Source organism: Kitasatospora sp. NPDC057692 (assembly GCF_042799475.1).
In the GTDB taxonomy this organism is placed as follows: domain Bacteria; phylum Actinomycetota; class Actinomycetes; order Streptomycetales; family Streptomycetaceae; genus Kitasatospora.
Map to the genome: position 1 here is coordinate 1 of NZ_JBHVIV010000008.1, position 115,343 is coordinate 115,343.

The window sequence follows — 115,343 nt, forward strand, 5'->3', positions numbered from 1 at the left end:
GCACGCCTCCTGACCGAGCGCAAGATCACCCTGAAGCAGGGCGACGGGCACATCAGGCTGAAGGAGGGCGTCGAGAACAACACGGTGACGGCCTGCCAGGCGGCGAACGACATCTTCGTCGAGTCCCGTCTCGACAAGAACGGTTACTGCTTCACCGTCACCGGCACGAGCGGGTACCTCGCGATGGAGCTTCCGGAGGTCTACATGCTCTGGACCGAGGACCGCTCGGTCAGTGCCAAGCTGGTCGCCTCCGGGCAGGAGAAGCTGGTGAGCGTCGGCCCCAACACGGCCCAGCCCGTCGGGGAGGGCCTGCCCGGCGGACAGCGCTCCGTCCTCGTCGAACTGCGCGTCACCGGCTGATCCACCGCCTCCGGCCGTTCCGCCCCTTCGTCGACCACGACCGCCTCGGGTCCGGGCATCCGGTCCGCACCTGACGCGCCCCGAAGCTCTTCTCACTCCTCGGAGAGTCCACTGTGTCCCGCACACCCATGAGGGCGTCCCTCAAGGCCGGTGCCCTCGCTGCGGCCCTCGCCGCCGGCGCCCTGGCCACCTACGCCACCCCGCCCGCTTCCGCCACCGCCGGCGACCCCGCCGCCGACGGTTGGTACGCCTACACCGCCCGCCTGGCGATCGGTGACAACGTCCGCGCCTGCACCGGCGCCCTCGTCGACCGGTACTGGGTGATCACGGCCGCCTCGTGCTTCGCCGAGAACCCCGCACAGCCGACCTCGGTGGACGGCGCGCCGAAGTGGCCCACCACCGTGACCGTCGGCCGTACCGACCTGACCGCGACCAACAGCGGCGCGAGCAGCAGCGTCGAGCGGCTGGTGGCCCGCTCCGACCGCGACCTGGTGATGGCCAAGCTCACCACCCCGATCGACACCATCGCGCCCCTGAGGGTCGCCACCACGGCGCCCACCGCGGCCGAGAACCTCCGCGTCCCCGGCTACGGCCGGACCAAGACCGAATGGGTGCCCAACAGGCTGCACACCGGTGCCTTCACCGTCAACGGGGTGCGCCCGACCGCCGTGGACACCGTCGGCACCAACGGCGCGGCGGTCTGCAAGGGCGACACCGGTGCCCCCGTCGTCCGTGAGACCGCTCCCGGCCGGACCGAACTGGTCGCCGTCGCCTCCCGTTCCTGGCAGGGCGGCTGCCTCGGTGAGACCGAGACCCGCACCGGCGCCGTCAACACCCGCACCGACGACCTCGCCGGCTGGGTGCAGCAGACCCGCGCGACGGCAGTGGGCTGGAAGACCCAGGTACTGATCCGCAGCGACGCCAACCTGTACCACTCGACCCGTCTCTACGACGGCACCTGGACCCCGTACGAGGACGTCCAGGCCACCGCGGGCAACATCGGGGGCGTGCGCGCCGTTGCCACGGCCGGCATCAACGCCGACACCCACATCATCGCTCTGGGAGGCGACGGGCACCTGCACTACGCCATCCGCAACCTCAACGGCGGCTGGAACCAGCGCTTCGTCGACCTCAACATCGCCCTCAACGACCTCGGCAACATCACCCAGGTCTCCATCTCCGCCATCGGCAACGACCTGCACGTGGCCATCGTCGCCGACGGCTACCTCTTCCACACCGTGCGCAACGGCGACGGACAGTGGAGCCCCTTCGGCGTGGTCACCGACGCCGCCGGCCCGCTCCAGGGAATCACCTCCATCTCCACCGCCGGAACCGCCGGAGGCGAACTGCACATCGCAGCCGTCTCGGGCGGCAGGATCTACCACACCCTGCGGACCGCCAGCGGGAACTGGGGCGCCTGGGGATCGGTCGCCGAGGCCGCCGGCGCCACCGCGCCCGTGACCTCCGTCGCGGTCTCGCGCCAGAACAGCGACCTCAACCTCGCCTTCATCGCCACCGACGGCCAGTACCACACCATGCGCTGGGCCAACGGCACCTGGCAGCCCAACGCCTCCCTCGGCGGTGTCGTCGGGAACATCACCGGCACCAGCATCAGCGCCGCCGCCGTCGACACCGAAGCCCGGTTCGCGATCACCACCACCGACAACAAGGTCGTCCTCACCGCTCGCCACACAGACGGCACCTGGGCTACCACCGAGACCCTCGACCTCACCTCCATCCCCGGCAACCACACCGGCACCGTGATCACCGGCAGCCTCTGATCACCACGCCACCGGAAGGCACCGGTGGGGAGGGCCCGGGTCCTCCCCACCGATGCCGACACGGTGAGGCCGGGGGGTGGCGGCGCGGCCGAACAGGTCGCCGTCGTCCCCTCGGAGCCGGCCCCGCCCGACGGCCGCCCGCGCCTACCCCGGCCCGACCAGCCCGCACTCGTACGCGAGGATCACCGCCTGCACCCGGTCCCGCAGGCCCAGCTTGGCCATGACCCGGCCGAGATGCTTCTTCACCGTGGGCTCCGCGAGACCGAGGGCGGCGGCGAGTTCCGCGTTGGTCAGGCCGCGGGCGGCCCCCACCAGGACCTCCCGCTCGCGCGCGGTCAGCACGCGCAGCCGCTCCGCGTCGCTGCCGCCGCCCCCGCCGCCCCCGGCGTCGTCGTCCCCGGCGGCGGGGAGCCGGTGCGCGAAGCGGTCCAGCAGCCGCCGGGTCACCCGGGGGGAGACCACGGCGTCCCCCCGGGCCACATCGCGGATCGCCGCCAGCAGCTCCTGCGGCCGGCTGTTCTTCAGCAGGAAGCCGGAGGCCCCGGCACGCAGCGCCTCGAAGGCGTACGCGTCCAGGTCGAAGGTCGTGAGCACCAGCACCCGCGTCCCGGGCACCTCGCGCAGCAGCCGCCGGGTCGCCTCGATGCCGTCGGTGCCCGGCATCCGCACGTCCATCAGCACCACGTCCGGCCGCAGCCGCCGCGCCAGCTCCACCGCCGCCGCCCCGTCGGCCGCCTCCCCGACCGGCTCCATGTCCGGCTCGGCGCGCAGGATCATGCCGAACGCCAGCCGCAGCAGCAGCTCGTCGTCCACCAGCAGCACCCGGACGCTCACGGCGCGCCCCCGGGATCCAGCCGAACGAAGACCCGCCAGCCGCCGCCCGGCCGCGGACCCGCCTCCAGCACCCCGCCGAAGGCCGCGGCGCGCTCCCGCATCCCCGTGAGACCCCGCCCGGACCCGGCGGATCCGGGGCGCCCGGCGGATCCCGTCCGCCCGGTCCCTCCGGCCCGCCCGTCGTCGGTCACCTCGACCGTGACCGCCCCCGGCGCGCAGGACACCCGCACCTCGGCACGCGACCCCTCCGGCGCGTGGCGCAGCGCGTTGGTCAGCGACTCCTGGACGAGCCGGTGCACCGTCAGCTGCGCCGCGGCCGGCACCCCGGCGGCCTCGCCGTCCACCCGCAGCCGGGTCACGAGGCCCGCCGCCGCCATCCGCTCGCACAGCGCCCCGAGCTGCCCGATCCCCGGCGGCGATCGCCGGTCGTCCCCGGGCCCCGCCCCGGGCCACGCGTCGGGACCGGCGTCCGGATCGGCGTCCTGGAGCAGGCCCAGGGCCCGCCGCATGTCGGTCAGCGCCTGCCGCCCGGTCTCCGCGATCCGGGCCGTCACGGCGGAGGCGTCGGCCGGCCGCGCGTGCCCGAGCGCGTCCGCCAGCGCCACGACCACCGACAGGCCGTGCGTCACGCTGTCGTGCAACTCCCGCGCGATCCGGTCGCGTTCCTCCTCCACCGCCCGACGCTCCCGCTCGTCGCGGTCCCGTTCCAGCCGCGCCAGCCTTTCCGCCCGCGCGGCCCGCCGGATCCGGGCGTTCGCCCCGAGCAGCGCGCTCGCGGCGACCGCCGCCGTCATCGCGGCGGCCGAGGCGAGGAACCGGCCCTCGGGCGCCCAGCGCGCCGCCGCCAGCACCGCCCCGGCCACCGCCACCAGACCCGCCGCCCACGCCGACCGGTACGGCGCCCGCGCGGTCACCGTCCCGAGGGCGACCAGCAACGCCGCGTCGGCCGGGAGCTGAACACCCAGCAGCCACTGCGCGAGCGCCGCGGCGGCGATCACCCCGAACACGGCCCGGGGCGCCCGCCGCCGCCACACCAACGGCAGCACCAGAGCGGTCTGCAGCGCGAAGCCCGTACCGTCCGCCACCCGCCCCGGCCCGAGCGTCACCAGGAACAGGGCCGCCGCGAGCGCGGCGTCCGCCACCAGGGGCGGCACCCGCCCCGGCAGCCGCGCGAGGGCGATCGGTCGGTCCGTCCGTACCGCGCCGGTCCCGGTCATCGTGTCCGTCCTCGCGTCCGCGTCGTCCGGCGTCCTCGCCGGAGCCCCACGGTAGGGCCCCCGCGCCCGCTGAGGCGTCCGCCCACCGGCGGAGACCGGGGGAGACCCCGGAACACCGGGGGCTCCTCCGCGCGGAGGAGCGGACGCGCCCCGGGGCGACCCGCGCCCACCCGCGGGATCGTCCCCCGGCAGGGCGCCCCGCACCCCCCGGCGGCGGAACCCTGGTGGTGACCCCGCAGCCGCACCGCCCGAGGAGCCCGCCCATGCCCCCGACCCGCCGCGCCCTGCTCGGCACGCTCGGCGCAGCCGCGCTCGCCACCGTGGCCGCCGCCCCCGGCCCCGGACACCGCACGGCCTCCCCCGCCCCGGGAAGCCGCCCCGCCGCCCCGGCCCAGGGACACGGCCCCGCGCACGCCCCCGGTACCCCCGTCCCGTTGTGCCTGCCCGCGCCCACCGGGCCCTGGCCCGTCGGCACCGTCGCGCTGCACCTGGTCGACGACAGCCGCCCCGACCCCCTCCTCCCCGCCAAGCCCTACCGGGAGCTCATGGCCGGCCTCTGGTACCCGGCGGAACCCGGTGCCGGGCACCCGACGGCCCCCTGGCTGCCCCCGGCCGCGGCGGCCGACTGGGACGCGCACTCCGCACCGGCCCTCGGTGTCCCCGCCGGCGCCGCCGACTGGCGGGGGATCAGGACCCACGCCCGCACCGGCGCGCCCGTCGCCCGTCGCGCCGGCCGGCTGCCCGTGGTGCTGTTCTCCTCCGGCGACGGCGGCTCGCGCGCCCTCGGCACCACCCTGGTCGAGGAGTTGGCGAGCCGCGGCCACCTCGTCGTCGCCCTCGACTCCACGTACGAGGCCGAACAGGTCGAGTTCCCCGGCGGCCGGGTCGAACGCGCCCTACCGCTCCCCGACGACCTCACCCCGGAGGTCATCGCCGCCCTCCTCGCCGGGCACTCCCGGGCCCGTCTCGCCGACGCCCGCTTCGTCCTCGGCGCACTCGACCGGCTCACCCGCGGGGACCGCCCCGACACCGGCACCGACCCGCTCCCGGACGGGCTCGCCGAAGCCGCCGACCCGGCCAGGACCGGCGTGCTCGGGCAGTCCCTCGGCGGCTCCGTCGCCGCCCAGCTCGCCCACGACGAGCCCCGCGTCCGCGCGGCGGCCGACCTCGACGGCGCCCTCCTCGGACCCGTCGCCGCCAGCGGCCTCGCCAAGCCCTTCCTGCTGATGGCCTCCGGTGCGAAGACCCTGCGCACCGAACCGAGCTGGGCCTCCTGCTGGGCGGCGTCCACCGGCCCCCGGCACGCCCTGAGGCTGCGGAACGCCGCCCACGGCTCGTACACCGACCTCCAGGTCCTCCTGCCCCAGCTCGTCCGCCGCCTCCCGGTCCCCGACGCGGCCGGACTCATCGGCACCGTCGACCCCCGGCGCTCCCTGGCCGCCCAGCGCACCGCCGTCGCCGCCTTCTTCGCGCAGTACCTGACGGGGCGGCCCACCGGCTTCCTCGACCGGCCCGGCGACGACTGGCCGGAGCTGGAGGTGCTGCGCTGAACCGGCCCGCCCCGCAGCCCTCGTGGCGCCGGGCGGTACGGCCGTCGGGCCGGTAGCGGGGCGCGCGGGGCGGGCCGAGACACGGAGCCGGCGCGACCGTAGGACGGACCCCCGCGCCGTCCCGCGATCCCGGCGCCGCGAGCGGACCACCCCCGCCGCGCCGGACCGCCCGGCGGCCCGCGCCCCGGACAGGGTCCGCGTCCTGATCGCACACGTCCGTCGAGCAGGAGCCCGTCGCCGACCGGGCGGTTGAGGCACCGGGACCGGCGAGGACGAACACGGCTGTGGCGAGGGAGATCAGGAGGGGAAGCAGAACGGCGGCTCCCCAGTTGGCCAGGGAGCCACCGTGCCCCGCCTAGAACCCGGCGTCCTCACACGCCACGTCGGAGATGATGTACGTCCTCCCGCCCGTGTAGTAGCGGCCGTTCACCCTGGTACACCACCTCTGATCCCCGGCGCGGTTCGTTGCGACTGCCGTGTCGGAGATGTGCGGCGCCGCGATCACGCCGGTCTCGGTGTCACCCTCGAAGGCGCCGTCAGCCGTAATCGTCACCGTGATCTCCACATCGGCCCACGGCTCGCAATAGGCATGGCCTGTGGCATAGACCTTGCCATTGGAGTAGAACGGCGTGGCGGCATAGGCGTAGCACGTGGTGGCCGCCGCGCTTGAGGTGCCCGCGTACGCGACACCAGGAGCGAGCGAACCAGTGACGGCCGCGGCACACAGTAGTCCTGCGGCTACCTTTTTCCTCATGGCTTCCTTCTGTTGAGAGTCGGGACGAGACTGCGCGCCCGGCGACATGGCTGACGAGCGCTCTTTCGGTCAGAACCATTGGATTTAAGGCGGAATCGGTGTCAGTCCTCGGCGCCTGGGGCCGTACAGCCGCTCGTGCACACGGTCCTGGGCGATCAACACCGGAGACTGGCGACACGTTGTGATGCCAGGGACCGCTAGGCAGGGCACAGACTGCTGGCTGTCGGCAGGCGGGAGCAACAACGACTGGCTGTCCCGGACAGGCGCCGACTGTCCGGGCTGGTCGGGGCCTTGTCCGGGCTGCGTCCTGGACGGCGGCGGAGGCTCGGGACGGCCCCGGCCCGGGGCCGCGTCCTCCGTGGGGCGGAGGAGCGGCACCGGGCCGGGGCGCGGAGGTGGGGATCAGGCGCCGGGCGGGGTCACGTAGCCGGAGACCTTCCAGTTCTCCGTGCCGCCCTTGGCGGTGCGCGGGTCGATGTGGCGGCGGGTCACCTTGTTGCCGAAGTTGCCCTCGACGGTGTCCAGGGTGCCGTCACGGTTCACCGAGACCACCACGCCCACGTGGCCGCCCTGCGCGTAGGCCGGCGGGCCGTAGACGACGAGGTCGCCGGGCTTCGGCGAGCCGCTGTGGAACAGGTGGTGCTCCTGCCCCCCACTTGCCGACCCCGCGCCCGAACAGGGTGGTCGGGACGCTCTTCACCCCGGCGTGCCGCCAGGTCCACTCGGCGAACGCCGCGCACCAGGGGGTGTTGCGGCAGGTCTGGCCCTTTCGGGTGAGGTACTTCTGGCAGGCCGAGCTGCTCTCGGTGACCCCGATCTGGCCGCGCGCCGCCGCCACGGCTCGCCAGGACGTGGCCGCTCCGGCGGCCTGCCCGTCCACAGGTTCAGGGCTCCGGTGGCGGGCGGGGCGCGGTTCAGTTCCTCAGCGGTGCGGCCGGGGGAGATGAGCTTCTCCGAGCGACGGGATCGCCTGGCTGCCGGGCATCCGTCCCCGCACCGCACCGGGAGGACCGTGTCGGCTGTCCGGCGGCGCATGCGTCCTCACGAGCGCCGTGCGACTGCTCAGCGGCCCTGCGAGGGTCAGTCGCCCGCGGTCTGGAGTTCGGGGTCGGCCGGCTGTTCCCAGGGCTGTTCCCAGTCGTCGGCGGCCGACGACTGACTGTCGGTGCGCCAGGTCAGGACCAGGACCAGGGCCGCGCCGACGATGGCGAGGGCACCCGCGGTCAGTGCGAGGGCGTTGTGCCCGTCGGCGAACACCGCGCGCAACGTGTGCTCCAGGGCGTCGCGCCGCCCGGTCGGGGCAGCGGCGATCAGGCCGTCGGCTCCGCCACCGGACAGGGCTTGGGCGACCCGGTGCGGGTCGGTGGCCTCGTCCTCCAGGGACCGGCCCATGGTGGAAACGGCCAGGGTTCCGAAGACCGCGACGCCGCAGGCGTAGCCGAGCTGTTCGACGGTGCTGTAGGTGCCACTGGCCATGCCGGCACGGTCGTAGGGCACCGAGCCCAGGGCGAGGGCGGCGGCGACCTGGAAGACCAGGCCCATGCCGAGGCCGCTCAGCACGAGGCCGCCGATCAGGGCGGGCCACCCGGAGTCGGGGCCCAGGAAGCCTTCCGCCGACAGTCCGAGGCCCGCGAGGAACAGGCCCAGGGCGGCACCTGTGCGGGGAGAGGGCTTGGGCATCCACCGGCCGCTCACGATCGCGACCAGGGCCGCGGCCAGGGCGTGCGGCAGGACAACCAGGCCGGCACCGATCGGGGAGAGGTGCTGAACGGACTGCAGCCACATCGAGGTATAGGGAAGGATCCCGTACACCGCCGCCTCCCCGACGGCGATGGTGATCATCGCCGCGGTGAACGCGGGCCGGCGGAACAGCGAGAGGTCCAGCAGCGGGTGGGCGCTGCGCTTCTGCACGCCGACGAAGGCCGCGAACGCGAGCAGGGCCGCGCCGAGGGGCGCCAGAGTGGCCGCCGACGTCCAGCCGTGGGAGTGCGACTCGGTCAGGGCGTAGACCAGGCCGCCCGCGCCGAGGGCGAAGAGCAGCAGGCCGGGCACGTCCAGGCGCCGGGTGGCATCCTTCACCGGGGTGGAACGGGGAACGCAGCGGAAGGTCATCCACAGGGCGAGCGCGGTGACGGGCACGTTGACGTAGAAGATCCACCGCCAGTCCAGGGCGTCGGTGAGGAGGCCGCCCAGGACCGGGCCGAGCGCGGCGGCACTGGCGGCCACCGCTGCCCAGACACCGAAGGCCGTCCCCAGTCGGCGCCCCGAGTACAGGGTGCTGATCAGGGAGAGGGTGGTGGCGAACATGGCGGCCGCGCCGACCCCCTGCACCAGGCGGGCGGTGATCAGCCAGCCCATGTCCGGCGACAGCGCGCACGCGACGGAGGCGGCAGCGAAGACGAACAGGCCCGCCACGTACACGCGGCGCCGCCCGTGGAGGTCCGCGAGCATGCCCGCGCCCAGCAGAGCGGCGGCGACCGCCAGTGCGTAGCCGTCGGCCACCCACTGAAGTTGGGACAAGGACGCGTCCAACGACCCGGACATGGACGGCAGAGCGACCAGCACGATGGTGACATCGACCAGCAGCATGAATGTGCCCAGGCAGATCGCTGCCAAGGGCCCCCAGATACGCATGAAGTGAACTCCCGAAGTGGGTGGGACGAGACCCCCACACCCTCCGCGCCCTCCGCGGGCACCCCAAGCCGTACCCTGCGGGACGGAAGGATCCGGCACACAGGTGAGGCATCGCGGTGGATTCAGACAGGATCGACGAGCTCGACCAACGGCTCCTGCAGCTTCTCCAGTTGGACGGCCGGGCTCCCTTCAGCCGTCTCGCCCGGGACCTGGATGTCTCCGAGCGGACCGTCGCCCGCCGCTACCGGCGGCTACGCGTCATGGGCCTGCGCATCGTGGGCCAACCGGTGCCCGACCGCCTGGGTTTGGTGCGATGGCTGCTGCGTCTGCGCTGCACCCCCGACGCGGCCGGCGCCATCGCCGACGCGCTGGCCCGCCGCCCCGACACCAGCTGGGTCACTCTGGCCTCCGGCGGCACCGAGCTCTACTGCGCCCTCAACACCCGCACCGCCGACGAACGCAACGCCCTCCTGCTGCAGAAGCTCCCCCGCACCCCGCACGTGCTGACCGTCAGTGCCCACTGCATGATGCGGATCTTCGTCGGCACCACCAGCACCTGGCACGCCACCCGTTTCGATGCCCCGGCCCCGACGGGACCGTCGCCCTCGGTGGAACCACTGCTCCTGGACCCCACCGACCGGGTGCTGTTCGCCGTACTGGCCCGCGACGGCCGGGCCACCCTTGCCGAGCTCGGCACCGCGGCCGACCGGTCTCCCTCCAGCGTCCAGCGCCATCTCGACCGGCTCCGGGACGAAGGCGCCCTCGGTTTCTCCGTCGACTTCGACCCGGAACTCCTGGGCTACCGGATGACCACCCAGCTGTGGTTGAACATCGTCCCCGTCCATCTGCGCACCGTCGGTGAGGCCCTCGCCACCCATCCCGAGATCGCGTTCGCCGCCGCCGTCACCGGCACGTCCAACCTCGTCGCCAGCGGCGTCTTCCGGACGCCCGCCGACCTCTACGACTACCTCGACCGGCGCATCGGCCCTCTCCCCGGCATCCAGAACATCGAGACCGCGCCGACCCTTCGCGAGGTCAAACGCCTCGTCCACGTCCTGCCCTGACCGAATCCGAAGTTCCGAACACAGCGGTCGGACTCCCCGCCGCCGGCGCCCGGACCGCCGGAGGTCCGGCGATGGATCCGCGCGGTGTACGCCTCCGCCGCGGCCATGAGCGCCCCCGCGCTCCTGCTGGTCCTGCTGCCGCCGCCCGATCGGCCGGCGCCGGCCGAGAGGACGCCCTCGGATCCGATCTGCAGACCGCCCGGGACGCCGTCAACACCTGCCGGGACCGGGGACTTCAGCGAATGACGGTGGCCGGGAGGTGGCGCTCCGGGGAGCGGGCCTGAGCCCCCGTGCGGAGACAGGACGAGCGGGTGCGGGGCGCCGGTCAGGGCACCCCGCACCCGTCGGTGGCGGGCGGTCAGCTCCAGGGGTTGGCGGGCTGGTCGTCGATGGCGGTCCAGAAACGGGTGCCGGCGGGCAGGGTGCCGTTGGCCCACAGGCCCCAGCCGGAGCCGTCGTGGAATTCGGCCATCCGGAAACCGGCGCCGAAGCTGTTGGCGCACTTCTGGTCGGCGGCGGCACGGCTGGAGAGCTGGTGGCCGGGCAGCGGCGCGGTCGCCTTCACCTCACCGCCGGCCCAGCTGTGGTAGCCGCTGGTGGGGACGCCGGCGGGAGCGGGGCGGCCGTCGTGCTTGAGACACAGCAGCGGCAGCACGGCACTTGACGGGGTGTCACCGTTGTACGGGTTGCTGTTCGCGGGGTTGTCGTAGCCGACGTGCACCACGTTGTCGGCGCGCTGCTCCAGGGTGGTCCAGGTCATGCCGGCGTGCTGGCCGCGCGGGCCGAACAGGGCTTCGTAGGCGGTGCTGTAGAGGTTCCACTGCTGGTAGCTGCCGCCGTCGCAGTCGCGCATGACCATCTTCCAACCGCCGAAGGTCTTCCGCGAGTTGTCGAGGCACAGGGCGCTGGAGACGTTCTTCAGCCGTACCCCGATCATGCCGTAGAGGGCCGGTTCCGCCTCGAACGGGGTGATCTCCCACTCCTGGTTGGGAGCCCCTGCGCGACACGAACTGGCCGACAGCCCATCGGTTTCCGTCAGACAGCGGTCGCCGTCGACGCTGGGGGTGGTGACCGTGTACCGCCCGGGATAGCCCGCGACGGGCTTGAACACCCACATGCCGGGGTTGTTGGACGGCTCGCAGGGGTGCATGTCCTGCGGCCCCCATCGGGCGTCCGGGCAGCGCTCGGAGTACTGGTTGAACAGGACCGTGGCGGGGGTGTCGGCGGAGGCGCCGCCGGGCACCAGGAGCAGGCCGGTCACGGCCAGCACGATGGCGGGCACGAGACGCCTGAGGGTTGAGCGCATGCTGACTCCACAGAGGGTTCGGAGGGTGCGGCCGCCTGCCCGCGTGGGCGGGGGCCGCCTGCCGGTTCGTCTGCGGCCTTCCGGTCCCGCCGTCCCCGAGCGGGGGCGAACACCGAGGCAGGAAGGCCGGTGGCGCTGTCGAGAGTCTTGTCGTGGCACACCGTCCGCCGGTAGTGGCCGATGCCACGGACCGGCCGGGCGGTGTCATGGCCGCCGTATGACAACCGTCATGATCTTTGGCCGGTTCGGACACAGACAGCGGGCGGCGCCGACCCTAGGCTGGCCGGACATGATCACCTCACCCGTGGGGCCCGGGACCGCCGAGCCGGGGCGGCTCGGCCGCCTGACCCGCTGGACGTTGGTCGCCCTGGGGCCTCTGTGGCTGCTGCTGGCCGCGTACGACCTCCTGGCCAATCCGAGCTCGGGGCGTCGGCTGCTGGCGGCTCCGGTGCTCGTCGCCGTCGCGGTCCAGCACACCTGGCTCATCCGCCGGGCCGTTCCGGGCGGCTCCGCGGGCCAGGGGCCCGGGCGTGGTTCCGTTGCCAGGAGGTGGTGGAACCTGGTGGTGCTGGTCGCGGCGATCGTGCTGTGGGGCGACATGGCGGACCGCCCGTACACGGCGATCGACTGGGCCATGGTGCCCGGGGCCATGACGGCGGCGTTGGCACTCTCCTTGCCGGCCCGCGAGCGCCGCAGGCTACTGGCAGCGGTCGCGCTGGCCTGCGCGGTGCTGGGTGAGGTGGTCGTCCTGTGGCGCCACGTGAGCCCCGAGCTGCTTCCCGCGGCGCGGGCGATGACCGGTGCGGGGATGGTGCTGTTCATCGCCGGGGTGGAGTTCATGCTGGTCCGGCTGTGGCGGGCGGTGCGGGAGGCCGAGCAGGTCCGGGAGGCCACGGCCGCCCTGGCGGTGGCGGAGGAGCGCCTGCGGTTCGCCGCCGACCTGCACGACCTCCAGGGCCACCGGCTCCAGGCCATCACGCTCAAGGGCGAGCTGACCCAGCGGCTGATCGGTCGCAGCGAGCACGAGGCGCGCGCGCAGCTGCGGGAGATCACCGAGCTGGCCCGGGCCGCACTTGAGGAGTCCCGGGCCGTGGTGCACGGCTACCGGAGCGCCAGCCTGGCCACCGAACTGGCCAACGCCGCGGGAATCCTGGAGGCGGCCGGGATCCGCACCGCCGTCGACGGCGACGCCGCCCGCGTTCCCCACCAGCTCCAGCCGGCCTTCGCCGCCCTGGTCCGTGAGGGCGTCACCAACATCCTCCGCCACAGCCGTGCCCGCCACTGCCGGATCACCATCACCGTCGAGGCGGGCCGGGCCCTGGTCCTGCTGCGCAACGACGGCGCCCCGACGAGCCCCGCCCCGACGAGCCCCGCCCCGACGAGCCCTGCGGCGCCCGGCAGTGGCCTGGCCGGACTGCAGGAACGTTTCCACGCGATCGGCGGGTACATTCGCATCGCCACCCACCCCGGCGGCCAGTTCGAACTGGCCGGCCACAGCCACCGGGAGAGCCCCGCGTGATCCGCATCCTGCTCGCCGACGACGAGGACCTCACCCGCGGAGCCCTCGCCGCACTCCTGGACCTCGAACCCGACCTGACCGTCACCGCGCAGGCCCAGGACGGTGCCGCGGCGGTCGAGGCGGCGAGGCGTCATCCGATCGACCTCGCCCTGCTGGACCTGGAGATGCCCCACCTCGACGGCATCTCCGCCGCCCAGGCCATCCGCCGCCACCGCCCCGTCCCCACCGTCCTGGTCACCCGCCACGCCCGGCCCGGCGTGCTGCGACGCGCGCTGGCCGTCGGCGTCCAGGGCTTTGTCCCCAAGACCACGCCCGCCACCCGGCTGGCCGACATCCTGCGCGAGGTCCACGGCGGCGCCCGCTACATCGACCACCGGCTCGCCACCCACGCCCTCACCGAGGCCCCCTGCCCGCTCACCCCGCGCGAACTCGACGTCCTGCGCGCCGTTCACCAGGGCCTCGCCACCGGCGCGTTCGCCGGACAGCATCACCTCGCTCCCGGCACCGTCCGCAACTACCTCTCCTGCGCCATCACCAAGCTCGGCGTCCGCACCCGCCACGAAGCGGCCCGCCGTGCCTGGGAGGAAGGCTGGATCTGAGGCCCCGACACCGGGCGGCGGTCGCCGGCGTCCGGTAGCCGGGCCCGGCGGAGGAGAGGGCAGCCCTCACCGATCATCCGATCCGCCCGCCGACTTCGGGGGTGCGGCGCCGCTGCAAGCACCCGGCGTGCGACAACGGGAGGGGAGGGACCCCTGCAGGGCCCGCTGACGGGTTTCGGCGCAGCAGGCGGCTCCGGGTTCGGGTGGTACCCGGCGCTCGGCTGCATGCTCTTCCTGGTCATGCCCGCCCTCGCCCTCGTGCTGACCGCCAGCCGATTCGGCCGCCAGGTCCGCACCACCCGCTATCAGGCACTGCGGCTGCTCGGCCTGCCCGCCGCCCACGCCCGGCTGGCGGGAGCGCTGGAGACGGCCGCGCCGGTCGCGGCGGGCGCGTTCGCCACCGCGCTCGCCTGGCCGTTCCTGTTGCCGGACATGTTAGCCCTCCCCGTGACCGGCCGATGGCTGTTCGGTACCGACCGTCGGACAGTGCAGCAGTCCGCGCGCGTAGGCCCCTTCCCGCACGGGGCAGAAGCGCCGAAGTCGGCACCGGCACCCGCAGGGTCACCGGCCGGCACCCCGCCCGGGGCTCCGCGTGGCGGAGCCCCGGAACGCGGTGCCGGCCGCCGTCGACGGATCAGACGGCCGGCCTCCGGGCGGGGGCCGGCTCGGTGGTGAGGAGCGCCGTGATCTCATCGGCGAGGTGCGGGCCGAGCTCGCCCCAGCCGTCCTTGTAGCCGTAGACGCCGCCCAGGGTGCGGGCCTCGTAGTCGCCGTTCAGGATCTCGATGTCATTGGCCGTGATGAGTGCCGGGTGGGCGACCCCGACGGCCGAGGAGACCTTCATCAGCTCCTTGCGCAGGGTGCGCAGGTAGACGGCGGCCCGGGTGGCCTTCGAGGCCGGGTCGAGGCCGCGGGCCAGCCACGGGTTCTGGGTGGCGATGCCGGTGGGGCACCTGTCGGTGTGGCACTTCTGCGCCTGGATGCAGCCGATGGACAGCATCGCCTCGCGGGCCACGTTGACCATGTCGGCGCCCAGGGCGAAGGCGACCGCGGCGTTCTCGGGCAGGCCGAGCTTGCCGGAGCCGATGAAGGTCAGGTCGTCGGTCAGCCCCAGCTCGGCGAAGGTGCCGTAGACCCGGGAGAAGCCCATCCGGAACGGCAGCGACACCGAGTCGGCGAACATCCGCGGGGCCGCCCCGGTACCGCCCTCGCCGCCGTCGACGGTCACGAAGTCGACACCGCGGTCACCACGCGCCATCAGCGCGGCCAGCTCCTGCCAGAAGCCCATCTCGCCCACCGCGCTCTTGACCCCGACCGGCACGCCGGTCTCGGTGGCGAGCAACTCGACGAAGTCGAGCATCGAGTCGACGTCGCTGAACGCGGTGTGCCGCGACGGGGACGCGCAGTCCTCGCCGACCGGGATGCCGCGGATCCGGGCGATCTCCGGGGTCACCTTCGCGCCCGGCAGCATCCCGCCCAGCCCCGGCTTGGCGCCCTGGGAGAGCTTGATCTCTATCGCCTTGACCGGGGCGCCGGCGATCACGTCCTTGAGCTTGTCGAGGTTGAAACTGCCGTCCTCGTTGCGGCAGCCGAAGTACGACGTACCGAGCTGGAGGACGAGGTCGCCGCCGTTGCGGTGGTACGGCGAGAGGCCGCCCTCGCCCGTGTTGTGCATCGCGCCCGCCAGCGCCGCCCCCTTGTTGAGCGCCGTGATGGCCGCGCCGGAGAGCGACCCGAAGCTCATCGCCGAGATGTTCACCACGCTCGCCGGTCGGAACGCCTTGGCGCGCCCGCGCGGCCCGCCCAGCACCTTGGCCGAGGGCAGAGGGGCCTGCGGGTCGTGCGCGTCGGGCAGAGCGCCGGCGAACGTGCGCTGCTTCAGGTAGGCGTGCCCCTGCACGTGCGCGACGTCGACCTCGGTTCCGAACCCGAAGTAGTTGTTCTCCTCCTTCGCCGACGCGTAGATCCAGGTGCGCTGGTCACGACTGAACGGGCGCTCCTCCTCGTTCGAGGTCACGATGTACTGCCGCAGCTCCGGCCCGATCCGCTCCAACAGGTACCGGGCGTGCCCGACCACCGGGAAGTTCCGGAGCAGTGCGTGCCTCTTCTGGACGAGGTCGCGGGCGGCCAGAAGCGTGACCGCCGTTGCGGCGACCGTGCCGATCCTCCGGGCGTGCATGGACGTTCCTCCTCGATGGACGGCTCCACCGCCAGGCGGTGGAGCCGTTGTGTCGTGTTGGGCGTTGGACGCACGGCCGAGCGGGCATCAGCGTCCGTCGAAGAATGCGAAATGATAGTAAAAGGCCACGTGGACAGGGACGTGACCAGGGGACGGTCCGGAGCGGTAGGTGCCGTTGACTTCTGCACGTCCAGCGAGCCGACCAGTGTCCCGGGCTGGATGAGGATGCGCTGCCCGGTCGGTATCTCCGATCCGGGCCCACCGCCGGTGATGTTCTGGCATCCTCGCCGAGAGCTTCCGGGGCGTGGGACGAGGTGGGGTTGTTGGGGTACACGATCAGCGCGAGGGCGGACAACGTGCTCGGATGCCGGCCGGGCGGACACCGCACCCCGGAGCAAGGGACTTGCACGCCCTGGGCCACCCGTCACCGGGGTCCTATCGGCGCGACCGGCCCGGGCCGTCGCCTCGGCTCTCACCGGCAGCCGACCACGAGCCCTCGTGCGGGGTCCGCACCCAGGAGGGCCCACCAGTGACCAGCCCGGCCGAAACCGCAGCCCCCCGCCCCCTGGACGCCGAGCCGCAGGCCGCGCACCGCCCCGCCGCCTGGGTGCGCACCCGGCTGCGCGCGGCCCCGCTCGCCGCGCTGCTCACCGCCGCCCTCGCGTTCGGCACCGTCTTCCTGGCGGCGGCCTTCCCCCGCCTGCTGGACCGGACCGCCGACCAGGGCCTGCGCGAGTTCCTGCGCGACCGGGGCCCGGCGGCCACCAGTGTCCTCGCCGTCTCCGACCAGGGCATCGACGACCGGGGCCGGGCCGTCAGGGTCGAGGGCCCGCGCGCCGATGCCGCGCGCCTGGACGCCGACGCCGCCCTGCTCGCCGCCCGCACCGGCATCCTCGGCGTCGCTCCCGGCGACGTGGTCCACGGCGCCCGCAGTGGCAAGCCACGCGCCCTCACCGACCCCGGCCTGACCCGGACCGACGACGACGCGGACCCGGCGATGGACCTGCTCTACGTGCAGGGCCTGCGCGACCACGTGACGCTCGCCGAGGGCAGCTGGCCCGGCACCCCCGTAGCGGGGGAGCCCGTGCCGATCGCGATCAGCCGCGACGCCGCCGACACCATCGGCATCCGCCTCGGTGCCGTCCTCAGGACGGGCTCGTCCCCGATCGACGACGAGGCACCCCGGGCCAAGGTGGTCGGCATCCTCCACGTCAACGACCAGAACGACCCCTTCTGGACCGACCTGCCCTGCCCCAATCGGGCCTGTCTCAACTTCATCCGAACCAAGCGCAAGCCGTTCGCCGCCTACTGGCGCACCGCCGGCCTGGTCGACGGCACCGCCCTCGAACAGGTGCGCACGTGGCAGCTCGGCGCCCAGGACTTCTGGCGCCTGCCCATCGGCGTCGACGGCCTGCGCGCCGACCGGCTCGCCGAGACCGAGCAGGCGCTCGCCTCCTACCTCACCGGGCCCACCGCCAACACCCTGGCCAACGAGACCCAGCGCCCAGGCCTGCGGATCACCTCCCCGCTGCCCACGCTCTTCCGCCAAGCCACCGCCAGGAAGGAGACCGCCGCGTCGATCGCCTCGATCGGCGCGGCCGGCCTCGCCGGCGTCGGCGCCGTCGTGCTCTGGCTGGCCGCCTCGCTCACCGGCGACCGGCGCGCCGCCGAACTGCGGCTGCTCCAGGCCCGTGGCGGCTCACGCTCCGGAGTTCTGCTGCGGCTGCTCGGCGAGGGCGCGGCGACCGTCCTGCCGGCCGCCGTCGCCGCCACCGCGCTCGCCCTGTGGCTGCTGCCCACCCCGCGCTGGGGCGGCGCCGTACTGGCCGCCACGGCCGTCGCCCTGTTCACCCTGCTCGCCCTCCCGCTGCGCGCCGCCGGGCTCTGGTCCCGCGCCAGGCTCTGGTCCCGCGCCCGGCGCGGCGGCGCCCGCCCGCGCGTGGTCGCCGAACTCGCCGTCCTGGCCCTGACCGTCGCCGCCGCGGCGGAGGTCCGGCGGCGCGGCGTCGCCACCACCGGTGAGGGCACCGACCCGCTGCTGGTGGTCGCGCCGCTGCTGCTCGCCCTCACCGGGGGACTGCTGCTCGCCCGCCTCCAACCGCTGCTGGTCGGCGCGTTCGGCCGGATCGCCGCCGCGCGCCCGGGAGCCGTCGGTTTCCTCGGCCTGGCCCGCGGCGCCCGCGGCTCCGGCGGCGGACAGCGGCCCTCCGTCCTGCCGCTGCTCGCCCTGCTGCTCGCCGTCACCACCGCCGGATTCGGCGCCACCGTCCTGAGCGGCGTCGACACCGCGCGCGCCCGCGCCGCCCGGCTCAGCGTCGGCGGCGACGCCTCCGTGCTCGTCCCGATCGGCGTCACCGTCCCGCCCGCCTTCGCCGAGGCCGCCGCCGCGCTGCCCGGTGTCCGGACCTCCACGCCGCTCTGGGCCGACACCGAGGTCTTCGTCCTCGGCGGCGACGGCGCCATCCGGGTCTTCGCCGTGGTCGCCGAACCGGCCGCCTACGCGGAGATCTCCCGCTCGCTCGACCGCGGCGCCTTCGACCCCGCCGCGCTGTCCGGTGGCACCGGCGGACCGGACACCCCCGTGCCCGTCCTGCTCTCCGCCGCGCTCTCCGCCGCGCTCGCCGAGCAGCTCGGCGGGGGAGACACCCACCGCCTGCGCCTGCCGAACGGCGGCGAACTGCTCACCAGGACCGCCGGCACCGTCGAGGCCACCCCCGCCCTCCAGGGCGAGGGCCGCCTGTTCGTCGTCCTGCCGGCCGGTCCGGCCGTCGCCGTCGCCCCCGAACTCGGCCGCCCCAACCTCTGGCTGGCCACCGGCTCCGTCGACCAGGACGCCCTACGGAGCCTGGTGCGCGAACGCATCGCCACCGGCAGCGAACGCCCCGCGCCCGCCCCCGACGGCCAGGACACCCTGCCCGCCGGCTACACCGTGCGCACCAGCGCCGCCGTCACCGCCGAACTGGGGCACGACCCGCTCCAGGCCTCCGCGGCCCGGCTGTTCTGGACCGCCGTCATCGGCGCGGGCACCCTCGCCCTGCTCGCCGCCCTGCTCACCACGGTCCGCGCCGCCCCCGAACGCGCCGCCCTGCTCGCCCGGCTGCGCACCATGGGCCTGCGGCCCCGTCAGGGCCTGGCCCTCATCCTGGTCGAGAGCCTGCCGCAGACCCTGGCCTCGGCGGTCGGCGGCGGCCTCGTCGCACTGGGCGCGGTCGCCCTGCTCGGCCCGTCCTTCGACCTGTCCGTCCTGGTCGGCACGGAGATCCCGCGCGGCCTGCCGGTCGACGTCCCGCCGGTCCTGCTGCAGGCGGCCGGGCTCGCCGCGCTCGTCTCGGCGGGCGTCGTCGCCGAGGCGCTCATCGCCGGCCGGCGCCAGATCACCACCGAACTGCGCGCGGGGGACCAGCGATGACGCCCCGCCCCGTACCGGCGCCGCCGACCCGGACACCGCTCGCCGACCGCGTCGGCCTCCGGTGGCACCCCTCCAGAGGCGCTCGCACAGCGCCGTGACGAGCGCGGCGACGAGCGCGGTGACGAGTGCGGTGGCGAGTCGTGTCCTACGGAGCGGGCAGGTGTGCGGGGCGCGGGTGCTTCTCGGCTCCGGCTCGTCCGGCGGTGCGGACCAGCCACGCCCCGAAGGCGGCGAGGGTGGCGCCGACGACGAGCAGCCAGGACACCGGCAGGTTCCGGCCGTCGTACAGGCTCTGCGCGGTGGCGCCGATCAGAACGGCCGTCGAGCCGAGGGCCATCTGCATGCTCGCCCAGAAGGTGATGGCGGTGGCGGCCCGCAGGTCGGTGATCCGGCCGCGGGCCAACTGGAGCGCGACCCAGGCCGGCGCGGGGGCGACCGCCAGCAGGGCCACGGTGATCGCCGGCGGCAGCACTCCGGTGGCGAGCGCGGCCACCAGGGTCGCGTAGCAGAGGAGTTGGCCCACGCCGTAGGCGATGACGGTGCCGTGTGGACCCATCGCGCCGGCCCAGGTCAGCTTGCCCACCTCGCGATCGCCCTCGATGTCCGCCAGATTCATCACCAGCATCCGCAGCGTGCCCTGCGCGGCCAGGACGCCGGCGCACACCAGCAGCGCGGCCGACGGCCGGGGGCCCTGGAGCAGCGTGGACAGCAGCGGCACCAGGCCGTACACCACGACGCCGCAGGTCAGTTCGCCCACCGCGCGGTAGTTGAGGCTGGCCGGAGGCGCGGTGTAGAACCAGGCGAGGGCGATGATCGCGGCGCCGGTGGCACGGGCGGCGGTGGTGGGCATGGCGACCAGGAGGGCGATCTCGGCCACCAGGAGGACGAACGCCGCGCCGAGACTGGTCAGGGGGGTCAGCAGCCCGTCGACGAGGACGCGGCTGCCGCCGGTCCAGGAGGTGGGGTGCTGGTTGGCGCGATCGGCGTCGAGGTCGAAGAACTCGTTGCAGTAGTGGGTCATCAGGTGGCCGCACCAGGCGAAGGCCAGCGCCACGGCGTACCAGCCGGGGGCGAAGGGGTGGCCGTCGAGGATGCTGACGGCGACGGCGGCGCCGACGACGAGCAGGCTCTGGAAGAGGAACTTGGGTCGGCCGAGCCGGACGAAGGCCCGGATGCGGGCGGGCAGGGGCAACGGTTGCACTGCTGCGGACATGGGGGTCTCTCCACGGGAGCGCGGGAGTGGCGAGGAAGGGCCGGGCCGTGGGGGCGGCTGGGCGGGGGTCACAGGCCGGGGCGGGACAGGACGGGGCGGGACAGGACGGCGGCCAGGGCCCGGGTGAGCGCGTCGGCGGGGTCGGCCGGCAGGGCGGGGGAGCGGAAGGCGACGTGGGTGTCGGGCCGTACCAGGACGCAGCCGTCCTCCGCGGTGCCGCACAGCCGCGCCCAGTCGCCGTAGGGGTCCTGGTACGGGTGGCCGGGGCCGATCGTGGACGTCGCGATCTCGATGCCGAGCCGGCCGGCGGTCCGGTAGTCGGCGGCGTGCTCGGGGTGGCTGCCCCAGGTCCGCACCCTTCCCAGTTCCTCCCCGGCCAACGACGTGCGGTACACGGCGTCCGGCAGCGAGCCCAGCGGGACCGCCGCCGCGCGGACCTCCGCCTCGACGCCCGGGTCGCGCAGGACCTCCAGCGTCCGCTGGCTGACGACGTGGGCGCGCGGGGTGTCGGCGGTGCAGCGCCGTTCGGTGATCACGGTGTGGGCGCACCCCCAGTTCGGCCAGGGCCGGCGCGGCCGCGCCGCCGGCCGGCCCGGCCCCCACCACCAGGACATCGGTCTCCAGCAGCGCGGGGATCCGTGCCGGCGCTGTCATGAGGACCACGGAGCGGGACATCGCATCGGGTTCCTTTCGGGTTTCCGTCCGGATCGGCCCAGTGTCGATCCGGACGGCCGGGCAGGATAGGGGTCGGTGCCGGGTGCCGGGTGCCGGGTGCCCGCCGCGACGGGCGGTGCGGCGCCGGGGCGGAGCGCGTCCGGTTCAGGGGGCGGGTTCAGCGCTTGAGCGCGAGGGCGACGCCGTCGGCCATCGGCAGCATCGCCATGTCGAAGCTGTCCGCCTCGAAGCCCCGGACCAGTTCCCGCGCGTCCCCCAGTCGCAGGTCGATCCGGCCCTCCACCTCGGCGCCGTGCCAGAACCGCCGGGCCGTGTCCGTCCACTCCTCGCTGATGTCGCACGTCACGACCCGCCCGCCCGCAGGCAGCGCCCGCGCCATGCAGAGCGTGCTGTAGCCGGTGAACGTCCCGGTCTCCAGCACCCGTTGTTGCCAGGGTGAGGCGTACCAGCAGCGCCAGCAGCTGTGCCTCCTCCGGGAGGATCTGCATGATCCGCTCCGGGAGGGCCGCGTTCGACACCCGGAGGTCGTTGAGAATCGGGACGTCCCGCAGCGACACCTCGCGGATGTAGGTCGAGCAGGGCAGGCGTCACCGAACACACACTCACCCGCTGCGCTCCGGTGAACCGGAAGCAGCCGGGAAGCTCGTCCGTGGCCCGGGGCGCCCTCAGTCCGTGCCCGGCTTCTCGCCCAGCTGGCTGCGGGAGGTGATCCCGAGCTTCGGGAAGATCCGGTACAGGTGCGTGCCGATCGTCCGGGGCGACAGGTGCAGCTGTCGGCCGATCTCCTTGTTGGAGAGCCCCCGGGCCGCCAGCCGGGCGATCTGGACCTCCTGCGGCGTGAGCAGGTCCCGGTCGGGGCGGCCCTGGCTCCTGCTGCCCTCGCCGGCCGCGCGGAGCTCCTGGGCCGCCCGCTCGCGCCAGGGCTCCACACCCATGGCCGCGAAGGACTCCCGGGCGGTCCGCAGCGGAGTGCGGGCCTCCATCACCCGGCGCCGCCGCCGGAGCCAGGTGCCGTAGGCGAGCATGAGCCGGGCGCGGACGAAGGGCGCACGCGACATGTCCAGGGCGAGCGCCGACCGGAAGTGCTCCTCGGCGTGCTCGTCGTCGGCGAGCAGCGCCCGGGCGAACCCCAGGTTCACCCGGATCATCTGGACCTCGCTCGTCCCGCCGGATGCGACGAGCTGTTGCAGGGCGCTGCGCGCCAGGGCCCGCTGCTCATCGCCGGTGGCGGCCTCGGCCAACTCCGTGATGGCCATGGTCTGCATGAACGGGTGGTAGGAGGGATCGGCCGGGTCGAAGACCCGCCAGACGCAGGAGAACGCCTCGCCGGGATGGCCCGCGGCAAGGGCGATGAGGCCGCGCGTGATCTGGATGTACGCGAGCTTGGAGGGGTCGACCACGGTCAGCCCCTGGCCCTCCGCCTCGCCGATCGCGACCAGCGCGGTGTCCAGGTCTCCGCGCAGTGCGGCGAACTGCGCCTTCGCCACCCGCGCACCGGTCAGCCAGCGCGGTTGCCCGTTCTCCTCGGCCAGCCGTGCCGCCTCGGCCGCCGCCGGGAGTCCGCTCTCCCAGTCGACGGTGTGCACGGTGGCGAGGGCGAGGAACACCAGGCTCTGGGCCAGCAGGGCCTGACGCCCCTGCCGGCGCAGCCCGTCCGCCGCGTGGCGCACGAATCCGGTGACCTGGTCGTACGCGTTCAGCATGATGGCCGCATTGGCCAGGGTGGCGGCGGCCACGACGTCGTACCCGCCCTCGCGTTCGAGGCGCCGCAGCCGGTCGATCACCGTCGCCGACGCCTCCACCGGGGCGGCCGCCGCCAGCGTGCACACCAGGTCCGGGTGGAGTTCCGGGACCGGCAGCCGCTCGGCGGCCGTCACGATGCGCTCCCGCAGTTCCGGTTCCGGGTCCGCCCACCAGCACCGCCGCGCGGCCGCGCGCAGCAGCCGCAGCGCGAGTTCGGGGTCGCCGGCCCCGGCGGCCTGCTCGGCCGTGGCGATCAGCAGGTGGATCCGGGACGTGCTGGTGTCGGACTCCGACTCCAGCCAGTCGCGCAGCAGGACCACCCGGGCGCGCGCCAACAGGTCGGGGCCCAGCGACTCGACCTGCTGCAGCAGGGCCGACACGCGGTCCGCCTGACCGAGTTCGAAGCGCAGTTCCGCCGCGTCGAGGAGGCGGGCCACGTTGCCCGAGGGAACCCGGCTCAGCGCGACGGCACGTTCCAGCGCGGTCAGGGCCTCTGCCGGAGCGCCGCTCTCCCTCGCGCTGACAGCCGCCTGGTCCAGTTGCCGCGCCACGGCCTCGTCAGGACGGCCACCGGCCGCGGCGCGGTGCCACGCCTGCCGGTCGGGCTGTCCCTGGAGGGTGCGGGCGAGCGCGCCGTGGGCGGCGAGACGGTCCGCGAGCGAGGCCGAGCCCAGGACGGCGGAGCGCACCAGCGGGTGGGTGAAGTCGATCCGGAACCCGTCGACGCGCACCAGACCCGCGGCGAGGGCGGGCTCCAGGGAACGTGCCGACACCTCGGTGCCCGTCAGTGCCGAAGCGGCGGCGAGGACCTCGGTCAGCCCGCCGTCGTCGGCGGTCGCCGCGATCAGCAGCGCGAGGTGGGTCTCGGACGGAAGGCCGGCCGACCGCGAGGAGAAGGCCCGCTCCAGCCGTGCGGTGAGGGGGAGCCGGGGCGACAGCACGGACTCCCGGGGTGCCCCCTCCGCCCGCAGGGCGGCGGGCAGCTCGGTCAGCGCGAGGGGATTGCCGGCCGACATCTGCGCCACCCGGTGGCGCGTCCCCGGGGCGAGACCGGGGCTGCGGGCGGTCAGCAGGGCGTCGGCCGCGCTCGGCTCCAAGGGCCTGAGGTGCAGCTCGCGGAGGTCGTGGGCGCCCCGCCACGCCGTACGGTCCTCACCCAGGGCGACGAGCAGGCCGATGGGTTCGGCGCCGACGCGGCGTGCGACGAACGCGAGGACGTCCAGGGTCGGCGTGTCCAGCCACTGGGCGTCGTCCACGACCACCAGGACCGGGGCTTCGGCGGCCACCTCGCCGAGCAGGCCGAGGGTGGCCAGGGAGAGCACGAAGAGCTGGGGCCCGGAGGCGCCGGGGGACGGCTCCGCCATGCCGAAGGCCCGCAGCAGCGCCTGCGCCTGGGGGGTGGGGAGGCGTGCGATGAGGTCCGTCACGCCGTGGGTCAGCTGGTGCAGCCCCGCGAACGGCAGATCGCTCTCGGCCCGGACGCCCGAGGCCCTGAGGACGGTGAACCCGCAGGCGCGGGCCCGGGCCGCGGCGTGGTCCAGGAGGGCGGACCTGCCGATCCCCGGGGCCCCGTGGACCAGGAGCGCGTCGCCACGCCCGGGCAGGGCGTCGACCAGTGCGTCGACGGCCGCCAGCTCCTCGCCCCGGCCGAACAGTGTGGTGCCTGACATCCGATCCTCTGCGTCTGCGCCAGTGCTCTGACCTGGACCGTTGCAGTCTAGATGCACGCATTGCACGGTCGGGCTGCGCTGAGAGTCATGTGTCCGGCGACACACCACCCGCAGTCGCTTCACAGTCATCCGGCCGCCGACGTAAGTCATCCCGTGGGCCATGCTGGATGCCGTACCGACCGGAGGGAGAGGACCCATGACATCGGTGACCGACCCGGCCGGGTCCGAGGAGGACCGCACCGGTCGTCGCCGGAGCCGGGCCGTCTCCATCGCCGCGATGCCCGTGACGGTCGCCTCGTACGGGGATCCGTCGGACCCGGGCCGGATGACGACCCGGCAGTTGGGGCACCTGCTCTTCATCACGACCCAGGCCGGCCCGCGCCGCTACACCCGCGGTCTGCGGGAGATCGCCCGTGGCACCAGGCAGGCCGGGGGGTTCTTCGTGGTCGCCGTCATGGGGGCCACCGGTGCCGTGGTGCAACAGAACGGCCGGACGGTCGAGGTCCCCGCGGGAGCGGTCTCCTTCTGGTACACGGAGAGCCCCCATGCGGTCGACTACCCGGACGGCGTGGACGTCAGGGTGTGCCTGCTTCCCCGCCGCGCCTTCCCCGTGCACGACGAGCAGCTGGAGCGGGTGACGGCCACCGTGGCCGACGCCGGCGGCCCGGTGGCAGCCGTGGTCAAACAGTGCCTGCTGACCCTGGTCGAGACGGCCGAGGACTGCCCGGGGACCGTCGCCGGTCGACTGGCGTGCAACTTCGCCGACCTGGTGGCCACCCTCGTCACCGAGCAGGCCGCCCGTGACGCGCCGGCCGCGGAGGACCCCCGGCACACCCGGATCCGGGAGATCCACGCCTACATGGACCGGCACCTCACGGATCCGGAGCTCGGACCGCGGACGATCGCCGCCGCGCACGGCATGTCCGTCCGCTCCCTCCACAAGCTCTTCGAGGGGGAGGGGGCCACCGTCAGCCGCCTGATCCAGCGCCGCCGGCTCCGGGCGAGTGCCGAGGACCTCACCCGCAAGGACAACGGCGACAGCACGGTGTCCGGCGTGGCCCAGCGGTGGGGCTTCACCGATCCGGCCCACTTCAGCCGGCTCTTCCGCGCCTCGTACGGCATCTCACCGAGCCAGTGGCGCGACACCCGCGCCGACACCGAGCCGTCCGACCCGCACGACACCCGGGGCCCGGTGTCCCGATGACCCGTCGACCCGAGGAGATCCCGGTGCCCGTCCGCCTCTCCACCGCCTCGCTGCCCGCCTCCGACCGGGCGGAGAGCTGGCAGGACGCCGTGTCCCACACCTTCGTACCGATGACCGTGGACTTCCTGGAGGAGGTGCCCTCGCCCGGGGAGATCGTCGGACACCGGCTGGGCTGCCTGCAGACCTCCAGGGTCCAGGCCGGGCCCCAGGCGGTGACCCGCAGCAGGCACCTGGCCGACGGCGACTCACCGACGCTCGTCCTCAGCCTCCACGAACGGGGCACCGCCCTCAAGGAGCAGGACGGCCGGGAGACGCTCATCCGGCCCGGCGAGTTCTCCATCACCGACACCTCCCGGATCTTCCGGAAGAGAATGGAGGAGGAGTTCGCCTTCACCTCCTTCCACTTCCCCCGCGCCGAACTGGACGTGCCGGAGAAGGACCTGCGGGAACTCACCGCCACGGCGTTCAGCGGCTCCGGGGGCAGTGCCGCGCTGCTGACGAACTACCTGTCGGGGATGGCGCACAAGGCGGCGGAACTGGACGAGGCCGTCGGGCGCCGGGCCGCGGCCACCGCACTCGACCTGCTGGCCCTGTTCGTCGACGACCGGACCGGGCGCGCCCGGCCGCAGGGCCTGCGGCCGGCGGCAGCCTTCGAGCGGGTCAAGGACTACGCCCTGCGCAACCTGCGCGACCCGGACCTGTCGCCGTCCACGATCGCGGACGCGAACTACATTTCGGTGCGCTACCTCCACAAGCTGTTCCACCTGGAGGGCACGACGGTCAGCGGGTGGATCCGGACCCAGCGGCTCGAGCGCTGCAGGCGGGACCTGCTGCGGCCGATGGCCGGGGAGCTCGGGGTGGCAGGGATCGCCCGACGCTGGGGCTTCGCCAACTCCAGCCACTTCACGCGTGCCTTCCGCGCGGCCTACGGCATGTCGCCGCGCGACTGGCAGGCCGGCGCCCATCACCTGCGCCGGAACGGCTGAGCCGCCCGGGGGGCCTCACGGCGGTTCGGCGCCGCCCGGCAGGCGGACCCGTGTCCCGCCCGCCGACCTGGTGCCGGTCCTCCGGTGTCCGGGGCCGGGTTGATGCCGACCGACGTTCTCGATGAAGCGGCTGCGCCGGTGCGCCTCAGCGGTAGTCGGCCAGGCCGTCCGCGAGTTCTTCCTGGTCTCCGTCGCGGATGGCGTAGAGGGCTTGTTGGAGCGCGAACGTGCCGCGGATCGCCGCAATGCGGGTGGTGAGTCCGTGGTTCGGCAAGCCGCCCAGGGCGAGCACCCGTTCCAGGAGCTCGACGCCGTAGCCGGCACCGATGGCTGCGAGGTCCTCGGCCGGGTCGCCGAGCGCGACCTCGTCCCAGTCGAGTACTCCGGCGAGGTGGGGCAGGCCGTCCGTCCACTCCCACAGGACGTTCTCGGCACCGAGGTCGCCATGCACCACCGCCCGGGTGAGGTGGGGAAGGCCGTCGAGCGCTGCGAGCTCCCGCTCGGCCCGTAGGCGCCCGCTGTCGGACATGAGCCGGAACAGCTCCGCGCGCACGCTCTGCGCGAAGCGTCCCCACTGGTCCGGCGGCGCCTGGGGCAGCACTGCTCGTACCGTCGCGTCGGTGCCGGCACGGGCCAGACCGCCCACCAGCGTCGCGTACTGCGCCGCCACGGTGCCGGCCACCCGGGGATCGTTGAGCGCGTCGGCTCGGAGCGGTTCCCCGGGGATGCGGGTGAGGACCAGGAACGGCACCTCGTCGGCGCCGTGGTCTCCGCCCTGGAACAGCGGTTCGGGCGTGCGGAACCCGAGGTCGAGCCCGGCGAGCACCTGTAGTGCGGCCACCCGCTCGGGCAGCCGGGCCGCGGCCGCCCGGGTGCGAGGCAGGCACACGACGCGGTCCGCACCAAGGACCACGTTGTGGAACTGCCCCTGTCGCACGGTGAGAGCGTCCGGTTCGTCGTCAGGAAGCAGCCGGCTCAGCAGGGCGCCATGCGTCTTACGGATGTTCACGAGTGTGACCTCTGGATCCGTCGATGGGGCGGAGGCGAACCGAATCTACCGTCAGGCCGCGCCGGCGAGCGGCCGTTCCCCGAGCGGCTGCGGGCGCGCTCCAGGCCCCGCCGGTCGCGTACGGAGTCGCTGGGGAATCCACCGCTTCGCCGACGCCACACGAAGGCCCCGCCGACGTCGGTCGGCGGGGCCTTCGCAGAATTCTGGATCGGGCTGCAGATCTTCTAGCCTAGTCCATCGCCGCACTCGTGGTAGATGTACTGATCGATGTCGAGCGACGCCTTTGCAGTTCCCAGCCAGGCCATCAGGTCGACTCCGAGAAATATTCCCTTCTCTTGCCTGTTGTCGATGTCTCGAATCTGCTGAACTATCTCCAAGGATGCGGAGGCGTCGCCGGATTCGACAAGCCGCCCCAAGGCTCCGGCAAATTCCAGACCCCAGGCCAAGACCGCCGGCTCGAGGTCCTCCGGCCTTTCGCCAGGGCCTGCCGCCTTTGCGTGGCGGATCCATGTCGCAAAAGGCCGCGGGGGTGATTCGGGGCGTCGGCGGCTTCCGATCGACGTCGACTCGTCAGGGTCGGTGCCGAGCCGTTCGGAGATTTCCTCCGGCTGGAGAGTCGAGCTGATCACTCTGAGGTACATGCGAAATGCACTCATGGAACGTACTTATAGTTTGTTGGAACCAGAATTTCTCCGTTCTTGCTGACGAGGATGATCCTGCTTTCTGCATCGCGCATTGCGTCAAATCTGGCTATGTCCGCCACCCAGTATTCCTTGAATTCGTGGACGCCCTCGCCAATGCTCTCAAGAGCCTTCTCGAGCTGTTTCTCCGAGAGCTTCTTCAGTGAGCCGCGGTTGATGGCGATGGGGTCTGGAATCGGCCCGGGAATGAAGCTGCAGGTTACATTGTGCACCAGGACCGGCGTAGGGCCGGCGAGTGCGTAGTACGTATGGGCGGTTGCGACCGTGAGGTCGTACGCGGGACGGACATCCGTCGATTGCCCGGTGTCGGTGATCTTTGCGGCTTGGCCGTTGGCTGTCCGCAGGGTGTCGGCGGTGGTGAGGTCTGCCGCCTTCTGCCAGGCGTGCTGGTTCTCTGCCCAGAACGGGTGTGTGCCTGTCGAGGTGATCGTGCCGGTGGCACCGTTCGCCGATTCGATCGTGAGGTCGACGAAGTCGCGGTCGTCGGGTGTGTAGATGGTGGCGTCGACGCGGTGGGGCCCGGTGTCACCGGACTCGGTGCCGGTCGCCAGTACGTAGTCGCCGACGCGGACTCGCTCGATCGGGAGGGTCGAGCCGTCTGCCATGAGGACGGGGGTGCCGGCCGGGAAGCTGTGCGCCGGCAGGATGCACTCCATGGCCGCTCGGCTGAGGCGCGAAGCCTTCGCCGCGTCCTCGACGGTTTTGGCCTTCTTCAGAAGCGAGGCAAGCTTCGCTGCCTTTCCGGCAGGGAAGAGCCCGGCCGCGAGTTCGACGCAGGAGGCGGCGTTCTTCTGCCTGATGCACTCTTCGGCGGAGTCGAAGCCCAGCAGGGACTTGGTGACGGTTGTGACAAGCTGCAGCTCGTCCCGGTAGATGTAGAGCGATCCGAGGACCGAGCCAATGATGCGCGATGCCTCGTCCTGCTCCTGCTTGTTCTTGTCCGCGCAGTACAGGGTGACATCGATCGGCTTGGGAAGGTAGGAGCGGCATCCGCCGTAACGGCTGGCGGCATGTTCCATAGTGACGCGGAAGCTCACTTCCTTGGCGATCCTCGTGATTTCCTCGTTGAGCTCCTTCTGGAATTCATCGGCGAGTTGCTTGGCGTCGGCCTGGATCCGTGCGTCTTCGGCGGCCAGTGCGGCTTGGCGTTCTTGGCTTTGCTTCTCTGCGGTGATGGCCCAGGCTTCGTCGGCGGCCTGCTGGGCCTGGGTGGCGTCCTTGCCGGCCGCGCGCGCGGAGGCGTAGGCGCTGTCCGCGGCACTGCGGGCCGCCTTGGCCGACAATCCTGCCTGGGCGGCGGAGGCCCGCGCGCGGACCGCGGAGGCGGTGGCCTTGGCGGCGTCGTTGCCGGCGGTCTTGGCGGCGGTGCGGGCGGTGGTGGCGGACTGGCCGGCGCGGGTGGCGGAGGCTTGGGCGTCCTGGGCGGACGCCTTGGCGTCGGCGGCGTACTGGCCGGCCTGGTCGGCGTAGCCGCGGGCCTGGTTGCTGGCCGCCGCGGCTTCGGCTGCGGCGTTGTTGGCGGTGGCGGCTGCGGCGGTGGCCTCCCAGGCGTCCTGTTGGGCCGTGGCCGCGGTCTGGGCGGCCTCGGCGATGAGGCGGCGCATCTGGGCGGTGTGGGTGGCGGCGAGCTGGTCCTTGCGATCGGCCATGTACTGGCCGGCCTGCAGGAGCGAGGTGACGAGCTCGGGCGGCCCCGCGAGGGCGAGCTTGGCCGCGGACTGGACCTCCGGCCCGCCGGTGGCGAGCAGCTGGGCGGCCTGGACGCGTTCGTCGATCTGGCGGGCGGTGTACTGGCCCATCATCAGGAACGCGCCGACGGCCTTGGGGGAGCCGTCGCGCAGGGCCTTCTCGCCGGCCTCCTTGACGCTGATGCCGCCGGTGGCGATCGCCTGGGCCGCGCGGATGCGGTTGTCGGTGATCGCGGCCTCGTACTGTCCGGTGATGAAGAAGGCCTCGATCTGCTGAGGGGTGCCCTTCAGCGCGGTGGCGGCGGCGGTGCGTACGGCTTCGTCGGGGCTGTCCTGGGCGATCTCCTGCACGCGCTGGCGCATGTCGTCCAGTTCGGCCTTGTGCCGTCCGGTGCGCACCCAGTCGACGACGGTCTGGTCGGTGCCGGACAGGGCGCCCTTGGCGGCTTCCTGACTCCAGGGGCCCCCGCTTCTCATGGTCTGGATCGCGGCCTTGCGGCCCTTGGCCGCGACGGTCTTGGGGTCGGCGTCGGGGCGGGCGGCCTCGGTGGCGAGGTCGGCTGCCGCCTGGTCGCGGGCCTTCCAGTCGGAGAGGAAGGTGCCGACGTCTCCGATGGCCTCGTCGTCGTCCGCCTTCAGCGCACGGGCGTCCTCGAGGGCGGTGGCGGTGCGGGCGGTGAGGTCCTCGGCCTCGGTCCTGCGGGCGAGGTCGTAGACGTTGCCCGCGGTGGTCACCGCCGCGCTCGCGGTGGCGGCGGCGGTGCGGGCGGCTTCGGCCTGGCGGGTGGCCTCGGCCGCGGAGGTCGCGGACTCGCCGGCGTGCTCGGCGGCCTGGTCGGCGGCGGTGGCCGCGTTCTGGGCGTGGGTGGCGGCGGAGCGGGCGGCGTCGCGGGCCTGGAAGGCGGCCTGGGCGGACTGGTCGGCCAGCGCTGCGGACGCGGTCGCGGCGCGGTCGGCCTCCTTGGCCTGGCGGCGCGCCTGGTCGGCGGCGGCCTGGGCGCGCTTGTCGCTCGCGCCCGCGGCGTTCGCCAGCTGGCCGGCCCGCTGCGCGGATCCGGCGGCCGCGTTCGCGTCCGCGCCGGCGCTCTTCGCGGCGTTCGCCGCCTCGCGTGCGGCCTGGGAGGCGGTGCCCGCGCTTTCCGCGGCGTCTGCGGCGCGCTGGGCGTCACCGGCGGCGTTGCGGGCTTCTTCGGCCCGCTGGCGCGCCTCGGCGGCCTTGTTCCGGTCGGAGGCCGCGGCGTTGGCGGCCTTGCGCGCGTTGGCCGCGGCGAGGGCGGCGCCCCCCGCGGCGCTGGCGGCGGCGCTGGCGGCACTGGCCGCGGTGCGGGAGGCCTGGTTGGCGGCCGCGGCTGCGGCGGACGCCTGGCCGGCGGCCGCGGCCGCACCCTCGGCGGCGTCGGCGGCCCGTGCGGCGGCCTCCTTGACGCGGGCGAGGTCCTGGCCGGCGGCCTCGGTCTCCCTGGCCGCGGTCTCGGCGGCTTCCTTCGCGAGGCGGGAGGTGTCGACCGCTCGGTCGGAGGCCGTCTTGGCGGCGTCCTTGGCGACCTGCGCCTGTCGGCCGGCCTCCTGGGCCTGCTCGGCCAGCTGGGAGATCGTCGCCCGCTCCTGGTCGCGGGCCAGGGCCACGAACTGTCCGACCGCCAGGAACTCGACGACGTCGGCGGGCGTGCCCCGCAGCGCGACCTTCGCCGCCTCCCTCGTCGCCGGGCCGCCGGAGGCCAGGAGCTGCGTCGCCCGGACCCGGTTGTCTATCTCCTCGGCGTCGAACTGGCCCTGCTCGAGGAAGGCCTTGACGTCCTCGGGCGTGCCCTTCAGCGCGGCGGTGGCCTGCTCCTTGACACTGATGCCGCCGGTGGCGATCAGCTGTGCGGCCTGCACGCGGCGGTCCTGGTCCAGCGGGGTCCGCCAGCCGTCCTTGAGGAACGCCCGCAGTTCGTCGGGGGAGCCCCTCAACGCCCTGGTGGCGGCCTCGCGCACCCCGGCCCCGCCGAGGCTGATCATCTGGGCGGCGGAGACACGGTCGTCGTGGTACGCCTCGAGGTCCACTCCGGTCTCGAGGAACCGCTTGACGTCCTCGTCCGACCCGGTCAGCGCGGCCTCGGCCGCGGCGCTGACGCCGGGGCCGCCGCTCAGCCACAGGCTCACGACAAGTCCGCGGTCGGCCGCCGTGGGCGTGGTCGGTCCGGGGTCGGGTTCCGTGGCGAAGGCCGGTGCGGCGCCGAGCAGGCCGACGGTCAGCGCGACCGGCAGCAGGCCCGCGCAGACGCGGCGTAGGACGGCTGCGCGCGTGGTGCGGCGCCGCTTCGCTCCGGCGGCTCCGGGCGCTCCCGAGGAACGCAAAGGGTGGTTCACTGTGAATCCCTCCAAATGGGACATAAGTGAGTGTGCGAACAAATCATTGGCATTCGCTCAAGGCCGCCAAAGGTGCAGATGCGGGAGTTATTTCTACCGAAACGCGCGGGTGCTGATGGGGCGTCATCTTCCGTTTGCCGGACGTTCTCTGTACGACTCAGGCAGTTCCTGGCGGCGATGGTCGCTGATATCTTACGCATGCTCTACTCGCCTCAAACAAGCATGCTGTTACCAGGCGAACCACTGACACCGCCCCAACGATGAAGGACTCGCGTTGCGTAATTTCCGTTTCCGGAACACCGTTTTGGTCGCCGCCGCCAGTGCTCTGACGGCCGGTATCGCAATCGCCTCCCTGGCGGCCGCGCAGGCCACCCCCGGCACGACGGTGCAGGCCGCCGCCGGTGCGACCGCCGAGCCCACCCCCAGTGCGACCGCGGCGGAGGACACCGCCCCGCCGCTCGCCGTCGAGAACTTCCAGCACCCCGGTGCTGCACGCCTCCTGACCGAGCGCAAGATCACCCTGAAGCAGGGCGACGGGCACATCAGGCTGAAGGAGGGCGTCGAGAACAACACGGTGGCGGCCTGCCAGGCGGCGAACGACATCTTCGTCGAGTCCCGTCTCGACAAGAACGGTTACTGCTTCACCGTCACCGGCACGAGCGGGTACCTCGCGATGGAGCTTCCGGAGGTCTACATGCTCTGGACCGAGGACCGCTCGGTCAGCGCCAAGCTGGTCGCCTCCGGGCAGGAGAAGCTGGTGAGCGTCGGCCCCAACACGGCCCAGCCCGTCGGGGAGGGCCTGCCCGGCGGACAGCGCTCCGTCCTCGTCGAACTGCGCGTCACCGGCTGAACGACCGGACCAGGGCCGTCGCCCGTCACCCGGACCGGCCCGACCGTAACGTCGGCACCCGTCGGACCGGTCCCCATCACGACATCGGCCGCCCATCGGCGGCTACCAGCAGATCTGGACCGCCCACAAGAAGGCCGACGGCAGCTGGACCACCTTCTACGGCGTCATCAGCCACGGCATCCAGAACGTCACCGACACCCCCGCCGGCTGACCTGATGTCCGGCTGGATCCCGGCCCGGCGGCCACACGGCCGCCGGGCCTTCGCTGCGAGCAGCCTGAGAAGGACGAGTACGGGGTGAGGCGAGTGGGAGCGTCGGCGACGGCCTCACCGACCTCGTCGTCTCGGCGTCGACGGCCGCCTGCATCACAACCGGCCGCCGCGGCAAGTCGGCGGCGGCCGGGCGGGCCTCCGGGAGGTCAGAGCGGCAGGCGGCGGTCCGTGAGTTCCTGGCGTTCCCCCGGGATCCCGTCGGTGATCCGGTGCCGGCGCCGTACGGCCTCCGCCGTGAGCAGTGTGGCCGGGACGGCGGTGGCCGGGACCGTCCACCACGGCAGGTCGGCCCAGAACGCGAGCATCGTGGGCACGGCGCAGGTGAGCAGCGTCCAGAGGAAGAGCTGCCGGGCGAGCGCGAGTGTGACGGCGCCGGTGCCGGGGCCGCCGGTGAAGCGCAGCGCGCCCAGGGCTGCGGTGAGGACCGCCAGCAGGGCGGCGAAGGTGCCGACCCCGGCGGTGACCTGTGCCTCGTCGCGGGGTTCGTCGGTGGAGGCCTGTGCGACGCCGGACCGCTCCAGGCGCATCACCCGGCCGCGCCACACCGTGCCGTCGACCCGGTCGCCGGGCTTCAGGTCGTCCAGGAGCGGCCCGGCGTTGCCGAAGCGCACCTCGCCGCTCCAGAGCGGTGCGCCGTCCAGCGTCGCCCGGAACTCGGAGCTCTTGCCCGCGTGCCGGACGACCGTGCCGGTGACGCTGAACGGCACGCTGCGCACGCACTCCTCGCGCGCCGCGCCCGGGCTCCCGGCCGGGCAGGCCGCGGCGGCCGTGTAGGAGCGGTACCGCTCGGCGTCATCCGGCAGCATGGCGGCGAACACGTACCAGGCGGCCGCCGCCGGGGCCAGCGCCGCCGCGGTGAGCAGCGCGCCGCCGGTGCGGGTCCATGGTGAGGGACGGTGGGTCATGACGGTTCTCCCCCCGGTCCGGTGCGCGGTCGGGGCTCCCGGGACGCCGTCGCCGGGGCGTGCCGCCCCGCCCCTTCCGGGGTCGGACGGCACCGGGCGGCCGGAACGCCGGACGGTGTCGCAGTGATCGGAATCTGCCCGAGGTCCGCTGAAGTCCGGTGGGCAGTGCGCAAAACCTGAGAGGGCCGGGGCCGGTGTGAAGGGCGGCGGATCCGCGGTCGCGGCTCGGGTGGCGGTGCGTCGGCGGACCTCGCGTCGAGTGCCACGCACATCACCCCCGGACCGGCCTGCGGACACAACTGTCCCTTGTTCGCCGACCAGGCTTCCCGGCACTCCTTCGTGCACGGTATCGGACTCCGGCCCTGCTTCGCACGGCAGTTCGGCGAGATGCCCGGACTGATCCGTCGATCGTGGCTCGGAAGAGGCCCCGATGGGCTTCGGGCCCATGGCCGTTTGGCGAGACCCTGACCAGCGATACCCGGTACTGGGCGGACTGGGCGACGTGGCTGGGCGGTCCGCGGCACATCCTCTCGGCCCTGGTCGGCATGATGGCGGCCGAGGGGCGGGACACCGCCGACGCGATTCGGATCCTCCGGCCGGGCGTGGACGTGGGAGCCGAGTGGCGGGCCCGGTGGAACGCCGGACGGGGCGACTGCCTGGACGGGACGGACCTGCACCCGGACGTCCGGCCGGCGACGCCCCGCCGGATCCGGCGGGTGGTCCGCGCGCAGCGGTCCGGCGTGGGTGGGCCCGGGGACGCGGTCAGGCCAGGCCGACGCGTTCCAGCGCCGCCGCGATCCCCGTGCGCCAGCCGTCCGGGGTGGCGGAGGGGGCCGGGGCCGGGGCGGGGCGGTCGAGGGCGGCGAGGGTGGAGCGGACGATGTCGGGCGGGCGGGCGGAGACGACGTCGGCGTGGCCGAGTTCCAGCTCGTGCTGGAGGTTGTCGCGGCCGTGGCCCTGGACGATGTCGAGCAGGAGCAGGCGGCGGCCGAGGGCGCGGGCCTCGCTGCAGGTGTCGCCGGAGGTGGTCACCACCAGGTCGGCGGCGGACATCAGCGCGGGCACCTGGTCGGTCCAGCCGAAGGGGTGCAGCCGCGGCCGGTGCGCGGCGGCGCGGCGCAGGCGGCGCTCCAGTTCGGTGTTGCTCCCGGCGACGGCGAGGACGTGCGGGCCGGCGTCGGCGAGGGCGGCGGCGGTCCGGGCGAGCGGGCCGAGGCCCCACGCTCCGGACATCAGCAGCACGCACCGCGCCTCCGCCGGCACCCCCAGCTCCGCCCGCGCCCCGGCGCGCGAGGGCGGGCGGTAGAAGGGGGCGCGCAGTGGTGCGGGCAGGACGGCCACCGGGGCGTCGGGGCGGTAGCGGCGCACGCCGCAGGCGGCGACCTCGGAGGTGACCAGGAAGAGGTCGGTCTCCTCCTGCACCCAGAGCCGGTGCGGGGTGACGTCCGTGCACAGGACGAGGTGACGGAAGGGCCGCGGCCCGTCCCGCAGCCGGTTGACCGCCGAGGTGGCGGTGGCGAAGACCGACACCACCAGCTCCGGGCGCTGTTCCCCGATCAGCGCCCGCAGGGCCGGCAGCAGCCGCCGCCGCGCCGCCGCGTCGGCGAGCAGGGCGATCCGGGCGCCGGGGCGCAGCGCCGAGAAGTGGAACGCGTCGTAGACGCCGGGCAGGCCGAGCAGCCGCCGGAACACCGCCTCCCCGGCGGTGCCGGCGCGCTGCCCGAGCAGGGCCATCGCGTCGACCGTGCCGGTCGTCCAGCCGCGGGCCTCCAGGGAGTCGGCGCAGGCCCGGGCCATCACGTCGTGGCCCTGGCCGAGCGAGCCGGAGACCAGCAGCGCGTGCGGCACGGTTCCGCCCCTTCCCGCCTCAGGCGCCCGGCCGCGGGCCGGCCTCCGCCCGGTACCAGTCCGCGTAGCGCCGCACGCCTTCGGCGAAGTTGGTCCGGGGCGACCAGCCGAGCAGCCGCTTGGCCTGGGCGGCTGAGATCCGGCGTGCGGAGTAGTCGGCGGTCCGGGCCTCGATGTGCTCGATGGTGACCGGGCCGAGCAGGTCGTCGACGGTGTCGGCGATGTCCCGGACGGAGACGGCGGTCGAGCCTTCCAGGGCGAAGGTCTGGTCCTCGGCGGCGGGGGAGAGGGCGCGTACGTGGGCGTCGGCGAGGTCCTCGACGTAGACGAAGTTGCGGCTCTGCCGGCCGTCGCCCGCGATGGTGATCGGGCGCCCGGTGAGCGCGGCCTGCACGAACCGGGCGACCACCAGCTCGTCGCGCATCCTGGGCCCGTACGGGATGCCGTACCGCAGGATGGTGAAGTGGCGGCCGTACAGCTGGCGGTAGCTGTGCACCAGCATCTCGGCGGCCAGCTTGGTGGCGACGTACAGGTGCCCGCTGCGCTCCAGCTCGATCGGCACGTGCTCGTCCAGCTCCTGCTCCTCGCCGTCCAGCGCGGCCTCGGTGAGCGCGGCGCCGTAGACCCAGACGGTGCTGGCCAGGACGGTGCGGCTGAGGTCGTTGCGGCGGGCCGCCTCCAGGACGGCCTCGGTGCCGTCGATGTTGGCCCGGACGGCGCCGACCGGGTCGGCGGCGACCCGTTCGACGTCCGCCTGCGCGGCCAGGTGGAAGACCACCTCGCAGCCGTCCAGGGCGGTGGTGAGCGCGGGCAGGTCGAGGACGTCGATCCGGGCGTGGTCGGCGTCGGGGTTGAGGTACTTGTCGGTGGTGTCCACCGCGAGCACCTCGTGCCCGGCGGCGAGCAGCCGGTCGACGACGTGTGAGCCGATGAATCCGCATCCCCCGGTGACCGCTATCCGCACGGTGTCCTCTCCTTCGTCAACGTGCTCTCTACGGGCGTGCTCTGGCTACGGACGCGCTTCGTCCGGGTCGGGTTCTCCAGGTCGGGTTCTCCGGGTCGGGTGCTCCCGGTCGGCGACGGCCGCCGGCCGCGTCATCCCGCGAGGCGGCGGTGGACGGCGCTCACCGCCTCGATCACCCGGTCGGTCTCGTCCTCCGTCATGTCGGAGTGGACCGGCAGGCAGATCTGCCGCGCGCAGACGTCCTCGGCGACCGGGAGGTCCGCGCGCCGGTAGGGGGCGAGCACCGGCTGGAGGTGCAGCGGAAGGTCGTACACCTCGCCGGAGAGTCGCACGTCGTACTCCTCGGCGACCGCCCGCTTGAAGGCGGCCCGGTCCACCCCGCGCGGCAGCAGGGCGACGTACTTGTAGTAGTTGCCGCGGCAGCCGGCGGGCTCGGTGACCGGGTCCAGCCCGTCCAGCGCGCCGAGCGCGGAGTCGTAGCGCTGGGCGACCCGGCGCCTGGTCTCGACGAACTCCTTGAGCCGCCGCAGGTGGACGGTGCCGATGGCGGCGTTCGGCTCGCTCATCCGCCAGGAGGCGCCGAGCCGGACGTGGTGGTTGGTGGTGAACGAGCCCTTGCCCTGGTCGCGGTGGATGCGGGCCTCGTCGCGCAGCTCGGCGGACCCGGTGAGGATCATGCCGCCCTCTCCGCTGGTGGTGACCTTGGTCGGGTAGAAGGAGAACGCGCCGGCCACGCCGAAGCCGCCGGCCGGCCGGCCCCGGTAGCTGCTGCCGTGGGCGTGCGCGGCGTCCTCGACCAGCGGGATGCCCCGGGCGTCGCAGATCGCGCGCAGGGCGTCCACCTCGGGGGTGATCAGCCCGCCGATGTGGACCAGGACGACGGCGGCGGTGTCCGGGGTGAGCGCGGCCTCCAGGGTGGCCGGGCCGAGCGCCAGGGTGTCCGGGTCGACGTCGGCGATCACCGGCCGGGCGCCGGCGTGCAGCACGGCCCCGGCGGTCGCGTAGAAGGTGACGGCGGGGACGACCACGTCGCGGCCGCGGACGTCGAGGCCGCGCAGGATGATCTCCAGCGCGGCGGTGCCGCTGGCGACGGCGACCGCGTGCGGGGCGCCGTGCTCGGCGGCGAAGGCCTGCTCGAACCGCTCGGTCCAGGGGCCGAGGGTGAGCGCACCGGTGGCGAGCATCTCGCTCACCGCCTCCGCGACGGCCGCGCGGTCGTTCTCGTCGAACACGATGCGGGCGGCGGGAACGCCCATGGGCACCTCCGGCTGCGGGACCGGCTGCGCCCCCGGGCCGTCGGGGACCGGCAGGGACCGGCCGGGACTGTCGGGGACCGGCCGGGACTGTCGGGGCCGCGGAGGCCGTGGGGACACATCGGTAGGGATCGTTACGGACCAGGACGAATCGTCCGGGCCAGGCACATCACGCTACTTCGCCCGGCGGGCGGCGGCCCGTCCGCACCTCCGCCCGGGTGACACCGGGTGACACCGGGTGGCGCCCGGAGGACCGGGCTTCCCGCACCAGGAGGACCGGGCCTGCCGCGCCCGGAGGACCGCGCCTGCCGCGCCCGCCCCGGGCCTCCCACGCGCCCGTCACCGGGGCCGGCCCTCGGCCGCAGGTCGGAGCCCGGCGCCGGACCTCCGCCTCGGGGACTACTCCGTCCGGTACCGCACTGCTGCGTCCGCATTAGCCCGGAATGCCTGCACAGAGCCGACGCGGAGGAGACCCCCGCCGCCGCAGGATGGTCATGCTCGGGCGCCCCGGCCCACCGGCCGAACGCGCCGCCCGGCCCTCCATACCCGACCGCCATCCGAAGGAGTCCGCTCTCCCGTGGCCACTTTCCTCTACCGTCTGGGCCGATGGTCCTTCCTCAGGCGCCGGCTGGTGACCCTGCTCTGGGTCGCCCTGCTGGCCGCCGTCGGGGTGCTGGCCGCCAAGGCGCCGGCCGCGCCCGACGACGGCTTCGCCATGCCCGGCACCGAGGCGCAGAAGGCCTTCGACCTCATGGACGAGCGCTTCCCGGGCGCCACGTCCGACGGTGCGTCGGCCCGGCTGGTCTTCGTCGCCCCGTCCGGCCAGAAGATCACCGCCGCCGCCAACCAGCAGACGGTCGAGAACGCGGTCGCCGAGCTCGCCCACGGCGAGCAGGTCGTCAGTGCCACCGGCCCGTTCAAGGCCGGCGCGGTCTCCCAGGACGGCACCACCGCCTACGCGACGATCAGCTACAGCGAGAAGCCCGGCAAGGTCAGCGAGGGTGCCACCGAGGCGCTGAAGACCGCCGCCCAGCACGCCCGCGACGCGGGTCTCACCGTCGACATCGGCGGCACGGCGCTGATGGAGGTCGGCGAGGCGGGCGGTTCCGCCGAGGCGATCGGCATGGCGATCTCGGCCGTCGTGCTGGTGATCACCTTCGGCTCGCTGCTGGCCGCCGGACTCCCGCTGCTCACCGCCCTGATCGGCGTCGGCCTCGGCATCGCCCTGATCACCGCGCTCGGCAGCACCCTCGGCCTGTCCACCACCACCAGCACGCTCGCGATGATGCTCGGCCTCGCCGTCGGCATCGACTACGCGCTGTTCATCGTCTCCCGCTACCGCGCCGAGCTCCTCGACGGCCACGAGCCGAAGGAGGCCGCCGGACGGGCCGTCGGCACCGCCGGGTCGGCCGTGGTGTTCGCAGGCCTCACGGTGATCATCGCGCTGGCCGGCCTCTCGGTGGTGGGCATCCCGATCCTCGCCAAGATGGGCATGGCCGCGGCCGGAACCGTGGTGATCGCCGTCCTGGTCGCCCTCACCCTCGTCCCGGCGCTGCTCGGCTTCCTCGGCCGCAGGGCGCTGTCCCGCAAGGTCCGCAAGGGCGGGCACGCCGCCGACGGTGAAGGCCGCCCCAACGGCGGCACCCGCTGGGCCCGGTTCGTGGTCCGCCGCCCGGTCGCGGTGCTGGTCCTCGGCGTGGTCGGCCTCGGCGTCCTCGCCCTGCCGGCCCTGGACCTGCGGCTCGGCCTTCCCGGCGACGAGGCCAAGCCCACCTCCACCACCCAGCGCCGCGCCTACGACCACCTCTCCGAGGGCTTCGGTCCCGGCTTCAACGGCCCGCTGACCGTGCTGGTCGACGCCAAGGGCACGGCCGACCCCAAGGCCGCGGCCGCCAAGGTCGGCGAGACCGTCAAGGCCCTGCCCGGGGTGGTCGCCGTCGCGCCCGCCGTCTTCAACCAGACCGGGGACACCGCGCTGGTCAACGCCGTGCCGGCCACCGGCCCGAGCGAGGCGGCGACCACCGACCTCGTCCACGCCATCCGCGACAAGGCCTCCGCGCTGAAGACCGAGACCGGTGCGACCGTACTGGTCAGCGGCCCGACGGCGATGAACATCGACGTCTCGCAGAAGCTCAACGACGCCCTGCTGCCCTACCTCGCGGTCGTCGTCGGCCTCGCGGTGCTGCTGCTCCTGGTGGTCTTCCGCTCGATACTCGTCCCGCTCAAGGCCGCCCTCGGGTTCCTGCTGTCGGTGGTCGCCGCGCTCGGCGCCGTCGTCGCGGTCTTCCAGTGGGGCTGGCTCGCCGACCTGATCGGCATCGAGCAGACCGGCCCGGTGATGAGCATGATGCCGATCTTCATGATCGGTGTGGTGTTCGGCCTGGCCATGGACTACGAGGTGTTCCTGGTCACCCGCATCCGGGAGGCCTTCGTGCACGGCGAGGAGCCCAACGAGGCCGTGGTCACCGGCTTCCGGTACAACGCCCGGGTGGTCACCGCCGCCGCGCTCATCATGATCAGCGTCTTCGCCGGCTTCATCGGCATGAGCGAGCCGATGATCAAGATGATGGGCCTCGGCCTGGCCGCCGCCGTCGCGCTCGACGCCTTCGTGGTCCGGATGGCGATCGTCCCGGCCGTCCTCGCCCTGCTCGGCCGCCGCGCCTGGTGGCTGCCGGCCAAGCTGGAGCGGATCATCCCCGACGTCGACGTCGAGGGCGCCAAGCTGCAGACCGCGCTCCCGGCCCAGGCCGACGGCTCCGGGGCGGACTCGCCCCGCCAGTCCGTGGGCGTCTGACCGACGCGGCCCTGCCGCGGCTCCCACCCCCACGGGAGCCGCGGCAGGGCCGTCCGCGACCGGTCGGCCCACCGACCGGTCAAAATGGTATGAACCGCATTCGAAGGACGACCCCGACGGCCGCGTGTACTGCATCTGCAGTACGCCTCCACCGTCGGCCGTACCCCATCCCCCTCGCCGGATCGTCCGGGACCGGCCGAGGGACCCGCCAGGGCAGCCCCGGACCGGGAGAAGCGAGCATGACCGACACCTGGCTGCGCCGCGTACGCAGACGCCACCCCCTCCTGCTCGACGCGCTGCTCGTGATCGCCGTCTTCGTCGTCACCGCCGGGACGACCACCGTCGACCGCCTCGGCAACCACATCGAGCCGAACCCGGCGGCGCTGACCCTGGCCGTCCTCTCCAGCGCCGCGCTCCTCGGCCACCGCCGGCGCCCCGACGTGGTCTTCGGGATCACCCTCGCCTGCAGCGTGGCCCTGTGCTTCGTCGCGACCCAGCTCAACGCGGGACTGGTCGCGCCGCTGCTCGCCGCCCTCTACTTCCTCGCGGTGCGCACCGACCGCACCACCGCGCGCGCCGCCACCGCCCTCGCCGCCGTGCTGGTGACCGCCGCCGCGATCATCAACGAGCCCCACGCCTCCCTCAGCGTCAAGATCGGCGTCGTCGCCTGGGTCCTGCTGCCCGGCGCCTTCGGCGACTCCGTGCGCAGTCGCCGCGCCCACCTGGCCGCCATCGAGGAACGCGCCGAACGCGCCGAGCGGACGCGCGAGGAGGAGGCCCGCCGCCGGGTCGCCGACGAGCGCATCCGGATCGCCCGCGACCTGCACGACGTCGTCGCCCACCACATCGCCCTCGCCAACGCCCAGGCCGGCATCGCCGTCCACCTCCTCGACCGCCACCCCGCCCAGGCCCGCGAGATGCTCAGCCACCTCACCGACGCCACCGGCTCCGCGCTGCGCGAGCTCAAGGCCACCGTCGGCCTGCTGCGCCGCGCCGACGATCCGCAGGCCCCGCTCGAACCCGCCCCCGGCCTGGACCGGCTGCCCGACCTCATCGGCGCTTTCGAGCGCGCCGGTCTGCCGGTGCGCCTCACCGTCGAGGGGGAGCCGCAGCCGCTCTCCCCGGGCGTCGACCTCACCGCGTACCGGATCCTCCAGGAGTCCCTGACCAACGTCGCCAAGCACGCCGCCGGCACCGCCGCCGAGGTCACCCTCGCGTACTCCGGCAGCCGCGTGCTGCTGACCGTCGCCAACGCGCGCCCGGCCTCCGCCGCCCGGTCCGCCGTCGCCACCCCCAGTGACGGGGGCTTCGGCCTGATCGGCATGCGCGAGCGCGCCTCCGCCGTCGGCGGGCGGCTCACCGCCGACCGCCGGCCCTGCGGCGGCTTCCTGGTCTCCGCCGAACTGCCCCTGCGCACCGCCGCCCGAGAGGAACACCCGTGACCATCCGAGTACTGCTCGCCGACGACCAGGCGCTGCTGCGCGGGGCCTTCCGCGTCCTCATCGACGCCGAGGACGACATGCAGGTGGTCGGCGAGGCCGCCGACGGCCGCGAGGCCGTCGAGCTGGCGAGGACGACCCGCCCCGACGTCGTGCTGATGGACATCCGGATGCCCGGTGTCGACGGCCTCTCCGCCACCGCCTCCATCTGCGGGGACCCGGACCTCGCCGGCACCCGGGTGCTCATCCTCACCACTTTCGAGATCGACGAGTACGTAGCCCAGGCCCTGCGCGCCGGAGCCGGCGGCTTCCTCGGCAAGGACGCCGAGCCGACCGAGCTGCTCGCCGCCCTGCGCCGCGTCGCCGCCGGCGACCCCCTGCTGTCGGCCGCCGCCACCCGCGCCCTCATCGACCAACTCCTCGCCCACCCCGAACCGGACCGCGCCCCCGCCGCCGCCCCCGAACGCCTCGCCGCCCTCACCGCCCGCGAACGCGAGGTGATGGCGATGGCCGCCACCGGCCTCAGCAACGAGGAGATCGCCGCCCGGATGTTCGTCAGCCCCTTCACCATCCGCACCCACATCCACCGCGCCATGGCCAAACTCGACGCCCGCGACCGCGCCCAACTGGTCGCCCTCGCCTACCAGACCGGCCTCGTCCCGACGCCACGCCCGATGAAGTAGCCGGGAGACCCCCGGGGCGCCGGCCCATCCCCGCCAGCCGATGCGCTGCACTGCTTCCGCCCGATCACATCGCAGCTCGGCAAGCCTCGGCCCCGCACGCGCGGGGAGTCCCATCAGCTGGGAGCAGCTGGGTCGGCCCCTTGCGCGCGGGGGCTGTTGGCGGCGTTGCCGTGAGGCCGAGAGGTGGTGGGGGCTCTGGCCTGTGGCCGCCCCATGCGCAGGGATCTTGCGGAGTCCCGACCTCGCGTCGTGGGGGGAGCCGCGCCCGCGCCGGTTCGTCCGCGAGGGGAATCCGCCTGCGGGCAGTGGCCCCGGCGCGGCAGGATGGCGGGCGTGGGGGAGTTGCTGCGGGAGGACGTGCGGGATCCGGTCGACCCCGACTTGATGGGGGCCCTGCCGGATCTGGAGGTGCCGGACGCCTCGGTCGTGGACTGGCAGGCGCTGTTCGACCTCGTCGGCTCGGTGCCCGGGTGGTCGTGGCGGTACGCCGACGGGCCGGTCGGCGGTCCGCTTCCACCACCGGCTCGCGCCTCCCCCGGGCGAAGACCGCAGCGGCCACCCCTGCTTCCCGCCCGCACCCGCGGCGTGGCGGTCCGCCGGCTGGGCGCCGACGGCGCGCCCGACTTCGAGCTGCGCGAGCGCCCGCGCCTCCGGTGGCGCGCCAGGTGAGGCTGCTGAGGACGACGGGATCAGGTCGCGGCCCGAGAAGTCCCCGCAGGGGATGGGGTGGTCCTCCCCCGGGTGGCGGGTCGGACGCTCCGCCCGCCCTCCGTCGGACGGGAGGTTCGGGCAAGGAGCACGCCCTCCCGGAGGGGTACACCCGTAGATCTTGCGGGCGAGGGGCGGATCGTTCCGTGGGTCGATGACCGGCGGGCGCCTGCGGCGGCCGCGTGGTGGCCATGACGGACGACGGGAAAGTGAACCAGCGTCAGAAGTGGCCAGGTCTGCGGCAGTTGGCTGCCGGAGCGCTCGCCCTCGGGCTGGCCGCGGGCCTGCTCACGGCACTGGTGCCCGCCTCCGCGCAGGCCGCCGACGCGGATCTCGCGGCCGGCCCGGGGGCCGACCGCGGCGGCTGGACCGCCAAGATCCGCCGGACCGAGTACGGCGTCCCGCACATCCTCGCCCGCGACTTCGGCGGCGTGGGCTACGGCTACGGGTACGCGTTCGCCCAGGACAACCTCTGCCGGCTCGCCGACCAGGTGGTCACCGTGCGCGGTGAGCGCTCCCGCTGGTTCGGGCCGGACAGCCGGTCGGTGGACCGGCTCGGCAATCTGGAGAGCGACACCTTCCAGCAGGGCGTGCTGCGCTCCGGAACGGTGCGCAGGCCGCTGGCCCGGCCGGCGCCCTCCGGCTTCCTGATGGCCACCGAGCTCACCGACCGCGGCCCGCGCACCCGGACCCTGCTCGCCTACGGCCAGTCGGCCGACCCGACCTCGCCCCACTTCACCGACCGGACCCGCCGCTACGCCCGCAAGCAGTGGGTGGCCGAGCGCTTCACCGAGGCCGAGATCCGCTCCGCCCCGGGCCTCACCGTCACCACCCTGCGTCGCTGACGTTCCGTCACATCGCTTCGACCCGGGCCACCGCCGTTCACCGAACGGCGGTGGCCCGTAGGCGTGTTGAGGGGGGCGCGGTCCTCGCGAGGGGCGTGCGGAAAGTGTGGTGCACCAACGCCCCGGGGGCCTGTCGGGTTCCCCTTTGTGCGCAGGCGCCAAGGCGGAACGCCCTGTGTTGTCCATGGCAACAGGATGTTAACCAGATCGGCACATTCTTTGCCCTGGACGCGCTTTTGCCGACCCCATACCCGTGTTTTACTTCCCCTTGACGCGTCATCAGGTCACCGGGGGGACACCGAGGGTCACCGACGCGGCTCCGCGGCATGCCTTCCGCCCGCCGCGGCCGCGCCCACCCGCCGGAGACGCCTGGTTCCGACGCGCCTGCCCGTCCACCGCCCCTCCCGGCCGACGCCGCGAGGGTCACCGAAGGAGGCATCCACCCGCATGGAACCGCTCATCGACCGGGCCCGGGCGTTCCCGCAGCGCGCGGGCGACACCGGCCGGGAACTCACCGGCCTCGCCGCCGGACAGGCCCCGCAGGCCCTGTTCATCACCTGCTCCGACTCCCGGGTGGTACCCGCCCTGATCACCGGCGCCGACCCCGGCGACCTCTTCGAACTCCGCACCGCGGGCAACATCGTCCCCGCCTACCGGGCCGACGACGCCTCCGGCGAGACCGCCACCATCGAGTACGCCGTCGAGGTGCTCGGCGTCCGCGACCTGGTGGTGTGCGGACACTCGCACTGCGGCGCCGTGGGCGCCGTCGTCCGGGGCGAGGACCTCAGCGTGGTGCCCGCCGTCCGCTCCTGGCTGCGCCACGCCGACGGGGCCGCGCTCCGCGCCGACGACACCGACGTCTTCGACCCGACGGTGGCCGGCCCGGTGCAGCGCCACGTGCTCGCCCAGCTCGACCGGCTGCGCGGCTACCCCGCCGTCGCCCGCCGGCTGAGCGAGGGGCGGATCCGGCTGCACGGCTGGTTCTACGAGATCCACACCGGACTGGTGCTCGCCCACCGGCCCGACGCCGACCTCTTCCTCCCGCTGTGACCCCGCCGCACGGCCCGCCGCCGCACCGACCCGCGTCGCCCGGCCCTCCGCCGCACCGCCACTCCACCGCCTCCCGCGCCGTCCGTCGTCCACCGCACCGTCCGCACTCTCCCGAGGACCCGATGACTCGTCGTCCCGCCCTTCGGCTGAGCACTCTGCGCTCCGACCTCCCCGCCTCCCTCGTCGTCTTCCTGGTCGCCCTGCCGCTCTGCGTGGGCGTCGCCGTGGCCTCCGGGGTCCCGGCCGAACTCGGCCTGGTCACCGGCATCGTCGGCGGCCTGGTGACCGGCCTGATGCCCGGCAGCAGCCTCCAGGTGTCCGGCCCCGCCGCCGGCCTGACCGTGCTGGTCCTCGCCGCCGTCCAGGAACACGGCCTCGCCACCCTCGGCGTCATCACCGCCGTCGCGGGACTGCTCCAGCTCGCCCTGGGCGCCGCCCGCCTGGGCCGGCTGTTCCGGGCGATCTCCGTCTCGGTCGTCCAGGGCATGCTGGCCGGGATCGGCCTGGTGCTGATCGCCGGTCAGCTCTACTCGCTCGCCGACACCAAGGGCCCGGCCGGCGGCCCCGCGAAGATCGCCGGGCTGCCCGGGCTGGTCGCGGACACCGCCGGGAACACGCACGCGCTCGCCGCGGCCGCCATCGGCGCCGGGACGGTGGCGGTGCTGCTGCTCTGGCCGCGCCTGCCCGCCCGGGTCCGGGTCCTCCCCGCACCGCTCGCGGCCGTCGCGGGCGCGACGGCCGTCACCGCCCTGTTCGACCTGCCGGTCGCCCGGGTCGAGGTCGCCGGACTCACCGGCGTCCTCCACTTCCCCGGAGCCTCGGACCTCGCGGCGCTCGGCAGCCTCGGGGTGCTGGGCACGGCCGTCGCCTTCGCGCTGATCGCCTCGGCCGAGAGCCTGTTCAGCGCGGCCGCCGTCGACCGCCTGCACGACGGCCCGCGCACCGACTACGACCGGGAACTGCTCGCCCAGGGCGTCGGCAACACCCTGTGCGGCCTGCTCGGCGCCCTGCCGATGACCGCCGTCATCGTCCGCAGCGCCGCCAACGTCCAGGCCGGCGCCCGCACCAAGGCCTCCCGCGTCCTGCACGGCCTCTGGCTGCTGCTCTTCGCGGCCCTGCTCCCCGGCTTCCTCTCGGCCATCCCGCTCGCGGCGCTGGCCGGCGTGCTGGTCCATGCCGGGGCCAAGCTGGTGCCGGTCCGCACCCTGCGGCCGCTCTGGCGGGCCGACCGCGGCGAGGCGACGATCCTGGCCGTCACGGCGATCGCCATCGTGGTGACGAACCTCCTCGAAGGGGTGCTGGCCGGCCTCCTCCTGGCGGTGCTCAAGAGCGCCTGGGACACCTCCCACCTCCAGGTCGCGGTCACCGAACTCCCCGACGGCGCCGTCCGGGTGACCCTGCACGGCAACGCCACCTTCCTCCGGCTGCCCCGTCTCCTCGAAACCCTGGAATCCCTGGAGGAACTGCCGGCCGACCGCCCGGTGCGCCTCGACCTCGCCGGTGTGCGCCACCTCGACCACGCCTGCCGGAGCGCCCTGGAAGTCTGGCAGGAACGCCACAACCGCAACGGCTCCGCCGAACTCCTCGGCCTGCCCGCGGCCTCGGCCTGACCCGCCTGCGGCCGACCCGCCTCCGGCCGGCCCCGCCCCGCCCCACCCGGCAGGGCCGTGGCCGCCGGAAGGCCGCCGGCCACGGCCCGCCCGGGCCTCGCGGCGGCGCCGGAGCGCGGTGACGTCAACCGGTTCAACCTGTTCCGGCCGTAGCCGCCCCCGTGGCGGCGCGCTCGGCGCTCTGCGGCAGGGTGTGCTCAGCGCCAGTGGTCGATGGCCGTGTTGAGGTGCTTGACGCCCGAGTAGTGCAGCCCGCTGGCGAGGAAGAACACGGCGCCCAGGAGCCAGGTGCGCCGGTCGTCGCCGAGCACGCTCTCACCGCGGGTGACGGACAGGACGACGCCGACGAGGAGCAGGCCCTGGGCCGCGATGTTCCACGTCAGGGAGAGCAGCAGGTTGAGGCCGACGGCCATGCTGCCGATCGTGCTGTGGGGGCCGGCCGCGAAGGCGGCCGCCACCAGGAGGGCGAGGCCGGCGGTGACCCCGGTCAGGACGCTGATCAACGTGTTGTGCGGGCCGCCGTGCCGCAGGGTCCAGAAGGTGGTGACGCCGAGCAGCGCCGCCAGCAGGCCGTACGAGACGAGGGCGCCCAAGCGACCCGGGCCCATCACCCCACCCCCCATGCCGCGTACCGCGTACCGCGATGTCCGTTCACCGTAGCGAACCGCCGGGGAGTGCGGCAGACGGGCGGCACGAAGCGGTGGACGTAGATTCGCTACGCCCGGCGGCGCGGGCCGAAAAGGGTTTGAGCGGGGCGCGGGAGGTGCCTAGCGTGAACGGTATGAAGAGGATCCCGACCCCTGCGGACTGGCTCGCGGCCAACCGCGCCAACTGGGACGGGCGCGTCCCCGTGCACGTGGCCAGTGACTTCTACGACGTGCCCGGGTTCGTCGCGGGCAAGGAGCCGCTGCGGGACTTCGAGCTCGCCGAGGTCGGTGATGTCCGCGGGAAGAGCCTGCTCCACCTCCAGTGCCACTTCGGGCAGGACACGCTGTCCTGGGCCCGGCACGGGGCGATCGTCACCGGGCTGGACTTCTCCCGCCCGGCGGTGGAGGCCGCCACCGCCCTGGCCGAGCGGATCGGCGCGGACACCGCCCGCTTCGTCGTCTCCGACGTGTACGGCGCCGTGGACGCGCTCGACGGCCGGACCTTCGACGTCGTCTACACCGGGCTGGGGGCGCTCTGCTGGCTCCCGGACATCGCCCGCTGGGCGCGGACGGTGGCGACCCTGCTCGCCCCGGGCGGCTTCCTCTACCTCGCGGAGTTCCACCCCTTCGCCGAGACGCTGGCCGAGGACGGCCGGACGGTCGAGTACGACTACTTCGACCGCGAGGGCACGGTCTGGGACGAGCCCAGCACCTACACCGACGGCGAGCTGGCGCCCGGGGCCGCCACCGTGACCGTCGAGTGGCAGCACGGGGTCGGTGAGATCGTCAGCGCCCTGGTGGCCGAGGGGCTGCGGATCGAGTTCCTCCACGAGCACGACTTCACCGTGTTCGCCCGCTTCCCGGTGCTTGAGCAGGACGGCGTCTTCCGCTTCCCGGAGGGGCGGCCGCGCGTCCCGCTGATGTACTCCGTCCGGGCGAGCAAGCCGGCTTAGCCCGCCCGCCGCGCACCGCCCGCCGCGGTCCGGCCGCCCCGCCGGGATCAGGGCTTGCGCGCCACCGCGCCGTACATGCTGACGCGGTCGGCGCCCGCGGGCAGGGCGCCGTCGGGGCGCCAGAGCGGGACGGTGACGACCCCGGGGTCGAGCACCTCCAGGCCGTCCAGGAAGGCGCCGACCTGGTCCCGGGTGCGGCCGACCAGGGGAGCGGTGGCCTTGCTGTAGACGCCCGTCACCCGGTCGCGGACCTCGGCGGGGAGGAAGTCCGCGGTGCCGTGCGACAGGATCAGGTGGCTGCCGGGGACGAGGGCGTCCAGCAGCGTGCGCACCACCTCGTACGGGCCCTCCTCGTCCCGCACGAAGTGCAGGACGGCGGCGAGCACGAGGGCCGCCGGGCGGTCGAAGTCGAGCAGCCGCTCGGCCCGGACGTCGGCGAGGAGGTCGACGGGCGAGCGCAGGTCGGCCTGGATGACGGTGGTCCGGCCGACGGCGGTGCCGCCCATCAGGGCGCGGGCATGGGCGAGCACGATCGGGTCGTTGTCCACGTAGAGGACCCGGGCGCCGGGGTCGACCGCCTGGGCGATCTCATGGGTGTTCCCGGCCGTGGGGATGCCGGTGCCGATGTCGAGGAACTGGGTGATGCCGAGGTCCGCCACGCACCGTACCGCCCGGGTGAGGAAGCCCCGGTTGGCGCGGGCGGTGGAGCGGAATTCGGGGTTGGCCGCCAGAGCCCGCTCGGCGGCCTCGCGGTCGGCCGGGAAGTTGTCCTTCCCTCCCAGGTAGTAGTCGTACATCCGGGCGGGGTGCGGGATCTCCGGGCGGAGGTCGGCGGGGACGCCCGGCGCGCCCTGCTCCCACATGCCTTCGTAACTCACCACTGCTGCCGTGCCTCCGCCTGCCCGATCTGATGGTCCGTCGGCGGACAGCGTAGGTGTTCGAGCGGACGGCCGTGTGCTGTTGGTCGGTTCACCCCCGGTTGTGCGGAATGGGCCCCTTGCCGCCCGGCGCCCGCGGCGGCGGGGCCCGGCCCCGCCCGGGAGGGCCGCACACCCCGGTCGGGTGGGGAGCGGGCCCGGCGGGCGGTCTCCGCGCTCCCGGCGCAGGATGGGAGGGTCGGGGGCACTGCTGCCCAACCGAGGAGCCGCCGTGGGGCGGCTACGGGAGGTCGCCATGGCCGTCGCCGAGATCGTTCCGGCCGACATCAGGGAGTGGCGGGGTCAGGCCGTCGTGGACCAGAAGGGACACAAGATCGGCAAGCTGGAGTCCGTCTACGTCGAGACCGCCAGTGACGAGCCGTACTTCGCCACCGTGACGGTCGGCCCGGCCGTGACGGTCGGGCTGAACGTCAACAGCAAGCTGGTCTTCGTCCCGCTCGACGGGGCCGTGCTGGGCCCGGGGTACCTCAAGGTGGCGTTCCCGCGGGCGCTGGTCAAGCAGGCGCCGTCGATCGGCGTCGACGACGTGCTGCCGGCCGAGGCCGAGCCGGAGGTGTTCGCGCACTACGGCCTGGAGTACGTCACCGGCGCGGGTGGAGAGCGGAGGCTCGCCCGCCGATGACCCGCCGATGACCCGCCGCGACCGCTGACCGCCGCGATCCGCCCGTCCCCGCCGCCCCGCCGTCGGCCACCGGGGCAGTGATACCCCACGGGGTACACTGGACAGCCGGTAGTCGACAGCGGAAGGCGGTCCTGAGATGCAGGTGGACGAGGAGGCCGTCGGCGCGGTCCTGAACCGGCTCCGGCGCGCCCAGGGGCAGCTGGCGGGCGTGATCGCGATGATCGAGGCCGGCCGCGACTGCAAGGACGTGGTGACCCAGCTGGCCGCCGTCTCCCGGGCCCTCGACCGGGCCGGTTTCAAGATCGTGGCGAGCGGCATGCGCCAGTGCATGGCGGGCGCCGACGCCGACACGCCGCCGATGAGCGAGGCCGAGCTGGAGAAGCTCTTCCTGGCCCTGGCCTGAGCGGCCGCCCCACGGGGTCCCGCCCCTCCCGAACCCCCGGCGGGGGCGCGCGCCACCGCGGTGCACGCCCCCGCCGTCCGCGTGCCGTACCCCGCACCACCCCCGGCCGTGCGAGGCTCGTGCCCCCATGAGCCTCGCCATCGCCCTCCTCACCCAGGACCTCCGGGTGCACGACAACCCCGTGCTGCACGCCGCCCGCGCCGCCGCCGACGAGGTCGTCCCGCTCTTCGTCCTGGACCCCGACGTCGACGCCACCGGCTTCGCCGCGCCCAACCGCGCCGCCTTCCTCGCCGACTGCCTGGCCGACCTGGACGCCTCCCTGCGCCCGCTCGGCGGCCGCCTGGTGCTGCGCCGCGGACCCGCCGCCACCGCCACCGCCCGGCTGGCCGCCGAACTGGACGCCGCCTCGGTGCACGTCGCGGCCGGCGTGAGCGCCTTCGCCCACCGCCGTGAGCAGGCGCTGCGCACCGAACTCGGCGACCGCCTGCACGTCCACGACGGCTCGCTCACCGCCGTCGTCCCCGGCGCGGTGACCCCCGCCGGCAAGGACCACTACGCCGTCTTCACCCCGTACCACCGCGCCTGGTCGCAGGCGCCCCGCCGGACCGTCCACCGCCCGCCCAAGGCCCTGCGCACCCCGGACGGCATCGCGAGCGAGCCCGTCCCCGCCGTGCGACCGGAGTCGCCCGCGCTCCCGCCGGGCGGCGAGCGGGCCGGCCGGCGGCTCTGGCGGGGCTACGACCTGGACCGCTACGCCGAGCTGCACGACGACCTCGCGGCCGACGGCACCTCGCGCCTCTCGCCGTACCTGCACTTCGGCTGCCTCTCCGCCGCCGAACTGGCGGCCGAGGCGCACCGGCGCGGCGGCGACGGCGCCGAGGCGTTCGTCCGGCAGCTGGCCTGGCGGGACTTCCACCACCAGGTGCTCGCCGCCCGCCCGCGGGCCGCCCGGGAGGCCTACCGCGACCGGGGCGACCACTGGCTGCCGGAGGACGACGAGGAGTGCGCGGCCTGGCGGGCCGGGCGCACCGGATTCCCGCTGGTCGACGCGGGCATGCGCCAGCTCGCCCACGAGGGCTGGATGCACAACCGGGCCCGGCTGGTCACCGCCTCCTTCCTCGCCAAGACCCTCTACCGGGACTGGCGGATCGGCGCCCGCCACTTCCTGCGGTTCCTGGTGGACGGGGACCTCGCCAACAACCAGCTCAACTGGCAGTGGGTGGCGGGCACCGGGACGGACACCCGGCCGAACCGGGTGCTCAACCCGCTGGCGCAGGCCGACCGGCTCGATCCGGACGGCGCCTACGTCCGCCGCTGGGTCCCGGAGCTGGCCCACGTCCCCGGACGGGCGGTGCACCGCCCGTGGCTGCTGGACGAGCGCCCGGCCGGCTACCCGGACCCGCTCGTCGACCCGTCGGCGCTCTCCGACCGCCTGCGCGCCGCCCGCGGCCTGGACTGACCCGCCGCCACGGCCGCCGCCACGGCAACCGCCGCCGCGGCTACCGGCGCAGCCCCCCGCCGGCCCCCGGCCCCACAGTTCCCGAACCGCCCGACATTGCGTCACGTTTCGTTCACGTCCCGGTCGCTGACCTTCGGATGAATGGGCCCGGCCCCACAGTTGTACAGCCAACTGCCAACGGGGCCGCCCCTCCCAGCCTCCGTCAGCAGCCGCGCACGGCCCCGGTCCGGTACCCCCCGACGGCCCGGTGCCCGAGCGGCGGACAGGACATCCGTGGCCACCGGCAGCACCCTGACCCGCACTCCCTCCGGCCCGTCGAACGGCCCCGTCGAGGGCGACCGCCTCACCTTCCACTGGACCACCGACGCCCCCGACCCGAAGAACTGGGTCGGCATCTACGACGGCGACCGCCAGCCAGGCAACGGCGGCTCGCTGCTCTGGAAGTACACGCCGGCCGCTGCGGGCGACGTCCAGCTCGACACCTCCGCGCTCACCGGCGGCCCGTACACGGCGTACCTGCTCGCCAAGGACGGCTATGGCGTCCTCGCCAGGACCGAGCCCTTCACCTTCCAGCCCAAGCCCGCCGTGGTCCGCCCGCACGCGGTCGTGGACGCCTTCACCGCGACCCCGGTGGCGCCCGGCGCGCCCGTCACCGTCAAGCTCGGCGGCCTCTGGGCCCGCCCTGCCGGGAACCCGGCCGGCAGCGCCGTCTTCCGCAAGGTCTCCGGCCCGGCCTGGCTCGCGGTCGCCGCCGACGGCACCGTCACCGGCACCGCGCCGGCCGGCAAGGCGCCGCGCAACCCGGAGGTGCTGGTCGTCGGGGTCAAGGACGGCAGCGGCGCCGCCGACACCGTCACCGTGCTGCTCCCGGGCGCCGACCCGGCCGCCGCACCGCGCCTGAAGGTGGCGAGCTGGAACCTCGCCAAGGCGGGCGCCGCCTTCACCGACGCGGTCGAGAAGCAGCTGCGCGTCGTCCTGGCCCAGGGCCTGGACGTGCTGGCGCTCCAGGAGACCGACGGCACGGCGGCCCGGGTGCTGGCCGACGCCCTCGGCTGGCACGCCCACCAGAGCACCGGCAGTGTCGGCATCCTGAGCCGCCACCCGCTGGCCGCCGTCACCGCGCCGACGGCCGACCTGCCGGCCGCCGGGGCGACCGTCCAGCTCCCGGGCGGCCGCGCCGTCCGGGTCTGGAGCGCGCACCTCGACGAGGCCGACTACGGCCCGTACGCCGCCCAGGACGGGCGGAGCGCCGCGCAGATCACGGCCGCCGAGAACGGCTCCGTCCGCCTCCGGCAGGCCAGGGCGCTGGCGGCCGCCGTCCAGGCCGATGCCGCCGCGGGCCTCCCGGTGGTGCTGGCCGGCGGGCTCTCCTCGCCCTCCCACCTCGACTGGACGGCCGCCACCGCCGCCGCGCACAGCGGTATCGGCGCGCTCGCCTGGCCGGTCACCACGGTGCTCCAGGCCGCCGGGCTCACCGACACCTTCCGCGAGGAGAACCGGGACCCGGTCAAGGCGCCGGGCATCACCTGGTCACCGGTGCGCAGGCAGCGCGCCGCCGGCGGGGCCGAGCCGCAGGACCGGATCGACTACGTGCTCTACCGCGGGCGGCTGAAGCTGGTCGAGGCGCACACCCTGGTCGCCGACTGGCCGGCCGACGACGCCGACCCGGCCGCCCTCGCCGCCAACCAGTGGCCGTCCGACACCGCTGCCGCGGTCGCCACCTTCCAGCTCTGAAAGGCCAGTTCGCGATGTCCGACCTTTCCCGCCGCACCTTCGTCGGCGCCACCGCGGCCGCCGGCGCCGCCGCCCTGACCGGCCTGCCCGGCACGCCGGCGCAGGCCGCGCCCGCCCCGGGCCGGCTCACCGGCACCCTCAAGGACGTCAAGCACGTCGTGGTGCTGATGCAGGAGAACCGCAGCTTCGACCACTACTTCGGCACCCTCGCCGGGGTGCGCGGCTTCGGCGACAAGCAGGCGCTGCAGTTCCCCGACGGCACCGACGTGTTCCGCCAGCCGGACCCGCGCCGCAGCGACGGCAACGTGATGCTGCCCTACCGGATGGACACCTCGAAGTACAACGCGCAGAACGCCGGCGGCCTGCCGCACGACTGGGCCACCGGCCACCAGGCGATCAACGGCGGCGCGATGAACAAGTGGATCGCCGCCAAGGGCGAGCGCACCATGGGCTACTTCACCCGGGAGGACATCCCCTACCAGTACGCGCTGGCCGACGCGTTCACCCTCTGCGACGCCTACTTCACCTCGCTCGCCGGACCGACCGACCCCAACCGGCTCTACCTGTGGACCGGCACCGCCGGCCCCGGCCGGGACGGCACCACCGGCCCGTGGATCGACAACACGCCCGTCACCGACAACCCGGTCGCGGACTGGACGACGTACGCCGAGCGCCTCCAGCAGGCCGGGGTGAGCTGGCGGGTCTACCACAACCCCAGCAAGGACGACCGCACCGGCGACTACGACGACAACGCCCTGTCGTACTTCCGGCAGTTCCACGACTTCCCGAAGGACGACCCGCGGTACGTCAACGCGATGACGAAGTTCGACCCGGCGGCCTTCGACGCGCACTGCAAGGACGGCACGCTGCCGACCATCTCCTGGCTGGTCGCCCCCTACCTGTTCTCCGAGCACCCGGAGGCCGGGCCGGCGTACGGCGCGCACTGGGTGAACCAGGCCCTGCAGTCGCTGATGTCCAACCCGGACGTCTGGCGGCACACCGTCTTCCTGGTGATGTACGACGAGAACGACGGCTACTTCGACCACATGGTGCCGCCGACCCCCGAGCCGGGCACGCCCGAGGAGTTCACCCAGGGCCGCGCCATCGGCCTCGGCAACCGCGTCCCGCTCTGGGTCGTCTCGCCCTGGTCGCGCGGCGGCTGGGTCAACTCCCAGGTGTTCGACCACACCTCGGTGCTGCGCTTCATGGAGCAGGTGACCGGCGTCGCCGAGCCCAACATCTCGGCCTGGCGCCGCGCCGTCTGCGGCGACCTCACCAGCTGCTTCGACTTCGCGGCGCCCGACCACTCGATCCCGCAACTCCCGGACACCAACGCCCTGATGGCCAGGGCGGACGCCGGGACGAAGCTGCCGGGCGTCCAACTCCCGGCCGTCGGCGCCCAGTCGATGCCGGTCCAGGAGCGCGGCGACCGACCGCACCGCCATCTGCCCTACCAGCCCTGGGCCGAGGCCGAGGTGGACCGGCACACCGGCCGGGTCACCTGCACGCTGAGCAACGACGGAGGCGTCGCCTTCCCGTACACGGTCTACCCGAACATCCTGCGGCCCTTCGCGGGCACGCCGTTCACGGTGGCGCCCGGCGCCTCGGCGACGTACCTCTGGGAGACCGCGGAGACCAACGGCCGCTACGACTTCACCGTGCACGGGCCCGACGGCTTCGTCCGCCGCTTCGCCGGGACCGTGGTCCGCGACGGCCTGGGAGGAGACGGCAGGGGCGGCGCCCGGCAGCCCGAGGGCCAGAACGACATCGGCATCCCGATCGTCACCGCCGACCTCTCCGCGTCCGGCCGGCTGACCCTCCAGCTGGTCAACGACGGCATGACCGACGTCTGCTTCTCCGTCGCGCCGAACGACTTCGCGGGCACCGCGCAGACCCTCTGGGTGCGGCCCGGCAAGCAGACCAACCTCGCCTGGCCGCTGGACAAGCAGGGCCGCTACGACGTGGTGGTCACCGCCGCCACCGGCCAGCGCTTCACCCGCCGCTACGCGGGCCGGGTGCACTGAGCCCGGGGCCGCCGCGGCACGCGCCGCGGTCCGGGGGCGCCGAACCGGTGACCCCCGGCCGTGGCGCGGCCGCCCGGCCGGGGCCCGCCGCTACCGTCGGCTCCATGCAGCAGATCACCCCATGCCTCTGGTACGACGACCAGGCCGAGGAGGCCGTCCGCCACTACACCTCGGTCATCCCGAACTCGCGGATCACCGACGTCACCCGCTACACCGAGGCGGGCCCCGGTACGCCCGGCGCGGTGCTGACGGTCGCCTTCGAGCTCGACGGCCGCCCCTTCGTCGCCCTCAACGGCGGCCCGATCTTCCCGTTCACCGAGGCCGTATCGCTCCAGGTGCAGTGCGACGACCAGGCGGAGGTGGACCGGCTCTGGGCGGCGCTGCTGGAGGGCGGCGGCCAGGAGAGCCAGTGCGGCTGGCTGAAGGACCGCTGGGGACTGTCCTGGCAGGTCACCCCGCGGATCCTGATCGACCTGGTGTCCGACCCGGACCGGGACAAGGCCGCCCGGGTGACCAGGGCCATGCTGTCCATGCGCCGGATCGACATCCGGACGCTGCTCGACGCGGCGGAGGGGTGAGCGCGTGGCCGTCCCCGCCTACCGCCACATCTCCTACCTGCACGCCACCCCGCAGCGGGTCTGGCACGCGCTCACCAACCCGGACGAGTCCGGCCTCTACTGGGGGCACCGCAACGTCTCCACCTGGCAGCCGGGCGCCCGCTGGGAGCACCAGCGCGCGGACGGCTCCGGCGTGGCGGACGCGTTCGGCACGGTGGAGGCGGCCGACCGGCCGAACCGGCTGGTCACCACCTGGTCCGGCCCCGGGCAGCAGCCGCCGGCCGGCCCGTCCGTGGTGACCTTCGAGCTGCGCTCCCACCTGGACCTCACCCGGCTGACCGTCACCCACGACAACCTGGCCGACGAGGCCGAGCGCGCGGACGCCGAGGCGGGCTGGTCGGCGGTGCTGTCCAATCTGAAGACCTACCTGGAGACCGGCCACCCGCTCCCGCAGGACCCCTGGGCGATGCCCTGAGCCCGGCGTTCCCGAGCCCGCTGCCGGACTGGGCGCCGCCCGGCTCAGGCCTGCCGGGCCCGCTTGCGCCCGCGCCGCGCCCGGCCGAGGCCCGGGCGGTCCCCACGCACCCACCGGCGCAGTCGGCCGAGCCGGGAGAACCGCTCCCGGCTCGCCACCGACGCCCGGTCCAGCTCCTCCATCAGCCGCCGTGAGCGGTGCTCCAGGTCCAGCTCGTCGAGGATCCGGTCGACCTCGGTCAGCAGCGAGCCGAGCAGGTGCCAGGCGTCCGGGTCCGCCCGCACCTGCTCCAGCAGCAGCCGGGCGACGTTCTCCCGGCTCGCCCAGGCGGCGGACAGCTCGGCGGTGAGCCGCTCCTCGGCCTCCTCGGCGTTCAGACTGACCTGGGTGGTCACCAGCACCGCGAAGCTCACCAGCGCGCCGCCGACGTGCGCGAGCAGCTCCTCCATCGCCACCGCCAGCGCCGGGGCGACCAACGGCTCGCCGGACGCGCGCCGCTTGGCGAGGTCGGTCAGCGTGCGGGAGATCACCCGGATCACCACCACGCAGATCTCCAGGGTGTCCAGCCCGGTGCGCAGCACCAGCCTGGAGAGCAGCCCCTCGCTGATCCGCGGGTTGAACCGGAGGCTGTCCTCGGCCTGGCGCAGCGCGGCGTCCACGTCGGCGATCGCCTGGTCGAGCCGGCGGGCCTCGTGCAGGCGCTCGGCGGCGTCCGCGACCGGGGTGGGCCGGCCCAGCTGGTCGGAGAGGTCGAGGAGCAGGTGCCGGGCCCGGCGGGAGAGGTCCTCGATCGACGCGCCGGCGGTGTCCACCCAGACCGGTGGCGCGAAGACCAGGTTGAACAGCAGGCCGACGCCCGCGCCGATCAGGGTCTCCAGCACCCGGTCCCAGGCGCGGGAGGTCACCTGGGTGACGCCGAGGATCAGCATGGCGCTGATCGCGACCTCCTGGACGAACTCGTCCACCCGGACGAACCGGCCGATCACCAGCGAGGCCAGGATGATCAGCCCGAGGCTCCACCAGGAGAGCCCGACGACCGTGCTGAAGCCGATCGCGATCAGCACGCCGACCACCACCGAGTTGACCCGGCGGACGCTGGTGGTGAGCGTCGAGTAGACGGTGACCTGGACGACCAGCAGCGCGGTGAGCGGTGCGGTCAGCGGGGCGGGCTCGCTGCTGAGCCAGGTCGCCACCACGTAGGAGAGCGTGGCGGCGACGGTCGCCCGGGCGGTCTGCACGGCGAAGGGTTCACGGGCGGCGCGCCGCACCAGCGCGACGGCCCGGTCGTGCGCCAGGGCCACGCGGACCTCCTTGTCGCTACGGCTTGCCGCGGCGCCCTTCGCGCAGCAGCTTCCAGGGCGCGAGCGCCGACTCCACCTGCACTCCGAGGCTCATCTTCGAGGCGCCCTCGACCCGCTCCTCGAAGTGGATCGGCACTTCCTTGATGATGAGCCCGCGCCGCACCACCCGGTGGTTCAGCTCGACCTGGAAGGAGTACCCGTTGCTGTGCACCGAGGGCAGGTCGATCGCCCGCAGGGTCTCCGCGCGCCAGGCCTTGTAGCCGGCGGTGGCGTCCCGCACGCCCAGGCCGAGGATGGTGTTCACGTAGAGGTTGGCCCAGGCGGAGAGCGCCTTGCGGTGCCACGGCCACTCCGCGGCGGTCGATCCGCCCGGCACGTAGCGGGAGCCGAGCACCACGGCCGTGTCGTCGGCCAGCAGGGTGGTCACCATGAGCGGCAGGACGGAGGCGGGGTGGGAGAGGTCGGCGTCCATCTGCACGACCACGTCCGCGCCGTTCTCCAGGGCCCGGGTCATGCCGGCGACGTAGGCCCGGCCGAGGCCGTCCTTCTCGGTGCGGTGCAGCACCCGGATCCGGTCGCCGGACCCGGCGGCCAGCTTGTCGGCGATCTCGCCGGTGCCGTCGGGCGAGTTGTCGTCGACCACCAGCAGGTGCAGGTTCGGCAGGTCGAGGTCGGCCAGCAGCCCGGCGAGGACCGGCAGGTTCTCCCTCTCGTTGTAGGTGGGTACGACCACAACGACCTTCGGGGAGGCCTCGACCATCTTCTGTTCCCTCGCGAGTTCGGCGCCCGCTGGCCGGCGCGGTCATCGGCACCCGCGCCGGGTCGGACGGTCGTCCAGTGCTCCGGCCGCCGTCGTCGCACGGCCGCCGTGGTACGGCCGTGCGAGTCTAGCCGCGCCGTCGCGGACGCCGTCGCGCCGGACCCCGGGCCCTCGCCCGGTGCGACGGTCCTGTGGTGCGGCCGTCGTCCGGTGCGGGCGTCATCTGGTGCGGCGGGAGCTCCAGGCGGGGGCGACGAAGGCCACCAGGGCGACGGCGAAGCCGATCTGGAGCAGATGGCGGATCCAGTCGATCCCGGAGGTGTTCCGGACGCCGATCCAGCCGGAGACCGCGTTCCCCAGCCAGGCCCCGCCGGCGCCGAGCAGCATGGTCAGCCACCACGGGATCGCCTGCGGGCCGCGCAGGATCAGTTTGGCGATCACGCCGAGCACGAAGCCGATGAGCAGAATCCACAGGAGCTGGAACATCGCATTCCACCTTTCGAGGCGCGTTCCCCCATGATCGCCCGAACCGTCCGGCACGGCACGTCCAGCGGGGGCGAGGGGCCGTTCGGGCCCCCGCCTGCCCCTTTCTCCGCGTCCTAACCGTCCGTTCTCCCCGCCCCGCCGCTCAGCGTGGCCCCGGTGGCCGGGTCGAAGACGTGCAGCCGGCCGGTGTCGATCCACAGCTCCAGCGGGGCGCCCTCGGCCGCCCGGGTGGCGGTGCCGATCCGGGCCACCACCTCCCGGCCGGGTGCCCCGGCGCCCGCCTCCGCCTGCCGCGCGCCGATCTCCTCCAGACCGCCGCCGGAGACCGCGTCGCCCTCCACGGTGAAGTGCGCGAACACGTCCGAGCCCACCGATTCGAGCACCTCGACCCCGACCGTGACGGTCGCGCCGCCCGTCGGGTGCTCCAGCAGCGCGGCGTCCTCGAAGTGCTCCGGGCGGATGCCGACCACCACCTCGCGCGGCGCGTCCGCCGCCGTGAGCCGCCGGCGCAGCCGGTCGCCCAGCGGCAGGTCGCCGAGCGCGGTGCGCACCGCGCCCTCCTCCAGCCGGCCGTGCAGCAGGTTCATGCCGGGCGAGCCGATGAACCCGGCGACGAACAGGTTGGCCGGCTCGTCGTACAGCCGCTGCGGCGGGCCGACCTGTTGGACCAGCCCCGCGCGCAGCACCACCACCCGGTCGCCCAGCGTCATCGCCTCGACCTGGTCGTGGGTGACGTAGACGGTGGTGGTGCCCAGGCGCCGCTGCAGCCGGGAGATCTGGGTGCGCATCTGCACCCGCAGCTTGGCGTCCAGGTTGGACAGCGGCTCGTCCATCAGGAACGCCTTGGGGTCGCGGACGATCGCCCGGCCCATCGCCACGCGCTGGCGCTGCCCGCCGGAGAGGTTGGCGGGCCGGCGGTCCAGGTGCTCGGTGAGGTCGAGGATCCGGGCGGCCTCCTCCACCTTGGCGGCGATCACCGCCTTGTCGGTCTTCGCCAGCCGCAGCGCGAAGCCCATGTTCTGGCGGACCGTCATGTGCGGGTAGAGCGCGTAGCTCTGGAACACCATGGCGATGTCGCGGTCCTTGGGCGCCCGGTCGTTGACCACCTGCCCGCCGATCCGCAGGGTGCCGCCGGTGATGTCCTCCAGGCCCGCGATCATGTTCAGGGTGGTGGACTTCCCACAGCCCGAGGGGCCGACCAGGATGACGAACTCGCCGTCGGCGACCGTCAGATCGAGGTCGTGGACGGCCACCGAGCCGTCGGGGTAGCGCTTGCTGATGCCGTCGAGGACGATCTCCGCCATCGGTCCGCGTCATCCCTTCACTGCGCCGGCGGTCAGGCCGGCCACGATGCGGCGTTGGAAGAACAGCACGAACAGCACGATCGGCACCGTGATCACCACGGCCGCGGCGGCGATCGAGCCGGTCGGCTGCTGGAACTGGGAGCTGCCGGTGAAGAAGGCGATCGCGGCGGGCACGGTGCGCGCGGCGTCCGTGGAGGTCAGCGAGATCGCGAAGAGGAAGTCGTTCCAGCAGAAGATGAAGACCAGGATGGCGGTGGTGAACACGCCCGGCGCTGCCAGCGGGGCGATCACCAGCCGGAACGCCTGGGCGGGCGTGGCGCCGTCCACCTTGGCGGCCTTCTCCAGCTCCCACGGGATCTCCCGGAAGAACGCCGAGAGGGTGTAGATCGCCAGCGGCAGCGAGAAGGTCATGTAGGGGATGATCAGCCCCGCCCAGGTGTCGAAGATCCCCAGCGCCCGCTCGATCTCGAACAGCGGCGAGACCAGCGAGATCGGCGGGAACATCGCGATCAGCAGCGACATCCCGATCAGCAGCCGCTTGCCGGGGAAGCGCAGCCGGGCCACCGCGTACGCCGCCATGGTGGCGAGCAGCACCGCGATCGTGGTGGCGATCACCGCGATGCCGATCGAGTTGACCAGGGCCCGGGTGAACTCCGAGGTGCGGAAGATGCCGCGGTAGTTCTCCAGCGTCCAGCTGCGCGGCACGAAGTTGCCGTCGGTGAGGGTGGCCGGGTCCTTGAAGGACAGCGCGGCGATCCACCAGACCGGGACCAGCGCGTACAGCACCACCACCAGGTTGACCACGCCCCAGCCCGCTCCGGTCCGGGCCTGCCGGGCGGTCACCGGTGCTCCGCCGAACCGCCGGGCGCCGCTGCGCCGAAGACCTTGACGAAGACCAGCGCGATCGCCGCCACGCAGAGGAACACCAGCACCGAGATCGCCGAGCCGATGCCCAGGTTGAGCGCGGTGAAGAGGTTGTCGTAGCCGAGGATCGACACCGAACCGGTGTCGTTGGCGCCGCCGGTCAGCACGTAGATGTTGTCGAAGATCCGGAAGGCGTCCAGGGTCCGGAACAGCAGCGCCACCAGGATGGCCGGCTTCATCAGCGGCAGGATCACCAGCCGCAGGCGCTGTCCGAAGCCGGCGCCGTCGACCATCGCGGCCCGCACCGTCTCGGCGGGTACCAGCGCCAGGCCCGCCAGCAGGAGCAGGGCCATGAACGGGGTGGTCTTCCAGACCTCGGCCAGCACGATCAGGCCGATCGCCGGCCAGTGCTCGGTGAGCGGCGCGCTGTCCTCCGGCAGCAGCGCCGCCAGGTACCCGGTGGCGGGCGTCCAGGCGTACTGCCAGGAGTAGGCGGCCACCACGGTGACGATGCCGTACGGCACGAGCACCGCCGTGCGGACCAGGCCCCGCCCGACCACCGCCCGGTGCATCACCAGCGCCAGCGCCAGGCCCAGCACCAGCTCGGCCGCCACCGAGACGACGGTGATCAGCACCGTCACCCAGAGCGCCTGCCACCAGTACGGGGAGGACAGCACGGCGCCGTAGTTGGCGAAGCCGACGAACGCGGAGCGGTCCGGGAAGCGCAGGTCGTAGCGCTGGAAGGAGAGATACACGGCGTAGCCGACCGGATAGGCCGTCACCAGGAGCATCACCAGCACGGCGGGGGCGCACAGCAGCCAGCCGAGCCGGCGCTCCTGCCGGGAGCCCTCGGAGGGCCGGGCGGCCCGCGCCGCCGGGGGCCTCGTTCCGGTCGCGGTCATGGGATCAACCCCTTCGAGCCGAGCGCGTCCCTGATCTGTCCGGACAGGTCGGCCACGGTGCGCTCCGGGTCCACGGCCGAGGGTGGGGAGAGGGCGTGCGCGACGGCGATCGAGACGTTCTGGTAGGCGGGCGTCTGCGGCCGCACCGAGGCCGAGTCGAGGGCCCGCAGCACGTCCGCCGCGAACGGGTAGTTCGTGGTGAGCTCGGCGGCGGTGTACAGGCTGCGCAGCGACGGCGGCAGGCCGCCCTTGAGCGCGTTGGCCAGCTGGTTGTCGCGGTTGCGCAGGCACAGGACGGCCTCCTGGGCGGCGTCCGGGTGCCGGGAGTAGGCGCCGACGGCGAGGTCGATGCCGCCGATGGTCACCGTCGCGGGCCGGCCGGGGACGACCGAGGGGTAGGGCGCCCAGCGGAAGTGGGGGAACAGCTCGGGCTTGTTCTCCTTCATCGACGGATAGACGAAGGGGTAGTTGAGCTCGAAGGCGGCGGTGCCGGACTCCATCGCCAGCCGGTTCTGGTCCTCCGTCTGGTTGGACAGCGAGGGGTCGGCGGCGGGGGAGGTGGCGAGCTCCCGGATCACCCGCGCGGCGGTGACGGCCGGCTCGCCGAGCGAGGGCGCCGTCGCGTCGGGGGTGAGGATCGAGCCGCCCGCGCTGGTGACCAGGGTGTTGAACCAGACCGTCAGGCCCTCGTACTGGGCGCCCTGCACCTCGATGAAGTGCGGCTTGTCCTGCTCGGCGAGCCGCCGCGCGGCCTGCAGCATCTCGTCCCAGGTGGCGGGCGCGTCGGGCACCAGGTCGTCGCGGTACCAGAGCAGCTGGGTGTTGGAGTTGTACGGGACGGCGTACAGCCGGTCCTTCCAGGTGGCGGTCCGCAGCGCGGCGGCGAGGGTGTCCTTGCTCGCCCGCTCGCGCAGCGGACCGGTCCACTCGCGCACCCAGCCGGCCTCGGCGAACTCGGGCGTCCAGGTGACGTCCAGGCCCATGATGTCCACGCCGGTGTCGTGCGCGGCCAGCCGGCGCACCAGCTGCTGGCGCTGGCCGTCGGAGGTGCGGGGCAGCTTGTTGTAGCGGATGGACCAGCGCCCGCCGGAGTCGCGGCCGCAGGTGTCGGCGGCCTGCTGGAGCGCGCCCGAGTCGTCGGGGAAGTTGTACCAGTCGAGGACGACCGGCCCGCCGCCCCCGGAGCCCCCGCCGCTCCCGCACGCGGCCAGCGTCCACGCGAGCAGGAGCACCAGGGCGAGGGCGACCCGGTGGTTCGGCCTCGGCATCGCTGCTCCCTCCGGTGGACCGGCCCGCGGCTGGCCCACGCTAGGCCGGGCGGCCGCCGGCCGCGGCGACCCACCGGTGCGACACCCGCGGGACCGCCCGGGCGGGCTACGGACCCGGTCGGGGCGGGTCCGGCCATTCCCGCCGCACGCTGATCCGACGCGAACGGTCGGACCCGCCCTAGTTTCGCTTGGCGTAGATCGCGAGGGTGCCGAGCGGTTGGGCGGTGGTCAGGGTGACGTGGTCCGTGCCGGGGCCGCCGTCGAGGATGGTGAGGCAGTTCGGGGTGCCGAGCAGGGTCCGGGCCTCGATCCGGGTGATGGTGTAGCCGGGGTAGCTCGCCTGGTACTTCCCCCCGCCGTCGACCCGGACCTGCATCAGCATGTCGCCGGGCTGCCGGGTGCCGGCCTCGTTGCAGGCGGCCGGCAGCGGTGCGGCGGCCGGTGCGGGCGCGGCGGGGGCGGGGAGGGCGGCGGGGACCGCGGCGGCGGGGGCGGGAGCGGCCGAGGCCGCTGGGGCGAGGAGGAGGCAGGCCAGGGCGGCCGTGGCGGCCAGGCAGGCGCTTCGCGCGCGTGGGGTTGTCATGCGGCGACCGTCCGACGGGCCCCGCCCGCCCGCAAGCCGGGCCGGGCCGCCGGTGCTCCGAATGCCTCGCCGGGTGCCCCGGGACCGGCGACCGCGGGCCCCACCCCGGCGCCGGGTGGCGGGGGGACCGGTTCCGGTTGTGGTGGGACGGCTCTGGCGGGCGACCGCGCCGAGCCGCTACGGTCTGGACCAGCACCCGCCCTGGCCTCTTCCGGGAGTCGTCATCAGCACCCGATCCACCGTCAGCGCCGTTCCCGCCCCCGCCGGTTCGCCGCCCGACGCGCTCACCCTGACCGACCTGCTCGACGACCGCGCCCGGCGGCACCCCGACCGGCCCGCGCTGCTCGTACCCGGCCGCCCCGCGCTCGACTACCGGACGTGGCGCGAACGGGCCGTCAGCGCCGCCCACGGGCTCGCCCGGGCCGGCGTCCGCCCGGGGGAGCGGGTGCTGCTGCTCTTCCCCAACCGGGCCTGGGACGACTACGCGGTGGCCTTCCTGGCCGCGCACTACGCGGGCGCGGCGGGCGTCGTCGCCCGCGAGGACCTCGGTGCCGAGGACACCGCGCGGCTGGCGGGCGACAGCGGGGCCGTCCTCGCCGTCGCCCCCGCGGCCGAGGACGAGCGCGCCTCCGTCGCCGGCCTGCGCACCCTGCGGCTCGCCGACCTGGAGGCGGACGGTGCCGGCGACGGGCAGCCGCCGCACCGCCCCGCCCCCGGCGACCTCGCCCAGGTCATCGGCACCTCCGGGACCACCGGCGCGCCCAAGGGCGTGCACGCCGCCCACGCCAGCCTGACCGCCGGCCAGCGGCTCGACCCGCGCCCGCGCCCCTACGCCCACTCCGCGCACGCGGTGCACGCCTTCCCGATCGGCACCAACGCCGCCCAGGTCGTCCTGGTCAACGCGCTGGTCGCCGCGCCCGCCACGATCTGCCTGCCCCGCTTCGACGCCGAGGAGTTCGGCCGGACCGTCGCCGAGTACCGCGTCGGCACCGTCTTCCTGGTGCCGTCGATGGCCGTCGAACTGCTCAACTCGGGCGTCGCCGACCGGCACGACCTCGGCAGCGTCCTGCTCATCAGCTCCTCCGCCGCCGCGCTGCCCGCCCCCGTGGCCGGCGCCCTGCGCGAGGCCCTGCCGACCGCGGCCCTGGTCAACACCTACACCTCCGCCGAGGCGTCCCCCGCCCAGATATCCGCCGTCGTCGACGCCCGCCGCCCCGGCTCGGTCGGCCGCCCCGCCAACCCCGGCGACCTGCGGCTGCTCGGCGAGGACGGCCGCCCCGTCGAGCCGGGCGCCGTCGGCGAGGTCTGGCTGCGCCAGCCCGGCCCGCCGCGCGGCTACACCGCCGGCGCCGACGCCTCGGCAGCCGTCTTCCGGGACGGCTGGGTGCGGATGGGCGACCTCGGCCGCCTCGACGCCGACGGCTACCTGTACCTGGTCGACCGGGAGAGCGACGTCATTAAGTCCGGCGCCCTCAAGGTCTCCACCCTGCGCATCGAGGACGTCCTGCACGCCCACCCGCGGGTCGCCGACGCCGCCGCGCTCGGCCTGCCGCACCCCGTCATGGGCGCCGTGCCGGTGGCCGCCGTCGTGCCCGCCGCCGACGGCCTCGACCTCGACGAACTGCGGCTCTTCCTCGCCGAACGGCTCGGCCGCGCCGAACTGCCGGTCCGCATCCTGGTCACCGACAAGCTGCCCCGCAACCCCAGCGGCAAGGTCGTCAAGCACCACCTGCGCGCCCGCTTCGAGGAACCGGCCCCGGCGGCCGTCGGCACCCCGCCCGCCACCGAGCACGAACGCGCCCTCGCCGCCGTCTGGCGCCGGATCCTCGGCCGGCCCGTCGAGGCCGTGGAGGAGGAGTTCTTCGCCCTCGGCGGCGACTCCTTCCGCGCCGTCCAGCTCGCCGCCGCCGTCTCCGCCGAGTTCGGCGTCACCGCCGGCACCGCCCTCGTCTTCGAACGCCCCTCGCTGCGCGCCCAGGCCGCCTGGCTCGCCGCCGCCCCGAGGAACGCCGACGCCCCGCCCCCGGTCGACGACGCCGAGCTCTCCCCGTTCCTGCGCGAGCTGCGCGCCCAGCCGCACGACATCCCGCTCACCTCCCAGCAGGAGAACTTCCTGCGCTGGATGGCCGAGGCCGAGGGCCGCAACGTCGGCTCCGTCGCCGTCATGTTCCGCGTCACCGAGGCGCTGCGCCCCGACCTGCTGACCGAGGCGCTGTACGAGGCGGTGCGCCGCCACCCGGCACTGCGCACCCGGTTCGTGCCGGTGCCCGGCGCCGCACCGGGCGTGCGGCGCGCCGTGGTCGACGCCGAGCCGGAGGTCGAGGCCATCCTGGTCGAGGCCCCGGGCGAGAGCGACGACGAGGTGTCGGCCCGGCTGATCGCCGTCCGGGACCGGCTCACCGACGTCGGCGAGGGCCCGATGACCGGCCTGGCGGTGGTCAGCCGCGCCCCCGACGACCACGCCGTCCTGCTCGCCGTCCACCACATCGTCGGCGACGGCTGGTCGGTCGGTGTGCTGCTGCGCGACCTCGGCGTCATCTACTCGGCGCTGCGCCGCGGCCGCCCCGCACCCCCGCCGCGCCCGATGCCGACGCTCGGCGAGCTGGTCACCCGCGCCAACGCCCACTGGCCGGTCTCCCGCGCCCACTTCGCCCGCACCCTCGCCGGTGCGCCGGAGGCCGTGCACCCGTTCCCCGGCCGCGCCGACACCGAGACGGTGCTCAGCGCCGCCCACCGCATCGCGGTCCCCGCCGGCCGGGCCACCGCCCTGCGCGAGCGGGCCGCCGAGGCCGGGGCCACCCCGTTCCAGGCCCTCGCCACCGTGTGGCTCGGGCTGCTGGCGGAGCGCAGCGGGCAGGACGACCTCGTCCTGATGACCCCCGTCCCCGGCCGCACCTCGCCCGAGGCCGAGCAGGCCGTCGGCTGCTTCGTGCAGTCCCTGCTGCTGCGGGTCGACGCCTCCGGCGCCCCCGGCTTCGCCGAACTCCTCGCCCGCCTCCGCGACACCGCCACCGCGGCCCTGGACCACCAGCTGTACCCCTTCGCGGAGTTCAGCCCGATGGTGCCGTTCGCCGCCTGGCTCCGCTACGAGAGCTGGAACGCCCCCGCGCAGCTCCCGGGCCTCGCCTGCACGGCCTGGGAGGTGCCGCGCAGCGCCACCGTCCCCTACCCGCTCCCCGGCGGCGACCGCCACGTCCCCGAGCTCGCGGCCACCGAACAGCCCGACGGCTCGCTGGTCTGCTGGCTCCGCTACAACGAGCACGCCTTCGGCCCGGCCGCCGTCGAGTCGCTGGCGGCCGCCCTGGAGGCCCGGATCGCGGAGGCCGCCGGCGGCTGACGGGCTGACGGGCTGACGGGCTGACCGGTCGGTCGGCGGTGGCCGATTGTCAGTGGTCGATGCGAGGCTTCCCGTGAACCAATCAGAAGGAGAGCACCATGGGTACCTGGGACATCGGCCACTTCGACAACGACAACGCCGCGGACTTCTCCGGTGCGTTGGACGAGACGGCCCCGGCCGAGCGTGAGGCCGTGATCCGCCGTGTCCTGACCGACGTGGTCGACACGGCGGCCGACGACTACCTCGACTCCTACGAGGCGACCAAGGCCGTGGCCGCGGCCGCCCTGATCGCCGCCCAGTGCCCCGGCGGGGAGCCGGTCACCACCAGCTACGGCCCCGAGCAGCCCCTCCCGGTCTTCTCCGCCGACCTCCGGCCCCTCGCCGCCGAGGCCCTCGACCGCGTCCTCGCGGACGAGTCCGAACTCGCCGAGCTCTGGGACGAGTCGGAGGACGCCGCCGCCTGGCGCAGCACGGTGGCGGACCTGCGCGCCGTCCTCGTCCCGGGCCCGGCGGCGGTGTAGCCGGGCTTCGCCGGGCCGACCCTCGGAGCACCCTAGGCGCCGCCGGCGATCTGCCCGAGGTTGGCCCAGCCGGCGCCGCTGTCGCCCCCGCGGTAGGCGTAGCCGGTGACGGCGCCGCCGGTGTCCGTCCGGAGGTAGTCGGCATGGGCGTCGCCGTCGAAGTCCGCGAACGCGACCTGCTCCTGCCGGTCGGTGACGCCGGTGGCGACCTGGCCGACGGGGAGCCAGCCGCCGTGGCCGTCGCCGCCGCGGTTGAGCCAGGTGTGTACGGAGCCGTCGGCGTTGATCAGGAGGTAGTCGGCCTTGCCGTCGCCGTCGAGGTCGGCGAGGCGGACGCGGTTGCGGTCGGTGGTGACGCCGGTGGCGACCTGGCCGATGCCGTACCAGCCGGTCGCGCCGGCGGGGTCTCCGCCGCGGTTGAGCCAGACCTTGACGGCGCCGTTGTCCTCGATGACCAGGTAGTCGGCGCGGCCGTCGCCGTCGAAGTCGGCGAAGCGGACCTGGTCCTGGCGGTTGGTGACGCCGGTGGCGACGCGGCCGACGGGCTCCCAGGGTGCGACCTGGTCGCCGCCGTGGTTGAGCCAGGCGTTCACGGAGCCGTCGGCGTTGACGACGATGTAGTCGGCCTTGCCGTCGCCGTTGAAGTCGGCGAGGCGGACGCGGTTGCGGTCGGTGGTGACGCCGGTGGCGACCTGGCCGATGCCCTGCCAGCCGGTCGCGCCGGCGGGGTCTCCGCCGCGGTTGAGCCAGACCTTGACGGCGCCGCCGTCCTCGACCGTCAGGTAGTCGGGCCTGCCGTCACCGTCGAAGTCGGCCCATCGCACGCGTCCGCTGCCGCCGACCTCGTTGCCGGCCCGGGGAGCCGCGGGCCGGGAGACCCAGCCGTCGGCGACGGCCCGGTCCAGGGCCTGGTGGAAGACCTCGGCCATCTTGCGGTAGCCGCTGTCGTTGGGGTGCAGCCGGTCAGGGAGGTCGGCCGAGGCGTCCAGGTTCGCGGGCTCCACGTACCGGAGGTGCCGGACCACGGAACCGTCGGCCGGGATCCGGCTCTGGAGCGCGGTGAACTCGTGGTTGAACAGGGCGGTCTTCTGCTCCAGGCCGGGGGTGGCGGTCAGCAGGCCCTGCACGATGACGGTCACGCCCGGCTTGTCGGCGAAGATGCGGTCGACCAGCTCGGACAGCCGCCCGGCGGCCTGCACCGGGTCGGCGTTCGGGTCCCACTTCAGATCGTTGATCCCGAGGTGCAGGAGGACGACGTCGGGATCGGCGGCGGCGAGCCAGCGGTCGATGTCCGCGCGGATCTGAGCGATCCGGAAGCCGCTGTGCCCTTCGTGGTCGGGGTCGCCGGCGGCGCCGGAAGAGGAGGTGCCGACCAGGTCGACGGTGTAGGGGGACTGCTGGGCGGTCAGGTCCCACAGGGGTGCGCGGTAGCCCGCGCCGGTGGAACTGCCCGCGCCGTCGGTGATCGAGTCGCCGAGCGGCATGACCTTGACCGGGCGCGGCGTCGGCGTCGGTGCCGAGGCCGAGGCCGGGAGCGGGGCCGACGCCGCCGCGGGGACCGCGCCGGAGGTCATGACGGCGGCGAGAGCGGCCAGGGCGATCAGGGAGGTGCGCTTCATGGGTGTCCAGTCCTGAGGAGGAAAGCGGAGCCGGGGACGGGGGAGGGGGAGCGACCCGGGCCCGGGCGGCAGCCGTGCGCGGCGGTCGCCCGGGCCCGGATCGCCCGGTTCAGGCGCCGGAGGCGATCCGGCCGAGGAAGTCCCAGCCGCCGTGGCCGTCTCCGCCCTTGTTGGCGTACGCGCTGGTGCTGCCGTCGCCCGGGTTCCAGAGGTAGTCGGCACGGCCGTCACCGGTGAAGTCCGTCAGGAAGACGGAGTTGTTGTCCGTCGTCAGACCGGCGGCGACGCGGCCGACGGATTCCCAGGGGGTGACCTGGTCGCCGCCGTGGTTGAGCCAGACGTTCACCGAGCCGTCGTAGGAGACGACGATGTAGTCGGCCTTGCCGTCGCCGTTGAAGTCGGCGAGGCGGACGCGGGAGCGGTCGGTGGTGACGCCGGTGGCGACCTGGCCGATGCCCTGCCAGCCGGTCGCGCCGGCGGGGTCTCCGCCGCGGTTGAGCCAGACCTTGACGGCGCCGTTGTCCTCGATGACCAGGTAGTCGGCGCGGCCGTCGCCGTCGAAGTCGGCGAAGCGGACCTGGTCCTGGCGGTTGGTGACGCCGGTGGCGACGCGGCCGACGGGCTCCCAGGGGGTGACCTGGTCGCCGCCGTGGTTGAGCCAGACGTCCACGGAGCCGTCGGCGTTGACGACGATGTAGTCGGCCTTGCCGTCGCCGTTGAAGTCGGCGAGGCGGACGCGGGAGCGGTCGGTGGTGACGCCGGTGGCGACCTGGCCGATGCCCTGCCAGCCGGTCGCGCCGGCGGGGTCTCCGCCGCGGTTGAGCCAGACCTTGACGGCGCCGCCGTCCTCGACCGTCAGGTAGTCGGGCCTGCCGTCACCGTCGAAGTCCGTGAAGCGCAGTCGGCCGGTGCCGGCCTCGTTGACGGCGGCGGAACGCCGGTCCCGCAGGGCCGTGACCCACGGACCGAGGTCGTCCACCCGCGTCTCGTAGGCGCCGGTGCGGGTCTCGGCGGCGGGGGTGCCGAGGCAGCCGCCCTGCCAGGAGCGGGAGATGACGCCGGTGAGGACGGGCTTGGCGTTCTCGGTGCGCCAGACCGGCCCGCCCGCGTCGCCCTTGCAGATCAGGCCCGGCGCGGTGGGGGTGAGATCGAGACCGCCGGTCGCGGCGGGGCCCGCCGTCACGGCGGAGGTGTGGAGCCTGCCGGGGGTCCAGGCGGTGGCGGTGCGGCCGAAGCCGGCCGTGGTCAGTGTGCTGCCCTCGGCGGGCGCCGCGGTGGAGAGCGCGACGGGTGCGATGTCGAAGACCGGGATGTCCAGCCGGGCCATGACCAGGTCGCGGTCCTGATGGGGGACCAGTTCGGTGATCGTGGTCTGCTGTCCGCCGGTGGCGGCGAGGTCGGCACGGCCCACGGTGGCGGTGGTGGTCTGCCGGGGCGCGCCGGCGGTGACCGTGCCGGGGTTCGCGGGGTCGTCGGCGAAGCAGGACTTCGCGGTGAGGACCCAGCGCGGGTCGACCAGCGCACCCGTGCAGGTGCGGCCCTGGTCGCCGACGGCGAGGTGGGCGGTGAACGCGGTGGCGGGGTCGGCGGGCTGTCCCGTCGCGGGGGCGGCGCTGGAGCCGGTGACCCGGAGTTCGAGGAGCGTGGACAGCCCCGAGGCCGGGGACGCCTCGCCGAACCCCTTGGCGGTGTTCCGGGGGACGTCGATGCTCTGGGCCTGGCCGTTGGTGGACAGGCTGGCCTTCACGTCGCGGTCCACGGTCTGCACCCGGTAGGCATCGGGGATGTTCACCGCGAGGTAGCCCGAGGCGCCGGTCGCGGCGAAGCAGAGCCAGTTGTCGTGCAAGGTGACCGTACGGGCCCACACCTTGATCTGGTAGGGGTTCGCGCAGTCCGTCACCGTGATGCGTCCGTCGCCGCGGACCACGGTGGCGCCGGTCTCCGCCAGGATCTGCGCGGCGCCGGGATAGGCGCCGTCCTCGGCGGCGCTCGGCGCCCCGGTGTTCGCGGCGCCCGCCGCCACCGCGGCGGTGGGGAAGCCCTGCAGAACGGCGACGGTCGTGCCGACCGCGGCCAGCAGACCCATGAGTTGTCGTCGGTGGAACATGTGTCAGGAATCCCCTGTTTCCGTCGGTGGATGTCATCGAGGTCATGGCGGCGGCCGTGCAGGACCGAACAGGCCGCATTCTGCCGGGTCGAGCCGAGGAAACGGCTGACGGCATGCCGAAGGGTGAATTGTGCTGAACGCACCGCGCTCCAAGGAATGCCGGAGAAATGCCGGCGGAGCGCGGTGGAATCACCGCTGCAAGAGCGGGTTCACCCCCCCTGGGGCGTGAATCTGAGAAAGCGTGGCCCCGGGTGCTCAGGCCGAATGATGCGGGGATCCGGACGCCCGCGCGCTCCGGCCGGTGCGACGGCCCTGCGCTGCGGCACCGACGGATTCGTCGGCCGTCCGGCCTGCTGTGGTCCGGCGTATCGCGGCAGACCTCATGAGCACCTCCAGCATGCTGCTCCCCCTTGCCGCTCTGCTGTGCGGGCCGACACCGGTGCCGGTGCGCGCCCCGGCTGATCATTTCAGCGCTGTCGGTCCGGCACAAGGAGGGAAATGGATCGTTTGCTCGACAAGTGGGCGACTTGTCCGGTGAATTCCCGATCGGCCGGCCATGTCAGTGAATGGACTGCTTGGTTCGTTATACATGGATTCCCACCTGCGCCAAGAATTCGGGCCATTGGTCCGCAGACTGGCGGACCATCCGTTTTGGGTCGGGTTTCGCCCGCCAAAACCGGTCACCGGGTGTGCCGGATGCGCCAGTCCGCCGTCGGCGGTCCGAAATCGGTGGAGGATTGTCATCGGAAATTCGGGCGTCGGCGGACTATGCTCTGACGGCTCGCGTACGAGCGGCGGCCCGGCCCGGAACCCCGAGAAGGATCCGTCCGCGGAGAAGTGATTCCCGCCGGACGGTTGTCGGCGGATGTCCGCGGGCCCGAAGCGAAATGAATCGAATGCGATGGGGGGACCAGTGGGTTCGGAACGGAGACATCCACAACGTCGGGGCCGTCGGGCCCGATGCGCCCTGTACCGGGGACTGCTGCCGCTGGTGATGCTCGGTCCACTGGTCGCGGCCGTGCCCAGCACGGCGGACGAGCTGCCGGCGCCGCCGCTGTCGGACCGGGGGAAGGTCGTGGCGGCCTGGTGGGCCGGCGGCCCCGCCGTGCGGGCCGTGGCAGAGGAGGCCCTGACCGGTGACGACGCCCGGATCCAGGCCTTCCTGAGCACCGATCGCGCGGTCGCCGCGGGCAAGGACGCGCGGCAGACGGCGCTGCAGCTCGTCGCGGTCGGGGGCCGCGGTCTGCGCCAGGCGGCGGAGCGCGCGCTCGCGGGCACGCCGCAGGAGCTGGACGCCTTCGTGGCGACGGGCTGGAAGACGCCCCTGGAGCAGGACCTCCGGGTGCTGGCCGCCAAGTCCGTGGAAGCCGGCGGGCGGGGGGTCCAGGGCGCCGGCAACGCCGCCCTGAACGGGACCATCGACGACGTACGGCGGTTCCTGACGAAGGACCAGTTCGTCCAGCGGGACGCGGACGACCGCGTACGCGTCGCGCAGCTGGAGGCGGTCGGCGGTCCGGCCACCCGGCAGGCCGCGTCGCTCGCCCTCAACGGCTCCATCGAGGACGTCCGGGAGTTCCTGTCCGTCGGCCAGTTCATCGCCCGGGCCCGGGACGAGGAGCACGCCGGCATCGAGCAGCTCGCGAAGCAGGCCAAGGAGGCCGGCGCGCAGGCGTCCCGCGAGACCGAGGCGGCCAAGGACGCCTCCGAGCGCGCGGTTTCGGCCGCCCGGCTGGCGAAGGAGGCGGCCGAGACCGCCGCCGCCGAGACCGCCGCGGCCCAGGGTGACTCGATCAGGGCCGCCGCCGCGGCGGCCCGCGCGGCCGACGCGAGCCGCCGGGCGGCCGACGCCGCGAAGGCCGCGATCTCCGCCTCCCGGGCGGCGAACAACGCCGCCCGCCTCGCGGCGAACGCCGCCTCCCAGGCCGCGAACGCCGCCTCCGGAGCCGCGCGGGCGGCGACCGACGCCCGCAACGCGGCCGCGCTCGCCGCCACCGACGTCCACCAGGGCGAGGCCGCCCGCAAGGCGGCCGAGGCCGCCCGGACCGCGGCGAAGCTGGCCTGCGACGTCGCGGACGCCGCGGCCCAGGCGGGCACGGCCGCCGCGGCCGCCGGCCAGGCGGCCAAGGCCGCCCAGAGCGCGAGCAGCAACATGGAGGCGGCGGCCGCCGCGGCCGAGCAGGCGGGTTCGCTCGCCGGCCAGTCCTCCGCGTCGTCGGCGGAGGCCAAGCAGGCCGCCGACACCGCCCGTCGCAACGCCCGCGAGGCGACCCGCTCCGCGAACGCCGCCTCGGCGCTCGCCAACGAGTCGGCCACCGCCGCCACCCAGGCCCACGACGCGGCCTACGCGGCGGCCGGCCACGCGAACAACGCCGCGACCGCCGCCGACAACGCGGCCGCCCACGCCGGCGAGGCCGCCCAGGCCGCGCAGCAGTCCACGGCCCACGCCGCCGCCGCCCAGCAGGCCGCCGACGCCTCCTCGGCGGCGGTCGCCCAGGCGAAGACCGTGGAGGCCCTGGCCCGCCGCAGCGAGCAGGAGGAGGTCACCGCCCGCACCACCGCGGCCGTCGAACAGGCCCGGGACCTGCGCGCCACCGACGACCTCGCCAAGGCCGGCACCGCCCGGGCCGCCGACGAGGCCGGGAAGCTCGCGACGGAGGCCACCCGCCTCGCCGCCGAAGCGTCGCAGCCCGGCACCGACACCGCCGTGGTGGTCGCCGACGGCCGCCGGATGGCCCTCACCGCGATGAAGATCCGGGGCCCCTGGAGCCGTGACGCCGCCCAGACCGCACTCGCCGGCTCCCCGCAGGACGTGATCGACTACGTCCGCACCGGCTGGCAGGCCTCCGCCGCCCGGGACGAACGGGCCCACCTGTTCCACCTCGCCTACGACACGCGGGTCACGGCGCTGCGGACGGCCGCGCTGGACGCCCTGAAGGGCGACAGCGCCGGTGTCCACGCGTTCCTGGAGACCGGGAAGGACCAGGCGGCCGCGGCCGACTACCGGGTCCAGATCGCGAGGATCGCCGAAGCGGGCGGCCGCGGCGTCAAGGACGCGGCGAACACCGCCCTCAACGCGGGCACGGTCGGTGCTCTGGTCACCTTCCTGACCACCACCCAGTACACGGCGCAGGAGGCCGACGACCGCGTTCGCGCCGCCCAGCTCGCCGAGGCCGGAGGCCCCGAGGTCAAGCTCGCCTCCGAGGTGGCGCTCGCCGGACCGGCCGCCGACCTGCGCGCCTTCGTCCGGGTCGGCCAGTACCGGGCACAGCGCCGCGACGACCTGACCACCGCCCACGTCGCCCAGATCCAGAACCTGATCGCCGGAGCCGACCGGGTGGCCGCCCTCGCCCAGCAGAACGCCGCACTCGCGGGCCGGACCGCGGCGCTCGCCCGGCAGGCCGCCGCCGAGGCCGCCAACTACGCCGACCAGGCGCAGAGGTCCGCCGACGCCGCCGAGGGGTTCGCGAAGCAGGCGGCCGGCTCCGCCAAGGCGGCCGACGACTCGGCAGCCCGCGCGGCGCAGTCGGCCCGCACCGCCCGCCAGGCGAGCGCCGACGCCAACCGCGCCGCCACCCGGGCGGTCGTCTCCGCCACGCGCGCGCAGCTCTCCGCGAACGCCGCCCAGGGCTCGGCCTCGGAGGCCCGGACGGCCTCGGAGCAGGCGAAGGCCTCCGCCCTCGCCGCCGGGCAGAACTCCGCCGCCGCGGACGTCGCCGCCAAGGACGCCTTCGCCGCGACCGTGGCCAAGCAGGCGGCGAAGGAAGCCCAGTGGCAGAAGATCGTCGAGCAGTGGCGCAAGGACAACGCCGCCCAGGACCAGGGCTCCGACGACTCCTGGCTGCCCGACTGGCTGGAGGACCCGCTGCGGACCGCGGCCAACTACACCGTGTCCGTGGTGACCAACCCCGACGTCTGGATCGGCGCCGGTGAGACCGCGCTCGGCATCGTCATGGTGCAGGCCGGCGCCGCCGGTGACTTCGCCGGCGGTGCGGTGTGCCTCACCGGCGTGGGCTGCCTCGCGGGGGCGCCCGCCATCGCGTTGAGCACCACCGCCGTGGTGGGCGGCGCCTACACGGCGACCGACGGCGTGCGCCGTTTCGGAGAGGGCATGGAGACGGCCCTCAGCGACGCCAGCGCGTCCACCGGCCGGACCTCGGCCGGCAGCGGCAACGAGCAGCGGGCGATGGACCTGGTGAAGGAGTACCCCCAGTACGGCAACCAGCTCCCGACCGTCATGAAGGACCCGCGCTGGCCCGCCGAGGACGGCTGGGTGAAGATGGAGCAGACCGTCGACGGCGTGGAGGTCCACTACGTGTACAACAGGCGGACCTTCGAGGCCCAGGACTACAAGTTCAAGGACCGTTTTGATGAGCCACTCGATCCTTCCTGAAGGCACCCGGGTCAGGGTGGTCCAGGACCCGGAGTGGGACGGCCCGTGGCAGGGGGAGTTCGACGGGACGGTCCAGTACGTCCCGAGCCCCCCGGAACCGGTGCGCCATGCGTCGGCCCGCCCCGGCGAACTGGCCTACTGGGTCCGGTTCGACGAGCCGCAGCGTGACGCGGACGGCGACGGCCCGTACGACAAGGCGCACCTCTGGGACCGCTACCTGAGGCCGCTCGCCGGGCGGTTGCCCGACGACCGGGCGACGGGCTCCGGGCCGGCCTAGGCTCCGACCGCGTTGCCGGGCACACCACAGGAACCGCCGAACCCCGCCCGCCCGTCCTGTCCACGGGGGCCACCGCAGACTCGACGTCCCCCGTCAACTCTTCCCCGCCGAGGTCCGAGGAGATCCATGGCCGACACCGTCAACTCACTGGCCGCCCGCCTTCACGAGGTGCTGGTGGAGTTCCTGACCAAGGGGCCCGCCGCGGTCGGCACCAGGGGCTTCCACGACCTCGTCGCGCGCGCCACGGCGCTCGGCCCCGAAGGCATGTGGCTCGCGGCCGCGGGCCGGGCGAGCCTCGGCGGGCTGGCGTGTGCGCAGGGGGACGCGGAGCTGACCCTGCTCCACCTGGAGGCCGCGGTGTCGGGCGGCTACAACGACTGCGTGGCGCTCCATCTGCCGCTCATGCGCCCGCTGCACCGGGATCCCCGGTTCCAGGCCCTGTACCGGCGGATCCGCGTCACCCAGGCCGACCTCGACGAGTTCCTCTGGCTGCACCGGGAGATCCACATCGCGATCAGGGACGCCCAGCAGGCGACCGTCGACAACATAGGCCGCTACGACAGCGGGGTGTCCCTGCTCCCGCAGGCCCCCATGCCGACCCGCGAACCGAACACCCTCGGCGTCCTGATCACCCGCATCGAACTCGCGGCCACCCAGACCGCACTCCAGCAGGCGGCCATCAAGGCGGAGTTCCAGCGCAGCGCCGGCAACACCAGCCTCAGCCTGATCGACGACACCTGGGACTACGGCCACGCCAGGCGCGACGCCTGGCACGCAGACGTCCTGGACACCCAGCGGCAGCGGGCCGCCGAGGCCCGGGCCTTCGTCGAACGGCCCGGCGCCGACACCACGCTCGCCCCCTGCCCGCCGCTGGGCTCGATCGCCTACCCGGGCTGATCCGCCGCCGGGTGAGGGCCCGGTCCTCAGATCGCGGTCAGACAGTCCTCGTCGAGGCCGTCGAGGACGAACCCGTTCTCGAAGCGCACCCGGTACCGGGGCCGGGCGCCGGCTCCGGTGTCGAACGCACCCTGCCGGATGATCTGCTGACGGAGGCCGTCGACCACGTGGGCCGTGAAGCCCGTGAACTGGCTGCCGCGGACCTGCTGGTCGAACTCCGCGAGTGCTGCCTGGGTCGCACCTCCGCCTCCGTTCGCGACGCCCGTGACGATGCCGACCAGGCCCTCGGCCAGGAACAGCGCGCCCGGGGAACCGGCCCCGGCGGCCGAGCCGCCCGCGGTGACCTGAACTTCCCGGGTCAACCTCACGTTCGCGCCGGCGCTGTACGGCATGGCGGTCCCCCTCTTCGTTCGATCTTGGCCTTGACGAGCGTAACCGAGACGCCCGTCGGGGTCATGGGCTCCCGGCGGGCGGCCGCGCGATCGCTTGACCTCAAGCGGGGTTGATCCCGCAGGCTCGGGGTGTCTGACACACCGACAAGGGGCAGGCACCATGCGCGCCGTACAGGTACACCGCTTCGGAGGGCCGGAGGAACTGGTGGTGGGGGAGGTCCCGGATCCGGCGGCCGGCCCGGGGAGTGGGTCCTGGTGGAGGCCGCGGCCGGTGGGGTGGGCAGCCTCCTCGTCCAACTCGCCCGCGCCGCAGGGGCTAGGGTGATTGGCGCCGTCGGGGCCGCGGCCGGCGCGGGTGGTGGAAGCGGGCTCGGCCTCGTCGCGGGTAAGGCCGAGCCGCAGCTCCAGGGCCGGTGGCGAACGCGGCCGCGCCGGACGTCGTACTCGGCTCGTGGGTCCTGCGTCGGACCGACGATCCGCTCGTTGCCGGAGATGGCGCCTTCGGGCGTCGGCGTCAGGCGCTGAAAACGTCCAGGGACAGGCGCTTGGCGCGGTCCAAATCGTTAACGTCGCCGAAGAGTTGGTAGCGGGTGTTGGCGGCGCGCAGGTAGGCGTCGATGCGGAAGGCGTCGTCGGCCGGGAGGCGGCTGCCGGCGGCGGACAGTTCGGACTCCAGCAGGTGCAGCCACTCGCGGACGAGGTCGCGGACCGCGTCGGCGACGGGGCCTTTGCGACGGCCGTATTCGACCGAGGTCGTGGTGATGAAGCACCCGCCGGGGAAGACGTCGTCGCGCAGGTAGGCGACCCAGTTGTCGAGCAGGGCGCAGAGCCGGGGCCGCCCCGGGGCGGCGGGCCACGACGGCTCGACGACGTGCCGCAGGTACAGGGTGCGGGCCTCGGCGACGGCGGCGATCTGGATGGCTTCCCGGTTGGGGAAGACCGTGAGGATGCCGCTTTTGCTGTGCCCGGTCCGGGCGGCGAGCGCGCCGACGGTGATGGCGTCCAGCCCGTGCACGGTCGCGGACATGGCCGCCTGCCGGGCGACTTCGTGCCGTGTCCGGTCGCCGCGGGCGCGGCGGCCGTCGGCGCGCGGCGCGGGGGAGTCCGCAGCGGAGTCGGGGGTGTCGGGGGCCATGCGCCCATGGTAAGCGATCGATCGGTCGTATAGTGTGCCGCAATAATGACGACCGGTCGATCGCATAGTGGGGGCGCAGATCATGGGTGTCGACGGTGGCGCCGAGCTGGACGGCTTCGTGAAACGCGTGCTCTCGCTGTCCGGGAGCGAGAAGACCGTCCACGTGGCCGGGAGCGGGCCTGCGGTGGTCGTGATGCCTGAAATGCCGGGTATCAGCCCCGACGTCGTGCGCTTCGCCGGGTGGGTGCGCGATGCGGGGTTCACCGTCTACGTGCCCTCGCTCTTCGGTGTCGACGGGGCGTATCCCACCGTCGAGCTCGCCGAGCCGATCCTCAAACGGGCGTGCGTCAGTGAGGAGTTCAGGGCGTTCGCGGGCGGTGGCACGAGTCCGGTGGCGGTGTGGCTGCGCGCGCTGGCCAGGACCGCGCACGACGAGTGCGGCGGACCGGGCGTCGGCGCGGTGGGGATGTGCTTCACCGGCAACTTCGCGCTGAGCATGACGCTGGAACCGGCCGTCATCGCCCCGGTCCTCGGCCAGCCCTCGTTGCCACTGGACGACCCGGCCGCCCTGGAGCTGTCGGCCGAGGACGAGGCCGCCATCCGCGAGCGGTTCGAGCGCGACGGGCTCACCGCGCTCGGCCTGCGCTTCGACACCGACAAATGGTGTACCGGCCAACGCTTCGCCGCCTACGCGCAGCTGCTCGGCGACCGCTTCGACGGCCGCGTCCTTCCCGGCGAGTACGCGAACCCCGAACCACCGCCGTTCTTCCGCGACCTGGTCCGGACTCCCCACAGCGTGCTCACCGCGCACCTCGTCGACGAGGAGGGCCACCCCACCGTGCGAGCCCGCGACGAAGTCCTCGCATTCCTGCGCGCCCGCCTGCTTCCCGACCGCACCACGGCCTGACGGCCGGAGCGGCTTGATCGCGCTACCATGCCGGCCGCAGTCCGCCGACGCTCGTCCAAGGCCAACCCGTACGTCGGATGCACTCGTCCCAACACCGGAGGTTCCATGCCCAAGGGCTACTGGGTCAGCGTCTACCCCGCCATTTCCGACCCTGGGACGCTGACCGCCTACAACAATCTGGCCGGTCCGGCCGTCCGGGCCGGGGGCGGACGCCTGCTGTCCCGGGACGGTCGAGTCGTCGCCCATGAAGCCGGGATCACGCAACGTGTCGTTCTGATCGAGTTCGACAGCTTTGAACAAGCCGTCGCGGCCTACGAGAGCGAGGCGTACCAGAAGGCGCTGGTGGCCCTCCCCGACGGCTTCGAGCGCGACTTCCGCATCGTCGAAGGAATCGACTGACCGCGGGCCGTGGCGGGTCAGGTCCCGGCGGGGGAGTCGGCGGTGACGATGTGGAGCGTGACGGCGGCGAAGAACGGCTCCGACGGTGCGCCTCACCGACCCGCGCTACGCCCTGTACACCTGGCGGCTCCGACGGCGGCTCCAGGGCGGCGAACTGCCCGGGCACATCGGGCTGATCATGGACGGCAACCGCCGCTGGGCGCGCCAACGGGGCATCGGCAACCCGGGCCTCGGCCACCAGTACGGTGCCGAGCACGTGGAGAAGGTACTCGCCTGGCCGCGCCGTACCCGAGGAGTCGAAGAGCGCCGAGGACACGCGCCACGGTGTGTCGCGCGACTCTATTCGGTCATCAGCGGCGTCACGGCCGAAGGCCCGGTGAACTCGGCGGCGAGGGCGTCCATGACCACCTCGTCGCAGATCCGCTCGAGCCAGTACCCGGCCTCCCGCAGCGCTCCGACGGTCCGGAACCCGGCCTGCTCGTAGGCTCGAACGGCCGGGCTGTTGGGCGCCAGCACCTTCAGCCAGACCATCCGAAGATCGGTGATGTGGAACGCGTAGTCCAGCACCAACCGGGTCGCCGCCGTCCCCAGCCCCCGCCCCCGCGCCTCCGGGGCCAGCATCACCACGTACTCGGCCGTGCGAACGGCGGGATCCGGCAGCAGCGTGGCGACGCCGACCGGCACGGCGCCGTCGCCCGCGAACTCGTAGACGGTGAACCGGATGTTGTCGCCGCGGAGTTGCCGTGCCATCCCCTCGGTACGCGCTTCCAAGGATTCGGGCTGTTGCCGCCCGTAACCGACCAGTACGGCAGGATCCTGCTCCCACCGCCAGTACGTCTCGACGAGGTCGGCGCGATACGGCCCGAGACCGCAGGTGTTGTCGCGAATCCAGATGATCGGCTCAGTTCCGGTGCTGATGGCGGGCTCCAATGACGAGGAGGGGTGTGTAGGCGAGCGTCGATGCCGGCTCGCCGACAGGTGCGCCGGCCTCAGTCTGCACCCACGCGTGCAGCCGCACGGGGTCTGCGGCGACGCCGTGGCACCACGTCACACCGAGTCGCTGGGCGGCCAGCAGGAGGACGGCAGCCGCCGACTCTTCAAGACAGGCCGTACGACCCGGTGAACACCACCACGACTTCGCGGTCCTCCGGGTCCGTGTTCTGTTGCTCGCTCATGAGTGCCTCCTTGAGAAACGAGGTGGGATTCCCCGGGGCCGCCCTGCAGCGGTCCGGGTTCGACCGCCCGTGAAGGGGGTCATTCCTGCTCCGGCGCTCGGGGCAGGAAGCTGTGGGGTTGGTGTGAGGTGCCTGGGGCTCGGCGGGAGGTGTTCTCGGCGCCGGGTGTATCCGAGCGCCACGGCGGCGGGAGAGCCGACGGACGGCGGCGCGGAGTGAGCGATGGGGATGGGTCAGCACCTGGCGTCGGGTCAACGGCTGGGCAGGGAGTTCCACCTCTGCCCAGACCCTCTTGCCGTGGCCGGTCCGTTCGACGCCGTGGTTGAGGGCCAGGCGCTGGACCAGGAAAAAGCCACGGCCGGACTCCTCGTCCGGCGTGGCGGAACGAGCAGCCGGAAGGTCGGCCGAGCCGTCGTGAACCTCGATCAGCAGCCGCTTTCGAACCGGGTGGATGTGCAGGCCGACCGTCAGGGTCGTTCCGGTGCCGTGTTGGACCGCATTGGCCACGAGCTCCGAGGTGATCACTGCAAGGGCGTCCTTGGTGCAGTCGTCGAGGTGGACGCGCCAGTCGGCCACCTGGGCCTGGATCCATCGTCTCGATCGAGGAACGGCGATGGGAGTGCGAAGTACGGCGACCGATGAGCTGTGGGTGGGCATGGGGGAAACCCTTCGGTTCATGAGCAAAAGAGGGGTGTGAGCCGCGTCGGACCAGTGTCAGTAGCCGCTTGCGCCGGGAGGCGACCCGGGCTTGCCGGCCTGACGTACAGTCAACATGTGGGCACTGGCTGTGAGTGTGGTTGGCGGCCCGTTGCCGATTGAAACCCTTGAAACCCGACCCGGGAGGCGAGGCGCATGGCGCGTGGGCGGACGGCGAATCAGAAGCTGGCACACTTGCTCATGGAGTGCCGGTGGAAAAGCAACGGCGAGTTCGCCCGGTCGGTCAATCGGGTCGGAACCGAAGCCGGGTTCAGGCTCAGGTACGACGAGTCGGCCGTCTCCCATTGGCTCGCCGGAACCCGTCCCATGGCGAAGTACCGTCAAGTGGTCGTGGAGGTCCTGAGCCGGCGCCTCGGGAGGGTTGTCACCGCATTCGAGGCCGGTTTCGTGGATCAGCCTGATGAGCAGGAGCAATCCGTAGACGTGATGAAAGGGCTACTTGGTCTGGGGAGCGCTGATATGGATCCATCGCGCCGAGGCGTCCTCGCGGCCGGCCTCTACTCGGTCGCGCTGGCCGTTCCCGGGTGGCCGGATGTGGTGGGCCGGTTCGAAAGGCTGAGGGCCGATCCGCACAGCAGGATCGGGATGGGCGAGGTCGAGTCCGTCGTGGCGATGACGGAGCGGATCAGCGAGATTGACGACCAGTTCGGCGGGCGGACCGCACGGCCGATGGCGGCCGCGTTCATGGTCAACAACATCGTCCCGTATCTTCGCGCCACCGCCTCGGATGGAGTGCGCAAGGCGATGCTCTCCGCGGCGGCCGATCATCTCTATCTCACGGGATACATGGCCGTGGACGAGCGCTTGGACGCGCTCGGGCAGCACTACTACACCAAGGCGCTGGAACTTGCGCTCGCAGCGGGAGATCATCTCACCTACTGCACCACGCTGCGGGGCATGAGCGTGCAGGCCGTCGACCTCGGTCACGGTTCGCAGGCGGTGAGGCTCGCGGAAGCCGCGTCGAGCGCGTCTCCGCAGGCTGGGCCACGGATGCGTGCGTTTCTGGCGGGTCAGCAGGCGCATGCCCTCGCCCGGACCGGCGACCGTGCCGGGGCGCTGGCGATGCTGCGTGCGGCCGAAACCGCGATGGAGCAGGCCGAGTCCAGGGCCAAGGCCCACGGCTCGTACGATCCCGCGTCGCTCGCCTATCACGTGGCTCAGGTGAACCACGAACTGGGTGACCGGGAAGGCGCGATCAGGGCGCTGCAGCGTTCGGAGCGGATCAGGCCTGCCGTGTATCGGCGGGCCCGGGTTCGCCATCGGGCGATGCTTGCCGAGTGGCAAGTCGAAGTCGGCCGGCTCGAAGAGGGCGTCCGGAACTGGCACTTGGCCCTGGATGACTACTCGCAGGTGCGGTCGGGGCGGGCGGATGACCGGTTCAGGGCGATGATCGCTGCGACCGGGCCGCACGGCCGGAATATGCGGGTGCGTGAACTGCTGGAGCGGGCCCGGCCGATGGGGCCGGGGCGGGTGGGCTGAATCAGCGGAGCAGGGCGGTGAGTTCGGCGTCGAAGAGGACCTCGGGGTCGAACCGCATGCCGGTGAAGTGGCCGGCGAGTTCGAGGGACAGGACGCCGTGGAGGCGGGTCCAGAAGGTCAGGAAGAGGGCGAGGGCCTCGGGTGGGGCGGGGTGGTCGGCGGCCCAGGTGCGGTGGTCGGCGAGGTGGGTGCCGAGGGGGGAGGCGGGGGCGGCAGGGGGGAGGGCGGCGGTGCAGGCGTCCAGGAGGGTGGTGGCGATCTCCTGGGAGATGGCGGTGGTGTCCTCGGGGGCCGCGTAGCCCGGGACCGGGGTGCCGTAGACCAGGAGGTAGCGCTGGGGGTCGGCGAGGGCCCAGCCGCGCAGGGTGCGGGCGAGGGCGGCCAGGTCGGCGCCCTCGGCGGCGGCTGCGGCGAGGGTGTCGGCGAGGCTGCGGTAGGCCTCGCGGACGAGTTCGGTGATCAGCTCGTCGCGGCTGGCGAAGTAGCGGTAGAGGGCCGGGCCGCTCATGCCCATCTGCTTGGCGATCGCGTTGAGCGAGAGTGCGGAGGCGCCGGCGGTGGCGATCTGCTCCCAGGCGCGTTCCATGACCTCGGCGCGGACCTGGGTGCGGTAGCGCTCGCGGGGGGTGGTGGAGTCTGCCTTGGCCATGGTTAGAAGGTATCACGGACGCTATTGACTGTTGGAGCGATGAGGAGTTAGAACTTGTAACGGAAGTGATGGGCACTAGGGAAGGAAATGCCGTGATGGGGATTCGAGCCGCTGTGATCACCGCTCCGCTGGTCGCCGCGCTGCTGTTCGGTGCCGCGGCGCCGTCCGGGGCGCAGCCCGCGAAGAGGCTCGGCTGCCGGGGCGCAGGCGTCGACCCGGCCGCGCAGGTCCGGTACCGGACGGAAGCCGTGATCGACGCTCCGCTGGAGGTGGTCTGGAGGCTGCAGACGGACGTGGACCGCTGGCCGTCCTGGCAGCGGGCGGTCACCGGCGCCGAGCGCCTCGACCACGGCCGCTTCCGAGCCGGGTCGGCGTTCCACTGGACCACCCCGGTGCCGCCCGGGACCGGGATCCCGGCCACCGGCCTGGACATCACCTCGACCGTGCGTCAGCTCAAGCAGGGCTCGTGCATCCGCTGGACCGGTCCGGCGGTCGGGGAGGGGGTGCACATCGACGGTGTGCACGTCTGGACCTTCAGCAGGGTCGCGGGCGGGGTGAAGGTGAGCACCGAGGAGACCCACACCGGGCCGCAGGTCGACGCCAACGTGCCGATGGCGACCGCGATCCTCACGGCGGGCCTGGAGGGGTGGCTGACCGACCTCAAGACCGCCGCCGAGGCGCAGGCGTCCGTCCGGACGCCTGCGCCCCGGCCTTGATCAGCCGTCCAGCCGGTCGGCGGCCTCGTCCTCGCTGAGCGCCTCGATCTCCGCGATGAGCAGCTCCTCGACCCGCGCGGCGAGCGCGGCGGCCGTGGAGAGCTCGAAGGCGTCGCGGATCGGGACGTCCAGGCCGACCCCCGCGCGGATCCGGGCGACGACCCGGGTGACCAGCAGCGAGTCCCCGCCGAGCTCGAAGAAGTCGTCGAGGACGCCGACCCGCGGCACCCCCAGGACCTCCTGCCACAGCTGGGTGACCAGCTGCTCGGCGTCGGTCCGCGGCGCCACGTACCGGCCGGCGGCGGCCGGGGCCGGCTCGGGGAGGGCGGCGGTGTCGAGCTTGCCGTTGAGGGTCAGCGGCAGGGTGTCCAGGAGGACCACCGTGTCCGGCACCAGGTAGGCGGGCAGCCGGACGGCGAGGTGCTCGCGCAGGACGCCCGGGTCCGGCTCGGCGCCGGGGGCCGGGACGGCGTACGCGACCAGCCGGCGGCCGCCGAGCACGACGGCGGCCGCGCGCAGCACGTCCGGACGGCCGGTCAGGGCGGCCTCGATCTCGGCCGGTTCGATCCGGTAGCCGCGCAGCTTGATCTGCTCGTCGGTGCGGCCGAGGTAGTCGAGGGTCCCGTCGGTGCGCCAGCGGGCCCGGTCACCGGTGCGGTACAGCGTTCCGCCCGCGAACGGGTCCTCGGCGAACGCGGCGGCCGTCAGGTCGGGGCGGCCCAGGTAGCCCCGGGCCAGGCCGGTGCCGCCGATGGACAGCTCGCCCTCCGAGCCGCGCGGCAGCAGGGCGCCGCGCTCGTCCAGCACGTACAGCCGCACGCCCGGCAGCGGGCGGCCGAGCGGCGGGCGGCGCCCGGCGTCCGGGGCACCGAGGTCGGCGGCGGTGACGATGACGGTGGCCTCGGTCGGGCCGTAGGTGTTGACCAGCCGCACCGTGTCGCCGTGCCGCTCCCGCCAGCGGGCGACGGCGTCGGCGCGGGCCTCGGAGCCGCCGAGCACCACCAGCCGCAGCGCGGTCGGCCACGGGGTGCGCCCGTCGTGCGAGACCAGCTCCTCCCAGTAGGCGGTCGGCAGGTCGAGCACGGTGACCGACGGGCCGTGCGGGCCGCGCAGCAGCTCGGGCAGGGTCCGGCCGCCGCCGGGGAGCAGGACGACGCAGGCGCCGGCGGCGAGGGCGGGCCACAGCTCCTCGGCGTGGGTGTCGAAGCCGATCGAGGCGAACTGGACGATCCGGTCCCCGGGGGCGAGGCGGTAGCCGTCGGGGCCGGCCATCCAGTCGACCCGGGCGGCCAGGGCGGCGTGGTCGACGGCCACCGCCTTGGGGGTGCCGGTGGAGCCGGAGGTGTAGAGGACGTAGGCGAGGCCGGCCCGGTCCTCGGAGTCCACCGGGTCGGCGCCGGGCAGCACCCGCAGGCCCTCGCCGCCCTCGTCGGTCAGCAGCAGGACGGCGCCGGACTCGCGGACCATCAGCCGCCGCCGCTCCTCCGGGTGGGCCGGGTCGAGCGGCAGGTAGCCCGCGCCGGCCTTCCAGATCGCCAGCAGGGCCGTCACCAGTTCGAAGGAGGGCGCCAACCGGACGGCGACCAGCTGTCCGGCGACCGGGCCGAGCCGCTCGGCCAGTTCGGTCGAGCGGTGGTCCAGCTCGGCGTAGGACAGGGCCAGGCCGTCGCACTCCAGCGCCGGGGCGTCCGGGGCGGCGGCGGCCCGTTCGGCGAAGCGGGCGAGGACGGGGCGGACCGTGGGCGGCACGTCGGGACCGGCGCCGAGGGCGAGCAGCTCGGCGCGCTCCTCCGCCCCGATCAGCCAGTCGCCGTGCAGCGGCACCGCGGCGTCCTCGACGGCGGCGGCCAGCAGCGCCCGGCAGCGGGTGCCGAGCGCGGCCACCGTCGCCGGGTCGAGGACCTCCCGGTCGAACGAGAACGAGAGCGTCAGCCCGCCGTCCGGGGTGCGCCAGCTGTCCAGCAGCAGATCGGTCTTGGCCCGCTCGAAGCCGGAGTCCATGGAGGCGGTGCGCACCCCGGAGGGCAGCGGCGCGCCGCCCTCCTCCCCGGTCAGGTCGTACTGGCTCTGGTGGACGAACACCGCCTGGTAGAGCGGCGCCGCGCCGGCCTCGGCGGGCAGGTCCAGATGGGCGGCGAGCCGCTCCAGCGGGACGTCCTGGTGGCTCAGCGCGCCCAGGGTGGCGGTGCGGACGCGGTGCAGCACGGTGCGGAAGCCGGGCTCGCCGGTGAGGTCGGCGCGGAGCACGCCGGTGCGGGCGAAGTAGCCGATCAGCTCCTCCTGCACCGCCTCGGTGCGGCCCGCCAGCGGGGTGCCGACCACGAAGTCGGTGCTGCCGGTCCAGCGGGCCAGCACGCACTGGTAGGCGGCGAGCAGCACCATGAACGGGGTGCAGCGCTCGCGCCGGGCCAGCGCGTCCAGCGCCGCCGTCAGCTCCGGGTCCAGCGCCACCGCGGCGAAGCCCGCGGGGTGCTGCGGCTCGGCCGGGCGGGGGTGGTCCAGCGGCAGCCGCAGCCGGCCGGTGCCGGCCAGCTTCTCCGCCCAGTAGCGGAACGCCGTCTCGGTGCCGCCCGCCGCCGCGCGCTCCTGCTCGGCGCGTGCGACGTCGCCGTACCGCAGGGCGAGCGGCGCGAGGCCGGCCGGGGCCTCGCCGAGCGCCTCCCGGTACAGCGCGAGCAGCTCGCGCCAGAGGATCTTGAACGACCAGCCGTCCGAGACGATGTGGTGGACGACCAGCATGAGCGCGTGCTCGTCCGGGCCGGAGGAGACCAGGACGGCGCGCAGCGGCGGGCGTCCGGCGAGGTCGAAGGGCGTGTTGACGGTGGGCCGGCAGGCCTCGGTGAAGTCCTGTTCGCCCGCGCCGGGGGCGAGTGCGACCAGGTCGAGCGGGACGGGCGCGGGCGGCTCGACCAGCTGGACGGGCGCCTCGCCGTCCAGGGCGAAGCGGGTGCGCAGCGGTTCGTGCCGGGCCGTCACCCGGTCCAGCGCGGTGCGCAGCGCGGCGACGTCCAGCGGGCCGCTCCAGCGGCGGCTCAGGTACATGTTGAAGCCGGGGTCGGCGGGGTGGAGCTGCTGGAGGAACCAGAGCCGGCGCTGTTCCTCGGTGAGCGGGTGGACGGCCTCGGCGGGGCGGGCGCCGGCGAGGATCCGGTCGGTGGTGGTCATCGGACGGCGGCCTCGGTTCCGGTACGGCGCGCGGGTGCGGCGGAGGGTTCGGCGGACACGGCGGCCTCGGCTTCGGCTTCGGCGGACGTGGCGGGGAGGGAGTCGGACGGGGGCACGGTCCCGGCGCGGGCCGAGAGGGTGGCCAGGCCGACCAGGTCGTCGGGCTCGGCGTCGGGGACGTCGCGGTCGAAGTGGCGCAGTGCCGGGACGGCCAGGCAGACTGCCACGAGCAGCGCCATGGCGAGGCCGAACAGCAGGTAGAGCAGACCGATGCCGCGGCCCTCGCCGGTGCCGATCAGACGGCCGACGGTGTCGGCCAGCGCGCCGTTCTCGTCGATCCACGGCTGGACCAGGCGCGGCCCGATCGGGGCGACGACGGCGAAACCGACCGGGAGGGTGGACCAGGCCACCATGGTGTTGACCGCGATCACCCGGCCGTGGAAGCGCAGCGGCACCTTGGTCTGCACGATGGTCGCGTAGACGCCGTTGACCAGACCCAGCGCGTACGCCATGCCGAACGCGCCGAGCGCCACCGGCCAGACGCTCGGGCGCAGGCCGGTCACCAGGCAGGCGGCGGCCAGGCCGAGGGTCGAGAACAGCACGCCGCGCAGCCGCAGCCGGCGCGGCCCGCCCCAGACCAGCAGGGTCAGACCGCCGAGCACGGCGCCGAGCCCGGCCGCGACCGAGACCCAGCCGGCGGCCGCGAGCGGGGCGAAGGAGAGCACCAGCGGGGTGGTGAGCAGGAACAGCGGGGACAGGAAGATATTGAGCACCGCGAAGAACAGCAGCATGGCCCGGAAGTGCCGGCTGCCGAGCGCCCGCCGGAACCCGGCCCGGATCTCGGCGGTGACGCTCTCGCGGCGCCGCGCGGCCATCACGTCGGGGAAGCGCACGGCCAGGGTGACGCCGGTGGCGACCACGTAGCTGGCGACGTCCATCACGAGGATGCCGCCGAGGCCGATCGCCGACAGCAGACCGACCGCGAACAGCGGGACCAGGAACTGGGCGAGGCCGAAGGCCATCTGCACGACGCCGTTGGCGCGGCCGAGGAAGCGCTTGGGGACGAGCTGCGGCACGGCCGAGTTCCAGGCCAGCCGTTGGAAGGTGAGTGCCGTCGACAGCAGCGCGATCAGCACGTACGCGTGCCAGACCTCCAGGGAGTCGGTGAGGTAGAGCAGCAGCATCACGGCCTGGGTGAGGCCCGCCGCGACGTCGCCGTACAGCATGATCCGGCGCCGGTCGCCGCGGTCCACCAGGGCGCCCGCGAGCGGCGCGGTGAGGATGCCGGGGACGAGGCCGCAGGCGGCCAGCAGGCCGAACTGGGCGAGCGAGCCGGTGGTGAGGTAGATCCACACCGGCAGGGCGAACTCGGTGAGCGCCGAGCCGATCATCGAGATCTGCTGGCCGGCGGCGACGCCGAGGAAGCGGCGCATGGTCGGGCGCACCGCGGTGGACGCGGCGGCGGGGGCCTGCGAGGCGTCGCGGGACACCCCGGCCAGCCACCAGGTGGCGCCCTCGGTGCGCCGGTGCCGGTCCTCCTCGCCGTCGGCCACCGAGCGGTGCACCGTGGTGACGATCTCGGCGAGTTCGGCGGCCCGGTACTTGAGGTAGAAGTGGCCCGCCTCGTCGAGCACCACCACACCGGTGGTGTCGCTGAGCCGGTGCCACTCGTGGTACCGCTCCTCGTAGAACTCGGTGGCCGGGTCCCGGTCGCCGCAGACCGCGTAGACCGGGGCCTTGATCCGGCCGTCCTCGCTCTCGAACAGCCGGGTGAAGTACTGCTCGGCCTCCCGGGTGCCGGTCCGCCGGTTGGCGACCATCAGCCGCAGCTGCTCGGTGCCGACCTCGTCGGTCTCCAGGCCCGCCGCCGCCAGGGCGTTGATCATGCCCTGGTCGCTGCGCAGCTTGTCGGCGGTCCGGGCCCACCACTCGCCGACGGCGGCGCCGCGGCCGCGCGGGCGGGCGAACGGGAAGATGCCGCCGAGGTGGATCGCGTCGATCTCGCGGCCCGCGGCCTCGACCCGCCGGGCGATCTCGACGGCCAGCCGGACGCCGACCCCGCAGTGGCCGTACAGGACGATGCGGCCCTCGACGTTGTCGAGGATCTCCTGGGCGCAGCCGGCCGCGACCTCGTCGACGTCCATCGCCTCCTCGCCCAGCTCGTGGCCGGGGACGGCGAGCGAGTGCAGGGCCCAGTCGGCGGGCAGCGCGTCGGCGAGCGGCTTGTAGATGAGCGCGCTGCCGCCGCCGTACGGGGCGCAGACCAGGCTCGCGCCGACCTTGCGGCCGGGCGGGGTGAGCAGGTGCAGCAGGCTGCGCGGTCCGCGGTCGGCGTGCGGGTCGCTGACCAGGGCGGCCAGCCGGCGCACGGTGGGGTACTTGAAGAGGTCCATCACCCCGACCGGGGTGGGGAGTTCGGGGTACTGGCGGCGGAGCTTGGCGACCACCTGGGTGGCCAGCAGCGAGTGCCCGCCGAGTTCGAAGAAGTCGTCCAGGGCGCCGACCCGGGGCACGCCCAGCAGTTCGGCCCACAGGGCGGCGATGAACTCCTCGGCCTCGCCCTCGGGTTCGACGAACTCGCCGCTGGCGGCGGGTTCCTCGGGCTCGGGCAGGTTGCGCCGGTCGACCTTGCCGTGGGCCAGCAGCGGCAGCCGCTCCAGGACCACGAAGCGGGCCGGGACCATGTAGTCGGGCAGGACCTCGCCGAGGGTCTCGCGCAGTTCGGCCGCCGCCGGGGCCGGGCCGCCGCCCGGGTGCTCCAGGTAGGCGACCAGGGTCTGCCGCAGCCCCTCGCCGCGGGCCAGTACGACGGCCTGGGTGATGCCGGGCAGCGCGGTGAGGGCGGCCTCGACCTCGCCGGGCTCGACCCGGTAGCCGCGCACCTTGATCTGGTCGTCGGCCCGGCCCAGGTAGTCGAGCGTGCCGTCGGTGCGCCAGCGGGCCAGGTCGCCGGTGCGGTAGAGCCGGTCGCCGGCGGCGCCGAACGGGTCGTCGACGAAGCGCTCGGCGGTCAGGTCGGGGCGGCCGAGGTAGCCGCGGGCCAGCCGGTCGCCGCCCAGGTACAGCTCGCCCGTGACGCCCGGCGGCACCGGCTGCATCGCCTCGTCGAGGACGTGGCAGCGGGCGCCGGCGAGCGGGGTGCCGATCGGGGTGCTGCCGGGGCCGGCGGCCTCGGCGGTGACCTCGTGGACGGTCACGCCGACGGTGGCCTCGGTCGGGCCGTAGTGGTTGAAGACCGCGCAGCGGCCGAGGGCGGCGAGTTCGGCGGCCCACGGCCAGGCCGAGGCCTCGCCGCCGAGCACCAGCGCCCGGCGCGGCAGCAGCCGCTCCATCGGGGCGTCGGAGCCCAGCGCGGCCAGGTGGGAGGGCGTCATCTTGAGGTAGTCGAGCTCCAGGCGCTCGATCTGCTCGGCGAGTTCGGCGCCCGCGATGCGGCGCGGCAGCAGGTGGACCCGGCCGCCGGTGCTCAGTGCGAGGTAGAGCATGGTGATGCTGAAGTCGAAGGAGAGCGACTGCAGCAGCCCGTAGCCGGCGCCCGGTTCGATCCGCAGCCGCTCCCGCACCCCGGCCAGGTAGTTGAGGATCTGGCGGTGCTGGACGGCGACGCCCTTGGGGGTGCCGGTGGAGCCGGAGGTGTAGATCACGTAGGCCAGCTGCTCCGGCCCGGAGGCCTCCTCCAGCGGCCGCGGGTCGCGCGGTGCGGGGTCGGTGTCCAGCAGCAGCGCGGCGCCCTCGTAGCCGGGGAAGCGCTCGCGCAGCGCGGAGTCGGTGAGCAGCACCCGCACGTCCGCGTCGGCCACCAGGTGGGCGAGGCGGGCGGGCGGCTGCTCCGGGTCCAGCGGCAGGTAGGCGCCGCCGGCCTTCAGGACGGAGACCAGGGCGACGGCCAGGTCGGCCGACTGCTCCAGGCAGACCGCGACCCGGTCGTCCGGTCCGACGCCGAGCGCCCGCAGCCGGCGGGCGAGGCCGGTGGCGCGCTCGTCCAGCTCGCGGTAGTCGACGGTGCGGCCCTCGAACTCCAGGGCCGGGCGGTCCGGGTGGGCGCGCGCGGTGTCGGCGAGCAGGGCGGTGAGGGTGCGCGGGCCGTCGGCCGGGTCGGGCAGCGCCGGTCCGGCGGCCCACCGCTCCAGGACGTCCTGCCGCTCGCCGGGGGTGAGCAGCGGCAGCCGGGAGACCGGCCGCTCCGGGTCGGCCACCGCGGCCGCGACCAGCAGCTCGAAGCGCTCGACCAGCTGCCGCACGGTGGCGGCGTCGAACAGGTCGGTGCGGTAGGTGACCAGCCCGTACAGGCCGCCGTCGGACTTCTCCCGCAGGTAGAAGGCGAGGTCGGTGCGGGTGGTGGCGGCCTCGTGGCCGAAGCCCTCGGAGGCCGGTACGCCGGGGGCCTCGGGGGCGGTGGCGGCGCTGCGGTCGCCGTAGTTCTGGAAGGCGAGGCTGACCTGGAAGACGGCGGAGCGGCTGACGTCGCGCTCGATGTCGAGGTCGGCCACCATCTGCTCGAACGGCACCTCCTGGTGGGTGTACGCGTCGAGGGTGGTGCCGCGCACCCGGCCCACCAGCTCGGCGAAGCCGGGATCGCCCTCCAGCCGCGAGCGGATCGGCAGCATGTTGACGAACAGGCCGACCATGCCTTCGAGTTCGCGGTGCAGGCGGCCGGCGACGGCCGATCCGATCGCGAAGTCCCGCTGCCCGGCGTGCCGGCCGAGCAGCACCTGCAGCGCGGCCATCAGCACCATGTACCCGGAGGCGTTCGAGGCGCGCGCCAGGGCGGCGACGCCCCGGCCGAGTTCGGGGCTCCAGTGGAACTCGGCGGCGGCGCCGTCGAAGGTCACCACCGGCGGCCGGGGCCGGTCGGTGGGCAGTTCCAGGGCGGGGACGTCGCGCAGCTCCTCGCGCCAGTACCCGCGGGAGCCGGCCAGCGCCTCGCCGGCCAGCCGCTCGCGCTGCCAGCGGGCGTAGTCGCCGAACTGCACGGGCAGCTCCGCCAGCCCGTCCGGGGTGCCGTGCGCGTGCCGGGCGTAGAGCGCGTCGAGCTCGCGGTGCAGCAGGTCGAGCGACCAGCCGTCGCTGACGATGTGGTGCATGACCAGGGCGAGCACGTGCTCGTCCGGGGCGGTGCGCACCAGCAGGGCGCGCAGCAGCGGTCCGGCGGCGAGGTCGAAGGGCTCCGCCACCCGCGCGCCGAGCTCCCGGGCGGCCCGGGCGGCCGGGTCCGGGTCGTCCTCGGCGTCGACGAACTCGGCCGCGCACGGCGCCGGTTCGGCGATCCGGACCTGTGCGGTGCCGTCGGGCGTGGCGGGGAAGGACATCCGCAGCGCCTCGTGCCGGGCGAGCAGGTCGGTGAGGGCGGCGTCGAGCGCGGCGCGGTCGAGCGGGCCGCGCATCCGGCGGGCCGGGGCGAGGGTCCAGGCGGTGGAGCCGGGGGCGAACTGGTCCATGAACCAGAGCCGTTCCTGGCCGCTGGAGAGCGGAACCCCGGCGCCCGGGGGCCGGGCGGGGACGGTGTTCGCGGGGGTCGGTCCGGAGGCGTCCGCGGAGCCGGCCGCGGCGGCGCGCAGCCGCTGGGCGAGCAGCGCGCGCTTGGTCGCGGACAACCCGGCGGCGGGGTCCTGGAGGTCGGTCATCGGGTGTTCCATTCGGCGCACGTCAGGGCGGTGGGCACCGTGCCGTCGGGCGGGGTCGCCGCGAGGCCGGGCCGCCGCGGGGAAGGGGAGGCGAGGGCGCAGGGAGGGAGACGCGGGAGCAGGGAGACCGCGGGGCGCGGGGCGCGGGCGGCGCGGGGGTGTCCGCGCCGCCCGCGGGTCAGCGCAGTTCGCGGACGGCCGCGGCGATGCCGAGCGGGGTCGGGGTGGCGAAGAAGACGTCGAAGTCCAGCTCGACGCCGAGCAGGTCGCGGATCCTGGCGGTGATCTGGATGATCGTCAGGGAGTGTCCGCCGAGTTCGAAGAGGTCCTCCTCGGGGCCGAGGTCGGGCAGCCGCAGCACCTCGGACCAGATTCCGAGGACGGCGGTGAGCACCTCGTCCCGGTCCTGTGTGTCGACCGGTGCGGCGGCGGCCGTCTCGGCCGGCACCGGTGGGACGGGCAGCGCGCGCCGGTCCAGCTTGCCGTTGGGCGTCAGCGGCAGCCGGTCGAGGACCAGGAAGCGCTGCGGGACGGCGGCGCCGGGCAGCTTCTGCTGGAGGAAGGCGCGCAGCTCGGCGGGGGAGGGGGCGGCGCTCCCGGCGGCCGGGACGAGGTACCCGGCGACGAACGGCTCCTCGCCGTCCTCCTCCCGGTGCACCGCGGCGGCGGCCTCGGCGAGGGCCGGGTGGGCGAGCAGCGCGGACTCGATCTCGCCGAGCTCGATCCGGTGGCCGCGGATCTTGACCTGGTCGTCCAGCCGGCCGAGGAACTCCAGTTCGCCCTCGGGGGTCCAGGCGACCAGGTCGCCGGTGCGGTAGAGCCGGTCGCCGGACGCGCCGAAGGGGTCCTCGACGAAGCGCTCGGCGGTCAGCTCGGGCCGTCCGAGGTAGCCCTCGGCGAGGCCGTCGCCGCCCAGGTACAGCTCGCCCGGCACCCCGATCGGCAGCGGCCGGCGCCGGGCGTCCAGCACGTGGGCGCGGGTGTTGGCGATCGGCCGGCCGATCCGGACGGCCTCCGGGGCGGCCGGGAGTTCGGCGCAGGTGGACCAGATGGTGGTCTCGGTCGGCCCGTAGACGTTGAGCAGCCGGTCGGTGCCGGCCCGCAGCTGCCGGGCCAGCGGCAGCGGCAGGGCCTCGCCGCCGACCAGGCCGGTGAGCCCGGACGGCAGCGGCCCGGCGCCGAGCAGGACCCGCCAGCCGGAGGGGGTGGCCTGGACGTGGGTGACGCCCTCGCGCTCGACCAGGGCGCGCAGCCCGGGCCCGTCGACGGCCAGGCCGTCCGGGGCCAGCACCAGCCGCCCGCCGGTGGTCAGCGGCAGCAGCAGTTCGAGGGCGGAGATGTCGAAGGAGAGCGAGGTGAGGCCGAGCCAGACGTCCCGGGGGCCGGAGCCCAGCCGGTCGGCGAAGGCGGCGAGCAGGTTGACCAGCGCCCGGTGGCCGATCTCCACGCCCTTGGGGCGGCCGGTGGAGCCGGAGGTGTAGAGCACGTAGGCGAGCCGGCCGGGGGCGGCCCCGGCCGGGGCGGGCGCGTCCCCCGCCGCCGGGAGGCGGAGCACGGCCGGGGCGGCGGCGGCCACCTCGGGCGCCGGCTCGCGGTCGGCCAGCAGCAGGGCGGCGCCGGAGTCGGCGAGCACGAAGGCCAGCCGCTCGGCCGGGTAGCCCGGGTCCAGCGGCAGGTAGCCCGCGCCGACGGCGTGCACGGCGAGCAGCGCGGCCGGCAGGTCGGCGGTGCGGGCGAGGTGCAGGCCGACCAGGTCGTCGCGGCCGATGCCGGCCGCGGTCAGCGCGCCGGCGAGCCGCTCGGCGCGCTCCAGCAGCTCTCGGTAGGTCAGCCGCTGCTCGCCGGCGACCACGGCGGGCGCGTCCGGGGCGGCGGCGGCCTGCTCCCGGACCAGGTCGAGCACGGTCCGCTCGGCCGGGTAGGCGCGCGCGGTGTCGTTCCAGGCGGTGGTGACCAGGCGCTGCTCGGCGGCGTCGAGCAGCGGCAGGTCGCCCAGCGCCGTGCCGGGGTCGGCCGCGGCGGCCGCGAGCAGGGTGGCGAGGTGGCCGGCGATCCGCCGGGCGGCGGGCGCGGCGAGCACGGCCGGGTCGTACTGGAGGGAGAAGTCGATCGCCCCCGCGTCCTCGACGGCCTGCAGGTGCAGGGTGTTGCGGGCCGCGTGGTGGAAGACCGCCCAGTCGACCCGGGTCGCGCTGCCCGGGAAGGCCGGCTCGGCGGTGGTGCGGCGGCGGTAGCCGAAGGAGACCGGGGCGAGCCCGGCCCGGGGGGTGAGGCCGGGCACGGCGGTGCCGAACGGGACGGCGCGGTGGGCCGAGACCAGCCGGACCTCGTCGCGCACGGCCCGGGCGTAGGACGCGAAGCCGCCGTGCTCGTCGGTGCCGGCCGGGGCGTACACGGGCAGCTCGTTGACGAACAGCCCGATCTCCGCGGGCTGCCCGGGGCGGCGGGTGCCGAACGGGACGGCGACCGGGACGGCCTCGCCGCCGTAGCGGTGCAGCAGGCCGTGCAGGGCGGCGAGCAGGAACTCGAAGACGGTGACCCCGGCCTCCCGGGCGGCCCGGGCGACGGCGGTCCGGCCGGGGCCGTCCAGCCGCCAGGTGACGGCCTCGCCGGGGCCGGCGTCGGTGGTGGCCCGCGCGCCGCCGGGCAGCACCGGGTCGGTGGCGGCGGCCCAGCGGGGGCCGTGGAAGGCGGCGGCGGCCTCGACGAGGGCGGCGTCGGGCTGCCGGGGGGCTTCGGCGGCGGTCACGGCCGCGGCGGGCGCCTCACCCGCGAGGGCGGCGGCGTACCCGGCGGCCAGGTCGGCGACGAGCACGTCCTTGGAGTTGCCGTCGAAGACCGCGTGGTGGGCCACCACCAGCAGTTCGGCGCCGCCGTCCGGCCGCTGGTGCAGGGTGAACCGGGCGAGCGGCCCGGTGGCCAGGTCGAAGGGGAGGGCGAGCTCCTCGGCGAGCCGCTTGGCGAGCGCCTCGGCGCTGTCGGCGGCCGTGTCGAGGACGGTGAGGGCGGGCGCCCGGCCGGCGGGTATCCGGTGGACCACGCCGTCCCGCTCCACCAGGGCGGACCCGAGCGCGGGGTGCCGGGCGGCGGTGGCGGCGACGGCGGCGGCCAGCGCCCCGGTGTCGATCCGGTCGAAGGCGAGGCGCAGGGCGAGGTGGAAGACCTCGGGAACGTGGGTGAGTCTGCTGGTGAGCCAGATCCCGTGCTGGGCGGGGGAGGCGGGCCCGGTGGCGTCCGTCGCTCTCGCGGGTTCCCCCGCGGCGGAGGCGGGGTCGGGCCGGTTGGGGGAGTCGGACATGCTGTGCTCGATTCGGGAGTCGGAGACGGAGCTGCGGGGCACCCGTCCGAGCGGTGTCCGTGGCGGCGCGGACGCGGCACGGCGCGGTCGGACGGCGCGGCTGCCGAAGGGTGGCCGGCCCGCCCCGCGGACCGGTCGGCAGGACGCCGAGGCTCGGCCGGGCCCGACTCCCAGGATTCCCCCCTGAAGCGTCAGGCGATCCGATCCTCTCCCCCGTTCGAAGATCATTGGCCTGGACCTGCCGAGAGATTTCCACAGACCACATGCCTCGTCAAGGGTTGTCCACGACCTGGCCGGTGCCTGCCGACGGTTCGTCAACTACCTTCCTTTTCCGGGATTCCCGGGAATTTGAAGGAGTGCCGTCAAATGCCCTGCGGAAGGCGCTGTCAAGAGTGTTGCGCCGGGTGTCGTCGAGGGTCGCGGGTCTGGGTCAAGTTGTCTGTACAGCTCGGGGTTCACTGTCCGTCATCGACGCGCCATCGAACCCGCCGCTCCCGTCCATCTGGGGCCCGTACACATAACGGGTCTGGACCAAAGCGTCCGACCACCCCCGCTTTGTACAAGGAGCCACCCCCGATGAGTCCGAAGCCCGAACTGTCGCGCCGCACCCTGCTCGGCGGCGCGGCGGCGGCCGCCGTGCTGTCCGCCCTCCCGCTCAGCGTGCGCGAGGCGCTCGCCGCGCCGGCCCGCCCCGGCCGGCTGGCGGACATCCAGCACGTCGTGGTGTTCATGCAGGAGAACCGCGCCTTCGACCACTACTTCGGCACCCAGGCCGGCGTCCGCGGCTTCGGCGACCGCACGGCGGTGCGCGGCGTCAACGGCCGCTCGGTCTTCCACCAGCCCGACCCCAGTCGCAAGGAGGGCTACCTGCTGCCCTTCGCGATGAACGCCGCCCACACCAACGCCTACCAGCAGGGCGCCCCCGCGTTCGGCTTCGTCGACTCGATGAAGGCTTGGAACGACGGCCTCGCCGACGGCTCGGTCACCCGCCGCTCCAGCGGCTGGCTCGGCCAGGGCTACTACGAGAGCGCCGACATGCCCTTCTACCACGCGCTCGCCTCGGTGTTCACCACCTGTGACGCCTACTACGCGTCGGTCCAGTGCAACACCAACACCAACCGCGACCACTTCATGACGGGCACCAGCGGCGGCACCGTCCGGGACACCCCGGTCACCGACAACACCGAGATCCCCGGCGGCTACGAGTGGACCACCTACGCCGAGCGCCTGGAGAAGGCCGGCGTCAGCTGGAGGACCTACCAGGCGCTGGACAACTTCGACGACAACGCGCTCGCCTGGTTCACCCCCTTCGTCAAGGCCAAGCCCGGTGAGCCGCTCTTCGAGCGCGGCATGCGCGCCGTCGGCGACCCGGCCAAGAAGAACGACCCCTTCGCGATGGGCGACGCCCTGGTCGAGGCCTTCGCCGCCGACGTCCGGGCCGACACCCTCCCGCAGGTCTCCTGGATCGTCGCCCCCGCCGCGCTCTCCGAGCACGCCAACTACGCGCCGCCGAACGGCGAGCACCTCACCGCCCGGCTGCTGGCGGCCCTGGCGGCCAAGCCCGAGGTGTGGCAGAAGACCGTCTTCATCCTCAACTACGACGAGCACGGCGGGTTCATGGACCACCAGCTGCCGCCCGTCCCGCCGCTGGCCGCCGGCCGCGGCAAGTCCACCGTGCCGGTCGACGGCGAGGTCGTCGTCCGGGTGGGCAAGGGCGGCTCCAGCTACCACCGCGTGGTGAGCCAGGACGGCAAGTACCGGGTCAGGGCCGCCGACGGCTCGCTCACCTGGTCCGACACCCTGCCCGCCGGCGAGACCCTGGTCTCCGGCCCCTACCCGATGGGCCTGGGCGTGCGGGTGCCGATGGTCGTCGTCTCGCCGTGGACCCGCGGCGGCGTCGTCGACTCCACCGTCTACGACCACACCTCGGTGCTGCGCTTCCTGGAGCAGCGCTTCGGCATCCAGGAGCCCAACATCAGCCCCTGGCGGCGCTCGGTCTGCGGCGACCTCACCAACGTCTTCGACTTCTCCGGCCGCGACCCGCGCTGGCCCGAGCTGCCGGACACCAGCGGCAACCGCCAGAAGGTCACCGACACCGGAAAGCTGCCCGCGCCCACCGTGCCCAACCCGCAGGTCTTCCCGCAGCAGGCGCGCGGCACCCGGGCCGCCCGCCCGGCCCCGTACAACCTGACGGTCAAGCCGCGCCTCAAGGGCGACCAGCTGACCGTCGACTTCATCAACCAGGGCAAGCAGGGCGCCGTCTTCGCGGTCTACCCGGAGCCCGGCACCCCGCCGCGCCACTACACCGTCGGCGCCAAGTCCCGCCTCTCCGACGTCTGGACGGTCGGCCGGGACGGCTACGACCTGCGCGTGCACGGCCCCAACGGCGCGCTGTGGCACCTGCGCGGCACCGTCGACGCGCCCTACGAGATCTCGCTCTCCGAGGAGCGCGACGGCAAGGTGCTGGAGGTGGACGTGATCAACCGCTCGCGCACCGCCCAGACCTTCCTGGTCGGCGACCTCGCCTACGGCGACGGCCTGCGCGAGGTCAGGGTCGCCGCCGGCGACGACAAGACGGTCAACGTCAAGGTCGGCCCCGAGGGCTGGTACGACGTCGCCGTCGGCGTCCGCGGCGAGCTGGGCTTCCGCCGCCGGATCGCCGGGCGCTTCCCCTGGGACGGCGAGCACCTGCTCACCGACCCGGCGATGGGCCTGGCCGACCCGCTGGCCGTGGACGTCGCGCTCAAGGCCGCCTCGACCACCATCGACGAGGCGATCCTGCTGCCCGGCCGCCCGGCCCGGGTCACCGCCCGCTTCACCGCCACCACCGCGCTCACCGCGCTGGAGGCGCAGCCGGTCGTCCCGGCCGGCTGGACGGTCGCCGCCGTCACCGCCGCGCCCGCCTCGCTCGCCGCCGGGGCCACCGCCACCGCCGAGTGGGACGTCACCCCGCCCGCCCAGCTGGCGGACGGCGCCACCCACCGCGTCCTGGTCACCGCCCGGGCGCAGGCCGGCGACCGCTTCGCCGTCGCCGACGGCGAGCTCGCCGCCCGCACCGCGCCGGTGATGGCCGGCCACCTGCTCGGCGAGGACTTCGAGTCGCTGGCCGGCGCGCTCCAGCCGGTCGGCGGCGTCCTCGGCTGGACGCCGCAGGCGCCGCAGGGCTGGTCGGTGGTCAACGCGCCGGGCATGCCGCAGGGCACCACCCGCCTCCAGGGCTGGACCTTCCACACCAAGCGCGAGTGGTCCAACCCGGCCGGCCAGGACCGCGGAAACTTCACCCGCGGCCTGGGCATCCTGGCCGTCGCCGACCCGGACGACTGGGACGACACCGGCTCGCCGTCCAAGAAGGGCGTCTTCGACTCGACCCTGGTCTCGCCCGCCGTGCCCGTCCCGGCCGGCGTCACCACCCTGTACCTGGGCTTCGACTCGCACTACCGGCAGGAGGCCCCGCAGAAGGCCGCGGTCACCGCGGTGTTCGACAACGGCACCGAGACCCGCCTGGTGTTCTACAGCTCCGACGCCACCGGCAACGACAATGCCGGCAAGGACGTCCAGAACACCTTCGTCGCCAAGCAGTTCGCCGTTCCGGCGGGCGCCCGCAGCGTGACGCTCAAGTTCCGGATGTACGACGCCGGGAACAACTGGTTCTGGGCCGTCGACCACATCCGCCTGGACGCCAAGCCGATCACCGGCTGACGCCCCGCCGCACCGCCCGGCCCGCCCGCGCCCCCGTTCCCGGGGCGCGGGCGGGCCGTCGGCACTGCGGGGAGGAGCCCGGGCCCGCCGGTGGGCCGCCGATTGCCGCGAACGCGGGGCGCGCCCCGCGGCCGGACCGGAAAGTCACTGTCCGTACCGATGGGGGTGCCGGTAGGAATGGGTGTCCGGCGCGGACCGCCCGCGCCGCCGAGAGGAGCCGCACCGTGTCCCGTCTCCGTGCCTCCGTCCTGGCCGTCGGCTGCGCCGCCGCCGCGCTCGTGCTGACCGCGACCACGGCGCACGCCGCCCCCGGCGACACCCAGAACGTCTGCGGGAGCCAGCTCACCCCCAGCGGCTGGGTCGACATCCAGTGGTGGAACGAGTACAACTGCGGGTCGACCTTCAGCCCCAACGCGAAGAGGATCGAGCAGGTCGACGGCCTGCCGATCGGCACCGTGCTCAACGTCTGCGCCTCCGCGCTGCCGCCGGCCGGCTGGGTGCAGCTGTCCGAGTTCTACAGCAGCAGCTGCCGGTACTCGGTCAGCCCGAGCTTCAACAACAACTCCTGGCAGATCAAGCGCGTCTCCTGACACCGGTACGCGCCCGCGGGCACCGTGCCGACGGCCCACCGGTCCACCACCGGTGGGCCGTCGGTGCGTTCCGGGTCAGGTCAGGCCCGACCGGGGGCGCTGCGGGGCGCGCATATGCCGGAAACAAGTGCGCCGGCGCACTGTCAACAGGCGCGAACACGTCGCGCACCCCGGCGCACCGGACCGGAAAGTCACTGTCCGTGTACATGTTCACACCGGTAGGAATGGGTGGTCGGCGCGGATCGCCCGCGCCGCCGAGAGGAGCCGCCCCGTGTCCCGCTTCCGTGCCGCCGCCCTGGCCCTCGGCTGTAGCGCCGCCGCGCTGACCCTGGCCACCACCACCGCGACCCTCGCGCACGCCGCCCCCGGCGACACCCTGAACGTCTGCAGCAGCCAGCTCACCCCCACCGGCTGGGTCGACGTCCAGTGGTGGAACGACCTGAGCTGCTCCTCGACCTTCAACCCCAACAAGAAGCAGATCAAGGACATCGCCGGGCTGCCCGTCGGCACCACGCTCACCGTCTGCTCCTCGACCTACCAGCCGGCCGGCTGGGTGCAGCTCTCCTCGTTCTACAACAGCAGCTGCCGCTACTCGGCCGTGCCGAGCCTCAACAACAACGCCTGGCAGATCAAGCGCGTCTCCTGACACCGGGACACACCCGCGGGCAGCACGCCGACGGCCCACCGGTCCCGCACCGGTGGGCCGTCGGCGCGCCCGGCCCCGGCGGCGGACAGACTGGGTGCGCCCTGTCCGCCGCCCAACCGGGAGACCACCGCCATGCACCAGCGCCTGCTGCGCCTCACCGGTGCCGCCACCGCCGTCTACGGAGTCGCCGTCACCCTCCGGCCCGCCCTGCTCGCCCGCCCCTCCGGACTCACCGCGCCCGACGGCTCGGTGCCCGCCCCGGTCGCCGCCTGCCTGCGCCCGCTGGCCCTGCGCGACGCGGCCTGCGGCCTCGCCATGGCCCTCGCCCCGAACGACGCCGCGCTGCGCACCGCCACCGCCGTCCGCATCGCCTCCGACCTCGGCGACGCCGCCCTGCTCGCCACCGCCCTCCCGGCCCGGCGGCACCGGGTGATGGCGGTCGCCGTCTCGGTCGGCTGGGGCGCGCTCTCGGCGGCAGGGCTCCTGGCCCGGCCGCGGGACCGGGGTCTCTCCACCCGTGAAGTCTCTTGACCATCGAGAGATATGATCCGGGCTGTCCGCACCCCGCCCCATCCCGGAGGGCACCCCGCCATGCCCGCTGACCGTCCCGCCCCCGCCGCCCCACCGGCCGCCCCGCCCGCCCGGCGCCGCCGCGCCCGACTGCTCGTCCCGCTCGCCCTGCTGGTCGTCTGGCTCGGCCTCGGCGGCGCCTTCGGCTCCTACGCGGGCCGGCTCGGCGAGGTCGCCACCAATGACCGGGCCGCCTTCCTGCCCCGCAGCGCCGAGTCCACCGAGGCCGCCCGGCTCGGCGCCGACTTCCGGTCCGGCGACGCCCTGCCGGTCGTCCTCGTCTGGGAGAGCCGCACCGGCCCCCTCGACGACACCCGCCGCGCCGCCGCCGAACAGGCCCTGCGGGCCGCCGCCGCACTGCCCGGTGCCACCGGACGCGTCTCGCCCGCGATCCCCGCCGCCGACGGCCGCGCCCTGCAGGGCGTCGTCCAGCTGCGCGCCGACCTCGGCCGCGAGACCGGCGACACCGTGCGCGCCGTCCGCGCGCTCGCCGAAGGCGTTCCCGACACCACCGTCGGCCTGGCCGGACCCGCCGCCATCCTCGCCGACCTCGGCGGCGCCTTCGCCGGCATCGACGGCCTGCTGCTCGGCGTCGCCCTCGGCGTCGTCCTGCTGATCCTGCTCGCCGTGTACCGCGCCGTGCTGCTGCCCCTGCTGGTCATCCTCGGCGCCGTCTTCGCCCTCGGCGTCGCCTGCGCCCTGGTCTACCTGCTCGCCGACCACGACCTGGTCACCGTCGACGGCCAGGTCCAGGGCCTGTTGTCGATCCTGGTGATCGGCGCCGCCACCGACTACGGCCTGCTGCTCTCCGCCCGCTTCCGCGAGGAGCTGCACCTGCACGGCGACCGGTTCGCCGCCATGCGCACGGCCTGGCGGCAGTCCGTGGAGCCGATCACCGCCTCCGGCGCCACCGTCGCGCTCGGCCTGCTGGTGCTGCTGCTCTCCGACCTCACCAACAACCGGGCGCTCGGCCCGGTCGGCGCCATCGGCATCGGCTGCGCCGTGCTCTCCGCGCTCACCTTCCTGCCCGCCGCCCTGGTGCTGGCCGGGCGGGCCGCCTACTGGCCGGCCCGGCCCGCCGCCGACGGCCGGGCTCCGGTGCACGCCGTCTGGGCGCGGGCCGCGGCGCTGGTCGCCCGCCGCCCGCGCGCCCTGTGGGCGGGCAGCCTGGCCGTCCTGGCGGCGCTGGCCGCCCTCGCCCCCGCCCTGGACGCCGGCGGCGTGCCGCAGAGCGAACTGTTCGTCAAGGCCCAGCCCTCGGCCGCCGGCCAGCGGATGCTCTCGGCGCACTTCCCCGGCGGCAGCGGCAACCCCGCCGTGGTGATCGCCGCCGCCGACCGCTCGGAGGCCGTCACCGAGGCGGCCGCCGCCGTCCCCGGCGTGGCCGCCGTGCGCGCCACCACCGCCGGGGCGCCGGGCGGCACGCCCCTGGTCGTCGACGGGCGGGTCCGGCTGGAGGCCACGCTCACCGATCCGGCCGACAGTGACCAGGCGATCGCCACCGTGCACCGGCTGCGGCAGGCCGTGCACGCCGTCCCGGGAGCGGGCGCGCTGGTCGGCGGTTACACCGCGCAGCAGGAGGACACCCGGACCACCGCCGCGCGCGACCGCACCCTGATCACCCCGGTGGTGCTGCTCTGCGTGCTCGCCGTCCTCGTCCTGCTGCTGCGCTCGCTGCTCGCCCCGGTGCTGCTGGCCGCCACCGTCGCGCTCTCCTACCTGGCGACGCTCGGCGTCAGCGCGGTGGTCTTCCCGCACGTGTTCGGGTTCTCCGCGGTGGACCCCTCGGTGCCGCTGTACGGGTACGTGTTCCTGGTCGCGCTCGGGGTCGACTACAACATCTTCCTGATGACCCGGGTGCGCGAGGAGGCGCTGCGCTCCGGCACCCGGGAGGGGGTGCTGCGGGGGCTCACCGCCACCGGCGGGGTGATCACCTCGGCGGGCGTGGTGCTGGCCGCGACCTTCGCCGCGCTGGGCGTGATCCCGCTGGCCTTCCTGGCCCAGATCGCCTTCATCGTGGCCTTCGGCGTGCTGCTGGACACCCTGCTGGTGCGCTCGCTGCTGGTGCCCGCCCTGGTCCGGGACCTCGGCGACCGGGTCTGGTGGCCGGCCCGAGCCGGGCGCGCGGTCGCCCCTCGCCCGGCGCCGTCGGAGCCGGATCCGGCTCCGGATCCGGAGCCGACCGCCGGACGCGTCGGTCCGGGGGCCTGAGCGCGCCCGGCACGCCGGGCGGGTGGACGGCGGGCGTCGGGCGGCACCGTTAGGCTGAACGGGTTAGCCCGACGTCGCACGCAACCGGAGAACACGCCTTGGCGGAACAGGGGGAGCCGCGGGGCTCCGGTACGCCGGAGCTCGGCCGTCGGCTGCAGGACCTCGCCTCCGAGATGAATCTGCTCGGCCACGGCTTCGCGGCCGCTAGCGGACTGCACACCACCGACGTCCAGGCCCTGCTCGCGATCATGCGGGCCGGTCCGGTGCCGCACGGCACCCCGGACGGAACGGCGGGCGGGGGTGCCGCCGCCGAGGACCTCGCGGGGTCGCCGGGGATCACTCCCGGGCGGCTCGGTGAGGAACTCGGTCTCTCCTCGGGTGCGGTCACCGCCGTCCTGGACCGTCTGGAGCGGGCCGGGCACATCCGCCGCACCCGGGACGCGGCGGACCGGCGGCTGGTCCTGGTGCACTACCTCCCGGGCGCCGGCCGGATGGCGGCGGAGTGGTTCGCGCCGGTCGCCCGCCGCACCGAGACGGTGCGGGCCGAGTTCACCCCCGCCGAGCTGGCCGCCGTGGCCCGCTTCCTCGACCGGATGACCGTCGAGCTGGAGGATCTGCGCCACTCACGCTGAGCCGCCCGCCGATCCGTCCCGGCCGGCCAGGCCGTCGCGGGGTTCGCGCGCCGCCTGCTCGGTGATCCGCCGGGCCATCCCGCCGAAGACCACGGCGTGGAACGGCGCCACCGCCCACCAGTACGCGTGCCCGGCGAGCCCGCGCGGGTGGAACAGTGCCCGCTGCCGGTAGCGGCTCCCGCCCGCGCCGTCCGGCGCGACCGAGAGCTCCAGCCAGGCCGGCCCCGGCAGCCGCATCTCCGCGCGCAGCCGCAGCAGCCGCCCCGGTTCGATCTCCTCCACCCGCCAGAAGTCGAGCGACTCGCCGACCCGCAGCCGCGCCGGGTCCCGCCGCCCCCGGCGCAGCCCCACCCCGCCGACCAGCCGGTCCAGCCAGCCGCGCACGGCCCAGCCGAGCGGGAAGGAGTACCAGCCGTTCTCCCCGCCGATCCCCTCCACGACCCGCCACAGCGCCCCCGGGTCGGCGTCCACCCGCAGCTCCCGGACGTCCTGGTAGAGGCTTCCGCCGGCCCAGTCCGGGTCGGTCGGCAGCGGGTCGCTCGGGGCGCCGGGGAGCGAGGCGGAGGACCACCGGGTGGCGACGTCCGCGTCCCGGATCCGCCGCAGCGCGAGCCCGACCGCGGCGTCGAAGCCGATGCCGCCGCCCGGGGGCTCCGGCAGGTACCGGTCGAGGTCGTGCTCGCCGCGGACCACCTCGTACCGCAGCGACTCCACCAGCGGCCGGGCGATCGACCCCGGGACCGGCGTCACCAGGCCGACCCAGAGGCTGGAGAGCCGCGGGGTGAGGACGGGGACGGCGAGGATCAACCGGCGCGGCAGCCCGGCCACCGCCGCGTACCGCTCCATCATCCGCCGGTACGTCAGCACCTCAGGTCCGCCGATGTCGAAGGCCCGGTTCACCTCGGGCGGCAGGCCGGCGGCCCCGACCAGCAGCCGCAGCACGTCCCGGACGGCGATCGGCTGGATCCGGGTCTCCACCCAGCGCGGGGTCACCATCACCGGCAGGCGCTCGGTGAGGTACCGGAGCATCTCGAAGGAGGCCGACCCCGAGCCGATGATCACAGCGGCCCGCAGTTCGGCGGTCGGCACGCCGCTGTCGCGCAGCACCCGTCCGACCTCGACCCGCGACCGCAGGTGCGGGGAGAGCCGCCCGGCCGGCACCCCGGCGGGCGCGAGTCCGCCCAGGTAGACGATGCGCCGCACCCCGGCCAGGGCCGCCGCCTGCCCGAAGGCCGCCGCGGCGGCCCGGTCGGTGGCCTCGAACCCGGGGCCGGTGCCGAGCGCGTGCACCAGGTAGTAGGCGGTGTCGATCCCGGTGAACGCGCCGTCCAGACTCTCCGGTCGGGTGACGTCCCCGGCGGCGACCTCCACCCGCCCGCGCCAGGGGTGGTCCCGCAACCGGTCCGGATTCCGGACCAGGCACCGGACGCCGTACCCGGCGTCCAGCAGCTCCGGCACCAGCCGGCCGCCGATGTACCCGGTGGCCCCGGTGACCAGGCAGCGCGGCGCGCGAGGAGGAGCGGGGTCTGCGGCATCGGTCACGGCGGCTCCCGGAACGCGGTCGGCCATCGCCACGATGGTCTCCGCCCCGGACCGCACCCGCACCCGCAGCGGGCGCGGCCGGCCGCGCCCGGTGGCGGTGGAGCGGCCCGCTGTCACAAGCCGGGGGCCTCGGCCGCCGCCCGGCCCGGCCGCCCGCCGGGCCGGGCGGCGGTGCTCGGTGCTCGGCGCTCGGGAGCAGGTCCGTGGATCCCCGGGGCCTTACGCCGGAGTTCCGCCGCGTGGTAGAGATGCCGACATGATCACGAAGCATTCGGCCCCGGCCGCGGTACCGCGCCGTCTGGCCCTGGCCCTGGCCGGGTACCGGGGGCCGCTCCTGCTGGCCGCGGTGCTGGTCCTCGTCGCGGCGCCGGAGGGGGCCGGCCTCGGGTCCCTCCGCGTGACCGTGTTGAGCGGCGCGGTGGTCGCCGCGTTCCTCGCGCCGCTCGCGCTCGTGGTGGCGCTCATCCTGGGCTCCGAGGTCCTGGCCCTGTCGCCCGCCGTGCGACGCCGGGTGTACCGGTTCCAGCGACCGGGCAACAGCGTGCTGTCGGGCTGCCTGCTGGCGTCGGCGGCCGTCGCGTTCGGCTTCAGCGTGCCCGGTTGGGACTACGAGATCCTCACGGTGGGCCTGGCTGCGCTCGGGCTCATCCCGCTTGCCTGGTTCGCCTGGCAGCTGGTGGTCACCCGTGGGCCGGCGCAGCAGGCCACGGCGGGACGGCCCGGCGGCCGCTGGCGCTGGGCGGCCGTCCCGCTGCTGATCGCCGCCACCGCCCTGCTGGTGAGCCAGGGCGTTCCCCGCGAGGTGCGGTTCGCCCTCGCGCGCCCCGCGCTCACCTCCTACGCCGAACGGGCGCTCGCCACGGCCACGGTGGACCCCGGCCCCACCCGGATCGGCGGCTTCCGGATCAAGGACACCCAACTGGCCGACGGCGGCGTCAAGTTCCCCATCACGACCTCCGGCCTCTTCGCCAACCACGGCTACGCCTACTTTCCGCAGGGCCCGACCCACCCCGACTCGTACGACCACGTCGGCGGCCACTGGTACAGCTGGTCGGGCCCCGACCGCTTCTGAGTCGGGGCGGCGCCTACTTCCGGGTGTTCTCGGAATTGGGCTGCGTCTTCTGGTTGTAGATCTCCGTGCCGTCCGCGTTGAAGGCGTGGACGTAGGGGGCCGCGGCGCTCCCGCCGCCGGAGACGGCCGCCGCGTGGACGTACGCGCCGCCGGCCATGACGGCCGGGTACTGCGTCGGGTCGTCGCCGTAGCTCACGGTGACCTTGGCGACCTCGGGCGTGTAGTGCCCGGCGCCCAGTGAGAGGCGCTGCCCGGCGCCGGCCGGCGTGCTGAAGTTGTCGAAGAACTCGATCAGGTGGCCGGCGCCCCACAGGCGGTCGTTGATGAAGGTCGGAGGGACGGACGAGCTCCGGCCCGTGTTGCCCTTCGACTCGCACTGCACGTGCCGGCCGGCGGAGTCGACGGCGACGACCACCCCGTCGGTGTCCGCCGAGGCGACGGGAGTACGGACCGCGATCTTCGCGTGGTACCGCGGCGCGTCGGAGCCCAGGCAGGAGGCCAGGATCTGGGCGGTGGTCGCGGCGTCGATCGGGACCGTCGCCGTGCTGGTGACCGTGGAAGCGGCCGGGGGGTGAGGGGAGGCCGACCCGGAGGGGGCGCTGGTGGTGGTCGCCGCCCGCTGTGGCTCCGACGGGCGGGGCGGTTCCGGCGAGTGCAGCACGGAGGGGAGGGCCAGGCACAGGGCTGCTGCGGTGCAGGCCGCGGTCGCGCCCAGGGCGCGCCGGCGGTGGCGGCGCCGGTCGGCGCGTCTGCGGATCTCCGCGGCGGGCAGGGCCGGTGCGGACATCTGCGTGCCGAGCAGCCGCAGCCGGTCGCCGAGGGAGTCGTGGTCGGGGTCAGACACGGAGCTTTCCTTTCTCGCTGGTCGGGGTCCGGTCGGCGAGTCTGGCCGCGAGCGCGGTCCGGCCGCGGGCGAGGCGGCTCTTGACGGCGCTCACGCCGGCCCCGGTCTCGGCTGCGACCTGCTCGACGGAGAGGTCGCACATGTGGTGCAGGACCAGGGCGCACCGCTGCGCCTCGGGCAGGTCGCGGAGCGCGGCGACCAGCATCAGGTGCTCCTCGGTGGGGGGCTCGACGGTGGGTAACTCCTGGTGGTGGTGGCGTCCGGCCAAGTGCAGGCCCCGGGCCAGCCGCCGCCAGCGGGAGTGGGCCAGCCGCCGGGCGGTGGTCCGGATCCATGCCTCCGGGGCGTCGTCCGGGTCGAGGGTGCGCCTCCGGTCCCACGCGCGGATGAAGGCCTCCTGGACCACGTCCTGTGCCTCGGACCAGTCGCCGGTGATCGCGTAGAGCTGCCCGGTCAGGCGGGAGAAGGAGGCCGCGTAGAACGCGTCGAACTCCTGTGGCGTCATCAAGGGGCCTCTCCTCCGTGACCGTCCGTCGGCTCGCGGCGCAGGCGGCCCGCGAGGAGGCGTTCCCCGGCCGCGGCGGTGAAGCCGTGCGAGCCGGGTGGAGCCTCCCGCTCTGTACGCACGAGCGCCGTTCCGGCGTTGCACCCACGGCCTGTGACCTGGATCACGTGTGCGGGGTGCGACCTGCCGGGTGCAGGGAGGCGTACAGGGGTGCTGGCGTCAACCGGACGCCCGCAGGAAAGGACACGGATTCATGCGCATCCGCCCGACCATGCTCATCGCCGCCACCGCCACCGTCGCCGCCATCGCGACCGCGGGGGGAATGGCCACCGCCGCGACCGGCACCTCCACGCCCGCCCCGGCGGCCACCGGTAAGCCCTCCGCCGCACCGGTCGCCCCGGCTGCCCCGGCTGCCCCGGCCGCCACGGCCTCCGGCACCGGCTCGGCCGCCACCGGGGCGACCGCCACCCCGGCGGCCTCCCCCGTCACCAGCACGGCGACGGTCCCGATCGACGTCGCGGACACCGCCGCGATCCTGGCCTCCTGCCTGGGCTCCGACGCGCCGCAGTACCAGGCGGTGATCGCGGTCCGCACTCCCGTCGCCTCGGCGGACACCGACGGGGTGGTCGTCGCCGTCGACTCCGCCGGTCAGTACGTGCAGTGCGAGTCGAAGGGCAACACGGGTCAGAGCTCGTCCGTCCCTCCGACCTTCATCAACGACCGCCTGTGGGGCGTCGGCCACCTGATCGAGTTCTTCGACAACTTCAGCACGCCGGCCGGCGCCGGGCAGCGTCTGTCGCTGGGCGCCGGGCACTACACGCCCGAGGTCGCCAAGGTCACCGTGAGCTACGGCGAGGACCCGACGCAGTACCCGACCGTGATGGCGGGCGGCGCGTACGTCCACGCGGCGGCCGTTTCCACCGGCCCCGACGGGAACTTCCGCCCGGCGCCCTACATCCACGCCTTCAACGCCGACGGAACGGAGATCTACAACCAGAAGACGCAGCCCAACGTCAAGAACATCCACCCGTAGTGCACGCCGGCACGGTCGGGTAGCCGGCCGGCCTGCTCGTCGGGGCCCGACCGGGGACCTCATCGGTCAGGGGGCTGTCCCGAACGACCGGGACAACCCCCTGACCGGGACCATCGCGGGTGTCGCCCGTCCGGCGCAACGGAGCGGCCCCGGGCGGCGGGCGCGGCGCGGGCCCGGCGGTGCCGTCCGTGTCGGAGCGGCGTTCGGCGGGAGAGGCCCTTGGTCCCGCCTGTTCAGCCCCTTGGCCCCTGGCGGATCGGCCGGTCGGGGGAGATGCTCCTCGTACAGCCGATCGGACGACCAGGGGTCCGGTCGGGCGGCGCCTTCGGACGAGGTGAACCGGCGTGCGGCATGCCACCGTCGAATCAGTGATGACCAGCCCCGTGGTCCGGGTCGCTCCCGAGACCGGCTTCCGGGAGATCGTCGCGCTGTTGGCCGAGTACGACATCACCGGCGTGCCGGTGGTGGACGGCGAGGGCCGGCCGCTCGGCATCGTCTCGGAGGCCGATCTGCTGCTCACCCTGGCCGCCCAGGAGGACGCGGGCAGTCACATGCCGCCGCCGGACCTTCCCCGGACCGGCCCGGGCGGCGCGGTCACGGCCGCCGATCTGATGACCGGACCGGCGGTCTGTGTCACCCCCGACGCCAGCGTGGTCGTGGCGGCCCGGCTGATGAGCCGGCACGGCGTGAAGCGGCTGCCCGTGCTGGACGAGGACGGCCGGGTGTTCGCCATGGTCAGCCGGGGCGACCTGCTGCGGGTCTTCCTGCGCGAGGACCGGGTGATCCGCCGCGAGATCGTGGAGGAGGTGCTCGGCCGGATCGAGGGCGTCAGCCCCGCCGAGGTGGGCGTCGAGGTCGACCAGGGGCGGGTGGTGCTCAGCGGCACCGTGCCCGAGCCGCACCTCGTCCCGATCGTGCTGAGCCTCTGCCGCTCGGTCGACGGCGTCGTGTCGGTGACCGACCGGCTGAGCGCCGACACCTTCGGCGGCGCGGGCCCCGTGGACTTCGGGGACGGCTCCGGCGGTCGCCCGGCGGGATCGGCGGGATCCGAGGGCTCGGGGGGCTCGGGGGGCGCGCACGACGGTGACGCGCAGGGGAGCGGTACGCCCGCGCCCATCGGCTGACCCTGCGCCCGCGCGCCGGACCCGCCCGCGCGCCGGACCCGCTCGCGCGCCGGACCCGCTCGCGCGCCATGGCCGCGCCGCTGCCGCGCCGTTCGCGCGGGACTCCGCTGGACCCGGAGCGTCCGCTTCGAATATCGCGCTGCGTACCGGGTATCTCACTCGGCGTGTGCGGCGGTAGCGGGCCGCCGCGACGCCGGGTTCCGGGGAGGCAACCGTGGCCGTCGTGTTCGACGCGGACTTCACATCGACCAGCCAGTGGGTCGCGGGGCGCAGCAGCTCCTATCCCCGGATGGGGCCGACCAACCGGGGCGACCACAAGCTCGACTTCCTCAGCCGCGCCTACTGCCCCGACGGCCTGTTCGCCGCGACCCGGCGGCACGGCGGGGACCTGTGGGCGTGCAACCTGCTGACCACCGAGGGCAGCCCCGAGGGCTTCCAGGTGCGCACCGGCGACAGCCTGAGCGCCGAGGTGACCCTGCCCGTCGAACTGGGCGCCTGGCCGGCGATCTGGACGTGGCGGGACGGCGGCAACGAGATCGACGTGTTCGAGTACCACCCCGACAACCCGGACCTGCTGGAGATCTCCAACCACGTCCGGGGCGGCTACCGGTACTGGCACGGGGCCGAGGCCGGCATAGCCCCCGGCGCGACCTTCGGCCTGCGGACCGTCTTCGGCGCGCACTCGGTGGACTGGTTCGTCGGCGACACCCTCATCCACGCCGACCGCCGGGGCGTGGGCGCCGACTGGCACGCCTACCTGATCGTCAACCTCTCGGTCTCGGACGGCACCTACCACGCCTGCCCGCCGGCCCACGGGCCGGACCGGCTCGCCTGGACCTGCCACGGTCTGCGGGTCGAGCGCGACGCGCCGGGCGACGGCGGATCGCGGGGCGAGGGCGGATCGCCGCGGCGTACCTGATCAGCGCTCGGGAGGGAACGTCGCCGTGATCAGGCGGCGCGGCCCCGAGCGCTGGAACCAGACCACCCGGCGGTGCGCGCCGATGTACGCGGGGTGGGTCACGTAGAGGTCGTCGCGCGGCGCGAACTCGTTGCCGGGCGCGAGCGCGGCGTCCACCGCGTCGGCGGCGATGGCCCGCAGCAGCGCGTGCGCGGTCGTCGCCGCGGCGTCGGGGGAGATGGCCAGCGCGGTGAGCTCGAACCAGAGCACCGTCGAGACGTAGGCGATGGGGGAGTGGCCGAGGGCGGGGTGGGGGCGGTGGTCCTGGTGACGGAGCAGCACCCCGGCCGCGACGAGGCGCTCGCGGTCGTCGGCCGGCGGGTGGTGGTTCATGGGGCGAACGCTACCCGGCCGGGCGCGGGCGGGGCCGGGTGCAGGGGTTCCGGGTGTCTGGTTCCGGGTGCCCGGTGCCGCGGGTCCGGGTTCGTGCGTCCGGGGCCTCACGCCGCTCCGACGGGCGCGGGCGCAGGATGGTGGTGAGGCGCCGATCGCCCCGGTACGGGTCGGCCGTCACGGCCGCCGCCCGCGGGACGGGGTGGTGAGGAGGTCGTGATGACGCACTGGAACGGCCATGGCTACGGCCACGGGTTCGGGGGTTGGGGCCTGGGCCTGATGGCGTTCGGGCTGCTGCTGGTCCTGGTGGCGCTGGTCGTCGTCGTGGTGGTCCTGCTCCGGCGGTCGCGGACGGCCGGGCCGCCGTCCAAGGCCGGGTGGGCCGCTCATCCGCAGGGTCCGGCGGGTCCGGTGGGAGCGACGGGCGGGGCGCCGGCGGTGCCGTTGCCCGAGCAGGTGCTCGCGGAGCGGTTCGCGCGTGGTGAGATCGACGCCGAGGAGTACCGGCGCCGCCTGGACGTCCTGCGTTCCACGGGCGGCGGACCGGCGCCCGGTGCGCCCGCGCCCCCGCCGTATCCCCCGGCGCCGCCGCCGTACCCGCCCGAGGGGCCCGGCGGCTGACGCGGCGGGGCCCGCCGCGCAACCCTGCGCGACGGGCCCCGACGATGACCGGCCTGCTCGACCGCCCGAATCCTGGGCCGCTCGCCTACTCGACGACGAGCTCGACCGGGATGTTGCCGCGGGTGGCGCGGGAGTAGGGGCACACCTCGTGCGCCTTCTTGACCAGCAGCTCGCCGGTCTCGCCCGCCAGCGCCTCGGGCAGCTCGACCCGCAGCACCACCGACAGGCCGAAGGCCTCGCCGTCGCGGCCGATGGACACCTCGGCGGTCACCGAGATGTCGCCGGTGTCCACCTTCGCCTGCCGGCCGACCAGGCTCAGCGCGCTGGCGAAACAGGCGGAGTACCCGGCCGCGAACAGCTGCTCCGGGTTGGTGCCCTGACCGCTGCCGCCGAGGCCGGGCGGCATCGCCAGGGCGAGGTCGAGCTGCCCGTCGGAGCTGACGGCGCGGCCCTCCCGGCCGTTGGCGGTGGCGACTGCGGTGTAGAGCGCGTCCATGTCCGTTCCCTTCCGTCCTGCGTACGAAGTCTCGGTCCGGCGGTCCGGGCGGGCCGCCTGCCGGAGATAAGTAGAGCACGCAATTCAATTGCGCACAACTTAATGGCGTGCGCGAGGTCGCTACCATGGATCCATGACCGAGCCGACCCAGCCGACCGACCTGCCGGACCTGCCGAACCTGCCGGACCTTCCCGACGACGCCGATCTGCTCCGCCTGGACCGGCAGATCTGCTTCTCGCTGAACGCCGCCTCCCGCGCCTTCGGCGGCGTCTACCGGGTGCTGCTCAAGGACCTCGGCCTGACCTACCCGCAGTACCTGGTGATGCTCGTCCTCTGGGAGCACGGCGAGCTGCCGGTCAAGCGGATCGGCGGACACCTGCGGCTCGACTCGGGCACCCTCTCCCCGCTCCTGAAGCGGCTGGAGGCGGCCGGTCTGGTGCGCCGCGAGCGCAGCGCCGAGGACGAGCGCTCGGTCACGGTCGCGCTCACGGAGGAAGGCTCCGCCCTGCGCGAGCGGGCCGGCCGGGTGCCGCGCCGGCTGCTCGCCGCCACCGGCCTGCCCGTCGAGGAGCTCACGGCCCTGCGCGCGCTGCTCGACCAGTTGACCCTGGCGCTCGACACCGCCGTCCCGGGGCTCGCCGCGGAGGAATGACCCGGCCCGTCGGCGTGGGCGCCGTCGGTGCGGACACCGACGGCGCGGGCTCCGGGGCCGGGGC

Annotated in this window: 90 protein-coding genes and 2 pseudogenes; 47 read left to right on the top strand and 45 right to left on the bottom strand. The window is 74.4% G+C overall.

From position 1 onward, the window contains the following. Window positions 1–360, top strand: a 360-nt coding sequence (locus tag ACFVFS_RS06935) for a hypothetical protein (protein WP_380620983.1), incomplete at its 5' end; no start/stop codon positions are given. Window positions 361–488: 128 nt separating this feature from the next. Then, the gene (locus ACFVFS_RS06940) at window positions 489–2,141 is read left to right on the top strand and encodes a trypsin-like serine protease (protein ID WP_380620985.1); all 1,653 of its coding nucleotides are present in this window, start codon (window positions 489–491) and stop codon (window positions 2,139–2,141) included. A gap of 144 nt (window positions 2,142–2,285) precedes the next feature. Here the strand turns inward: ACFVFS_RS06940 and ACFVFS_RS06945 are convergent, their stop codons facing one another. Together ACFVFS_RS06945 and ACFVFS_RS06950 are read right to left on the bottom strand one after the other, a co-directional pair. Then, window positions 2,286–2,975 carry a response regulator gene (locus ACFVFS_RS06945; RefSeq protein WP_380620987.1) on the bottom strand — a complete coding sequence of 230 codons (690 nt, stop codon included), beginning with the start codon at window positions 2,973–2,975 and terminating at the stop codon, window positions 2,286–2,288. Further along, on the bottom strand, window positions 2,972–4,192 hold the full coding sequence (locus tag ACFVFS_RS06950; protein ID WP_380620989.1) for a sensor histidine kinase: 1,221 nt from the start codon (window positions 4,190–4,192) through the stop codon (window positions 2,972–2,974). The genes ACFVFS_RS06945 and ACFVFS_RS06950 overlap by 4 nt, the downstream gene beginning before the upstream one ends. A gap of 263 nt (window positions 4,193–4,455) precedes the next feature. Here ACFVFS_RS06950 and ACFVFS_RS06955 point away from each other — a divergent pair, with 263 nt between their 5' ends. After that, complete coding sequence (locus ACFVFS_RS06955; RefSeq protein ID WP_380620991.1) at window positions 4,456–5,742, top strand: alpha/beta hydrolase family protein; 1,287 nt, start codon at window positions 4,456–4,458, stop codon at window positions 5,740–5,742. A 355-nt stretch (window positions 5,743–6,097) separates the two neighbouring features. On the opposite strand, the gene ACFVFS_RS06960 is transcribed toward ACFVFS_RS06955, so the two are convergent. The 3 genes from ACFVFS_RS06960 to ACFVFS_RS06970 all read right to left on the bottom strand — a co-directional run bounded on the left by ACFVFS_RS06960 (window position 6,098) and on the right by ACFVFS_RS06970 (window position 9,130). After that, on the bottom strand, window positions 6,098–6,496 hold the full coding sequence (locus ACFVFS_RS06960) for a hypothetical protein (protein ID WP_380620993.1): 399 nt from the start codon (window positions 6,494–6,496) through the stop codon (window positions 6,098–6,100). Between the two features lie 402 nt (window positions 6,497–6,898). Beyond that, window positions 6,899–7,132 (bottom strand): CHAP domain-containing protein, encoded by a 234-nt coding sequence (locus tag ACFVFS_RS06965; protein WP_380621247.1) that lies wholly within the window; start codon window positions 7,130–7,132, stop codon window positions 6,899–6,901. Window positions 7,133–7,576: 444 nt separating this feature from the next. Further along, window positions 7,577–9,130 carry an MFS transporter gene (locus ACFVFS_RS06970; protein ID WP_380620995.1) on the bottom strand — a complete coding sequence of 518 codons (1,554 nt, stop codon included), beginning with the start codon at window positions 9,128–9,130 and terminating at the stop codon, window positions 7,577–7,579. 116 nt (window positions 9,131–9,246) lie between these two features. Between ACFVFS_RS06970 and ACFVFS_RS06975 the strand changes: the two genes are divergently transcribed. Beyond that, window positions 9,247–10,194: an Lrp/AsnC family transcriptional regulator gene (locus ACFVFS_RS06975; protein WP_380620997.1), complete on the top strand. Its 948-nt coding sequence runs from the start codon at window positions 9,247–9,249 to the stop codon at window positions 10,192–10,194. A gap of 358 nt (window positions 10,195–10,552) precedes the next feature. On the opposite strand, the gene ACFVFS_RS06980 is transcribed toward ACFVFS_RS06975, so the two are convergent. Further along, a complete protein-coding gene (locus ACFVFS_RS06980; protein ID WP_380620999.1) occupies window positions 10,553–11,500 on the bottom strand; it encodes an RICIN domain-containing protein in 948 nt (315 codons plus the stop codon). Window positions 11,501–11,789: 289 nt separating this feature from the next. Between ACFVFS_RS06980 and ACFVFS_RS06985 the strand changes: the two genes are divergently transcribed. Then, complete coding sequence (locus ACFVFS_RS06985; protein ID WP_380621001.1) at window positions 11,790–13,019, top strand: sensor histidine kinase; 1,230 nt, start codon at window positions 11,790–11,792, stop codon at window positions 13,017–13,019. Further along, entirely contained in the window at window positions 13,016–13,618 is a 603-nt protein-coding gene (locus ACFVFS_RS06990) for a response regulator (RefSeq protein WP_380621003.1), read from the top strand. The genes ACFVFS_RS06985 and ACFVFS_RS06990 overlap by 4 nt, the downstream gene beginning before the upstream one ends. A 305-nt stretch (window positions 13,619–13,923) precedes the next feature. Here the strand turns inward: ACFVFS_RS06990 and ACFVFS_RS06995 are convergent, their stop codons facing one another. Both ACFVFS_RS06995 and ACFVFS_RS07000 read right to left on the bottom strand, forming a co-directional pair. Beyond that, window positions 13,924–14,052 (bottom strand): hypothetical protein, encoded by a 129-nt coding sequence (locus ACFVFS_RS06995; RefSeq protein ID WP_380621005.1) that lies wholly within the window; start codon window positions 14,050–14,052, stop codon window positions 13,924–13,926. A 200-nt stretch (window positions 14,053–14,252) separates the two neighbouring features. Then, window positions 14,253–15,797, bottom strand: a complete 1,545-nt coding sequence (locus ACFVFS_RS07000; RefSeq protein WP_380621006.1) for an FMN-binding glutamate synthase family protein — start codon at window positions 15,795–15,797, stop codon at window positions 14,253–14,255. 529 nt (window positions 15,798–16,326) lie between these two features. Here ACFVFS_RS07000 and ACFVFS_RS07005 point away from each other — a divergent pair. After that, entirely contained in the window at window positions 16,327–19,206 is a 2,880-nt protein-coding gene (locus ACFVFS_RS07005; protein ID WP_380621008.1) for a hypothetical protein, read from the top strand. Between the two features lie 145 nt (window positions 19,207–19,351). Here ACFVFS_RS07005 and ACFVFS_RS07010 read toward each other — a convergent pair whose 3' ends face one another. From ACFVFS_RS07010 to ACFVFS_RS07025, 4 genes are all read right to left on the bottom strand, one after another. Further along, complete coding sequence (locus ACFVFS_RS07010) at window positions 19,352–20,419, bottom strand: prenyltransferase (RefSeq protein WP_380621010.1); 1,068 nt, start codon at window positions 20,417–20,419, stop codon at window positions 19,352–19,354. Window positions 20,420–20,487: 68 nt separating this feature from the next. Continuing rightward, complete coding sequence (locus ACFVFS_RS07015; protein ID WP_380621012.1) at window positions 20,488–21,033, bottom strand: FAD-dependent monooxygenase; 546 nt, start codon at window positions 21,031–21,033, stop codon at window positions 20,488–20,490. A gap of 218 nt (window positions 21,034–21,251) precedes the next feature. After that, entirely contained in the window at window positions 21,252–21,515 is a 264-nt protein-coding gene (locus ACFVFS_RS07020) for an O-methyltransferase (RefSeq protein ID WP_380621014.1), read from the bottom strand. 244 nt (window positions 21,516–21,759) lie between these two features. Beyond that, window positions 21,760–24,507, bottom strand: coding sequence for an AAA family ATPase (locus ACFVFS_RS07025; RefSeq protein ID WP_380621016.1), 2,748 nt, complete (start codon window positions 24,505–24,507; stop codon window positions 21,760–21,762). 196 nt (window positions 24,508–24,703) lie between these two features. On the opposite strand from ACFVFS_RS07025, the gene ACFVFS_RS07030 reads away from it, so the two are divergent. Beyond that, window positions 24,704–25,711 (top strand): helix-turn-helix domain-containing protein, encoded by a 1,008-nt coding sequence (locus ACFVFS_RS07030; protein ID WP_380621018.1) that lies wholly within the window; start codon window positions 24,704–24,706, stop codon window positions 25,709–25,711. Next, entirely contained in the window at window positions 25,708–26,697 is a 990-nt protein-coding gene (locus tag ACFVFS_RS07035; RefSeq protein ID WP_380621020.1) for a helix-turn-helix domain-containing protein, read from the top strand. The genes ACFVFS_RS07030 and ACFVFS_RS07035 overlap by 4 nt, the downstream gene beginning before the upstream one ends. A 145-nt stretch (window positions 26,698–26,842) precedes the next feature. On the opposite strand, the gene vph is transcribed toward ACFVFS_RS07035, so the two are convergent. The 3 genes from vph to ACFVFS_RS07050 all read right to left on the bottom strand — a co-directional run bounded on the left by vph (window position 26,843) and on the right by ACFVFS_RS07050 (window position 32,471). Continuing rightward, entirely contained in the window at window positions 26,843–27,706 is an 864-nt protein-coding gene (gene vph, locus ACFVFS_RS07040) for a viomycin phosphotransferase (protein ID WP_380621022.1), read from the bottom strand. A gap of 224 nt (window positions 27,707–27,930) precedes the next feature. Next, window positions 27,931–28,347 carry a DUF4279 domain-containing protein gene (locus tag ACFVFS_RS07045; protein WP_380621024.1) on the bottom strand — a complete coding sequence of 139 codons (417 nt, stop codon included), beginning with the start codon at window positions 28,345–28,347 and terminating at the stop codon, window positions 27,931–27,933. A gap of 11 nt (window positions 28,348–28,358) precedes the next feature. Further along, the gene (locus ACFVFS_RS07050; RefSeq protein WP_380621026.1) at window positions 28,359–32,471 is read right to left on the bottom strand and encodes a polymorphic toxin-type HINT domain-containing protein; all 4,113 of its coding nucleotides are present in this window, start codon (window positions 32,469–32,471) and stop codon (window positions 28,359–28,361) included. A gap of 250 nt (window positions 32,472–32,721) precedes the next feature. On the opposite strand from ACFVFS_RS07050, the gene ACFVFS_RS07055 reads away from it, so the two are divergent. Beyond that, window positions 32,722–33,297, top strand: coding sequence for a hypothetical protein (locus tag ACFVFS_RS07055; protein WP_380621028.1), 576 nt, complete (start codon window positions 32,722–32,724; stop codon window positions 33,295–33,297). 417 nt (window positions 33,298–33,714) lie between these two features. Here the strand turns inward: ACFVFS_RS07055 and ACFVFS_RS07060 are convergent, their stop codons facing one another. From ACFVFS_RS07060 to ACFVFS_RS07075, 4 genes are all read right to left on the bottom strand, one after another. Continuing rightward, on the bottom strand, window positions 33,715–34,473 hold the full coding sequence (locus ACFVFS_RS07060; protein WP_380621030.1) for a hypothetical protein: 759 nt from the start codon (window positions 34,471–34,473) through the stop codon (window positions 33,715–33,717). A 762-nt stretch (window positions 34,474–35,235) separates the two neighbouring features. Further along, on the bottom strand, window positions 35,236–36,321 hold the full coding sequence (locus tag ACFVFS_RS07065) for a hypothetical protein (RefSeq protein WP_380621032.1): 1,086 nt from the start codon (window positions 36,319–36,321) through the stop codon (window positions 35,236–35,238). Window positions 36,322–36,340: 19 nt separating this feature from the next. Next, window positions 36,341–37,285: an NAD-dependent epimerase/dehydratase family protein gene (locus ACFVFS_RS07070; RefSeq protein WP_380621034.1), complete on the bottom strand. Its 945-nt coding sequence runs from the start codon at window positions 37,283–37,285 to the stop codon at window positions 36,341–36,343. A 131-nt stretch (window positions 37,286–37,416) separates the two neighbouring features. Next, entirely contained in the window at window positions 37,417–38,541 is a 1,125-nt protein-coding gene (locus ACFVFS_RS07075; protein WP_380621036.1) for a DegT/DnrJ/EryC1/StrS family aminotransferase, read from the bottom strand. 574 nt (window positions 38,542–39,115) lie between these two features. On the opposite strand from ACFVFS_RS07075, the gene ACFVFS_RS07080 reads away from it, so the two are divergent. The 7 genes from ACFVFS_RS07080 (at window position 39,116) to ACFVFS_RS07110 (ending at window position 47,667) form a co-directional block, all read left to right on the top strand. Further along, entirely contained in the window at window positions 39,116–41,332 is a 2,217-nt protein-coding gene (locus ACFVFS_RS07080; RefSeq protein ID WP_380621038.1) for an MMPL family transporter, read from the top strand. 239 nt (window positions 41,333–41,571) lie between these two features. Continuing rightward, entirely contained in the window at window positions 41,572–42,774 is a 1,203-nt protein-coding gene (locus ACFVFS_RS07085) for a sensor histidine kinase (protein WP_380621040.1), read from the top strand. Next, the gene (locus ACFVFS_RS07090; RefSeq protein WP_380621042.1) at window positions 42,771–43,454 is read left to right on the top strand and encodes a response regulator; all 684 of its coding nucleotides are present in this window, start codon (window positions 42,771–42,773) and stop codon (window positions 43,452–43,454) included. The genes ACFVFS_RS07085 and ACFVFS_RS07090 overlap by 4 nt, the downstream gene beginning before the upstream one ends. Before the next feature lie 333 nt (window positions 43,455–43,787). Next, complete coding sequence (locus ACFVFS_RS07095) at window positions 43,788–44,123, top strand: hypothetical protein (RefSeq protein WP_380621044.1); 336 nt, start codon at window positions 43,788–43,790, stop codon at window positions 44,121–44,123. Window positions 44,124–44,371: 248 nt separating this feature from the next. Then, window positions 44,372–45,007 carry a penicillin acylase family protein gene (locus ACFVFS_RS07100; protein WP_380621046.1) on the top strand — a complete coding sequence of 212 codons (636 nt, stop codon included), beginning with the start codon at window positions 44,372–44,374 and terminating at the stop codon, window positions 45,005–45,007. Between the two features lie 447 nt (window positions 45,008–45,454). Further along, window positions 45,455–46,057 (top strand): carbonic anhydrase, encoded by a 603-nt coding sequence (locus ACFVFS_RS07105; RefSeq protein ID WP_380621048.1) that lies wholly within the window; start codon window positions 45,455–45,457, stop codon window positions 46,055–46,057. Window positions 46,058–46,179: 122 nt separating this feature from the next. Further along, the gene (locus tag ACFVFS_RS07110) at window positions 46,180–47,667 is read left to right on the top strand and encodes a SulP family inorganic anion transporter (protein WP_380621050.1); all 1,488 of its coding nucleotides are present in this window, start codon (window positions 46,180–46,182) and stop codon (window positions 47,665–47,667) included. A gap of 197 nt (window positions 47,668–47,864) precedes the next feature. On the opposite strand, the gene ACFVFS_RS07115 is transcribed toward ACFVFS_RS07110, so the two are convergent. Continuing rightward, entirely contained in the window at window positions 47,865–48,275 is a 411-nt protein-coding gene (locus ACFVFS_RS07115; RefSeq protein WP_380621052.1) for a hypothetical protein, read from the bottom strand. Window positions 48,276–48,448: 173 nt separating this feature from the next. Between ACFVFS_RS07115 and ACFVFS_RS07120 the strand changes: the two genes are divergently transcribed. Further along, on the top strand, window positions 48,449–49,267 hold the full coding sequence (locus ACFVFS_RS07120; protein WP_380621054.1) for a class I SAM-dependent methyltransferase: 819 nt from the start codon (window positions 48,449–48,451) through the stop codon (window positions 49,265–49,267). A gap of 47 nt (window positions 49,268–49,314) precedes the next feature. Here ACFVFS_RS07120 and ACFVFS_RS07125 read toward each other — a convergent pair whose 3' ends face one another. Beyond that, window positions 49,315–50,130 carry an SAM-dependent methyltransferase gene (locus ACFVFS_RS07125; RefSeq protein ID WP_380621249.1) on the bottom strand — a complete coding sequence of 272 codons (816 nt, stop codon included), beginning with the start codon at window positions 50,128–50,130 and terminating at the stop codon, window positions 49,315–49,317. Window positions 50,131–50,440: 310 nt separating this feature from the next. Between ACFVFS_RS07125 and ACFVFS_RS07130 the strand changes: the two genes are divergently transcribed. From ACFVFS_RS07130 to ACFVFS_RS07160, 7 genes are all read left to right on the top strand, one after another. After that, window positions 50,441–50,827 carry a PRC-barrel domain-containing protein gene (locus ACFVFS_RS07130; protein WP_380621251.1) on the top strand — a complete coding sequence of 129 codons (387 nt, stop codon included), beginning with the start codon at window positions 50,441–50,443 and terminating at the stop codon, window positions 50,825–50,827. Between the two features lie 136 nt (window positions 50,828–50,963). Further along, entirely contained in the window at window positions 50,964–51,230 is a 267-nt protein-coding gene (locus ACFVFS_RS07135) for a metal-sensitive transcriptional regulator (protein ID WP_344329712.1), read from the top strand. A gap of 127 nt (window positions 51,231–51,357) precedes the next feature. Further along, window positions 51,358–52,689: a cryptochrome/photolyase family protein gene (locus ACFVFS_RS07140; protein WP_380621056.1), complete on the top strand. Its 1,332-nt coding sequence runs from the start codon at window positions 51,358–51,360 to the stop codon at window positions 52,687–52,689. A gap of 273 nt (window positions 52,690–52,962) precedes the next feature. After that, window positions 52,963–54,423: an endonuclease/exonuclease/phosphatase family protein gene (locus ACFVFS_RS07145; RefSeq protein WP_380621058.1), complete on the top strand. Its 1,461-nt coding sequence runs from the start codon at window positions 52,963–52,965 to the stop codon at window positions 54,421–54,423. Window positions 54,424–54,437: 14 nt separating this feature from the next. Then, window positions 54,438–56,447, top strand: coding sequence for a phosphocholine-specific phospholipase C (locus ACFVFS_RS07150; RefSeq protein WP_380621060.1), 2,010 nt, complete (start codon window positions 54,438–54,440; stop codon window positions 56,445–56,447). 104 nt (window positions 56,448–56,551) lie between these two features. Then, window positions 56,552–57,025 carry a VOC family protein gene (locus ACFVFS_RS07155; RefSeq protein WP_380621062.1) on the top strand — a complete coding sequence of 158 codons (474 nt, stop codon included), beginning with the start codon at window positions 56,552–56,554 and terminating at the stop codon, window positions 57,023–57,025. A gap of 4 nt (window positions 57,026–57,029) precedes the next feature. Further along, window positions 57,030–57,479 (top strand): SRPBCC domain-containing protein, encoded by a 450-nt coding sequence (locus ACFVFS_RS07160; RefSeq protein ID WP_380621064.1) that lies wholly within the window; start codon window positions 57,030–57,032, stop codon window positions 57,477–57,479. Between the two features lie 44 nt (window positions 57,480–57,523). Here ACFVFS_RS07160 and ACFVFS_RS07165 read toward each other — a convergent pair whose 3' ends face one another. The 8 genes from ACFVFS_RS07165 to ACFVFS_RS07200 all read right to left on the bottom strand — a co-directional run bounded on the left by ACFVFS_RS07165 (window position 57,524) and on the right by ACFVFS_RS07200 (window position 64,947). Further along, entirely contained in the window at window positions 57,524–58,780 is a 1,257-nt protein-coding gene (locus ACFVFS_RS07165) for an aromatic acid exporter family protein (RefSeq protein ID WP_380621066.1), read from the bottom strand. A gap of 16 nt (window positions 58,781–58,796) precedes the next feature. Beyond that, window positions 58,797–59,540, bottom strand: a complete 744-nt coding sequence (locus ACFVFS_RS07170) for a polyprenol monophosphomannose synthase (RefSeq protein WP_380621068.1) — start codon at window positions 59,538–59,540, stop codon at window positions 58,797–58,799. Between the two features lie 219 nt (window positions 59,541–59,759). Beyond that, a complete protein-coding gene (locus ACFVFS_RS07175) occupies window positions 59,760–60,026 on the bottom strand; it encodes a GlsB/YeaQ/YmgE family stress response membrane protein (RefSeq protein ID WP_380621070.1) in 267 nt (88 codons plus the stop codon). Window positions 60,027–60,139: 113 nt separating this feature from the next. Beyond that, window positions 60,140–61,330 carry an ABC transporter ATP-binding protein gene (locus ACFVFS_RS07180; RefSeq protein ID WP_380621072.1) on the bottom strand — a complete coding sequence of 397 codons (1,191 nt, stop codon included), beginning with the start codon at window positions 61,328–61,330 and terminating at the stop codon, window positions 60,140–60,142. 9 nt (window positions 61,331–61,339) lie between these two features. Next, window positions 61,340–62,173 carry a carbohydrate ABC transporter permease gene (locus ACFVFS_RS07185; protein ID WP_380621074.1) on the bottom strand — a complete coding sequence of 278 codons (834 nt, stop codon included), beginning with the start codon at window positions 62,171–62,173 and terminating at the stop codon, window positions 61,340–61,342. Continuing rightward, complete coding sequence (locus ACFVFS_RS07190; RefSeq protein ID WP_380621076.1) at window positions 62,170–63,096, bottom strand: carbohydrate ABC transporter permease; 927 nt, start codon at window positions 63,094–63,096, stop codon at window positions 62,170–62,172. The genes ACFVFS_RS07185 and ACFVFS_RS07190 overlap by 4 nt, the downstream gene beginning before the upstream one ends. Beyond that, entirely contained in the window at window positions 63,093–64,364 is a 1,272-nt protein-coding gene (locus tag ACFVFS_RS07195; protein ID WP_380621078.1) for an ABC transporter substrate-binding protein, read from the bottom strand. Before ACFVFS_RS07195 ends, ACFVFS_RS07190 begins: the two co-directional genes overlap by 4 nt. Before the next feature lie 178 nt (window positions 64,365–64,542). Next, window positions 64,543–64,947, bottom strand: a complete 405-nt coding sequence (locus ACFVFS_RS07200) for a hypothetical protein (RefSeq protein WP_380621080.1) — start codon at window positions 64,945–64,947, stop codon at window positions 64,543–64,545. A 139-nt stretch (window positions 64,948–65,086) separates the two neighbouring features. On the opposite strand from ACFVFS_RS07200, the gene ACFVFS_RS07205 reads away from it, so the two are divergent. After that, window positions 65,087–68,284 carry an AMP-binding protein gene (locus ACFVFS_RS07205; protein WP_380621082.1) on the top strand — a complete coding sequence of 1,066 codons (3,198 nt, stop codon included), beginning with the start codon at window positions 65,087–65,089 and terminating at the stop codon, window positions 68,282–68,284. 98 nt (window positions 68,285–68,382) lie between these two features. Next, on the top strand, window positions 68,383–68,805 hold the full coding sequence (locus ACFVFS_RS07210) for a DUF4259 domain-containing protein (protein WP_380621084.1): 423 nt from the start codon (window positions 68,383–68,385) through the stop codon (window positions 68,803–68,805). Between the two features lie 32 nt (window positions 68,806–68,837). Here ACFVFS_RS07210 and ACFVFS_RS07215 read toward each other — a convergent pair whose 3' ends face one another. Further along, entirely contained in the window at window positions 68,838–70,424 is a 1,587-nt protein-coding gene (locus ACFVFS_RS07215; RefSeq protein ID WP_380621086.1) for an FG-GAP-like repeat-containing protein, read from the bottom strand. 109 nt (window positions 70,425–70,533) lie between these two features. Next, entirely contained in the window at window positions 70,534–72,531 is a 1,998-nt protein-coding gene (locus ACFVFS_RS07220; protein ID WP_380621088.1) for an FG-GAP-like repeat-containing protein, read from the bottom strand. A 994-nt stretch (window positions 72,532–73,525) separates the two neighbouring features. On the opposite strand from ACFVFS_RS07220, the gene ACFVFS_RS07225 reads away from it, so the two are divergent. The 3 genes from ACFVFS_RS07225 to ACFVFS_RS07235 all read left to right on the top strand — a co-directional run bounded on the left by ACFVFS_RS07225 (window position 73,526) and on the right by ACFVFS_RS07235 (window position 78,095). Next, on the top strand, window positions 73,526–76,921 hold the full coding sequence (locus ACFVFS_RS07225) for an ALF repeat-containing protein (RefSeq protein ID WP_380621253.1): 3,396 nt from the start codon (window positions 73,526–73,528) through the stop codon (window positions 76,919–76,921). After that, window positions 76,899–77,198, top strand: a complete 300-nt coding sequence (locus ACFVFS_RS07230) for a ferrous iron transport protein A (RefSeq protein WP_380621090.1) — start codon at window positions 76,899–76,901, stop codon at window positions 77,196–77,198. The genes ACFVFS_RS07225 and ACFVFS_RS07230 overlap by 23 nt, the downstream gene beginning before the upstream one ends. A gap of 126 nt (window positions 77,199–77,324) precedes the next feature. Next, window positions 77,325–78,095, top strand: coding sequence for a hypothetical protein (locus tag ACFVFS_RS07235; protein WP_380621092.1), 771 nt, complete (start codon window positions 77,325–77,327; stop codon window positions 78,093–78,095). A 26-nt stretch (window positions 78,096–78,121) separates the two neighbouring features. Here the strand turns inward: ACFVFS_RS07235 and ACFVFS_RS07240 are convergent, their stop codons facing one another. Beyond that, entirely contained in the window at window positions 78,122–78,487 is a 366-nt protein-coding gene (locus ACFVFS_RS07240; protein ID WP_380621094.1) for a hypothetical protein, read from the bottom strand. Between the two features lie 514 nt (window positions 78,488–79,001). Next, the gene (locus tag ACFVFS_RS07245; RefSeq protein ID WP_380621096.1) at window positions 79,002–79,622 is read right to left on the bottom strand and encodes a TetR/AcrR family transcriptional regulator; all 621 of its coding nucleotides are present in this window, start codon (window positions 79,620–79,622) and stop codon (window positions 79,002–79,004) included. Window positions 79,623–79,704: 82 nt separating this feature from the next. Here ACFVFS_RS07245 and ACFVFS_RS07250 point away from each other — a divergent pair, with 82 nt between their 5' ends. The 3 genes and pseudogenes from ACFVFS_RS07250 to ACFVFS_RS07260 all read left to right on the top strand — a co-directional run. Beyond that, window positions 79,705–80,529: a dienelactone hydrolase family protein gene (locus ACFVFS_RS07250; RefSeq protein ID WP_380621098.1), complete on the top strand. Its 825-nt coding sequence runs from the start codon at window positions 79,705–79,707 to the stop codon at window positions 80,527–80,529. 105 nt (window positions 80,530–80,634) lie between these two features. Further along, window positions 80,635–80,928 carry a DUF1330 domain-containing protein gene (locus ACFVFS_RS07255; protein ID WP_380621100.1) on the top strand — a complete coding sequence of 98 codons (294 nt, stop codon included), beginning with the start codon at window positions 80,635–80,637 and terminating at the stop codon, window positions 80,926–80,928. A 178-nt stretch (window positions 80,929–81,106) separates the two neighbouring features. Further along, window positions 81,107–81,202 (top strand): annotated as a pseudogene (locus ACFVFS_RS07260) (undecaprenyl diphosphate synthase family protein); the annotation flags it as partial. 65 nt (window positions 81,203–81,267) lie between these two features. Here the strand turns inward: ACFVFS_RS07260 and ACFVFS_RS07265 are convergent. From ACFVFS_RS07265 to ACFVFS_RS07275, 3 genes and pseudogenes are all read right to left on the bottom strand, one after another. Next, entirely contained in the window at window positions 81,268–81,858 is a 591-nt protein-coding gene (locus ACFVFS_RS07265) for a GNAT family N-acetyltransferase (protein WP_380621102.1), read from the bottom strand. After that, a pseudogene (locus tag ACFVFS_RS07270) lies at window positions 81,830–82,024 on the bottom strand (lasso peptide biosynthesis B2 protein); the annotation flags it as partial. The pseudogene ACFVFS_RS07270 and the gene ACFVFS_RS07265, both read right to left, overlap by 29 nt. 1 nt (window position 82,025) lies before the next feature. Next, window positions 82,026–82,781, bottom strand: coding sequence for an ATP-binding protein (locus tag ACFVFS_RS07275; protein WP_380621255.1), 756 nt, complete (start codon window positions 82,779–82,781; stop codon window positions 82,026–82,028). 174 nt (window positions 82,782–82,955) lie between these two features. Here ACFVFS_RS07275 and ACFVFS_RS07280 point away from each other — a divergent pair, with 174 nt between their 5' ends. Beyond that, window positions 82,956–84,299 (top strand): tetratricopeptide repeat protein, encoded by a 1,344-nt coding sequence (locus ACFVFS_RS07280; protein WP_380621104.1) that lies wholly within the window; start codon window positions 82,956–82,958, stop codon window positions 84,297–84,299. A 1-nt stretch (window position 84,300) separates the two neighbouring features. Here ACFVFS_RS07280 and ACFVFS_RS07285 read toward each other — a convergent pair whose 3' ends face one another. Continuing rightward, window positions 84,301–84,948 carry a TetR/AcrR family transcriptional regulator gene (locus ACFVFS_RS07285; RefSeq protein WP_380621105.1) on the bottom strand — a complete coding sequence of 216 codons (648 nt, stop codon included), beginning with the start codon at window positions 84,946–84,948 and terminating at the stop codon, window positions 84,301–84,303. A 95-nt stretch (window positions 84,949–85,043) separates the two neighbouring features. Here ACFVFS_RS07285 and ACFVFS_RS07290 point away from each other — a divergent pair, with 95 nt between their 5' ends. After that, window positions 85,044–85,664, top strand: a complete 621-nt coding sequence (locus ACFVFS_RS07290) for an SRPBCC family protein (protein ID WP_380621106.1) — start codon at window positions 85,044–85,046, stop codon at window positions 85,662–85,664. Here the strand turns inward: ACFVFS_RS07290 and ACFVFS_RS07295 are convergent, their stop codons facing one another. The 3 genes from ACFVFS_RS07295 to ACFVFS_RS07305 all read right to left on the bottom strand — a co-directional run bounded on the left by ACFVFS_RS07295 (window position 85,665) and on the right by ACFVFS_RS07305 (window position 97,751). After that, a complete protein-coding gene (locus ACFVFS_RS07295) occupies window positions 85,665–88,829 on the bottom strand; it encodes an amino acid adenylation domain-containing protein (RefSeq protein WP_380621108.1) in 3,165 nt (1,054 codons plus the stop codon). It lies immediately after the preceding gene. Further along, complete coding sequence (locus ACFVFS_RS07300) at window positions 88,826–94,453, bottom strand: amino acid adenylation domain-containing protein (protein ID WP_380621110.1); 5,628 nt, start codon at window positions 94,451–94,453, stop codon at window positions 88,826–88,828. The genes ACFVFS_RS07295 and ACFVFS_RS07300 overlap by 4 nt, the downstream gene beginning before the upstream one ends. 178 nt (window positions 94,454–94,631) lie before the next feature. Further along, window positions 94,632–97,751 (bottom strand): amino acid adenylation domain-containing protein, encoded by a 3,120-nt coding sequence (locus ACFVFS_RS07305; RefSeq protein ID WP_380621112.1) that lies wholly within the window; start codon window positions 97,749–97,751, stop codon window positions 94,632–94,634. Between the two features lie 576 nt (window positions 97,752–98,327). On the opposite strand from ACFVFS_RS07305, the gene ACFVFS_RS07310 reads away from it, so the two are divergent. From ACFVFS_RS07310 to ACFVFS_RS07335, 6 genes are all read left to right on the top strand, one after another. Beyond that, window positions 98,328–101,450, top strand: coding sequence for a phosphocholine-specific phospholipase C (locus ACFVFS_RS07310; RefSeq protein ID WP_380621114.1), 3,123 nt, complete (start codon window positions 98,328–98,330; stop codon window positions 101,448–101,450). 224 nt (window positions 101,451–101,674) lie between these two features. Further along, window positions 101,675–102,040 carry a hypothetical protein gene (locus tag ACFVFS_RS07315; RefSeq protein WP_380621116.1) on the top strand — a complete coding sequence of 122 codons (366 nt, stop codon included), beginning with the start codon at window positions 101,675–101,677 and terminating at the stop codon, window positions 102,038–102,040. A 271-nt stretch (window positions 102,041–102,311) separates the two neighbouring features. Then, window positions 102,312–102,686, top strand: coding sequence for a hypothetical protein (locus ACFVFS_RS07320; RefSeq protein WP_380621118.1), 375 nt, complete (start codon window positions 102,312–102,314; stop codon window positions 102,684–102,686). Window positions 102,687–102,818: 132 nt separating this feature from the next. Next, window positions 102,819–103,217 carry a hypothetical protein gene (locus ACFVFS_RS07325; protein WP_380621120.1) on the top strand — a complete coding sequence of 133 codons (399 nt, stop codon included), beginning with the start codon at window positions 102,819–102,821 and terminating at the stop codon, window positions 103,215–103,217. A 60-nt stretch (window positions 103,218–103,277) separates the two neighbouring features. Then, complete coding sequence (locus ACFVFS_RS07330) at window positions 103,278–105,467, top strand: MMPL family transporter (protein ID WP_380621122.1); 2,190 nt, start codon at window positions 103,278–103,280, stop codon at window positions 105,465–105,467. A gap of 98 nt (window positions 105,468–105,565) precedes the next feature. Continuing rightward, on the top strand, window positions 105,566–106,099 hold the full coding sequence (locus ACFVFS_RS07335) for a MarR family winged helix-turn-helix transcriptional regulator (protein WP_380621124.1): 534 nt from the start codon (window positions 105,566–105,568) through the stop codon (window positions 106,097–106,099). Here the strand turns inward: ACFVFS_RS07335 and ACFVFS_RS07340 are convergent. Next, entirely contained in the window at window positions 106,091–107,641 is a 1,551-nt protein-coding gene (locus ACFVFS_RS07340; protein ID WP_380621126.1) for an SDR family oxidoreductase, read from the bottom strand. The genes ACFVFS_RS07335 and ACFVFS_RS07340 overlap by 9 nt on opposite strands. Window positions 107,642–107,897: 256 nt before the next feature. On the opposite strand from ACFVFS_RS07340, the gene ACFVFS_RS07345 reads away from it, so the two are divergent. Further along, window positions 107,898–108,713 (top strand): hypothetical protein, encoded by an 816-nt coding sequence (locus tag ACFVFS_RS07345; RefSeq protein ID WP_380621128.1) that lies wholly within the window; start codon window positions 107,898–107,900, stop codon window positions 108,711–108,713. A gap of 13 nt (window positions 108,714–108,726) precedes the next feature. Here ACFVFS_RS07345 and ACFVFS_RS07350 read toward each other — a convergent pair whose 3' ends face one another. Together ACFVFS_RS07350 and ACFVFS_RS07355 are read right to left on the bottom strand one after the other, a co-directional pair. Next, on the bottom strand, window positions 108,727–109,557 hold the full coding sequence (locus ACFVFS_RS07350) for a hypothetical protein (RefSeq protein ID WP_380621130.1): 831 nt from the start codon (window positions 109,555–109,557) through the stop codon (window positions 108,727–108,729). Next, entirely contained in the window at window positions 109,550–110,062 is a 513-nt protein-coding gene (locus ACFVFS_RS07355; protein ID WP_380621132.1) for a SigE family RNA polymerase sigma factor, read from the bottom strand. The genes ACFVFS_RS07350 and ACFVFS_RS07355 overlap by 8 nt, the downstream gene beginning before the upstream one ends. Window positions 110,063–110,315: 253 nt before the next feature. Here ACFVFS_RS07355 and ACFVFS_RS07360 point away from each other — a divergent pair, with 253 nt between their 5' ends. The 3 genes from ACFVFS_RS07360 to ACFVFS_RS07370 all read left to right on the top strand — a co-directional run bounded on the left by ACFVFS_RS07360 (window position 110,316) and on the right by ACFVFS_RS07370 (window position 113,138). Next, window positions 110,316–111,095 (top strand): hypothetical protein, encoded by a 780-nt coding sequence (locus tag ACFVFS_RS07360; protein ID WP_380621134.1) that lies wholly within the window; start codon window positions 110,316–110,318, stop codon window positions 111,093–111,095. Between the two features lie 371 nt (window positions 111,096–111,466). After that, a complete protein-coding gene (locus ACFVFS_RS07365; protein ID WP_380621136.1) occupies window positions 111,467–112,219 on the top strand; it encodes a CBS domain-containing protein in 753 nt (250 codons plus the stop codon). A gap of 214 nt (window positions 112,220–112,433) precedes the next feature. After that, window positions 112,434–113,138, top strand: a complete 705-nt coding sequence (locus ACFVFS_RS07370; protein WP_380621138.1) for a beta-glucanase — start codon at window positions 112,434–112,436, stop codon at window positions 113,136–113,138. Here ACFVFS_RS07370 and ACFVFS_RS07375 read toward each other — a convergent pair whose 3' ends face one another. Continuing rightward, window positions 113,139–113,510, bottom strand: a complete 372-nt coding sequence (locus ACFVFS_RS07375) for a hypothetical protein (RefSeq protein WP_380621140.1) — start codon at window positions 113,508–113,510, stop codon at window positions 113,139–113,141. Window positions 113,511–113,729: 219 nt separating this feature from the next. Here ACFVFS_RS07375 and ACFVFS_RS07380 point away from each other — a divergent pair, with 219 nt between their 5' ends. After that, complete coding sequence (locus ACFVFS_RS07380; RefSeq protein WP_380621142.1) at window positions 113,730–114,131, top strand: SHOCT domain-containing protein; 402 nt, start codon at window positions 113,730–113,732, stop codon at window positions 114,129–114,131. Between the two features lie 85 nt (window positions 114,132–114,216). On the opposite strand, the gene ACFVFS_RS07385 is transcribed toward ACFVFS_RS07380, so the two are convergent. Further along, a complete protein-coding gene (locus ACFVFS_RS07385; protein ID WP_380621144.1) occupies window positions 114,217–114,627 on the bottom strand; it encodes an organic hydroperoxide resistance protein in 411 nt (136 codons plus the stop codon). A 133-nt stretch (window positions 114,628–114,760) separates the two neighbouring features. On the opposite strand from ACFVFS_RS07385, the gene ACFVFS_RS07390 reads away from it, so the two are divergent. Next, window positions 114,761–115,279, top strand: a complete 519-nt coding sequence (locus ACFVFS_RS07390) for a MarR family winged helix-turn-helix transcriptional regulator (RefSeq protein WP_380621146.1) — start codon at window positions 114,761–114,763, stop codon at window positions 115,277–115,279. Window positions 115,280–115,343: the final 64 nt, after the last annotated feature.

Bases quoted from the DNA above. Each gene is read 5' to 3' on its own strand.
- ACFVFS_RS07305 (WP_380621112.1), bottom strand. From the start codon at position 97,751: ATGTCCGACTCCCCCAACCGGCCCGACCCCGCCTCCGCCGCGGGGGAA.
- ACFVFS_RS07125 (WP_380621249.1), bottom strand. From the start codon at position 50,130: ATGTGGGAGCAGGGCGCGCCGGGCGTCCCCGCCGACCTCCGCCCGGAG.
- ACFVFS_RS06980 (WP_380620999.1), bottom strand. From the start codon at position 11,500: ATGCGCTCAACCCTCAGGCGTCTCGTGCCCGCCATCGTGCTGGCCGTG.
- ACFVFS_RS07120 (WP_380621054.1), top strand. From the start codon at position 48,449: ATGAAGAGGATCCCGACCCCTGCGGACTGGCTCGCGGCCAACCGCGCC.
- ACFVFS_RS07115 (WP_380621052.1), bottom strand. From the start codon at position 48,275: ATGGGCCCGGGTCGCTTGGGCGCCCTCGTCTCGTACGGCCTGCTGGCG.
- ACFVFS_RS07190 (WP_380621076.1), bottom strand. From the start codon at position 63,096: ATGACCGCGACCGGAACGAGGCCCCCGGCGGCGCGGGCCGCCCGGCCC.
- ACFVFS_RS07180 (WP_380621072.1), bottom strand. From the start codon at position 61,330: ATGGCGGAGATCGTCCTCGACGGCATCAGCAAGCGCTACCCCGACGGC.
- ACFVFS_RS07245 (WP_380621096.1), bottom strand. From the start codon at position 79,622: ATGGCCCCCGACACCCCCGACTCCGCTGCGGACTCCCCCGCGCCGCGC.
- ACFVFS_RS07135 (WP_344329712.1), top strand. From the start codon at position 50,964: ATGCAGGTGGACGAGGAGGCCGTCGGCGCGGTCCTGAACCGGCTCCGG.
- ACFVFS_RS06950 (WP_380620989.1), bottom strand. From the start codon at position 4,192: ATGACCGGGACCGGCGCGGTACGGACGGACCGACCGATCGCCCTCGCG.
- ACFVFS_RS07045 (WP_380621024.1), bottom strand. From the start codon at position 28,347: ATGTACCTCAGAGTGATCAGCTCGACTCTCCAGCCGGAGGAAATCTCC.
- ACFVFS_RS07210 (WP_380621084.1), top strand. From the start codon at position 68,383: ATGGGTACCTGGGACATCGGCCACTTCGACAACGACAACGCCGCGGAC.
- ACFVFS_RS06940 (WP_380620985.1), top strand. From the start codon at position 489: ATGAGGGCGTCCCTCAAGGCCGGTGCCCTCGCTGCGGCCCTCGCCGCC.
- ACFVFS_RS07390 (WP_380621146.1), top strand. From the start codon at position 114,761: ATGACCGAGCCGACCCAGCCGACCGACCTGCCGGACCTGCCGAACCTG.
- ACFVFS_RS07280 (WP_380621104.1), top strand. From the start codon at position 82,956: ATGGCGCGTGGGCGGACGGCGAATCAGAAGCTGGCACACTTGCTCATG.
- ACFVFS_RS07035 (WP_380621020.1), top strand. From the start codon at position 25,708: ATGACCCGTCGACCCGAGGAGATCCCGGTGCCCGTCCGCCTCTCCACC.
- ACFVFS_RS07010 (WP_380621010.1), bottom strand. From the start codon at position 20,419: ATGTCCGCAGCAGTGCAACCGTTGCCCCTGCCCGCCCGCATCCGGGCC.
- ACFVFS_RS07345 (WP_380621128.1), top strand. From the start codon at position 107,898: ATGATCACGAAGCATTCGGCCCCGGCCGCGGTACCGCGCCGTCTGGCC.
- ACFVFS_RS07365 (WP_380621136.1), top strand. From the start codon at position 111,467: ATGACCAGCCCCGTGGTCCGGGTCGCTCCCGAGACCGGCTTCCGGGAG.
- ACFVFS_RS07075 (WP_380621036.1), bottom strand. From the start codon at position 38,541: ATGGGCGTTCCCGCCGCCCGCATCGTGTTCGACGAGAACGACCGCGCG.
- ACFVFS_RS07175 (WP_380621070.1), bottom strand. From the start codon at position 60,026: ATGTTCCAGCTCCTGTGGATTCTGCTCATCGGCTTCGTGCTCGGCGTG.
- ACFVFS_RS07015 (WP_380621012.1), bottom strand. From the start codon at position 21,033: ATGTCCTGGTGGTGGGGGCCGGGCCGGCCGGCGGCGCGGCCGCGCCGG.
- ACFVFS_RS07285 (WP_380621105.1), bottom strand. From the start codon at position 84,948: ATGGCCAAGGCAGACTCCACCACCCCCCGCGAGCGCTACCGCACCCAG.
- ACFVFS_RS07030 (WP_380621018.1), top strand. From the start codon at position 24,704: ATGACATCGGTGACCGACCCGGCCGGGTCCGAGGAGGACCGCACCGGT.
- ACFVFS_RS07110 (WP_380621050.1), top strand. From the start codon at position 46,180: ATGACTCGTCGTCCCGCCCTTCGGCTGAGCACTCTGCGCTCCGACCTC.
- ACFVFS_RS06960 (WP_380620993.1), bottom strand. From the start codon at position 6,496: ATGAGGAAAAAGGTAGCCGCAGGACTACTGTGTGCCGCGGCCGTCACT.
- ACFVFS_RS07240 (WP_380621094.1), bottom strand. From the start codon at position 78,487: ATGCCGTACAGCGCCGGCGCGAACGTGAGGTTGACCCGGGAAGTTCAG.
- ACFVFS_RS07150 (WP_380621060.1), top strand. From the start codon at position 54,438: ATGTCCGACCTTTCCCGCCGCACCTTCGTCGGCGCCACCGCGGCCGCC.
- ACFVFS_RS07140 (WP_380621056.1), top strand. From the start codon at position 51,358: ATGAGCCTCGCCATCGCCCTCCTCACCCAGGACCTCCGGGTGCACGAC.
- ACFVFS_RS06985 (WP_380621001.1), top strand. From the start codon at position 11,790: ATGATCACCTCACCCGTGGGGCCCGGGACCGCCGAGCCGGGGCGGCTC.
- ACFVFS_RS07375 (WP_380621140.1), bottom strand. From the start codon at position 113,510: ATGAACCACCACCCGCCGGCCGACGACCGCGAGCGCCTCGTCGCGGCC.
- ACFVFS_RS07230 (WP_380621090.1), top strand. From the start codon at position 76,899: ATGAGCCACTCGATCCTTCCTGAAGGCACCCGGGTCAGGGTGGTCCAG.
- ACFVFS_RS07000 (WP_380621006.1), bottom strand. From the start codon at position 15,797: ATGCACGCCCGGAGGATCGGCACGGTCGCCGCAACGGCGGTCACGCTT.
- ACFVFS_RS07155 (WP_380621062.1), top strand. From the start codon at position 56,552: ATGCAGCAGATCACCCCATGCCTCTGGTACGACGACCAGGCCGAGGAG.
- ACFVFS_RS07385 (WP_380621144.1), bottom strand. From the start codon at position 114,627: ATGGACGCGCTCTACACCGCAGTCGCCACCGCCAACGGCCGGGAGGGC.
- ACFVFS_RS07215 (WP_380621086.1), bottom strand. From the start codon at position 70,424: ATGAAGCGCACCTCCCTGATCGCCCTGGCCGCTCTCGCCGCCGTCATG.
- ACFVFS_RS07235 (WP_380621092.1), top strand. From the start codon at position 77,325: ATGGCCGACACCGTCAACTCACTGGCCGCCCGCCTTCACGAGGTGCTG.
- ACFVFS_RS07355 (WP_380621132.1), bottom strand. From the start codon at position 110,062: ATGACGCCACAGGAGTTCGACGCGTTCTACGCGGCCTCCTTCTCCCGC.
- ACFVFS_RS07380 (WP_380621142.1), top strand. From the start codon at position 113,730: ATGACGCACTGGAACGGCCATGGCTACGGCCACGGGTTCGGGGGTTGG.
- ACFVFS_RS07050 (WP_380621026.1), bottom strand. From the start codon at position 32,471: ATGTCCCATTTGGAGGGATTCACAGTGAACCACCCTTTGCGTTCCTCG.
- ACFVFS_RS07225 (WP_380621253.1), top strand. From the start codon at position 73,526: ATGCTCGGTCCACTGGTCGCGGCCGTGCCCAGCACGGCGGACGAGCTG.
- ACFVFS_RS07275 (WP_380621255.1), bottom strand. From the start codon at position 82,781: ATGAACCGAAGGGTTTCCCCCATGCCCACCCACAGCTCATCGGTCGCC.
- ACFVFS_RS07200 (WP_380621080.1), bottom strand. From the start codon at position 64,947: ATGACAACCCCACGCGCGCGAAGCGCCTGCCTGGCCGCCACGGCCGCC.
- ACFVFS_RS07325 (WP_380621120.1), top strand. From the start codon at position 102,819: ATGCACCAGCGCCTGCTGCGCCTCACCGGTGCCGCCACCGCCGTCTAC.
- ACFVFS_RS07130 (WP_380621251.1), top strand. From the start codon at position 50,441: ATGGCCGTCGCCGAGATCGTTCCGGCCGACATCAGGGAGTGGCGGGGT.
- ACFVFS_RS07330 (WP_380621122.1), top strand. From the start codon at position 103,278: ATGCCCGCTGACCGTCCCGCCCCCGCCGCCCCACCGGCCGCCCCGCCC.
- ACFVFS_RS07220 (WP_380621088.1), bottom strand. From the start codon at position 72,531: ATGTTCCACCGACGACAACTCATGGGTCTGCTGGCCGCGGTCGGCACG.
- ACFVFS_RS07300 (WP_380621110.1), bottom strand. From the start codon at position 94,453: ATGACCGACCTCCAGGACCCCGCCGCCGGGTTGTCCGCGACCAAGCGC.
- ACFVFS_RS07250 (WP_380621098.1), top strand. From the start codon at position 79,705: ATGGGTGTCGACGGTGGCGCCGAGCTGGACGGCTTCGTGAAACGCGTG.
- ACFVFS_RS07170 (WP_380621068.1), bottom strand. From the start codon at position 59,540: ATGGTCGAGGCCTCCCCGAAGGTCGTTGTGGTCGTACCCACCTACAAC.
- ACFVFS_RS07105 (WP_380621048.1), top strand. From the start codon at position 45,455: ATGGAACCGCTCATCGACCGGGCCCGGGCGTTCCCGCAGCGCGCGGGC.
- ACFVFS_RS06970 (WP_380620995.1), bottom strand. From the start codon at position 9,130: ATGCGTATCTGGGGGCCCTTGGCAGCGATCTGCCTGGGCACATTCATG.
- ACFVFS_RS07310 (WP_380621114.1), top strand. From the start codon at position 98,328: ATGAGTCCGAAGCCCGAACTGTCGCGCCGCACCCTGCTCGGCGGCGCG.
- ACFVFS_RS07295 (WP_380621108.1), bottom strand. From the start codon at position 88,829: ATGACCACCACCGACCGGATCCTCGCCGGCGCCCGCCCCGCCGAGGCC.
- ACFVFS_RS07025 (WP_380621016.1), bottom strand. From the start codon at position 24,507: ATGTCAGGCACCACACTGTTCGGCCGGGGCGAGGAGCTGGCGGCCGTC.
- ACFVFS_RS07255 (WP_380621100.1), top strand. From the start codon at position 80,635: ATGCCCAAGGGCTACTGGGTCAGCGTCTACCCCGCCATTTCCGACCCT.
- ACFVFS_RS07290 (WP_380621106.1), top strand. From the start codon at position 85,044: ATGGGGATTCGAGCCGCTGTGATCACCGCTCCGCTGGTCGCCGCGCTG.
- ACFVFS_RS06955 (WP_380620991.1), top strand. From the start codon at position 4,456: ATGCCCCCGACCCGCCGCGCCCTGCTCGGCACGCTCGGCGCAGCCGCG.
- ACFVFS_RS07060 (WP_380621030.1), bottom strand. From the start codon at position 34,473: ATGACCCACCGTCCCTCACCATGGACCCGCACCGGCGGCGCGCTGCTC.
- ACFVFS_RS07195 (WP_380621078.1), bottom strand. From the start codon at position 64,364: ATGCCGAGGCCGAACCACCGGGTCGCCCTCGCCCTGGTGCTCCTGCTC.
- ACFVFS_RS07085 (WP_380621040.1), top strand. From the start codon at position 41,572: ATGACCGACACCTGGCTGCGCCGCGTACGCAGACGCCACCCCCTCCTG.
- ACFVFS_RS06995 (WP_380621005.1), bottom strand. From the start codon at position 14,052: ATGTCCGGCAACAGGAACGGCCAGGCGAGCGCGGTGGCGAACGCGCCC.
- ACFVFS_RS07360 (WP_380621134.1), top strand. From the start codon at position 110,316: ATGCGCATCCGCCCGACCATGCTCATCGCCGCCACCGCCACCGTCGCC.